Origin of the sequence: Kitasatospora sp. NPDC056651 (genome assembly GCF_042792155.1) — a bacterium.
Taxonomy (GTDB): Bacteria; Actinomycetota; Actinomycetes; order Streptomycetales; family Streptomycetaceae; genus Kitasatospora.
Genome location: NZ_JBHTWX010000007.1, coordinates 1 through 115,343, shown reverse-complemented (window position 1 = coordinate 115,343; position 115,343 = coordinate 1). Strand labels below are relative to the sequence as shown.

Below are 115,343 nucleotides of genomic sequence, written 5' to 3'. Positions count from 1 at the left end.
CGCTGACCGGCGCGGCGCACGAGCACGCGGTGCGCAGCTTCACCGACGCGGTGGACGTGGTGTTCCTGTCGGCGGGCGGGGTGCTGGCACTGGCGTTCCTGTGCGTGCTGCGACTGCGGTCGGCCGAGCGGGCGTCGGCGGTCGGGGGGACGTCGGCGGCCTGACGGGCGCCGGCCGGCGGGGGAGTGGGCGGGGCCCGGTGGGGAACGGGGGTTTCCACCGGGCCCCGCCGCGCGTGGGGGGCTGCCCGGCCCCGGGAGGCGACCCCTGGGGGCGGCCCGGGAGTCAGCCCCTGGGGGCGGCCGCCCACTCCGGGGCCAGGATGGCCCAGATCTCCTTGTCGTAGCGGACCCCGTTGTACGGGTACCACTCGCGCAGCACGCCGTCGCGGGTCATGCCGAGCCGCTCGGCGACGGCCCGGCTGCGGGCGTTGACGGAGGCGCACCACCACTCGGCACGGTGCAGGCCGCGGGTGGCGAAGGCGTAGTCGAGCAGCTGCCGGACGGCGGCGGTGATCAGCCCGTGGCCCTCGCCGGCCGGCTCGGTCCAGGCGCCGATCTCGCAGACGCCGGACTGGGCGTCGAAGCTGACGAACATCACGCCGCCGACCAGCGTGCCGTCCAGCCAGATGCCGTAGATCCGCTTCTGGTCGGCGGCCAGGCCGTCGGCGTAGCGCTGGAGGGTGGTGCGGGCGGAGTCCAGGTCGACGGAGAAGGTGGCCCAGGGGATCCACGGGTCGGTGTGGGCGCGGGCGCGGTCGAGGTGGGTCAGGAACTCGGGGGCCTGCCAGGGCTCCAGCGGGCGCAGTTCGGCGTTCTCGGTGAGCGGTACGGCAAACACGGGCGGCCTTTCACGGGTGGTGCTGAGGTGGGCTGGTCCATTCATAACAAACGTTTGGTATGTACGATAACCCCCATGACACCGGCCCGTGGAGACCATGACGCCCGCCGCTCGGAAGTGTCCGAGGGGGTGTGGCGGGTGCTGTCCAGCCGGGGCTTCGAGGGGCTGACCCTGCGTGCGGTGGCCGCCGAACTCGGCGCCTCCACCGGGATGTTGACGCACTACTTCCCGAACAAGCGGGCGCTGCTCAGCCATGCGCTGGAGGAGCTGGACCGGCGCTCGCTGGCCCGGCCCCGGCGCACCGCCCCCGCCGACGGCGGCCCGGAGCCGACCGGACTGGCCCGGGTGCGGGCCTCGCTGCTGGACGTCCTGCCGTTGGACGGCGAGTCTGCGGCCGACAACCGGATCTGGGTCGGCTCCTGGGACCACGCGCTGGCCGACCCGGAGCTGGCGGCGGCGCACGCGGGCCGCTACGCCCGCTCGCGCACGGCACTCACGGCGCACGTCGCGGAGGCCCAGCGGCTGGGGGAGCTCCCGGCGCCGGCCGATCCGGCGGCCCTCGCGGCGGCGGCGCAGGCCTTCGTCCTGGGGCTGGTGGTGCAGGCGCTGTTCGCTCCGGAGGAGTTTCCGGCGGAGCGGCAGGTGGAGTTGCTGGACGCCTATCTGGCCGGGCTGGCGGAGTAGGCCGGACCGGTTCGGCCGGCGGGCCGGGGTTTACCAGGGGAGTTCGCGTGGTGATTTGCCGGGAATACGGGTTGTTCCGAGCGACCGTTGTCGCCGGGGTCGCGACACGCATTGTCACGAGTTCTGTGCGGTGAGTGCGCGGAGTGGTGGCGCGGACGGGATTACCGAGCGGACCCCATCGGGCACGGAAAGTGTTCGCCGGGGTCATGGCCTGCGGAATTACGGGTGGTGCCCCCAGCAGGATTCGAACCTGCGACCTACCGCTTAGAAGGCGGGTGCTCTATCCGCTGAGCTATGGGGGCGGGGCGGGCAACGCCCTGGCGGGCGTGACCGTGGGCCGGGATCCGGCTGGCGGGCGCCGGGGCGCGCGCTGTCCGGCCCCGGACCCGAGGGTGGGGGTGGTGGGCCCTCGCCCTGTCGGGGACAGGATAAGGGTGTCCAGTTCCCGGGCTGGGTGCGACGACACCGCCGTTGGTGTGTCGGTTCGGTGGAGCGGTCCGATAATCGCAGGTGAAGGCCGTGAGTGCAGCGGTCTGGCACTGTTCCGCGCCGGACGTTGTGCAGTCGTTACGGGGCTGCCGCCCCACCCGTTATGGATTCGGCACGGAGAAAGTGCCGACCGCGGCGCGGGTGGGGGCCTTATTCGTGGTTGCGCCGGTCGGATGACGTGCGTGGACGGCCGTCGGAGCGTCTTCCCGGGCGGGTTCCGGAGCGTGTTCCCGGGGCGGTTCCGGGACGGGCCGACGGGGTGGCGAGCAGCGGGTTTGTTGTCATGGCCGCGAAGAACAGGGGGTGAAGCAGTGGCGGAAGGCTGAAATTCACCCCTGCGAGTGACAACAGTTCCTCAGGCCCGAGTTATCCACAGGATTTCGGAAGTCGGTGGCCGGGATTTCTTTCCGAGTGCACGCTCAAGGCGCACCGATCGATTCCGTACGGTGCATCGGTGAGAACGGAGGGTGCGCCGTGAGCGAGACGCACGTGACGGTGACGGGCAATGTCGCGACGGAGGTGAGCTACGGCGAGACGAGCGGCGGGGTGCCGATGGCCAGCTTCCGGATCGGCTGCACCGAGCGGCGGTACGACCGGCAGCGCGAGTGCTGGGTGGACGGCGAGACGCAGTGGATGACGGTGACGGCCTGGCGGGCGCTGGCGGTCAATCTGATCGGCTCGCTGGCCAAGGGCGATCCGGTGCTGGTGAGCGGTCGGCTGCGGGTGCGCGAGTGGGTGGAGGGGGAGGCGAAGCGCGGCCGGGTCGAGATCGACGCCCGATCGGTCGGACACGACCTCACCCGCGGTACCACAGCGTTCCGTTGGGCGACGGGGGCGCGCGGGCAGCCGCCGGGCGGCGCCGGGCCGGCCGCGTCGGTGCCCGGGGCGGAGTCCGGGGTGGAGTCCGGGGGTGAGGTGGTGCCGGCGTGGATCGTCAGCGCGCTGGAGGCGCGCAGGGCCTCCGCGCCGCCCTCCGGGGCTGCCGCCACAGCCGCCGAGGCGGCCTCCGGGGAGGCGGGTGAGATGGCGGGGAGTGGGCGTGGAGGTGATGCCGGGGGTGTTCCGGCCTGACCGGTCGGTGACCTTACCTGTCGACAAATATGTTGATCGAGAAGGTGGTTGTGCCCGCACGCGCAATCCGACGGGATAACGGAAAACGATCGCCGAGAATCTGTCCGGCCGTCAGTTTGTGTGGGACTTGAGGGGATTGATAACGATCCAGATACGGAATCGTCCTGATTTCGCATGGGGGTTTCGGGGCCTCGGGGGCTCAATAGGATTCGTCTGGTTCATACCCGCAGCGGTGCCACAGGGGGCACGCGCGGAACGGCAAGTCGGCGGGCCGCCCACTCGGTGCGGCTCGGCCCGGAGGGATCCCAGATGTTCCAGAGGCAGGGGCGGAGTCTGTCCCGGATAACCACTGTCATGCTCACGACCAGCGTGGTGCTGGGCGGAGGCCTGTTCGCGGCCGGTGCGGCGGCCGCGGCCGGCTCGCCGACCTCGGGCGTGACGGCGGAAGTCCAGAACGAGATTCTCGGCGAGAAGATCGACGTCGGGGGCCGGACCGTCAACGGCGGTCTGTTCACCCTGCAGACGAGCGCGGGCGAGAAGCTCCGGACGTACTGCATCGACTTCGACAACCCGGTCTACCTGGACAGCGGCGCCAAGTACCACGAGGCGGACTGGTCGGCGAGCTCCCTCAACAGCAACGCCAACGCCGCCAAGATCCGCTGGATCCTGGACAACTCGTTCCCGCAGGCGAGCCTGGCGTCCCTGGCCACGAACAGCCACGTCGAGGGCCTGACCGAGGCGGACGCCGCGGCCGGCACCCAGGCCGCGATCTGGAAGTTCTCGGACAACAAGACCGCCGTCCCGCAGAACGACAAGGCCAAGCGGCTGCGCGACTACCTGGTCGGCGACGCCAACAAGGGCGTCGCGGCCGAGCCGAAGCCCTCGCTGACCCTCTCCCCGGACTCGGCGTCCGGGAAGTCGGGCGGCAAGCTCGGCCCGTTCCTGCTGAACTCCAGCGCCAACGAGGTCAAGCTGACCGTCACCGGCGACGCCGCGGACAAGGTCAAGCTGCTGGACAAGGACGGCAAGCCGGTCAACGGCAGCCTGGCCGGTCCGATCGCCAAGGACACCCCGCTGTTCCTGGACGTGCCGGCCGGCACCCCGGACGGCAAGGCCGCCATCAGCGCCGCCGCCGAGGCCAACGTGCTCAGCGGCCGGGTCTTCATGAGCAAGGTGGACGCCAAGGGCCGCCACAGCCAGACCATGATCCTGGCCGGCTCCACCAAGGTGAACGTCGCGGCCGGCGCCAAGGCCACCTGGAAGCAGGGCAAGGGCGCGCTGATCGACAGCACCGCCAAGGAGGAGTGCGCCGCCGGCGGCGTGCGGGTGTCCGTCACCAACACCGGTGACGAGGCCGCCACCGTCACGGTCGGCAAGCAGCAGGTCGCCGTCCAGCCGGGCAAGACCGAGAGCGTGCTGGTCAAGGTCGAGGAGAAGACCGCCTACGACTTCACCGTGACCGGCCCGAACGGCTACTCCAAGCAGTTCACCGGCGTCCTGGACTGCAAGGTCGGCGTGACCCCGACCCCGGCCCCGTCCGCCCCGGCCGAGACCGGTACCCCGAGCGCCACCCCGTCGGGCACCCCGTCGGGCACCCCGAGCACCGGCGCCGGCCAGCCGGCCCCGTCGACCACCAGCGCCGCCCCGGGCACCGGTGGCCTGGCCCAGACCGGTGGCAACGACTCGACCCCGATCCTCGCCGCCGTCGCCGGTGGCCTGGTCGTGGCCGGTGGCGCCGCGGTCTTCGTCCTGCGCCGTCGTGGCCGCCACGGTGGCGGCGCGACCCGGACCGCCTGACCCGTCCGGACCGCCTGAACAGCCTGAACCGCCCTGGCCTCCCGAGGCCCCGGGGCGGCACCCGGCCCGGCCCCCCGCATCCGCTGCGGGGGGCCGGGCCGTCGGCGTCGCGGGCCGGGAGGGTGCCGGCCGGGGGCGGTTCGGGGGAGGGTCGTGCGGGTGGTCCGGCGGGGGCCGGGCCGCGACGGCGGTGGGCCGCTCCGGATACCCCCGTGGGGTCACCCGGGCGATTCGGGGCTCCGGGCCGGGTGCGGCACAATGGAAGGCTGCAAGCCGAATACTCCCGACGACGCCGGAGCGATCTCACGTGGCGGAATACATCTACACGATGCGCAAGGTGCGCAAGGCTCACGGAGACAAGGTCATCCTTGACGACGTGACGCTCAGCTTCCTCCCCGGAGCGAAGATCGGCGTCGTGGGCCCCAACGGCGCCGGTAAGTCCACCGTGCTGAAGATGATGGCCGGCCTGGACCAGCCCTCCAACGGCGACGCCTTCCTGTCGCCCGGCTTCACCGTCGGCATGCTGCTCCAGGAGCCGCCGCTCGACGAGAGCAAGACGGTCCTGGAGAACGTCCAGGACGGCGTCAAGGAGATCAAGGGGAAGCTCGACCGCTTCAACGAGATCGCCGAGCTGATGGCGACCGACTACTCGGACGCCCTGCTGGACGAGATGGGCAAGCTCCAGGAGGAGCTGGACCACGCCGAGGCCTGGGACCTGGACGCCCAGCTGGAGCAGGCCATGGACGCCCTGGGCTGCCCTCCCGGCGACTGGCCGGTCACCAAGCTCTCCGGTGGCGAGAAGCGCCGCGTGGCGCTCTGCAAGCTGCTGCTGGAGGCCCCCGACCTGCTGCTGCTCGACGAGCCCACCAACCACCTGGACGCCGAGTCGGTGAACTGGCTGGAGCAGCACCTGGAGAAGTACAAGGGCACCGTCGTGGCCGTCACCCACGACCGGTACTTCCTGGACAACGTCGCCGAGTGGATCCTGGAGCTCGACCGCGGCCGCGCCTACCCGTACGAGGGCAACTACTCCACCTACCTGGAGACCAAGCAGTCCCGTCTCAAGGTCGAGGGCCAGAAGGACGCCAAGCGCGCCAAGCGGCTCAGGGAAGAGCTGGAGTGGGTCCGCTCCAACGCCAAGGGCCGCCAGGCCAAGTCCAAGGCCCGCCTCGCCCGTTACGAGGAGATGGCGGCCGAGGCCGACAAGATGCGGAAGCTGGACTTCGAGGAGATCCAGATCCCGCCGGGCCCGCGCCTGGGCAGCGTCGTCATCGAGGTCGAGAACCTCAACAAGGCCTTCGGCGAGAAGGTCCTGATCGACGACCTGAGCTTCACCCTGCCGCGCAACGGCATCGTCGGCATCATCGGCCCGAACGGCGCCGGCAAGACCACCCTGTTCAAGATGCTCCAGGACCTGGAGACCCCGGACAGCGGCACGGTCAAGGTCGGCGAGACGGTCAAGATCAGCTACGTCGACCAGAGCCGCTCCAACATCGACCCGAAGAAGACCCTCTGGGAGGTCGTCTCCGACGGTCTGGACTGGATCAACGTCGGCCAGGTCGAGATGCCGTCCCGCGCCTACGTGTCGGCCTTCGGCTTCAAGGGCCCGGACCAGCAGAAGCCGGCCGGCGTGCTGTCCGGCGGTGAGCGCAACCGCCTGAACCTGGCGCTCACCCTCAAGCAGGGCGGCAACCTGCTGCTCCTCGACGAGCCCACCAACGACCTCGACGTCGAGACGCTCTCCTCGCTGGAGAACGCCCTGCTGGAGTTCCCCGGCTGCGCCGTGGTCATCTCCCACGACCGCTGGTTCCTGGACCGGGTGGCCACCCACATCCTCGCCTACGAGGGCGACAGCAAGTGGTTCTGGTTCGAGGGCAACTTCGAGTCCTACGAGAAGAACAAGATCGAGCGGCTCGGCTCCGACGCCGCCCGTCCGCACCGGGCCACCTACAAGAAGCTGACCCGAGGCTGACACCCAGCCGTCACGACGGCCCGGCAGACTTCCCTCAGGGGCGGCCTGCCGGGCCGCGGCCCGTCGCCACCGTCCGCCCGCACCGCGGGTGGACGCCGACGGGCGACCGGACACCGAGGAGAACTCCCGTGGCTCGCCACATCTACGCCTGCCCGCTGCGCTGGTCCGACATGGACGCCTTCGGGCACGTCAACAACGTGGTCTTCCTGCGCTACCTGGAGGAGGCCCGGATCGACTTCATGTTCACCCAGGCCGCCGCGGCCGGCGCCGGGGAGTTCGCGGGCGGCTCGGTGGTGGCCCGCCACGAGATCGACTACAAGCGCCCGCTGGTGCACCGGCCGGAGCCGGTCACCATCGAGACCTGGGTGACGAGGATCGGCGGCGCCTCGCTGACCGTCTCGTACGAGATCAAGGACGTCGACGAGGAGGGCCGGGACGTCGTGTACGTCCGGGCGAGCACCGTCGTCGTCCCCTACGACCTGGCGGAGGGCCGGCCGCGCCGGATCTCGCCGGTGGAGCGGGAGTTCCTGAGCCGCTTCATGGACGAAGAGCCCGTCCCCGCCGCCCTCTGACCGCACCCGACGATTCGAGCTGAGCCGCGTTGACCATCACCGCCCGCCTCGTCCTGACCGACACCGGGGAGGCCGCCGACCTCTCCGCCTTCCTGCTGCGCCTGCTGCGCTTCGACAAGGCGGCGGCCGTCCGCCTCCAGGCGGTGGGCCCGGGCGGCGGGGACGGCGTGCTGGCTGTCTTCGGACGGCTGCCGCTGGGCGACTCGGGCGTGCTGGCCATCCGCACGGCCCGGCTGGACGGCCTGGACGAGGCGGTGGACCTGACCGTCTCCGCGGGCCAGTTGCTGGACGGCGTGGACACCGGGTCGGGCGCCGTCGCGCTGCCCGCGCCGGTGACCGGTCCGGCCTGGGCCGGGCTGCTGCCGCCGCGGACCGGCTGGCGGCCGGTCGGCACCCCGCCGGCGGCCGAGGTGTGCCGCGAACTGATGGCGGCGGTGGGGGAGTTCCGCGAGCGCAGCGAGGCCGTCCCGGCGCACCACCGCACCCGCGCGGTGCTGGACCGGCTGGCGGACGAGGTGTGGTCGCGCCCGGTCTCCGTGCTGCCGGAGCTGCCGCTGCGCGCGGTGCACGCCGCGTACCGGATCGGCTTCCTGAGCCCCGAGGCCCCGCTGACCGTGCACCGCGCGGGCGGCTGGCTGCGGCTGAGCGCCCCGGCGGGCTCGGTGGCGGTGCGCACCGCGGCCGCGCCGGGCGCGGGGCTCGGGCTCAGCCCGGTCCGCTAGGTCCGGTCCGCTGGGCCCTGGCCGCCAGGCCCTGTCCGGCCGAGGGAGCCCGGGGGCCCCGGCCCGCGGAGCGGCTCAGCCCGGGGTGTTGATCATCGAGGCGGCGGCGTAGACCAGGTAGTCCAGCAGCTGCCGCTCGTGCTCGGCCGGCAGTTCCAGGCTCGCCACGGCCGCCCGCATGTGGGTGAGCCAGGCGTCGTGGGCGGCCTTGTCGACCTTGAACGGCGCGTGCCGCATCCGCAGCCGGGGGTGGCCGCGGTGGTCGCTGTAGGTGCGGGGGCCTCCCCAGTACTGCATGAGGAAGAGCGCCATCCGCTCCTCGGCCGGCCCGAGGTCCTCCTCGGGGTACATCGGCCGCAGCAACTCGTCCTCGGCGATGCCCTCGTAGAACCGGTGGGCCAGCCGCCGGAAGGTCGGTTCACCGCCGACCTGGTCGTAGAAGGTCTCCTCGCTCAACGTGCCTCGCCGGATCTCTCTCACCCGACCATGGTCGCAGACGCCGACGGGGTCGTACACCGGGACCAAAGGCGTACGACCCCGTCGGGACGGTCAGTTCTCCCGGCTCGGTTCTCCCGGCTCGGTTCTCCTGGCTCAGTTCACCCGGCTCAGTCCTCCCAGCGGAAGAGCTTCCAGGAGATGCCGGTCAGCACGGCCGCGAAGAGCAGCAGGCCGCCCATGGTCGGCAGGGCGTCCATGACGCCGCCGCCCCGGGTGAGCACCGACTGGGCGGATTCGACCAGGTAGTGCAGCGGCATGACCTGGGAGACGCCCTTCAGCCAGCCCGGGGCGCCGTCCAGCGGGAAGAACGAGCCGGACAGGAAGGACATCGGCAGGACGATGATCTGCGAGATGCCGTTGGCTGCCTCCTCGGTCTTGGCGACCGAGCCGGCCAGCAGGCCGATCGACATGAAGGCGAGCGTCGCGCAGGCCACCAGCGGGATGACCAGCCACCAGTTGCCGGTGAGCTTGAGCCCGAAGAAGCTCGTCGCGACCACCAGGAAGACGGCGGTCTGCAGGAAGGCGGTCAGCAGCGAGACCAGGACCCGGGAGCTGATCACGGTGCCGGCGTTGATCGGGGCCAGCCGCAGCCGGCGCAGCACCTTGGACTTGCGCCAGTTGACCAGGGTCAGCGCGGCACCGAACACCGCGCCGGTGGCGACGGCCCAGCCGAGCAGTCCGGGGGTGAGGAACTGGATCGGCTTGAGCGACTTGTCCTCGACCTGCTGGGCGTCCAGCACGAAGGCGGGCTTCTGGCCGGTGGCCGCCTGGTTGGCGCTCTGGACCACCGAGTTGAGGATGCCCTGGAGCGCGCCGGCGCGGACCTGGTCGGCGGCGGTGTAGCGCAGCTCCAGCTTGCCGTCCGGGCCCTGCTTGATCAGCGCGTCGTAGTCGCCCTTGCGGACCTTCTCCAGCGTGGCGGCCTCGTCGTCGGTCTTCGTGATGGTGAGGACCTTGTCCAGCCCGGCCCGCTCGTCGCCCTGGATCGAGTCGAACAGCTTCACCGCGCCGACCTGCGCCACCTTGGCGTGCGGACTGCCGGAGCTCTGGGTCACGGTGCCGAAGAACACCAGGAACACCAGCGGGAACAGCAGGATGAAGAAGAGCGCGGCACGGTCGCGCTTCATCCCGAGCAGCATCGCGCGGGACAGGCTCCAGAACGCGCTGACCCGCTCCCGCTCGCCGGTGTCCGGGCCGCCGCGCCGGGCGGTGGCCCGCGGCTCGGTGGGTGTGGTGGCGGTCATGCGCGGAACTCCCGTCCGGTGAGCTGGAGGAAGACGTCCTCCAGGGTGGCGCCGCGCACTTCCAGGCCGCGCAGCGCGTTCTGCTCGGCCAGGACGCTGAGCACCGGGGCCGGAAGGCGGGTGGAGACGGAGAGCGAGACGGTGTCGTCCTCCAGCGTGGCGATGTCCGCGCCGGCGGCGGTCAGCAGCTCGCGGGCCCGGTCGAGCGGGAGCTGGCCGGAGGCGACGCTGATCCGGACGGTGTCGTCGATCTCGCGGATCAGCGCCGCCGGGGCGCCGGTGTGCAGGATCTTGCCGTGGTCCATGATCGAGACCCGGTCGCAGAGCACCTCGGCCTCGTCGAGGTAGTGGGTGGTCAGCACGACGGTGCGGCCCTCGGCGTTGATGTCCCGCAGCAGGTCCCAGAGGTTGCGCCGGGCCTGCGGGTCCAGGCCGGTGGTGGGCTCGTCCAGGAAGACGAGCTCCGGGTCGTGGGCCAGCGCGCAGGCGATCGACAGGCGCTGGGCCTGGCCGCCGGACATCTGGTCGGTCAGCGTCTCGGCCTTGTCCGAGAGGCCGACCCGCTCCAGCATCGCGTCGGCCCGCTTGGGGCCCACCCCGTAGAACGAGGCGAAGATGCGGATGGTCTCCCGGGCCGTCAGTTTCCGGAAGAATGCGGAGGCCTGGAACTGCACGCCGATTCGCGGCAGTAGTTTCGGATTGCGCGGCCAGGGCGCCATGCCCAGCAGTTCGATCCGGCCCTCGTCCGGTTTCCGGACGCCCTCCAGGATCTCCATCGTGGTGGTCTTCCCGGCCCCGTTGGGGCCCAGGATCCCGTAGAACTCGCCGGCCTCGACGGTGAAGGACACCCCGTCGACGGCCTGCACATCCCCGTACCGCTGGCGGATGCCGTCAGCGGATATAGCAGCAGTCATGTGGCCTGAGCCTAGGGGCTGCGAAGGCTTTTGTGTACATCGGGGCGGCGAATTTGGGGATGTTTTGAGGGTGGGTCAAACAAAAGCGGGGCCGGGCGGATGTGGAATTCCGCCCGGCCCGGCCGGAGTTGTCGTCGACCGCCGCTTCGGGAATTTCTTCGACGACCGGCCAGTCGACGGATCGTCAGCCGCGGTGCACGGTGATGGTGGTCCAGGCGCCGATGTGGATCCGGTCGCCGTCGTTCAGCGGCACCGCCGTGTGTGGGGTGACCGGCTCCGCGCCTCCGTTCATGGTGGTGCCGTTGGTCGAGTCCTGGTCCACCAGCACCCAGCTGCCGTCGGCCTGTTCGGCGAGCAGCGCGTGCTGGTGCGAGGCGCCCGGGTCCTCCGGCGGGACGGACAGGTCGATCTCCGGCACGGTGCCGCGGTGCTGGCTGCGCCGCCCGATCCGCAGCTGGCCGCGGCCGGTCAGCGGGATCCGGCGCTCGGGGCAGTACGGCGGGAAGAACAGGCCGGCCGCCTCGGGGCCGCTGCGGGCCATCATGTCGGTGAAGTAGTCCCGGTCGGCCGAGACCACGGCGATCCAGGTGGTCCGCAACGGCTCGGCCGGGGCTGCCGGGGCGGGCTCATGGGGCTGGTGCTGCTGGTGCTGCGGGGGGACGGGCGGGGCGAGGTTGAACGAGGTGCCGAACTCGCCGCCGCGGCTGTTCGGGCCGGGGCCGGCCGGGTGGGCGTACACCGGGCCGGAGTCCTCGCGCACCGAGGTGTCGGGGAAGGCGCCCTCCGGTGTGGGCCCCTCCTGCCCGATGCCGGGCAAGGAGGGCGGGTAGCCGTAGGTGTGGGGATGCGCGGGGGCCTGCGGCTGCTGCGGGATCGCCGGGGCGACGGCCTGCGGGGCGGCCGGGGGCTGCCCGAACGGGGCCTGCGGGGCGGCCGGGGGGTGGCCGAACGGCGCCTGCGGGGCGGCGGGGGGCTGGCCGAACGGGGCCTGCGGCTGCGGGGCGCCGCCGTAGGCCGGCGGGATGTTCAGCGGCGGAGGCTGGGCCGGGCCGCCCTGGGGCGCGCCGGCTCCGGGCACCTGGCGACGCGAGGGCGTGGAGAGCTCGTAGTCGTAGCCGCACTCCTCGCAGAACCGTCCGGTCTGCGGGCTGCGGCAGATCGGGCAGACGGACAGGCCCGCGGTGAGGCCCTGCGGAGCGGGCGGAGGGTAGGCCCCGGGCGGGGGCACCGTGCCGGGCGGAGGGTAGGCCCCGGGCGGCGGGACGGCCGCCTGGGGCATCGGCGGCGGGGGCGGCGGACCGCCGAAGCCCGCGCCGGCGTGCCCCGGGTGTCCGGTGGGCGCGCCGGGCGCGTGGCCGGCGCCGTGTGCCCCCGGGTAGCCTCCGTGTGCCCCCGGGGTGGGCGCCGGCGGAGTCATCGGGAAGCCGCAGAAGTCGCACCAGTCCTCGGCCTGCGACTCGTGGCCCCTCGGGCAGATCGGCATCAGGTCCCCCTCGTTTCGGGCCGGCTCCGTGCGGCGTCGCGCCGGGTTGCCGGCCCGGTCGCGTCTTCAGCGGTCACTTCTTCACACGTACCGTCTTGGTCGACCGGGTCTCAAGGGTCATCGAGTCGGCCTCGCTCACGTTCTTACGGAACCGAACCGTACCCTCCTTCGGGTCCACCACGTCCACCACCTTCTGGAGCAGCTTGTAGGTGCCCTCGTTCCCGGTCGCGTGGGCGATCCGGACGGCGGCGCCCAGCTTGGAGGTCGCGCGGTCGACGTCCCCGGCCCGGTGGGCCTCCAGGCCCTCCTGGATGGAGGAGGCGAGCTCGGCCTGCCCGGTGTAGTGGGCGACCTGCGGGCTGATCCGGGTGGAGTTGGCCAGGTCGTCGGTCCAGACCGCCTTGACCAGGCCCTGGGTGAGCACCTCGGGGGTGCCTCCGGCGACCTGGACGGGCAGCACCAGGCTGACCCGGGCGGCCAGCATCTCGTTGCCGACCGAGGCGGCCGGCACCTCGACGCAGACGTGGTAGTCGCGGCTCTCGTCGCCCCAGGAGCCGGTGGGGTAGTCGCCGGCCCGGGGGCCGGCCTCGGTGCGACGGGCGGTCAGGTCCTCGACCGCGGGGGCGACCTGCTTGACGAACCGGACGGTGGCGTTGGCCGGGGTCCAGATCCGCAGCGCGACGTCGGCGACCTGCTTGCCCATGGCGCCGGCCATCATCGAGCGGAAGTCCTCGGCCAGGCCTGAGGGTTCGGCGACGATGTCGGTGGTGCCGAGCAGCGCCGAGGAGATCTTGCGCAGCTCGTCGATCCGCCAGTCGGTGCCGACGCCGCGGCAGTCGGCGGTGAAGTGGCCGGTCACCCGTTCGATGGTGCGGGCCAGGTCCTCGGCCGACTCGTGCTCGTTGTTGCCGTCGGTGAGCAGGATCGCGTGCCGCAGGGCGATGTCGCGGCGGGTGAGGAAGAGCCGGTCGGCCTTGGCCAGCCAGGTGCCCATCGCGGTGCCGCCGGCCGCGGTGAGGCGGCGCAGCGCTTCCTTGGCCTGGTCGCGGGTGGCGGCGGAGGCGGTGGCGAGGGTGCCGTCGCCGGGGTAGATGTCGCGGGCCTCGTGGGTGCCGGCGACCACGGCGAAGGCGGTGCCGTCGCGCAGCGCGTCGATGGCGGCGGCGGTGGCCTCGCGGGCGCCGTTGATCTTGGTCTTGGGGTAGTCCATCGAGCCCGAGCAGTCCACCAGGATGACGACCGCCGCCGACGTGTCCGCGCCCGTGGAACCGGCGTCGGCGATGCCCAGCGGCCGGCCGCCGGAGGTGCCGCCGCCGGTCGCGGTGACGGTGACGATGGCGTTGACCTCGCGGGCACCGTCGGCCAGGTACTCGTTCTGGAAGATCTCCACGTTGAACCTGGGCAGGTTCGGCTTCGCCAGTGTTGCCATGGGGCGGTTCGGCTCCCGTCGGGTGAGGGGGTGGACGTGCTCAGGACGGTGGGGCGGCCCGCCGGGCCCGGCCGGCGGGCGGTCAGGCCGTCGGCGGGTGTGGCGGCTGCGGCGGCACGGGCGGGACGGCCGGCGGGGCGGGCGGGGCCGGGGGCAGCGGGGCGGCGGGGGAGCCGATCACCGGGAGGTCCGGCAGGGTCGGCTCGTGGTCCTCGTCCTCCTCCGCGGCCGGCCGGGCGCCCGACGTCGCGGTGACGATCGGCAGGTCCAGCGCGGTCGGGGTCTGCTCGGCCTCCTCCAGGGCGGCGGCCGGCGGGTCGATCGGCAGCACGGCGACGGTGATGTTGTCGTGGCCGCCGGCGGCGACCGCGAACTTCACCAGGGTCTGCGCGGTGGCGAGCGGCTCGGTGCGGGCGTCCCGGCGCACGTAGTACGCCAGGTCGGTGGCCGCCTCGGCGTAGTTCCACAGCCCGTCGGTGCAGATCAGCACCACCCCGGGGACGTGCGGGGTGAAGTCGAGGGTGTGCGGCAGGACCTCCTCGGCGTCGGCGCCGAGCCAGCCGGTGATGGCGTGCGCGCGGGGGTCGGCGTAGGCCTCGGCCTCGCTCATCAGCCCGGCCTCGACCATCCGGGCCGCCCAGGAGTCGTCCTGGGTGAGCCGGAACGGCTCGGCGGCGGCGCGGTCGTCCGGGATCCAGTACGCGCGGGTGTCGCCGACCCACCCGATGGTGACCCGTCCGCCCGCGGCTATCGCGCTGACGTACGTGCAGGCGGGCGCGTTGAGGTCGGGCCGGGCGGGCCCGGCCCCGTCGGTGGCGAGGTCGGCGACGGCCCGGGCGGCGTCGGCGATGGCCCGGCGCATGGCCTGGTTCGGGTCCCGGCCGGCCTCCAGGGAGGTCAGCAGCGACTCGGAGGCGGCGTCCACGGCGGTCTCCGAGGCCTCGTCCGGGCGGTCGGAGGAGGAGACGCCGTCGCACACCACGGCGACCACGACCGGCTCGCCGCCGGGCAGCGAGGTCGCGGCGACGGTGAAGGAGTCCTCGTTGCGGTGGTGGCGCACGCCGCGGTCGCTGACCCCGGCGACGCCCCCGAGGGACTTCTCCATGTGGTCGCGCGGTCGCGGCTGGGCGCCGCCGCAGCCCTCGCAGTAGCCGTCCGGGGTGACCTGCGGCTGTCCGCAGTGCACGCAGACCGGCCCGCGTGGCGACGGTACGCCCTCACCGCGGGCGGCGGCCCAGCTCGCCGGCATCGTGCCGGGGGCCGCCCGGCCGTCCCGGCCCGTCCCGCAGGAGCCGCAGTAGGCGTCCTCCGGGTCCATCGGCTCCGAACAGGTCGGGCACTCGGTCTGCTGCGGCATCTGCTACACCCACGTCCTGGGGCGGGCACGGTTGGCCCGCTCCACCATCTCGATCCTCGTCTCCGCCCGGTCGGCCAACCGGGCGAGTACCCGGTAGGACTGTTCCAGGGCGAAGCGCAGTTCCCGCTCCTGTGCGGGACGTCCCAGTACCACCGGTTCGCCGGCCCGCTCGGCGCCGGCCGATCCGGCGCCGAGCCAGCCGAGGGCCGCGCCGAGCACCTCGACGGAGAGCTCCTCGCGGAGGCGGTCGTCCAGTCGCAGCGCGGTCAGCTGCGCGGAGCTCGCGCCGAGGTCGGCGGCCAGTTCGTCGGTGGGCGGGCGCTCGCGCAGCCGGGCCCGGACGGCGGCGATCCGGGCGGCGGTGTACTGGTTGGAGGTGGCCGGGACGGACTCCAGGACGCGCACCGCGCCGGCCCGGTCCGCCTCGGTCAGCCGGACCCGGGCCAGCCCGAAGGCGGCGCTCAGGTAGGCGTGGTCGGTGGCCCACACGAGCCGGTAGAACTCGGCCGCGTCGCCCCGGTCGCCGAGCAGTTCGGCGCAGATGGCGAGGGCCAGCTTGGGGGCGGCCTCGCCGGGGAAGGCGTCGTAGACGGCGTCGAAGGCCTCGGCGGCGGCGCGGGTGTCGGCTCCGACCAGCGCGACCAGGCCGCGGTACCAGACCACCCGCCAGTCGTCCGGGTGGTCGTGCTCCAGCGCGGCCAGCTCGTCCACGGCCGTGCCGTGGCGGCCGAGTTCGAGCAGGGCGCGCAGCTGGCGCAGCCGGCTCTCGGTCGAGGCGGCGGGGGCGCCGCCGAGCGCGACGAGGGCCTCCTCGGGGTCGGTGGCGAGCAGGGTGGCGAGGAAGCCCGCGTTGGGGTCGCTCGGGTCGACCCGGGGGACGGGCAGCGCGAGGGCCGCGGCGGCCGGGTTCAGCGGGGCCACCAGCAGTTGGCCGGCCTGTTCGGTGGGCAGCACCAACTCGGTGTCCACGGCGCGTAGTTCGGGGCCGAACAGGGTGGACGGCGCGGGCCGGGGCCGGTTGTCCTGGAGGGCGAGCACCTCGCGCAGCACGCCGGTCAGCTGGTCGGCCATCTCTTCGGCGGAGGCGAAGCGGCGGGCCGGGTCCGGGTCGGTGGCGCGCACCAGGAAGCGGTAGTACGACTCGTACCGGGCGAAGACCTCGACGTGCTCGGGGCCGGGCAGCGAGTCGCGGTAGGTGGTGCTGTAGCCCTGGAAGTCGAAGGTGAGCACCGCGAGGGTGCGGGCCACGGTGTACAGGTCGGAGGCGACGGAGGGGCCGTGGGTGGCGATCTCCGGGGCCTGGTAGCCGATGGTGCCGTAGATCGGGCCGTCGTCGTCGGACCGGCGGACCGCGCCCATGTCTATGACCTTGAGCGTGTCGCCGCTCTGGATCACGTTGTCGATCTTGAAGTCGCAGTAGATCAGGCCCCGGCCGTGCAGGTAGCCCAGGGCCGGCAGCGCCTCCAGCGCGTACGCGATGGCCTGCTCGACGGGCAGCGGCGCGCGCCGGTTGTCCGGGGTGCGGCGCTCGTTGGCGATGTCCTTGAGCGACTTCCCGCCGACGTACTCCATCACGATGTAGCCGTCGGTGGAGCCGGTGCGCAGGTCCGGGTGCTCGGCGAAGTTGATGATCCGGACGATGTTCGGGTGGTCCACCTCGGCCAGGAAGCGCCGTTCGGCGACGGCCGCCGCGAGCGCGTCCTCGTCCCCGGTGTCCAGCAGGCCCTTGAGCACCACCCACTTGTCGTTGACCCGCCGGTCCACCGCCAGGTAGATCCAGCCGAGCCCGCCGTGCGCCAGGCAGCCCACCACCTCGTACTGCCCGCCGACCAGGTCGCCGCGCCGGAGCTTGGGCGTGAACGAGTACGGGGTGCCGCACTTGGTGCAGAAGCCGTCCGGGCGGCCCGGGCGGCCGTTCTTCTCCCGGCCGACCGCGGCGTCGCACTTGGAGCAGAACCGCTTGCGTTCGGGCACCTCGGGGTTCGCCAGCACCGCCCGGGCCGGGTCGGCCGCCTCGACGGTCGGCACGGTGACCAGGCCGGCGCCCAGCCGGTTGCGGGTGCCCGCGGTGCCGGTGCCCCGGGTGGAGCGCACCGAGAGCGAGCGGCCGCTGCCGGTGCGGGTCGAGCGGTGCGAGCGGGAGCGGCCGGACAGCGAGCGGGCCGAGCCGGTGCGGGCGGAGCCGTGGCCGGAGCCGGGGTGGCCCGGGCCGCCGTGGCCGGTGTCGGGGGTGACCCGGGCGGAGGGGACGTACGGCTGGGTGAGGCCGGTGTCGCCGGCGTCTCCCGTGGTTCCGGCGTCCCCCGTGACTCCGGTGTCGCCGGTGGGCGGGGTCAGACCGCACTCGTCGCAGTAGCCGTCCGGGTCGACGGTGCCGGAGCAGTCGCGCGGGCAGGGCGAGCCGGGGCCGGCGGCCCCGGGAGTCCGTGCCGCCTCGGAGATCCCGGTGGTCCCGGTCGTCGAGGTGGTGCCGGTCGTCGAGGTGGTCCGGCCCGCCGGGGCCAGACCGCACTCGTCGCAGTAGCCGTCGGCGTCGATCCTGCCGCTGCCGGAACACTCCGGCCGTTCGCACCTCTCGCCCATCACCCTCAGCCCCCCTGGACCTGTCCGTCGGCCGGCGCCTGGCCGTCCGCCTCCTGAACCTGCCCGCCCTCGGCCTCGGCCTGGGCCGGACGCAGCGACTGCTGGAACCGGGCCACCGCGGCGGCTGCCGCCCGCAGGTCGCACGGCGCGCTCCACAGCAGCCAGCGCGCCTTCTCGTACCGCTCGATCACTTCCGGGTCCTCGGAGACCCGCAACCGGGCCGCCATCGCCTTGTAGGCGTCCAGCCGCCCGCGCAGCTCGGCCCGGACGGCCAGCGGCTGGGTCACCTCGGTGAGCGACTCCCGGGCCCGGCCCAGCTCCTTGGCGGCGGCGTCCTCCAGGGCGTCCAGCAGCGGCGCCAGCCGGCCCCACTGCCCGGCCTGGCGCAGCTCCAGCGCGGCGACGATCCGCTCGCGCAGCGCCGAGGCGGGCCCGGGCACCGCCGGGACGTCGCTGGCCGCTATCTTCGCCAGCACCTCGCCGCGCGCCCGGCGGGCCTCGGCCAGCGTGGCGTCGGCCCGCTGGAGCAGGTCGCCGACGCCCTGGAGGCGCTCCTCGGCCTCGTCGCGCAGCCGCAGCAGGTCCTCCAGCTCCAGCCGGACGCCGTCCAGTGCCCGCCCGGCCCGGTCGAACCGCTCGGTGTCCACCACCCCGGCCGGGCCGGCGAAGGCCGAGCCCTCGGGGACGGTGCCGCGCTGGGCGGGCACCCGGGCCGGGCGCCACAGCGCCAGCGGGTCCGCGTGGACCTCGGTGCGCAGCTCCACCAGGTCCTTCTCGATCCCGGTCAGGTCGTCGGCCAGCGGGTGGCCGCCGACCCGGACGCCGAGCGAGGCGGCCAGGGTGCGCACCCGCTGGAGCTCGGCCAGCAGCAGGTCGATCCGGGCCGGCAGCGCCGACCAGACCGCGTCGACGGCGCTGACCACCTCCAGCACGGAGGCGTACCAGGAGTTCATCCGGGTCATCAGCGCGTCCAGGCTGATCCGCTCGACCAGCCTGGCGGGCGCGCCGAGCAGCTGCGGGGCGTCCGGCACCGCGCCGCCCGGGACGGTCACCGCGTCGCCGGTCAGCAGTTCGCTCAGCTCGGCGAGTTCGGGCGCGCCGGGCTTGGCCTTGCGGGCCCGGACCGCGCGCGCCGAGGCCAGCGCCTCGGAGTAGCGGTCGAACAGCGCCCACAGCAGCGGCAGGCCCTTGCCCGCGACGGCCCAGCGCTCCTGGGTGCGCCCGGACAGCTCGGCGCCGTCCAGCAGCCGCAGGCCCGGGTGGTCCTGGAGGGCGAGCAGCGCGGACTCGACCGCGTCCCGCTCCGCACCGAGGCGGGCGAGCGCGCGGTCCACCTCCTCCCGGCTCAGTACCGGGCCAGCCGATGCCGCCACCGCCGTGTCCTTCCTTCCTCGCGTGCGATCCCGACCTGCCGGACGTGCCCGGCGCGCGGTCCCACGACATCCCCCGCGTCCACCACCGGTCTCCCCGTGGTGATCGTCCCGAACCCTAGCCGGTGGCCGTCCGGGCGGAGCGGGCGCGGGGCGTCAAGCCGCCGTCAACGCCCCGCTGACGGGCCGTGCGCTACCTCTCCCGCGCCCCTCCTGCCGCCTCCCGGGCCGCGGTTCAGCGCGAGCCCGGCCAGTAGCGGTCGGCCTCGTTGAGCATGTACGGCTTGAGCCAGTGGTCGTAGGAACGGGCCCAGTCGCCGCGCGCGTAGTAGTCGGCCAGCACCTGGTTGACCCGGGCGGTCAGGTCGGTGCTGTCCTTCAGCATGGCGACGCCGATCACCTCCGGCTGGGCCTCGCCGTCCACGATCCGTACGGTCTGGTCCTGCGCGGCCTGACCGGCCGCCAGGCCGTTGTCCGTCATGGTGGCGTCGACCTTGCCGAGCTGCATCAGGACCAGGCAGTCCAGCTGGTTCTCCACCGTGACGACCTTCCCGGCGGTCTTCTTGTCCTTGACCACGTTCAGCGCGGTGGAGCCGTCGGCGGCGCAGACGGCCTTGTCCTTGATCGCGTCGTCGACGTTCTTCGCCGGGGAGGCCTTCGGCACCAGGACGCGCTGGCTGATGTTGAAGTACGGCTTGGAGAAGGCGACGTCCTCCATCCGCTTGCAGTTGATCGTCATGGTGCGGACGACCAGGTCGACTCGGCCCTTCTTGATGGCGTCGATCCGGTCGGCGGTGGCCACCGGCTTGAGCACCACCTTGTCCGGGTCGCCCATGACGGCCGTGCCGATCGCCCGGGCGAGGTCGATGTCGAAGCCCTCGATCTGGCCGGTGTTCGGGTTGCGGGCGCCCCAGCGGTAGCTGTTCTGGTCCACGCCGATCACCAGGCTGCGCTTGGCCTTGATGGCCCGTACGGCCGGGCCGTCGTCGGTGCTCGGCGGCACGCTCTTGTTGACGTCGCAGTTGTCGGCGGTGCCCTGCTGCTGCCGCTCCTGCTGTTCCAGCCGGACGGCGCCGGCCGCCGCGGGCGCGGCGCCGACCGGGCCGCCGCCGGCGAGCACCGCCGCGCCGGCCGCCAGCAGGGCCAGCACGGCCGCGGGCCTGGTCCTTCTCGTGGATCCTCTGTCGCGCATCGGCTCGTCTCTCCCCCTCTGCCCGTTACCGGTACTCGGCCAGTCGCCGGCCCAGGCCGCGCAGCGCGGCGGCCGCGGCCGCCAGGCCGAGCAGGGCGGTGGCGACGGCGGCGGTGCGCAGGTTCCCGCCGGTGCCCTCGGCGGCCTGCCTGAAGCGGTCCTGTTCGATGTCGGCGGCCTGTGCGAGCGCCTTGTCGGTGGCGTTGAAGTAGGCGTCGGCGGTGTTCGCGTCGCCCTTGGCCGTCACCGTGGTGTCCAGGGCGCCCTGGTAGTCGGCGTCGTCCACCTCCAGCTTCCGGGCGTCGTCGTGCCGTTTGGTCCACTGCCGGAACTGCTGGTCGGCCTCGCGGACGCTCGGCGCGGCGGCCGCCGGCGCCTCCGAGAGGGCGCTGGTCAGCGAGCCGGTGGCGCGGTCCGCGTTCAGGCCCTTGACGACCCGCGTCCACTGGTCCGCGTACTTGGCGGTCGAGCCGCGGGCGACGAAGTGCAGGTCCTCCGCCAGCCGGGCGGTCAGCACGCCCGCCCGGGCGGAGTTGAGCGCCCGCAGCGCGTTCGCGCCCTCGTCGGCACTGCGGTAGAGCGCCATGGTGGTGGCCAGCGCGGCGGCCAGCAGCCAGAGCGTGCCGGCCAGCACGGCGGCGGTGGCGCCCAGCAGCCCGATGTTGAACACCCGGTTGGTGCGGCGGTACAGCCGCACCTGCACCCGGGCCAGCGCGGCCAGGGTGACCAGCGCCAGGCCGTACGCGGCCCAGGGCGGCGCCTGGGCCTCGGAGTAGTCGGCGGCCAGTGCCGCGTTCTCGGCGGCGGCCAGTTCGGCGGCGGCCGGCAGCAGTACGGTCTGCATCTGCTCGGAGGCGTACCGCAGGTAGGCGCCGCCGAGCGGGATGCCCTGCCGGTTGTCGGCCCGCGCCGTCTCCACCAGCCCGGCGTACACCGGGAGTTGCTGGTTCAGCCGGGCGAGCGAGTCCTGTGCCGGGGAGGTCGCGGTGGTCCGGGCGGCGGCCTGGGCGATCAGCTTGGCGGCGGTGGCGATGTCCTGCTCGTAGCGGTTGCGGAGCTCGTCGGGCTCGGCGTCGGCCAGCAGGAAGCCGCTCGCCGCGGTGGTGGCGGCGTCGGCGAGGCTGCGGTGGATCTCGGCGGCGTCCCGGCTGAGCGGCTGGCTGTCCGAGACCACCCGGTCGGCGGCCTGCGCCCTGGTCTCCAACTGCCAGGCGGTGAGCCCGCCGAAGGCCACGGTGAGGACCGCGAGCATCACTCCGGCCAGTCGCAGCCGGCCGGGCGGCGTGCGGGTGGCCTGCGCGAGCCGGGCGCGCACGCCGGTGGCGACGGCGACCGAGGGGCGCTTCGCGGGCGCCCCGCCGGGTCTGGGGGCCGGGGGAGTGGCGCCGGGCTTCACCAGCGGCTCAGGCGCCACGGTGGTCGGCGCTCCCGGCGTCCCCGGCGCTCCCGGCGCTCCCGGTGGCCGGTTCGGCCCGGCCGGGAACGCGGCGCCGGACGTGCCGCTGCCTACTGGTGTTGCCACCCGCCTCATCCTCCCCTGGGGCCAGGCCCTCCCCGGGGCCCGACCGCTGGCAGCAGTATGGCCGCGACTCTCCCCGACCACACCTGACTTGCGCCGATCTTGAGCATGTCGTGCACGTCGGACGCCCGGCACCCCGCCCGTCCCGCCGTCCGCCCCGCCGTCCGCCCCGCGAGGTGGCGAACCGTCCGACGCGGGCCGCACCCTACGCGGTTCCCCGGCCGGGCGGAGCGCGGGGGTCCGGTTAAGGGCGTGCGTTCCCGGGTGCGAGACCCCCTCGCTCCGTACGATGGAGGTATGCGCTTGCTTGGAACGATCTCCCCCGACCGCCCGCTGCTCGTCGTCGCCGTGCGTGAGGAGGCCGCCCACCTGGACGACCGCCTGCCCGTGCTGCTCACCGGGATCGGGAAGGTCAACGCCGCCGTCGCGCTGGCCACCCTGCTCGCGCAGGGCGAGAAGCCCTCCGAGGTGATCAACCTCGGCACGGCCGGCGCGCTGCGCCCCGGCTGGGAGGGCACCCACCACGTGGTCCAGGTGATCCAGCACGACCTGGACACCGCCACCCTGCACGCGCTCACCGGGCGCGAGTACGGCGCCCCGCTGGTGATCGGCAAGGGCGACGGCCCGGTGCTGGCCACCGGCGACCTGTTCGTCTCCGACGGCGCCGCCCGCGACCGGCTGGCCGAGCACGCCGACCTGGTGGACATGGAGGGCTACGCCGTCGCCACCGTCGCGCACCGGGCCGGGCTGCCGGTGCGGCTGGTCAAGCACGTCAGCGACGAGGCGGGCGAGGGCGCCGGGCACACCTGGAAGGAGTCGGTGGACGGCTGCGCACGGCACCTCGCGGACTGGGTGGCCGCACAGGGCTGGTGACGGTGCCTCACCGGCCGGGCAGGGCCTAGGGTGGCGCGGTGACCGACACGAACACCGGGCCGACCGCACCCGCCGAGCCCTCCGACCTGCGCCCGCCGAGCCTGAACGCGGACGAGCCGACCACCCTGCTGTCCTTCCTCGGCTACCTGCGCGCGGCGGTGGTCGCCAAGCTCGACGGGGTCGGCGACGAGGATGCCCGGCGCCCCGGCGTCGCCTCCGGCACCAGCCTGCTCTGGCTGGTGCGGCACCTCGCCGTGGTCGAGGACAACTGGTTCACCTGGGCCTACCGGGGCGAGGGCGAGGGGGAGCCGTCGGAGGCGGACGAGCTGCCGCTGGACGGCGCGACCGTGGCCGCCGAGGTGGCCGCCTACCGGGCGGCGATCGGGCGCTCCGACGCGGTGGCCGCGGCCGCCCCGGACCTGGACCGGCCGGGCGCGCGTTCGCTGCGCCCGGACGACACCGAGGGGCCGTCGCTGCGGTGGGTGCTGGTCCACATGATCGAGGAGACCGGGCGGCACGCCGGGCACGCCGACATCATCCGCGAGCAGCTGGACGGCGCGGTCGGGCGCTGAGGGCGCCGGTGGCGGGGCCGGGCGGGGTCGGGCGGGGTCGGGCGGGGCCATGCGGGAGCCGTGGCCGGGAGCCGAGGCCGGGAGGCGGGCCCTGTCGGAGGCGGCTCGTAGGGTGACGGCCATGTCCCTCCTCGATGCGATCCGCGCCGCCGACCCCGCCGCCGACTTCCTGGCCTGGCCGGGCGACTTCTCACTCGACGTCTACGAGCACGGGGAGAGGGTGGCGCTCGCCTCGGGCGAGGCCCTGGAGCCGGTGGCCAAGGACGGCGCGGGCGGCACCTTCTTCCTCTGCGGCGAGGGTGGCGAGGAGCGGCCGGTGCTGTACGCCGACTCCGAGGGCGGCGCGGCCCTGCTGGCCGTCGGGGTGCCGGAGCTGGTCCGGCTGCTGCTGGCGGTGCCGTGGTGGCGGGACTGCCGGGGGCTGACGGTCGAGGAGAGCGAGGCGGCGGCCGAGGAGTACCTGGAGGACCTGCCCGGGCTGTACGCCGAGTGGGACGCGGCGGCCGCCGCGCTCGGGCTCGAAGTGCCTTCCGCCGCCGAGGCCCTGGCGCGGCTGCGGGAGCTCACGCTGGGCCTCGGTGCCTCGTACGTGCTGCTCAACGCGGAGGAGGGCGAGGAGGGAGTCGAGTACGAGCCGCTGTTCACGCCTTCGCGGCCGTGAGCACCTGCTCGGTCGTCACCACCTTGGCGAAGCGGTTCGCGTGCAGGTTCGTCGCCGTGGCGCGGGCGAGGTCGGCGGCGGGGACGGTGACGCCGTCGGGGCCGGTCGCGTCGAAGGAGTGGGTGGCGTCGAGGGGGAAGACCGTGTCGTAGCCGAGGTTGCCGGCCATCCGGGCGGTGGTCTCGCAGCACACGTTGGTGATGATCCCGGCGACGACCACCTGCCGGGCGCCGCGCTCCCGGAGCCAGTCGTGCAGGTCGGGGGTGCCGTAGAAGGCGCTGTTGACGGTCTTGGTGACGTGCAGCGCGGGGGTGAGCGCGGCGACGAAGTCCTTCAGCGCGAAGCCCGGGGTGCCCTCGGCCAGCGGGCCGGCCTTGGAGGCGTGCTGGACGGTGACGACGGGGCGGCCGGTGGCCTGCCAGGCGTCGATCAGCTCGGCCATCCGCCGCTCCGCCTCGGGGTTGTCGCGGGGGCCCCAGAAGTCGGTGTCCTCGAAGCCCCGCTGGACGTCGATGAGCAGCAGGACGGCGTCGGGGTCGAGGGCGAGCGGGGCGTCGAAGGCGTCGGTGTTCGTCATGCCGCCCATCGTGGTGGGCCGGGGCGGAGGGGCGTGATGGGCAGGGATGCCACCCATCGATAGATTTCCGCCATGCGAACTGTGGGTTGCCTGATCTTCGACGGCGTCCGGGCCTTCGACTACGCGGTGATCGGCGAGGTGTGGGCGGACCGGACCTCCCGGCCCGGCCTGCCCGCCTTCGACCTGCGGGTCTGCGGGCCGGAGGGCACCCGGGTACGGCTCGGCGGCGGGCTGGAGCGGGTGCCGGACCACGGACTGGCGGCGCTGGCCGACTGCGACCTGGTGATGGTGCCCGGCATCGAGGACCCGGACGCCCGGCGCGACCCGGAGATCCTGGACGCCCTGCGGGCCGTCGTCGCCGCCGGCGTCCCGGTCGCCTCGCTCTGCGCGGGCGCCTTCGTGCTCGCCGAGGCCGGTCTGCTCGACGGCCGCGAGGCCACCACCCACTGGGCGCTCGCCCCCGAACTCGCCCGCCGCTTCCCGGCGGTGACGGTCCGGCCCGAGGTGCTCTTCACCGGCGGTGACGGCCGGTGGACCTCGGCCGGCGTCGCGGCGGGCATCGACCTCTGCCTCCACCTCGTCCGCACCGCCCACGGCCAGCAGGCCGCCGCGGCCATCGCCCGCTCCATGGTGACCGCCCCCTTCCGGGCGGGCGGCCAGTCCCAGTTCATCCCGTCCCCGGTGCCGGAGGCCACCGGCGACGGTGTCGACGGCACCGGGGGCGATCCGCTGGCCCGGCTGCGGGCGGAGGTGCTGGCCTCCCTCGACGGCCCGTGGACGGTGCGCCGGATGGCCGGTGCCGCCCTGATGTCCGAGCGCACCTTCGCCCGCCGGTTCACCGCCACCACCGGGACCACCCCGATGCGCTGGCTCCTCGACCAGCGCGTGCTCACCGCCCAGCGGCTGCTGGAGGAGACCGACCTGCCCGTCGACACCGTCGCCGTCCGCAGCGGCTTCGCCTCGGCGGTCTCGCTGCGGCCGGTGTTCACGGAGCGGGTGGGCGTCGCGCCGAGGGAGTACCGGCGGACGTTCCGGGGCCGTTCCGGGGACGGCGAGGGGGACGGCGAGGGGGACGGCCCGCGGTAGCCGGTCCGCCCCCAGGCCCGCCCAGGCCCGCCCCGGCCCGCCCCCAGGCCCGCGCCCGGCGGCTTCCTTCGCGCCGGAACCGAGGACCGGTATCCGGGCGTCCGAATCCCCAAGGCGCCGTCGGCCGCCACCGGGAGGGGTTTCGGATCGTGGGGATCGTGCTGTGGGCCGTCGTCGGGGTGCTGTTCGCGCTGCTGCCGCTCGTCCACTGGCTGCTGCGCGCCCGGTCGGCGCCGCTGCGGGCCGCCGTGGCCGCCGCGCTGGTGCTCTGGCTGGCGCTGACGCTCGTGGTGGCGTTCGATCAGCTCCAGGTGCGGAGTGAGGCCGAGCTGTACCTGCTGTACACGCCGCTCGCCGAACTGCTGGTCCTGGCCGGCCTGTGGCTGGACCGGCGGCTCGCCGGTCCGCGCACCGGGCGCCCGGCCGGCTGGCCCCGGGCGGCGGGCATCGCCTTCCGCGTCCAGCTGGGCCTCGTCCTCGTCCTGACCCCGCTGGCGGTGCTCGTGGCCTTCCACGAGGCGGACCTCCCGGCCCCGAAGGCGGTGCCGAAGCCGCCGCCCGGCTACACCGTCCTCCACACGGGCGAGGACTGCGGCAACGGCAGCGGCGCCAACTGCTGGCGCACGCTCTACCTGGCGGGCCCGCCCGGCGTGCCGACGGAGGAGGCCGCCGACCGACTCGGGCCCCGGCGGCGGTGCGAGGCGAACGGCTGGCTGCTCGACCGCCGCGACCTCTGCACCGAGGTGAGCACCGAGGGGGCCACGATCGTCTACCGGGTCCTCCTCGGCGGCGATCTCTAGACCCTGTCCGGCCGCTGGGCCCCGACCGGAAGCGCCACCACGATCTCCTCGTCCTCGAAGTCCCCGGTCGGCCGGAAGCCGAACGAGGTGTAGAGGCGGCCGGCGGGGGTGTTGTCCGGGTGGTACGAGAGGCGGATCTCCCGGCACTCCGGCAGCGCCGACAGGCGCTCGATCACGGCGGCCAGGGCGGCGCGGCCCACGCCGCCGCCCTGCTCGGCCGCGTGCACCACCATGCCGCCGATCCAGTGGGTGCCGTCCTCGTCGTCGTACGCCCACATGACGTGGCCGACGATGTCGTCACCGGCGCGGACGCCGAGGGACGTCCACACCCCGCCGCGCTGGGAGAGCAGGAGGTAGCGCGCCGCGAGCGCGGCCACGTACCGGCGCTGCTCGTCGGCGGGCGCGACATCGGCGACGTCGCGCCAGTTGTCCTCGGTGATCTCCTCGAGGGCGATGGCCCGGCCCCGGCGGTCGGTGATCTGCTGCGGCATGCGTTCCCCACGTCTGTGCTGGTCAGAGGGGGCGAGGGTAGCGGGGCGGGCAGGTGTGCGGGTAGCGGTTCTCCGGCGGCTACCGGGGCGTGCGCCCGGGCGTCCGGGCGTCGAGGCCCAGGGACCGGACCAGCTGGGTGAGTTCGGCGCGGAAGAGCTTGTCGGGCGAGAGGGTCTGGGCGCGCAGGTGGCCGTAGACCTCCAGCGCGACCAGACCGTGCAGGTGCCCCCAGATCCGCAGGGCCAGGGCGACCCCGGCCGGGGGGAGTGCCGGGAACGCCGGGCGGACCTTGTCGAGCAGGCCGGGGTCGAAGTCGTCCCAGCCGAAGTCACTGTCGGACCCGTCGTCGGACCCACCGTCGGACCCGCCGTCGGACCCGCCGTCGAACTCGCCGTCGAACTCGCCTTCGCCGTGGGCGCGTTCGGTGCCCGGCCAGGCGGCGTCCGCCAGTGCGGCGATGCCGACGCAGACGCGCCGGGCGGCGTCGGGTGCGGCGCCGCCGCCCTGCCCGGCCTGGACGTCCTGATCAGCGGCTTCCAGCCCGGGAACGCCGCCAGGGACTTCGAGGACGCGGTGCGGAGGTCCATCGCGGACCCGACGGTCTACGCCACCGCCGCCCGGACGCTGCTCAAGGCCCTGGAGAGCCACCCGCACACCCGGCTGATCGTCATCGGCGGCGCCGGCAGCCTGGAGATCGAGCCGGGCGTCGTCCGCGCCGACCACGAGGAGCTGATCCACGCGTCCCTCGACGAACTCGGCCTGCCGCGCGAGTACGCCGCCGCCGTCCGCGGCCACCGCGACGCGCTGGACGTCCTGCGTGCCTCGAACCGGCTCTGGACCTACTTCAGCCCCGCCGAACTGATCGGCCCCGGCGAGCGCACCGGCCGCTTCCGCCTCGGCGGCGACCAGCCGGTCCTGGACGCCGACGGCCTCAGCCGGATCTCGGCGGAGGACGCCGCGGTCGCGCTGGTCGACGAGGTCGAGCTGCCCCGCTTCGTCCAGCGCCGCTTCACCATCGGCTACTGAGTGCCCTGTCGCTCCTGAGCGCCGTGTCGTTACTGAGCGCCCTGCCGTCCGGGAGGCAGGGCGCTCAGGGGGTGGGGTGGCGGCCCTCAGCACCGCCACCCCGTTGGCTTCTCGGCACGGGGGTCGGGGTTCGTTGAGCCAAACCCCACCTTGGGGTGAAGTCCGCGGGCCCCGGCCGGGGCCCGCGGAAACCGGGCTCAGCCGGTGGCGAGCTGGCGCAGCAGCTTCTTGTTCGGCTTGCCGACGGGCGTCAGCGGGATCTCGTCCACCAGGTGCAGCACCTCGGGGGCGAAGATCCGGCCCTTGCGCTCGGTGACGAAGGCCTGGAGTTCGTCCAGTGCGGGCCGCTGCCCGGGGGCGGGGACGACGGCCACGTGGACGTGCTCCGCCTCCTGGTCGTCGCGGACCCCGAAGACCGCGCAGCGGGCGACGGCGGGGTGGGTGACGAGGAGGTCCTCCACCTCGGAGGGGTAGACGTGCCCGCCGACCACGATGATCAGGTCCTTGGCCCGGTCGGCGAGGTAGAGGTAGCCGTCCTCGTCGAAGTAGCCGATGTCGCCGGTGTTCAGCCAGCCGTCGTGCAGGACGGCGGCGGTGAGGTCGGGCCGCTTCCAGTACCCGGCCATGATGCCGCCGGACTTCAGGTGGATCTCGCCCTGTTCGCCGGTCGGCAGGTCGGCGCCCTCGGGGTCGCGGATCGCCACCTCGATGCCCGGGGCGGGCCGGCCGACCGAGACCTGGCCGCCCCGGCCGATCCGGTCGTGCTCCTGCGGGGTGAGCACGGAGACCAGCTGCGCCTCCGACATCCCGTAGAGCCCGTACAGGACGGGCCCGAAGACCTTGAGCGCCTCGCGGATCCGGGTCGGCGAGGAGGCGCTGCCCCCGTACAGGACGTGCCGCACGCTGGACAGGTCGGTGCGGCCGATCGCCGGGTGGTCGAGCAGCTGGTGGAGCAGCGGGGGCAGTACCCAGAGATCCGTGATGCGCTCACGTTCGACGGCGGCCAGGACCGCGCCGGGCTCGAAGGAGCGCTGGAGGACCACCGTGCCGCGGCGGTGGAGGGTCAGGTCGGCGAAGATGCCGGCGAGGTGGGCGAGCGGGGTGGCGGCGAGGAGGGCGGGCACGCCGTCGGCGGTGGGGTCACTGCCGATCGGGGCCTCGAAGACGTGCTGGTAGGGCCCGTGCAGGCTGAGGATGCCCTTGGGGATGCCGGTGGTGCCGCCGGTGTGGCGGATGGTCAGGTCGTCCTCCGGCCCGATCCGGACGTCCGGCGGTTCGGCGGGGCGGTGGGCGGAGGCGGCGACGACATCCTCGCCGATGGCCCCGGGGGTGCCGTCGGCCGGGCCGGGGCCGAGGGTGAGGACGGTGGGAACGTCGATCAGCGGGAGCAGCTCGGGGGCCTGGGCGAACCGTTCGGCGTCCACGAGCAGCACGGTGGTGTCGACGCTCGCCGTGATCTCGGCGAGGACCTGGGTGCTCATGCCGTCGTACAGGTTGACCACCCGCGCGCCGGCCAGGCCCGCCGCGTACCGGGCGCCGAGGGCTTCGGGGGTGTTGCCGGTCAGCAGGGTCACGGTGGTGCCGCGGGCGGCGCCCCGGGCGATCAGCTCGTGGGCGAGGCGGTAGGTGGCGGCGGCGAAGTCGCCGGCGGTGATCGCGACGCCGTCGGCGGTGACGACGGCCCGTCGGTCGGGGTCGGATGCGAGGGACCGGAGGACCAGCGCGGGGCCGCTGACGAACTCGGGCTCCTGGGCCGCGACTTCTTCCTTGTAGTTTGCAACCATGCCCACAGCGTAACTCCGCGACTACCGCCGTGCGGGGTGTGTCCGGCGGGCATTTGGCGTGAACGTTTCGTCAACGGCGCGTTTGTGACGGTGGATCAGGGTCGGACCGCCGCGCACGCCGCCCCGTCCGGGTGAACCGCGCGGGAGTCCGGAACAGCGCCGCCCGGAACGGTCCCGACCGGAACGGCGCCGCCCGGAACGGTCCCGACCGGAACGGCGCCGCCCGAAACGGCCGCGCTCAGAAGGCCGCCGGGGGCCGGAGGGCGAGGTCGGTGGCGGTGGCCCAGTGCTCGGCGGCGGCGGTGACGATCACGTAGCCCGGCTGGGAGGGGATCCGGGGCATCCGGGCGCTGCGGCAGCCGTGGCTGTGGTGGACCTCGACGGGGACGGGCACGCCGTGCAGCAGCACCCGGCCCGGGGTGGGCGGGCCGTCGAGCGGGGCGATCTCGGAGCGCAGGTCCAGGCGGTCCGAATTGGCCAGGAAGGTGGAGAGTTGGGACTGCGGGGTGGTGAGGGAGCCCACCCGGTGGCCGGCCGGGACGGGGCGCGAGGTCTGGACGACGGCGACGAGTTCGCCGTCCAGGTGGTAGTTGAGGTCGAGGTGGCAGAGGTAGCCGTCCGAGACCAGCCGCCCCAGCAGGAAGAACCATCCGCGCGGGGCCTCGCGGAGCGCGGCGATCTGCTCGCCCCACTCCTCGGCGGTCTCGCGGTGGGTCGGTATGCGGAGGTCGCGCGGGCGGGTGTCGCGGAACAAGGGCTTCCCCCAACGAGCGGCGGACGAATGATCGTTGGGATGAGTATGCGGGGTCCGGCCGACGGTTCGGGGGCGGATCGGCTCGGTAGGGTCGGGTGCGGTGCGGGAGTGACCGGTTCCGGAGGGGGACTGATCATGGCGACGTGTGTTCTGATCCGTGCCGCGGCGGTGGACGCCTGGTACTGGGGGCCGTTGGCGGCCCGAGCTGCGGGAGCGGGGCCACGAGGTGGTGGCGCCGGACCCGCCGTGCGACGACGCCTCGGCCGGGCCGGCCGAGTACGCGGACGCCGTGGTGGCGGCGGTCGGTGAGCGGGCCGGTCAACTCGTCGTCGTCGCTCACTCGTTCAGCGGGTTCACCGGCACGCTGGTGTGCGAGCGGCTGCCGGTGGACCTGCTGGTCATGGTCCAGGCCCAGGTACCGGCCCCCGGTCAGTCGGCCCGGGCCGCGGCCCCGCCGCACAGGGCGTCGTCCACCAGCCCGCTCAGGGCCCGCTCCACCCGCAGCACGTCCTCCGGGGTGTCGGCGCGGACTCCCGACAGCGAGACCGCGACGCTGCGCCGCCCGTCGGCGGTGACGCCGGTGGCGGTGATCCAGCCCGCGTCGCCGCCCTCGTGCCCCCAGGACACCCCGCCGCAGGACAGCGGGCGGGAGAAGAGCCCCAGCCCGTCCCGGGCGCCCGGCATGAGCTTGCGGAAGTCCCGGCCGACCGGGACGGTCCGCTCCAGCTGCCGCAGCTGCGCGGGCGCCAGGAGCCGGCCGTCGAGCAGGGCACGGAGAAAGAGGTCGAGGTCGGCGGTGGTGGAGACGAGCCCGGCCTCCCCGTTGACGCCCACGCCGACCTGCTCGGTGACGTCGACGAGCGGCTCGTCGGGCCTGAACGCCTGGTAGGTCCGGGCGTGCGGCTGGGGCAGTGCGGGGGACGTGCCCGGACGGGAGGTGTGGTCGAGGCCGAGCGGCCGGATGATCCGCTCCCTCGCCTCCTCGTGCCAGGGGCGTCCGGTCACCCGTTCGACGATCATGCCGAGGAGGACGTAACCGGTGTTGCTGTAGGCCCACTTGGTGCCGGGCCGGAAGTCCGGGCGGTGGCTCGTCGCGCGGGCGACGGTCTGCTCGGGCGTGCGGCTGTCGTACCGGTGCAGCTGGAAGTCCTCCGCCGAGGTGTAGTCCGGGTAGTCGTCGTGGAGGCCGCTGGTGTGCTGGAGCAGGTGGCGGACGGTGATCGCGCGGCCGTCGTTGCCGTTCCCGGACACCACGCCGGGCAGCCACCGTTCGACCGGGTCGTCGAGGGAGAGCCGCCGCTCGCCGACGAGTTGCAGGACCACGGTGGCCACGAACGCCTTGGTGACGCTGGCGATCCGGAAGTGGCCGTCCGGGGAGACCGGTTGCCCGGTCGCCAGGTCGGCGACGCCGCCGGTGACCGTCAGGTCCGGGCCGTCGGAGTCGGCCAGGCGGGCCTGTACGCCGGTCGCGCCGGCCGCGGTGAGCGCGTCGGCGTCGCGCTGGAGCTGGAGTTGGAGTTGGGGTCGCGGCCGGGGCCGGGGCCGGGTCTGGTCGGGGTGCGGGGCGGCCGTCGCGGTCGGCACCTGGACGGCCAGGGCGCCGGCCACGAGGGCGGCCGACAGCAGATTCCGCCGCAGGGAGCGGCCGCGCCGCCGGGTCGGGGGCATCGGTGAACTCGTCATGGGCACCGACGCTAGGACCGTTCGGGGCGGCTGGGCGGTACCGCCCACCCGTGGGAAAAAGGGGTGGCGGGCTGTAGTGCCGGGGCCCGGCGCGATGGCCCAGACTCATGCGGATGAACCGGATGAGCAGGATGAATCCCCGGGCGGCCGGGCGGCTTTCGGCGGTGTGGCGCGCCCTGGGCTACCTCCTGGGAAGCCTCGGCACCGCCCTGGCCGCCCTGCTGGCGCTGCCCGTGCTCCTCGCCCCGACGCCGGCCCGCGCCTGGGCGTCCTGGCACCGCCGCCGCGCGCAGCGGCTGTTGGGCGCCCCGGATCCCGCGTCCGAGCCGGTACGGGTCGGCGCGTGGCGCCTGCTCGGGTGGCTCGGGGCCTGCGTGGTGACCGGTCCGGCGTTCGGCCTCGTCGTGGTGCTGTGCGCGGGCAACGCGGTCTCGGCGGCCGTCACGGTGCCGCTGTGGTGGGCGCTGCCCGAGGGCACCCGCGCGGGCGGGTTCGCCGCCGGCGCGCCGCTGTCCGGGTGGGGCACGGCGCTGACCCTGGGGACCGCGCAGGCCGTCGCCTTCGCGGCCCTGACCGCCTGGCTGGCCCCGCCGCTGGCGCGGCTGCACGCCCGGATCTGCGTGGCGCTGCTGTCGCCCTCGGCCGCCGAGCGGCTGGCGCGGCGGGTGGAGACGCTGACCGAGACCCGGGCCGACGCCATGACCGCCCACGGCGCCGAGCTGCGCCGGATCGAACGCGATCTGCACGACGGCACCCAGGCCCGGCTGGTGGCCATCGCGATCCGGCTGGGCGTGGCCCGCGAGCTGCTGGACGAGGACCCTCGGACGGTGGCCGGGCTCCTGGCGGAGGCGCACCAGAGCACCGAGGAGGCGATGGCCGAACTCCGGACGGTGATCCGGTCGATCTACCCGCCGATCCTCGCCGACCGGGGCCTCGCCGGGGCGCTGGCCGCGCTGGGGGCCCGGTCGGCGATCGACACCACCCTGGACGTCGGCGGCCTCGGCACGGTCCCCGCCGCCGTCGAGGCCGTCGCGTACTTCGCCGTCGCCGAGGCGCTCACCAACGCCGCCAAGCACAGCGGGGCCACCCGGACGACGGTCCGCGTCGCGCGGCGGGGGGACCGGCTGTCCGTGGAGGTGACGGACAACGGGGTCGGCGGCGCCGACGAGACGCGGGGGACGGGCATCGCCGGCATCCGCCACCGGGTCCGGGCGCTCGACGGCACCGTCCACGTCCACAGCCCCGGCGGCGGCCCGACCACGATCGGGGTGAGCCTCGCGTGCGGGTCGTGATCGCCGAGGACAACGTCCTGCTCTCCAGCGGGCTGGAACTCCTGCTGACCGCCAAGGGCTTCGAGGTCGCCGCGATCACCGGGGACGCCCCGGGCTTCGCCGCCGCCGTCGCGGAGCACCGCCCGGACGTCGCCATCGTGGACGTCCGGCTGCCGCCGGGCTTCCGAGACGAGGGCATCCGCGCCGCCATCCGGGCCCGTCGCCGGCACCCGGGCCTGCCGGTGCTCGTCCTCTCCCAGTACGTCGAGCGGCAGTACGCCGGGGAGTTGCTCTCCGACGGGCGCGGTGGCGTCGGCTACCTCCTGAAGGACCGGGTGAGCCGGGTCGGCGAGTTCACCGACGCGCTGCGGCGGGTCGCCGAGGGCGGGACGGTCATGGACCCGGAAGTGATCGGGCAGCTCCTCACCCGCCACGCCCGCGACCCGATCGCCGCCCTCACGCCGCGCGAGCGCGAGGTCCTGGAACTGATGGCCGAGGGGAGGGACAACGCCACGATCGGGGCCCGGCTGGTCGTCACCGAGAACGCCGTCCACAAGCACATCGGCAACATCTTCGCCAAGCTCGGCCTCTCGCCGGACGACAGCGGCCACCGCCGGGTGCTCGCGGTCCTCACCTACCTCAGCCGCCACTGAGGGCACGGGCGACGGCCGCCCGGCTACCCTCGACCGCCAGGAGTCACGACAGGGGTGGGCGATGGACGACCGGATTCATCTGATCAGCGACGGCGACGGGCTCACGGTGCTCGGGGACCGGAAGGCCGTCGAGTGGTTCCTCGCCGCCGAGGGGCTGTGGTCGCGGTCGAAGGACCTCGGGGCCCAGGGACTCGGAGCCCAGGGGCTCGGACCGCTCCTCCGCGCCGGGGCCGGAGCCGCCCACGGGCTTGCCGGGATCGCCGCCGAGTCGGGCCGCTGGCTGCGGCTGACCGAGGAATCCGCCCGGCTCGTCAAGGAGTTCGGGCTGATGGAGAGCGGGACACCGGGTGTCGACTACGCGATGATCGGGAAGCCGGGCGCGATCCGGTCCTGGCTCCGGATCGCGCAGGGGCCCGGCTCGCTCCCGGGCAACCCGGCGGTCCTCTCCGGTGTCGCCGGGATCATGGCGCAGCTCGCACTCCAGCACGAGATGAGCGAGATCAAGGGCTACCTGGCGAGGATCGGCACGAAGGTCGACGACGTCCTCCGCGCCCAGCGGGACGCCGAGGTGGGGAGGGTGATCGGAGCGCGCCGCGACCTCGTGTCCGCCCTGAGGATCCTGGACCGGGAGGGCCGGGTCGACGACGACACGTGGTCGATCGTGCAGGGCAGGGCCAACACGATCTCGGACGCCCTGGGGTGGGTGGAGTGTCGGCTCGGCGCGCTCGCGGAGACGGTGGAGGGTGCGACCGGGATCGGTGACCTCGCCGGGGTGGTCGAGGAAGTGGACTCCCGGGTCCGGGAGTTGCTCGCCTTCGCGGCTCACTGCTTCGAACTCCAGGACGCGTTCGACGTGCTGTGGCTCGCACGGGTGGGGCAGACGACCCCGCGCAGGCTGGACGGGCGTCGACTCGCCCTGAAGGAGGACCGGCAGGCGCGGTGGGAGGACGTCGCACGGGGAATCCGGCACCTGATGGCACGCATGGACGCCGCTGCCGCCACGGCCGGATCCCAGGTGCTGCTGCACCTGTCGGCGCACCGGGCCGTGGTGAACCGGATCAACCGGGTCGGCATCGCCGTCGAGGACTTCCACCGGCTGCTCGGACGCGAGTTCGGTAGACCTCCGTTGACCGCGACACGGTGGCGGGACGCGGCCCGGGAGCTGCCGCAGCTGAGGAACGCGGCCGTGGAGGCGGGGCGCAAGGCGGCCGTGGGAGCCGTCGGAGTGGCGGCCGTGGTCCTGGCGAGCCGCGCCCTCGCCGGTGACAGGGGTGACGAAGAGGGCTGAGCGAGTGCCGCGTGGGAAGTCGGCGGGGTCGACTTCCGGTGTGCCGGGATTCAGCCGGGATTCAGGTGTGGGTGGCCTGGGTGCGGCAGTGGGTGAGGGCGTTCTTGACGCGGGCGTCGGGGCGGGGGGCGGCGGCCGTGAGGAGTTCGCCGGCGGCGGTGAGGCTGCTCCAGTAGGTGCCCGGGTCACCGGTACGGGGGAGTGGGTGGGTCGCGGCGAGGGAGAGGTAGGCGGTGGTGATCTTGCCGGTGGTGATCCAGCGCTGAAGGCCGTGCTGGTGGCCCGGGCGGATGCCGCCCATGGCGTCGATGGCCGCCAGGAGGAGAGCGACGACGGCGTGACCGGTCTCGTCGAGCTCCTGGGGGACGTCGAACACGCCGAGGGCTTCCAGGAGTTCGCCGGTGTCGCTCTCGGTGTCGGGGCGGGGGTTGGCGAGCAGGGCGTCGTGGCACTCCTCCAGGCGCCGGGCGGTCTCGGCCGGGGGGATGTCGAGGGCGAGGCAGATGGCCTGGGCGCAGGGCACGGGCTTGTGGCCGAGCCGGGCGAGCAGTGCGTACGTGGCGGCCGGGGTGGCGCCACGGGACAGGGTGTGGCGGGCGAGGATGGTGAGCGACGGCTGGTTCGCGGGCTGGATCATGGGGGCTCGGGCTTTCGTTCGGACGTTCAGACGGTGACGAGGGCGGGTCCGGCGGCGGGGCCGGTGGCGGGGGCGATGACGGCCCAGACGAGTTTGCCGATGCCACCCGGCCTGGGCGCGCAGCCCCAACGTTCGGCGAGTTGGTTGACGAGGTGGAGACCCCGTCCGTGTTCGTCGTCGAGGGTGGGGGTCCGGAGGGTCGGGCGGTCGGCGCAGGTGTCGTGGACTTCCAGGCGCAGGCGGTCGTGGACGAGGGCGAAGCGGATCTCGATGTGGCAGTCGTCGGGGGCGGCGGAGTGCTGGACGGCGTTGGCGAACAGCTCGCAGAGCAGGAGTTCGGCGGTGTCGGAGTAGCGCTCCCCGGCCGGGAGGCCGGAGAGGTAGGCGCGCAGCAAGTATCGGGCCAGAGGGGCCGATTCGGGGCAGGAGTCGAGACGCGCGACGAAAGTGCGGGGGCGGCGGCGGGTGGTGGGCATGGGGGACCTCGGGGGCGTAAAGGGGCGTGCGGGGGAGCGCGCGGTTCACGCTGTGCAAGCAGATCGCTGCGTTCCGGTAACAATGATCGGCTGCTGGGGCTACGGTGAAGCCCGGTTCCACGTGTTGAGCACGTGAAGCACAGCGAGGAGCGGTGATGGCACAGCGAAAGATCAAGCGCGGCCCGACGGCGAGCTCCGCGAAGATGTTCGGCGAAGAGGTGCGATACGCACGCGAGTACGCCGGGTTCTTGCAGGAGGAGCTCGCGAAGCTCATGCACATGGACCGGACGGTCCTCTCGCGGATCGAGAACGGCCGCCGGAAGCCTCTGATCGAGGAAATGGAGCTGTTCGAGAAGCTGTTGAACACCGGCGGGCTGTTGATGCGGTTGTACAGCCGGGTGGACTGGAACGCTTCGATCGATCATCCGGACTGGTTCCAGGAGTACGCGGACCACGAGGGCATCGCGGTCGGGATGCGGGCGTACCAGGAGACCGTGGTGTGGGGCCCGTTGCAGTGCAGGCCCTACGCGCGGGCGCTCTTCGAGACTGGCGAGGCGGTCGGAAACCCCGAGGAGATCGAGGAGCTGACCAGCGCGCGACTCAGCCGGCAGAGCCGCATCTTCACGCCCAACGGGCCATTGCTGCTCGCCATTCTCGGCGAGAGTGCCATTCGCACGGTCATCGGTGGTCCAGGCGTGATGCGTCGCCAGATGGAGCACCTGCTGAAGGTGGCCCAGCTTCCGAACGTCGTCATCCATGTAGCGCCGTTCGCGATCCGACGGACGCTCATCAAAACGGACATGGTGTTGCTGGAGCTTCCAGACGGGGAGCGCTGGGTCTACTCGGAGAGCCTGGAGCGAGGGCATCTGACCGATGCTCCCGAAACGGTGGTCAAGTACCAGCGGCGCTATGATCAGCTGCGGGGTGAGTGTCCGTCAGATAGCGAATCGCTTCGGTTTATCGCCGATGCGCTGGAGGGTTACAAGGATGATGAGCAACGAGCTCGCCGCGGCCGCCTGGCGGAAGAGCAGCTACAGCGGCAACGACGGCGGCAACTGCATCGAGGTGGCCCCCGGATTCCCCGGCCGCGTTCCGGTGCGTGACTCCAAGGACCCGCACGGCCCGGCCCTGGTGTTCCCGGCCGCCGCCTGGGAAGCATTCGTTGCGGCCGTCCGCACGGGCGACCTCCCCGCATAGAACTCCCCGAGGAGCTGCGTGTGTTGACCTGGCGGAAGAGCAGCCACAGCGGGGACGACGGCGGAGACTGCGTCGAGGTGGCCTCCGGGCTCCCGGGCCGCGTTCCGGTGCGTGACTCCAAGGACCCGCACGGCCCGGCCCTCGTCTTCCCCGAATCCTCGTGGGGCGCCTTCATCGAGGCCGTCCGAGCCGGCGACCTGCCGATCGAGGGCTGATCCGCCCCTCGACAGCCTCAACCCGATGGCCCCTGACCTGCGACACGGCAGGTCAGGGGCCATCGGTCTGGCCGACTTCTCGCGCAACCTTGCCACACCCCAACACCCCCTCGGCGCTACTTGCCGCACTGATCCCGTCCGCCGTACTGAAAGGCTGCGTCCGTGCTCAAAGGTGAAGACTTCGGCCGACTGTTCCAGACCTTCGAGCGGACGGCGTTCCGACTGGAGACACTCGCCGAGTACGACGTGGACGCGGAGCGCGAGGAGTTCGCGGACTTCCTCGCCGGAAAGGGACTGCCCGCGACGTGCTCCGACAGCCCGTGGGTCCGCTCCATGACGAGCCGTGGCAAGCAGGTGGGCAGAGTGCACGTGCTCAGCTCACCGCTGACGGACTACCTGCGCTACGAGATGGCCTCGTACCCCGGAAACATCAAGGCCGGGGAGACCATCGGCATCCTCGACACCACCCACCAGTCCGTCTCCGGCCTCCCGGACCACGACTTCTGGCTCTTCGATGACGCCAAGGTCTACCGGATGCACTACACGGACGCCGGACAGTTCATCGGTGCCGAGCTGCTGCCGGACGACCGGCTCGACGAGTACCGCCGCTACCGGGACATCGCCCTGGCCCACGCCGTGCCCTTCGAGGATTACAAGATCCTTAGTCCAGAACGGGAATAGTGCTCGGAGCGCGTGGACAGACCATCCGCGCCTTCCATACCGTTTCGGTCAGTCGGTCCATCCGAGGGCCGGCTTGGAGGGGGTTGGCCATGGCTCATCGACGGCTCACCGGAGGCGACACCGGTGACTGCAAGGACGGCGACTGCCCGAACGTGTACGTCACCGACCGGGGCACCCTCGTCTTCCAGGGCGACCGCTACGCGGACCTGACCGTCCCGACCCGCGAGAACGCCGTGGAACTGCCCGAGGACGTGGTGAAGGAGGCTGTCCGTGCTCTTGGATGGTGACGACTGGCAGAGGGTTCTGCACGGATTCGCGCGGTCCGCATTCCGGCTTGAAACTCTGCCCGCGTACAAGGTTGCGGGAGAAGCCGAGGAGATCGAAGAATTCCTGAACGGGAACCGGATCGACCCGGACACGTACACGTCCGGCTGGACGGACAGGCTGAAGGCCCACGCCGCCGCCGGTCGTACGGTTCAGCGAGTCCACATCGTCACCCGGCCGCTGAGTGACTACCTGCGGTACGAGTTCATGTACTACGAGCCGCACGCGAAGGCCGGAGAGGACATTCGCATTCTCGACCTGACGGACCGGTCGAACCCCGGACTCCCGAATCAGGACTTCTGGACCTTCGACGATTCGACCGCAGTCCTGATGAACTACGAGCCGGACGGCACGCAGATCGACCGCGTACTCGTCGAAGGCGACGTGGAGCAGTACCGAGAATGGCAGCGAATCGCAGTGGCTGAGTCCGTGCCGTTCGCGGACTACGCGAAAGAGCACGGGTGGCGATAGACCCTGAAGAGCTTGGCCACAGCAAGAGTGACCTAGCACAAGCACTGAGAGAAATACGGGTTCAAGCCGGTCTCGCTGGGGACCGGCTTGCTCGGCGTTGCGGCATGACGCAATCGAAGATCAGCAAGATCGAGACCGGCAGGACCATACCGTCCCTGGTGGACGTCGAGCTGATCCTACGGGCCCTCGAAGTGCCGGCCGAACTGGCACAGCGGATCCTTGACCTGGCCCGGGTGGCGAACACGGAGTGGCAGGATGTCCGCGCCCTCAGACGGAAAGGCCTGGAGAAGAAGCAGGCCGAGCTTGCGGCACTCGACCAGTCGTCCACCGAAATCCGCTACTTCCTGCTCTCCATGCTGAACACCCTGCTTGCCACACCGGAGTACATCCGGGCAAGCCTCGCCCATGTGCCAGGGGACACTTCCAAAGCGATAGCGAAGAAACTGGAACGCCAGACCGTCATCTATGATGATTCGAAGACGTTCACTTTCCTGCTCACCGAGCAGGCAGTCCGCTGGGCGATGATCCCCCATCGAGCCATGGTGATGCAGATCGACCGGCTCATTTCGGTGTCCAGACTCCCGAACGTTCACCTCGGGGTGATTCCGCTGGGAAAGTACATTCCGGAGAGTCCGTTGAACACCTTCACGGTGTACGACAACAGCCTTGCCACGGTCGAGACGGAAACCGGGATCGTCATCCTCCGAGACCGGCGGGACATCCAGGTCTACCGGGACGCTTTTGCCATGTACGAGGGTCACGCGCTCTTCGGCGAGCAAGCCTGTGAACGAATGGCGGATTGGTCGTCCCTCTTCCTCGGCGGTCTTTAGTCGCACACGGGAATAGTCGCCCGCGCCCTCTTCCGTAGGCCTTAATCTGGCCCTCCGCCAATCGGCTCACGAGCAGCGCGGAGGCACCACTTGAACACCACCGACCTTCTCAGGTCACCGAACACCGTTCTCGCCAACGCCGTTGACGACGCCCTGGACATTCTCCGTCCCCGCCTCCTGGAGGCCGGCACGGAACGGATCGAGTTCACCGTGGGGACGCAGCTCAACGGGCGTCCGCACATCGGCACGCATCTGGTGCAGAGCCTCTCCTTCCTCGTCGCGGAGCGGGCCCGTGACGAGTTCGGGATCGATACGACCGTGGACTTCGTGGCGCTGGACAACGCCCCGGCGGAGACCATCACCGACGACGGCCGGACCTACCAACTCACCTACCACCACCGGCTCGGAGACCACGGCATCCGCGCCCTGGTCGCCGAGTACTACGCCCCGCTCCTGGACGCGATGGCCAGCCGTACCGGCGTCGACTACCGGGTCAGCACCTACACCGAGCAGCAGAGCACCCCCGAGTTCCGGGCCGAGTTCCTGCGGACGCTCGACTTCCTCGACCGGATCCGGTTCTGGCTCGCCCCGGCCAGCGGCACGGCGCACATCCGGCTGCCCTGCCCGGTGTGCGGATGGTCCCAGAAGCACGCGGACCACACGCGGCTGCTCGAACTGGACGACTCCGGAGCCCTGTTCGAAGCGCTGTGCCACGAACACGGGCGCTACGAAGCCGATATCACTCCGCTCGGCGGCGGATACCTCGATCTCTCCACCCTGTACCGGAACGTGGTCAAGGAACGCTCCTACCACCCCGCCGGCGGCACCTTGCACGTGATGGTGAAGGGCGGTGACTGGGTCTTCGGCTGCCAGCTGGTGGACGGCGCCCACGCCGCGATCGGGGCCCCGGCCGCGCCCGTGCCGCTGCGCGTCTTCACCCCTCAAGTCCTCGGCAGCGACGGCGGGAAGCTCTCCAAGAGCCTCCTGAACGCGACTGCCGGCGCCGGAGACACGACGGCGTGGCTGCTCGACCCCGCCGCCTGGCCCGGAACGCAAGCGGACTACGTCGAAGCGCTCACGGGCGCGGCCGAGCTGATGCTCAGCAACCCGAGGCACTTCTACCGGTCCTACACCACAACCGCATTGGAAACCCTGATGACCACCCGCCAGCCTGCCGGGCACCAGTCCCGGGTACACGGCCGCCCCCGCAGCATCCAGATCTACCAGCAGTACTTCGACCTCATCGCCGACGGCTCCAAGACCGTCGAAGTCCGCGTCGCCTACGCCTCGATGAAGCGCATCAGGGTCGGGGACCTGCTCAACTTCACCTGCCGCGGCGCGGAATGCCTGACCCGGGTGACCCGCATCGGCACGTACCGGACCTTCAAGGAGATGTTCGGCACCGAGGACGTGAAGGCCGTCAACCCGCACGCGACCGAGGCCGAGCAGCTGCGCGCCATCCACGCGATCTTCCCGCCCGAGAAGGAAGCCCTCGGCGTGATCACGTTCGAGATCGAGCGGGTGAACTCCGGTGAGTGAGTGCAGGCGGGTCCTGGTGGTCTGCAAGGGCAACCACTGCCGTTCCCCGATCGCCGCCCTGATCCTCGCCGAACGCTCCGGGCGCGCGCTCGACGTCCGCTCGGCCGGTACCCGTGACTGGCACGTGGGCAAGCCCGCGCACCCGCTGATGATCGAGGCCGCCGCCGCCTTCGGCTACGACCTGACCGCTCACCGCGGCCGGCTCCTGGACGATGAACTGCTCGGCTGGGCCCACGACCTGGTCGCGGTCGACGACGAGACCGCCCTCGCCGTCGAAGTCGCCGCCGGCCCCCACCGGCCGGTGAGGATCCTCGGCTCGGGCATCACCGACCCCTGGGGCGGCGGCCCCGAGGACTTCGCCGCCGCCGTCCTGGAGATCCAGGAAGCCACGGCTCTGCTCTAGCCCGCCCGGCCCTGCCGACGCGAGAAGTCGGCCCGCCCGACTTCTCGCGCACCCCCTCCGGGCGCGCAGGCCGGAGGCTCGTTCAGCGCGGCCACTTGCCGGGCGTGCCGCTCGTGGCCACCTCGCAGACGGCGGGCCGGCCGGGGCCGGGGGAGGTGCCTTCCGCCACCACCCGGACGCCGTCCAGCAGGATGCGGCACTCGGCCTTCGCGTTGCCGGCCGGGAGGACCTCCACCCGGGCCTGCTCCCCGACCCTGACGAACACCGTCTTCTTCCAGGGCAGGCTCACCGGGCCGGTCGTCTCCTTCTTGTACGCGGAGTCGCTCCGGTCGGGGTTGTGGCCGTAGTGCACGTCCGTCGCGCGCGGCGTGCCGGTCTGGCCCGCCGTGGCTTCGTAGGTGATATCCCAGGCGGCGCCGGCCTTCCTGGCGAGCCAGTCGCTGTTCACCAGGACGACACCACCCGCCGCCAGCCCGGCGAGGGCCAGGCCGCCGACCGTGAAAGCGAGGCAGGAGGAGCGGGACATGGGACCTCACGTCGTTGATCGCGGCGCGGCCCCGCCGCTGCGGGGGCCCGCCGACTGGTCGGATTCTTCCCCTCAAGGCTAGGTATGCCGGATTTGCCCTGATGTACGACCATCGGACGATCTCGGGTCCCCCTCAGGCAGGGGTGGTCAGGAGCACCCCTCCGGATGGTCTAAGCTTTTCCTCATCACCCAGATGCGCGGGTGGCGGAATAGGCAGACGCGCTGGATTCAGGTTCCAGTGCCCGAAAGGGCGTGGGGGTTCAACTCCCCCCTCGCGCACAAACCGGAACGGCCGGTCGATCTTCGGATCGACCGGCCGTTCTGTTGTCCGGGGAAGCGGTCGCGAGGGCCGGGCCGGGGGTGTCCTCGCACGTCGGGGCGGTGGAGGTGCTCCCTCGATCGGGGGAGGGCGGCCGGGGTGGTCGAGGTGGCCTAATCGCCCGGGTCGGGGCCGGTATAGGTCGGTGAACGGAAGATGCGGCGGAACGCGTCGCGCCCGTGATGCTGGTTGAGCCAGTCGGTCAGGCTGGACAGGTCGCCACTGATCATGGCGGCGACTATGAACCCGTGCAGCGTCCCTGCATCGACCCCGGCCATCTCCGTGAGGAATCGCTGATACCGCTCCCCGACGCCGTGTTCATATCCGGCCATGGCCAGGCGGAAGCGGGTAGCCATGCCGGGTTCGGCGTGGTCGAAGTCGGACGGCTCCAACCGCCCCGTGGTGTCGCGGAACGCCAGCCGATCGGACGGTGCGAGGTGATCGGCCAGGCCCAGGCCGTCGGCTGCCATGGCGGCGATCGTCCGAGCCTCCCGATCCGTCGCCCCCTCCATGACGATCCCCAGGTTCCGGGTCGATGCGGAGTCTTCCTTGTCCCTCGACGAGTACGTACGGCCATGCTGGTCTCGCCAGTTGATCCCGTACCGGCTCCGGACCACCTGCCCGCCGTGGAGCCGGTATTCTCGGAACGATCCCCAGTGAAGGCAGTCATGAGCGTAGGACCGCAGGAGGTCGAGCGCCACCAGCTCGGGGGAGGCCAACCGGGGATCGCTCAGTCGCCCGTACCGGGTGATCACCGACGCCAGCTGCACGTGCCGGTAGCCCTGGTTCGGGTGGTGGAATCCGCCGAAGGCGTCGGGCTGAGTCGACCGCACCCCGACCCACACCCGATCAATCGGCAACAGCTGGTGCAACCCCAACTCCCGGTAGCGGTCGGCCAGCAGGGCCGCACCGCGCCGGAACACCTCCCGCGCCGACTCGTCCGCCCAGGTGTCCAGCACCCAGTGAAGCAAGCTATAGGTCGTGTGCGGGTGCACCTGGTCCGAGGCGGCCGTCGCCCGCCGCCCTGCCAGCACGTGTGCCAGCTCGGTGCGCTCGACCGGGTCTCCGGTCAGGTGCTCGTTCGGTCCCAGGCAGGAGGGGGTGAGCGAGCGGCCGAGAGTCAGAGTCGCTGACGGCGGATCAGCTGCCGGTGCGACTCCTGCACTCCCTCGGGGAGATTGTCCGGTGAGAACCATCGGGCCTCCAAGATCTCAAACGAAGCGACCTTGATCCGTCCACTGACGTACAGCGCCTCGTAGGCGACTTCGACGCGCAGCTTGAATCCGCTCTTCAGGTGCGCCAGCTCGCACACCTTCACCATGAGCCCGGTCTCCTCCCGGACCTCGCGGATGATCGTCTGTTCGAAGCTCTCGCCCTTGTCGGCGTAGCCGGTCGGCAGGCCCCACTGCCGTCCCTCCGGCCACATCCGGTGCTTCAGCAGCAGCACCCGGCCTTCGTCGTCGCGGACGACGCCCGTGACGCCGACCATGAACTTCGAGTGCCACAGCCACAGAACGCGCCACTGCATCGGGCCCCGGATGATTCGCCAGAGCCTGGCGGTGATCTTCTTCATGGTTTCGCCTCTTCATTGCTCGGTTCCCCGCGCGCCAATCGCGCGGTCGGCCAACGATCCCGCAATCGGTCCCCTTGCTGCCAAATCCCGTGATTGTCGGATAAGTTGGGGCGCGATCAACTCAAGCTGAGGCATCCCGGGTCGACCTCCGAACCGGCACGTCGGGCAGATGCGCTCCGGGTCAAGTGGGCGGTGCTCCGTCTGACCCTTCGCTCTCCCGCGGGTCGGTGGTTCGAAGGTACGGAGTGCCGACAAGCAGCCTCAAGAAAGTTGCGGGTAGTTGCGTACCGATCAGCCCAGCGTCCCTATGGCGGCCGTGATCAGTCCCCGAGCTTCACGCCCGTAGACGGCGTGTGTCTGCAAATCAGCGAACGTCTGCACGTACTCGCGCACCTCGACGGGGGTCGTCACGTTCACGGCAGCGGAGACCAGTTCGACTTGCACCCTCCGGTCGTCATAGACCCGGAAGGACTCAACGGGCCACATGCTGCGCTCAGCGGTGAATGGGATGATCCCCAGGCTGACGCGCGGCAGTGAGATGACAGCCAGCAGGTGCCCGAGTTGGCCCGCCATGGCTTCCGCGTTCCCAAGGCGATACCGCAACACGGCCTCTTCGACGACGAATGCGAAGCGGTGATCACCAGCGTGGATCACGTTCGCCCGCTCCATCTTGGCAGCGATGGCCCGTTCCATGTCGTCTGGCGTCCGGCTTTCATCGGCGAAGCGAGACATGATCGCGGTCGCGTAGGCCGACGTCTGGAGAACTCCGGGGATCACGTCCGAGGTGTAGAAGCGAAACACCTTGGTCTCGTCGTACAGCTTTGCGTACGAGTCCTGGAGGCTCCGGAGGCCGCCGGCCCTGAGCCTCCGCCACTCGACGTACATCGACTCGACGGCCCTGGACGCGGCGATCAGGTCGTCCACCTGGTCGACGGCGTCGCACGCGGCACACCACGCCCTGATATCGGCTTCGGACGGTGCGGCCTGTCCCTCCTGGATGCGAGAGGTCTTGGAAGGGTGCCAACCACACCGGGCAGACAGCTCACGTCCATTGATCCCCACATCCTTCCGGATGCCCTTGAGCCGATCGGCGAGCGCCTTCCGGGCCGCCTGGGCGCTTGTGGACGGGGGTGATGACGACATGAGCGGACTGTCCGGGGTTCGTGGCTGAGAGGGTCAGACGTGGTACTGCTCGTGCGGGATGCCTCGGTCCCAGACCGCTTCGAAGGCGTCCACGCACAGCTTCGCAACCGCCGGCTCGGTTCGGAGTTCCTTCGGAGGTTCGGCCCAATCTCCTTCGCCGGTGAAGTGGTTGAAGACGACCGTCTCTCCGTCGAAGATCCAGAAGTCGTTGCCCGGAAGAGCCAGGTCCGACGCCAAGCGCCTCGGCAGCCACCGGACCTGCTCGCCGGACGCGAGGTTGACGACGGTGCCGCCGTGCTCGTAGCGGATGTAGTCGGTCACGGGCTCCGACACGATCCGGGCACGGCGGATCACCACACCACGGGCAACGGTCGCTGCGATCTGCTCAACCCATGGGCGCCAGTAGTCCGAGTTCGGGTCGTTGTCCCGCTCGCCCGTCTGCTGCCAGCGCCGAAAGCCGGACGACTCGCCGCCGACGCTGTAGGAGTCTCGCATCTCCAGATGTACCGCTGATCGCTGAGCCCTGGCCAGCAGGTCGTCAAAGCTGGGAACCACCAGCTGCTCCGCGTTCTGCGACATCGCACGCCTTCCTGATGATCGGCACCATGCGTGCCGGAATCCGCATGACAAACTCGTGAGCAGGAATCCCCGCCGAGTGGCCGGGAACCCAACTCTTGCCGCCCACCTCAGCGGCCAGCACCGCATCGGCCATCTCGCCCTGGAAGATCAGATCCGCCGTCTCCTCCTCCACCCACACCGTGGGCGAGCCGTCCTTCTCGGTGGTGGGATCCATCCCAATGAACTCTAGGCCCACGACTACCTCCCGTGTCGAGTCCGTTGCAGGTGCTTGAGCCCGTCACCACTACCCGGCGCCAGGGGGCGCAACACATCGCACCCGCCAGCCTGCCAAGGGCTGCCACGCGTGCCACAACAATCCGCGCCGGGTGGAACGTTGGTCGCGTGACCAACGCATGACTGACAGAGCCGCACAAACCGGAACGGCCGGTCGATCTTCGGATCGACCGGCCGTTCTGTTGTCCGGGGAAGCAGGCGCGAGGGCCGGGCCGGGGGTGTCCCCGCACGTCGGGGCCGTGGAGATGCTCCCTCGATCGGGGGAGGGCGGCGGCCGGGGCGGCAGGAATACTGGCGCACATGATCAAGGGATTGCGGCCGCTGTTTCGCAGGTCGACGTACACGGGTGTGCTCTTCGCGGTGCTCGGGGCACTGGCGGCGCTTCCGCTGGCGATGGTGGCACTCGGACTGACGCTGGGCCTGGACGGCCGGCCGGAGGCGGCCTGGGTGGGCCTGCCGGTGTGGGCGGTGCTGCTCGCGGCGGCCGGCCTGTCGCACCTGGTGCGCCGGGTGCTGGTGGCGGTGGCACGGCGGCTGCTGGGCGTCACACTGCCCGCCCCGGTGAAGGGCGCCGCGGGGGAGCGGTGGCGGACGCCGGCGTTCGTGCTGGCGCACGTGGCGCTGGGCTGGACGGTGCTGATCGGCGGCAGCACGCTCGTGGTGATGGGGCTGGCCGTGCCGGGGCAGCCCGCGGAGGGCTCGGCCCGGATCAGCCTCTTCGGCTGGGCCCGGAACGTCACGGGTGTCTGGAGCTGGCTGCTGGGGGCGCTCTGCCTGGCCCTCGCGGCGGTGCTGTTCGCGGCGGTGTCGGGCGCGCTGCGGTGGCTGGCGCCCCGGCTGCTCGGCCCCTCGCCGGCCGAGCGGCTCGCGATGGCCGCCGAGCGTGAGCGGCAGCTGGCCGAACGCAACCGGCTGGCACACGAGTTGCACGACTCGATCGGGCACACGCTGACCGCCGCCACCATCCAGGCGGCCGTCGCGGGCGAGGTGCTGGCCGCCGACCCGGTGGCGGCGCGGGCCGCCATGCGCAGCATCGAGGAGTCGACCCGGGCCGCGCTGGAGGACCTCGACTACGTGCTCGGTGTGCTGCGCGAGGAGGAGGCGGGCGCCGCGCCGGTGCGGACCCTCGCCGACCTGCCCGAGCTGATCGACCGGCTGCGGCACGCGGGCGCCGTCGTGGTGCCGCAGACCTCCGGGGACCTGACGCAGGTGCAGGGCACGCTCTCCAGGGCCGCGTACCGGATCGTCCAGGAGGGCCTGACCAACGCGCTGCGGCACGGCGCGGGCGGACCGATCGAGCTGCGGGTGGCGGCGGGGGCCGAGGAACTGGAGCTGACCGTGGTGAACGGGGTGCACGGCGGCGCGCGGGGGCCCGGGGCGAGCGGCTTCCCGACCTCCGGCCACGGCCTGCCGGGACTGGCCGAGCGGGTGCGGCTGCTGCACGGCGAGTTCGAGTCCGGCCCGGACGGCGAGGGACGGTGGCGGCTGGCCGTCCGGCTGCCGGTGCGGTGGTCGGCGTGAACGGCCCGGGCGGCGACGTCACCCTCCTGATCGCCGACGACGACCCCATCACCCGCAGCGGCCTCGGCACCCTGCTCGGCGCCCAGCAGGGGATCGAGGTGGTCGGCCGGGCCGCCGACGGCGTCGAGGCGGTCACCCAGGCCCGGATCCTGCGCCCGGACGTGGTGCTGATGGACGTGCGGATGCCACGCCGCAACGGCATCGAGGCGACCCGCGAACTGCTGCGGGAGCACGACGACCCGCCCCGGGTCGTGGTGATCACCACCTTCGAGAACGACGGCTACGTCACCGCCGCGCTCAGCGCCGGTGCCAGCGGCTTCGTGCTCAAGCGGCTGCCAGTCCCGCAGATCGCCGAGGCGGTGCGGGTGGTGGCGGCGGGGGAGGCGGTGCTGTTCCCGGCCGCGCTGCGCCGGATGGTCGCGGCCCGGCCGCTGGACTCGGCCGAGGCCCTGCCGCGGGCGGGGCTGACCGGGCGGGAGGAGGGGGTGCTGCGGCTGATGGCGACCGGGCTGTCCAACCCGGAGATCGCCCAGTCGCTCGCGGTGAGCCTGGAGACGGTCAAGACGCACGTGGGGAACGTGCTGGCCAAGCTCGGCGCGCAGAACCGCACCCACGCGGTGGTGATCGCGTACGAGAGCGGGCTGGTGGTGCCGGGGCTGCCGGGGGCGTGACGGCGGCGGACTCCCTGCTCGGGACGACGCTCCGCGCGGGTGGGCCCGCTACCTGCGGCGGAGCCTGCGCCGGCGCGCCTAGCGGGACCCGGGGCGAGCTACGGCCGGGGCCCGTTACGGCCCGGACCCTACGGCCGGGGGTCCGCTACCGCTTCGGGTCGATCGGGGCGAGGGTGCCGCAGTGGTCCTCGACGGCTTGGGCGGCGTCCAGGCAGAGGTCCTCGCGGAAGGCCCGGCCGACGAGCTGGACGCCGGTGGGCAGGCCGTCCGGGTCGAGGCCGGTGGGCACGGCGACGGCGGGGACACCGGCGAGGGTGCTCGCCGAGCAGAGCCGCATGGCCAGGGCGACCCGGTCGCGGCCCGCCTGGTCCCGTGACTCCAGCCGGGGTTCGACCGGCGGCTCGCTGAACACCGGTCCCAGCAGCAGCGGGTACTGCCGCAGGAACTCCGCCCAGGCGCGGCGGACGCCCATCCTGGCGCTCAGCAGGTCCATCAGGCCGGGGGCGTCGGTGGCGGGCGGGGCGGCGCGCATCGTGTAGTCGATGTAGCGGTCGCCGCCCTCGCCCAGCAGCTGCCGGACGGCGGGCCAGCGGGGCGCGAACTCGGTGACGGGCAGCCGGTGGTAGGTCTCCAGCGCCTCGTCCAGCCGCGGGACGTCGGGGACCTCCTGGACGTCGTACCCGGCGTCGCTCAGCGCGTCGGCGGCCTCGGCGATGGCGCGGCGGACGGTGGGGTGGACGCCGTGGCCGCCGGGGTCGGCGACGACGGCGATCCTGATCGGGCCGTCCAGCGGCTCTCCGTACAGCGGGACGGGTACGGCGCGCGGGTCGCGCGGGTCGGTGCCGGCCAGGGCCTCGTAGGCGAGCCGCAGGTCGGCGACCGTACGGGCCAACGGGCCGTCGGTGACCAGGACTTGGGAGGCCGGGCCGGGGTCGGCCGGGCCGATCACGCGCTGGTCGGCGGGGAACCGGCCGGTGGTCGGGTTGAGGGCGGCGATCCCGCAGAAGGAGGCGGGGATGCGGACCGAGCCGCCGGAGTCGTTGCCGAGCGCGAGCGGGGCCATCCCGGCGGCGACGGCCACGCCGTCCCCGCCGCTGGTGCCGCCCGGGGTGCGGCGGGAGTCCCAGGGGTTGCGGGTGTCGCCGTACAGCTCGCTGCGGGTGTGCATCCCGGCGATGACCAGGGTCGGCAGGTTGCTGTGGCCGATCGGGATCGCCCCGGCCGCGCGCAGCCGGGCCACCGGGACGGCGTCGGCGACGGCGATGTGGTCGCGGAAGTGCGGGGTGCCGAAGGTGGTGGGCACGCCGGCGATCGGGGTGCTCTCCTTCACGGTGAACGGCACGCCCGCGAGCGGGCCCAGCGGCTCGCCCGCGGCCCGGCGGCGGTCGGTGTCCCGGGCGGCCTCGCGGGCGCGGTCGGCGAGGAGCTGGGTGACGGCGTTCAGCTCGGGGTTGACCTCGGCGATCCGGTCCAGGTGGCTGTCCGTCACGTCCAGCGCCGACACCTCGCCGGCGCGCACGGCGGCGGCGAGTTCGGTGGCGGGCTTGCTCCACAGGGGCATGGGGGTCTCCTCCGGTCGGTTCCGATGCGGTTGCATCGGAACCGCACCATAGCCCAGAAGCCGATACGCTTGCATCGAAAAAATCGGGCCGCTGCCGGGCGGCGTCCACGGACCACGGGGCAGGAGACGGACGATGCCGAAGCAGGTGGACCTGGAGGGCCGACGCCGGCAGATCGCCGAGGCCGTCTGCCTGCTGGTGGACGAGCACGGGCTGGAGGGCGTCACCCTGCGGGACGTGGCCGCCCGGGCGGAGGTCTCGATGGGGGCCGTCCAGCGCTGCTTCCACACCAAGGAGGAGATGCTCCTGTTCGCGCTCGCCCACGTCGGCGAGCGGGTCAGCGAGCGGGTGCGCAGCCGGCTCACGGCCGGCCCGGCGCAGTCGGCGGCCAGCGAACTCGGGCTGGTGGCGGGCGAGGTGGCGCTGCTGCGGGAGGAGCACCGGGCCGAGGCCAGGATCTGGCTCGCCTTCGTGGCCGGAGCCGCCGTCAACCAGGCGCTGGCACGGACCCTGCGGAGCAGCTACGCGGCGCTGGAGGAGCTGATGGTGCGGCTGATCACGGAGGCCGCGAGTGGCGCGGGGGAGGGCGCGCAGGCCGTGGGCGGCGCGGTGTCGGCGCGGGCCGAGGCCCGGACGCTGCTCGCCCTCGCCGACGGGCTCACCGCGCACGTGCTGGTCGGGCACCGGACGGTGGCGGAGGCCGAGGAGGTCCTGCACGCCCACCTGGCCGGGCTCTGGGCGCGCTGCTGATCCGCCGGGGTGAAGCCGGCCGGGCGACGGGACGAAGTGCTGCGCGCCGTCCGGAAGTTGTCCGCCGCCGTGCCGCCTCCCCGCGGCGCCGCCGTCCGCCGCCGGCGCCGCCCGTCCAGTCCGTGGATAGTCGGGTACGGCGGGCTCCGGGTGGGGCAGGATCGGAGCCGAGTCCACTGGAGACACCTGTCGGACACCCATGTGGGGGGAGAGCCTGTCGTGACCGCTGTGGAGATCCCGGGGTCCAAGTCCATCACCGCCCGGGCGCTGTTCCTGGCCGCCGCCGCCGAGGGCGTGACCACCCTGCGCCGCCCGCTGTCCTCGGACGACACGGAGGGCTTCGCGCAGGGGCTGGACACCCTCGGGTACCGGATCGAGCGGACCGGGGAGGCGTGGCAGGTCGAGGGCCGCCCGGCCGGGCCCGCCGTGCCGGACGCCGAGGTGTACTGCCGGGACGGCGCCACCACCGCGCGCTTCCTGCCCACCCTCGCCGCCGCCGGCCACGGCACCTACCGCTTCGACGCCTCCGCCCAGATGCGCCGCCGCCCGGTCGCCCCGCTCACCCGGGCGCTGCGCGAACTGGGCGTGGAGCTGCGGCACGAGGAGGCCGAGGGACACCACCCGCTGACGGTCCTCGCCGACGGCGTCCGCGGCGGTGAACTCACCCTGGACGCCGGGCAGTCCTCGCAGTACCTGACCGCGCTGCTGCTGCTCGGCCCGCTCACCAGGGACGGGCTGCGGATCACCGTCACCCGGCTGGTCTCGGCCCCGTACATCGGCATCACCCTGGCGATGATGCGCTCCTTCGGGGTCGAGGTGAAGCGCGAGCGGACCCCGGCCGGCGAGGTGTTCGACGTGCCCCCCGGCGGCTACCGGGCCGCCGACTACCCGATCGAGCCGGACGCCTCCACCGCCAGCTACTTCTTCGCCGCGGCCGCGCTGGCCGGCCGGGAGGTCACCGTCCCGGGCCTCGGCCGGGACGCGCTCCAGGGCGACCTGCGCTTCGTGGACGTGCTGCGGCGGATGGGCGCGCGGGTCGACGTCGCGGACGACCGCACCACGGTGGCCGGGAACGGCCCGCTCGGCGGGATCACCGTCAACATGCGCGACATCTCCGACACCATGCCCACGCTCGCCGCCATCGCGCCCTTCGCCACCGGGCCGGTGCGGATCGAGGACGTCCACAACACCCGGGTCAAGGAGTGCGACCGGCTGGAGGCCTGCGCCGACAACCTGCGCGCGATGGGCGTCACGGTGGCCACCGGGGACGACTGGATCGAGATCCTGCCCGGCACGCCGCGCCCGGTCGAGATCACCACCCACGCCGACCACCGGATCGTCATGTCCTTCGCCGTCACCTCGCTGCGCACGCCCGGCATCACCTTCGACGACCCGGGCTGCGTGCGGAAGACCTTCCCGGGGTTCCACGAGGCCTTCGCGGAGCTGCGGGGCGCGTGGGGGGTCTGACCCGGCCGCCCGGCCAGGGCCTGACCGGGGCCAGTCCCGGCCGATGACGTGGGCGGGCCCGAATCCCGGTTGCCGGGAGACGGGCCCGGCGGCGAGGATGCGGTTCGTGTCCGAGACGGTGTTCGAGACGGTGTCCGAGGGCCCGGAGCTGCGGCCCTACCCCAAGATCCCCGCCCGCACCCGCTCCGGCGGCCCCGGCAGCCGGGTGTGGACGGCGACGGAGAAGGTGCACGGGGCGCACTTCGCGGTGGTCTGCGAGGGCGGCTCGGTGCGGGCCGCGAAACGGCGCGAACTGCTGGACGACGAGGGGCTGGACGGCTTCTTCGGGGTGAGCCGGATCTGGCCCGGACTGTCCGTCGCGGCCGCCCGGTTCGCCGCCGCGGTGCGCGGACCGTGGGGCGACCGCGCCAGGGTGACGGTCTACGGCGAACTCGCCGGCGGCCGCTACCCGCACCCCGGGGTGCCCGCCGTCCCCGGAGTCGAGCCGGTGCAGACCGGCGTCTGGTACGCCCCCGGCCTGCGCTGGCTGCCCTTCGACGCCACCGTCGAGACGCCCGAAGGCCGTCGGTGGATCGAGGACCGCGTCCTGCGCGCCGAGGCGCGGGCCGCCGGGCTCACCTGCGTGCCCCTGATCGGGCACGGCCCGCTGAACACCCTGCACGACCTGCCGGTGCGCTACCCGAGCCGGGTGCCCTCGCTGTTCGACCTGCCCGAGCTGCCGGACAACCTCGCCGAGGGGTACGTGCTCAAGCCGGCCCGCGAGTGGTGCGAGTCGGAAGCGGCCCGCCCGTTGGTGAAGGTGAAGCAGCGGGCCTTCGCCGAGGACGACCGTTACGACGGTGCCCGCCCGTACCTGCCTCCGCCGGAGGGCGCGGCCGGTGTCCCGGCCTGGCTGCTCGTCCAGGCCTCGGCGCTGCTCACCCCCGCCCGGGCGGCGGCGGCCGTCAGCAAGCTCGGGCCGCGCACCCCGGCGCAGGCGGTGGCGGTTGAGATCGCGCAGGACGTGACGGACGAACTCGCCGAGGCCCTGGGCGGGTTGGAGGCTCCCGTGCTCGCCGCGCTGTGCCGGGCGCTGGAGCCGGGCGCGTGGGCCCTGGCGGCCTTCGACGCGGACGACCGGCGCGGCCCCTGCGGCTGCCGGGCGGACTGAGGGCGGGGCTTCCGGCCACGGGCGCGCTGTCGGACGGGCGAGCTGACGAGCTGACGAGCTGACGAGCTGACGGGCTGACGGGCGGGCGGGACCCTGGGCGAGGGTCCCGCCCGTCGCCGCGTGCACGAGGGGGCGCGGGCCCTGTGTCGCGCGCCGGTCGGTTGCCGCGCAGGGGGTTCTCCGCGACCGGCTCTTATTGTACTGTCCGTCTAATAAGCGGGTGAGCGGGAACCCGCGGGGCAGGCACCTGGAGGCAGCCATGGCTCTCACCCGGCAGACCGGGAACGGCCACACCAAGGCCGACGACGACGTCTCGAAGCGGCTGCTGGAGTCGGCCGCCGCCCTCTCCTTCGACCCCTCGACCGAGATCGACTGGGACGCCCCGCTGCCCGATCACCACTACGGCCTCAACCCGGAGTGGAGCACCCTCTACGGCACCCGGCTGTGGGACGAGATGACCGAGCGGCAGCGGGTCACGCTCACCCGGCACGAGGTCTGCTCGATCATGAACACCGGCATCTGGTTCGAGATGATCCTCCAGCAGATGGTGCTGCGCGACCAGTACCTCAAGAACCCCGCCAACGCCGAGTTCCAGTTCGCGCTCACCGAGATCGCCGACGAGTGCCGCCACTCGATCATGTTCGCCCGGGCCTGCGCCAGGATGGGCGTCCCCGCCTACCGGCCGAACCGGCTGATCGCCCAGGCCGGCCGCGCCTTCAAGGCGCTCGCCAGGGGTGAACTCGCCTACGGCGGCGTCCTGGTGGCCGAAGAGGTGCTCGACGTCATGCAGCGCGACTGGATGCGCGGCGAGAACGTGCTGGAGATCGTCCGCGGCACCTCCCGGATCCACGTGGTCGAGGAGTCCCGGCACATGAAGTTCGCCCGGCAGGAGATCCGCGAGCGGATGCGCCACGCGAGCCCGGCCCGCCGGCGCGCCTCGGCCACCGGCATCGCCGTCGGCGCGTACGTCATCGTCAGCAGCATGGTCCACCCGGGCGTGTACCGGGCCGCCGGGCTCGACACCCAGCGGGCGCTCGCCGAGGTGCGGGCCAACGAGCACCGCAAGGCGATGATGCGCACCAGCTCCCGGCACCTGATGGCCTTCCTCGCCGAGACCGGGCTGCTGACCAGCCGCTCGGCGGCCGTCTACCGCCGGGTGCACATGCTCTGACGGACCGTCGGCACGCACCCGTCCCCACCCCCACGCGCAGCGAGGACCCCACCCCGGCCATGGCCTACGCGATCACCCAGACCTGCTGCAACGACGCCTCGTGCGTGTCCGTCTGCCCGGTCAACTGCATCCACCCGACGCCGGACGAACCGGAGTTCGGCACCACCGACATGCTCTACATAGACCCGCGGGCGTGCATCGACTGCGGTGCCTGCGCCGACGCCTGCCCGGTGGACGCGGTGTACCCGGTCGACCGGCTGCGCGGGCCGGACACCGTCTTCGGAGACCTCAACCGCGACTGGTTCCGCGACCACCCCAGCGACCACGCCTGGGGCGCGCCCAGCTTCCCGCGCAGCCTGCCCGGCGACCTCGGCGCGCTGCGGATCGCGGTCGTCGGCACCGGGCCGTCCGCCGGGTACACCGCGCAGGAACTGCTGCGCGGCACCAGCGCGGAGATCACCATGATCGACCGGCTGCCGGTCACCGGCGGCCTGCTGCGGCACGGCGTCGCCCCCGACCACCAGTCCACCAAGCGGATCGCGGAGAGCTTCGCGGGCGTCTTCCACGACCCCCGGCTGCGGATGCACCTCAACGTGGAGATCGGCACGGACGTCACCCACCAGGAACTCGCCGCGCACCACCACGCGGTGGTGTACGCGGTCGGCGCGGCCGCCGACCGCCGGCTCGGCATCCCCGGTGAGGACCTGCCGGGCAGCCTGCCCGCGACCTCCTTCGTCGGCTGGTACAACGCCGAACCGACCGTGCCCGCCGACACGGTGGACCTCTCGGAGGTACGGCGCGTGGTGGTGGTCGGCAACGGCAACGTCGCGGTGGACATCGCCCGCATCCTGCTCACCGACCCCGACCGGCTCGCCGCCACCGACATCGCCGACCACGCGCTCGCCGCGCTGCGCGGCAGCCGGGTCCGCGAGGTCGTGCTGCTCGCCCGGCGCGGGCCGGAGCAGGCGGCGTGGACCACGGCGGAGTTCCTGGCGCTGCGGCAACTGCCGGGCGTCGAGGTGGTGGTGGAGGACCACCCGCAGGTGCGGGCGGAGATCGAGGCGGGCGCGGGCGCGGGGTTGGGGCTGGGGCCGGGGCCGGGCGTCCCGGCGGGGTCCGGCTCCCGGGCGGCGCTGCTGGCCGGGCTGCCGCTGGTCCCGCACGACGGGGGCGCCGAGCCCGGGCCGGGGCGGCGGATCGTGCTGCGGTTCCTGTCGGCACCGGTCGCGCTCTCCGGGGACGGACGGGTCGAGGCCCTGACCGTCGAGCGGACCGCGCCGGCGGCGGATGGCGGCGTCGAGGGCACCGGGGCCGAGGACGTGCTGCGGGCCGGGCTGGTGGTGCGCTCGATCGGCCACCGGGGCGTGCCGCTGCCCGGGCTGCCCTTCGACGAGGCGACGGGGACGGTCGCGCACCGGGAGGGGCGGGTCGTCGACCCGGCGACCGGCCGGCCGCTGCCGGGAGCGTACGTGGTGGGCTGGGCCAAGCGCGGCCCGTCCGGCGGGATCGGCGCCAACCGGGCCTGCGCGCGCGAGACCGTGGACGCGCTGATGGACGACGCGGCCGCCCGCGCGCTGCCCGCCCCGGCGGCGGGCCGCCGGGAGTTCGACCGGCTGGTGCGGCACCGCCGCCCGGACGCGGTCGGCCTGCGCGAGCTGCGGGCGGTGGACCGCGCGGAGCGCGAGCGGGGCGAGGCCGAGGGCCGCCCCCGGGTGAAGCTCGCCACCGTGCCCGACCTGCTGGCGGCCGGGCGGCGCCGGTAGCACGGGCGGGTGGCCGGATGACGTGCGCAGGAGGTCGGGTGGGCCGACTTCCTGCGCACCCGACTTCCCGCGCACCCGGCGGTGTTCGGCCCGGCCGGATCGAGTCCCTCAGCGCCCGTATCACCTGGCGACCCGCCGACGTGGGAGGGCCATCCGGCGACACGGGGAGATCCCCCGATGGGAGTAGTAGTCGGGTGATAGGGCAACCGGACCGGCGTCGATGAATTTCAGCCGACCGAGGCGGCCGCGCGCCGCAACCTGACCGTCCGTACGGCGTTGAACCGACCATGAGCAACCACCAGTCACCACTGGACCCTTGGCGGGGAGTCTCGTGGGCGCCGAACACCCCGCCGGCCCTCGACCGTCACATCCTCAGGTCCCGTCACGTCGTGACCATCGGCAACCGCTGGATGTGCCTGATCGACGCGGCCGAGCTGGCGGCGCTGGCCGCCATGCCCGACGCGGCCTTCGTGCTGAGGAGCCGGCGCGGATACCTGCCGGACAGCGCGGTCAACCGGGCCTTCGCGAACACCCTCCGGGAGCGGCCCGAGGAAGCCGGCATGTTCGGGCCGCCGATCGTCCTCTCCTCGCGAAGCCCGCACTGGGAACCCGACCGGGCCGGCGGCTCCGGGCTGCTGGGCCTGGCGGGCGTGGAGTGCCTGGACGGCTTCCAGCGGCTGGTCACGATGGCCCACCTGATCCGCGAGCTCTCCCCGGCGCACCTCTCCAGGGCCGTCCTGTGGGTCGTCGTCGTCACCGGCGAGGACATCGACCGGGCCCGCGAGCTCTGCGACGAGTCGGCCCACCACATCAACCCCCTGGAGCCGCAGGACAACCTCGCGCGCTGCCCCCACCTGCTGCGCGTCCAGGAGGAGTTCCGGCGGGAGGGCGGCTTCTTCGACCCCCGGCGGGGCATCGTGTCCGGGCCGCACCCGGTCGGGTTCACGCCCGCGGACGTGTTCCGCTCGCTCGCCGCGCTCTCACCCGCGCCGCGCCCGTACCTGACCAACCACCTTCAGACCGAGGACGGCCTGAAGGAGCTCTGGTCGGACATCGACAGCCCGGTCTACCGCAGCCTGGTGCACGAGGGCGTGCGCGAGATCAGCATCCAGCGGGCGGTGGAGGCCAGGCGGTCGACCCAGGCGAAGATCGCCGAACTGTTCAAGCGGAACAGCAAGGGGCACTGGAAGCTGCTGCAGTACGCGCCCGAGCTGGTCACCTGGACGGCCTGCCGGAAGTTGCCGCTGGAGACGCTCCACGACGGAAGCGCGCCGGGGTGGATGGATCTCATCCGGCGCCAGCTTCCGGCGGAGACCGAGCGGGTGGCGCATCTGCTGGTCTCCGCCTACGTCCGACTGCGTCCCTCGGACAGCAAGTTCAAGTTCGCGGCACCCACGCTCGATCTGTGGTCGGAGCTGCTCGACGACGTGCAGCCCTGAGCTCCGCCCAGCGTTCGGCCTGTACCTCCGTCATCGTGCCGCGCAGCTCCGCCAGCTTCAGCAACTGGGCCTCGGCGTCGGCGCCCAGGGGCTGGGCCTCGGCGCGGTAGTGGTCGGTGAGGAGGGCGTCGAGTTCGGGGCGGGTGAGGGCGGGGTCGAGGCGCTGGGCGAGCTTGGCCATGTTGCGGTAGGAGCCCTGGAGGAGGAACGGGGGCTCGGTGCGGGTGCGGTCGTCCTGGGCGGCGGAGTCGAGGTAGGCGCGGTTGACGGCCAGGACGGTGGAGCGCAGGTGGAGCAGGCCGGCGAGGACGGCGGTCATCCGCTCGACCTCGGCGGCCGGCCAGGCGGCGGCCAGGGTGCCGCCGGGCAGGCCGGCGGCGCGGGCGAGCAGGGTGTCGAGGTCGGCGCGCTCGGCGGTGGCGAGCGGGGCCAGGTGGGGGTTGGCGGGCAGGGCGTTCTCGACGAAGCTGAGGGCGAAGAGGTCCTCGCGCCCGGCGACGGCGTCGCCGAGGTTCCAGACGTCGGCCCGGTTGGCGAGCATGTCGGGCAGCCGGAAGAGGCGCCCGGACTCGGTGTACGGGTTGGCGGCCATGACGACGGCGAAGCGCTTGCCGCGCAGGTCCCACTCGCGGGCCTCGCCGTCCCAGACGCCGTCGACGCGGCGCTGGGCGTCGCACAGCGGGATGAAGCGCTGGAGGAACTCGGGCGAGGTGTGCTGGACGTCGTCCAGGTAGAGCAGCACGTTGTCGCCCGCGTGCAGGGCGAAGTTGAGCTTCTCGACCTCGCGCCGGGAGGTGGCGTCGGGGGCCTCGGCCGGGTCCAGCGAGGTGACCCGGTGGCCGAGCGCGGGGCCGCTGACGGAGACCAGCAGCAGGCCGAGCCGCTCGGCGAGGTACTCGACCAGGGTGGTCTTGCCGTAGCCGGGCGGGGAGACCAGCAGCAGCAGGCCGCTGCGGTCGACGGGCCCGCCGGACCGCACGGTGCCGAGCTGCTTGGCGAGGTTGTCGCCGACCAGCGGCAGGTACACCTGGTCGATGAGCCGGTTGCGGACGAAGCCGTTGAGCGGGGCGGGCCGGTACTGGTCGAGCCGCAGCCGGGCGTGCTCGGCGGCCAGCAGTTCGCCGCGCAGCCGCTGGTAGGCCCGGTAGCCGGGCACCTCGACCCGCTCGAACTCGCCCACCCGGGCGAGCAGTTCGTCCAGCCGGAGGTCCAGTGCGCCGCCGGTGAGGCGCGGGTGGTCGCCGAGCAGTCCGGTGATCCGGGCGCTCACCGCCCCCTCGGCCGGGCGGCGCGGCAGGGACGGGCAGAGCAGGACGGCGGCGGCCTCGGCGAGGTCGGCCGGGTCGGCGTCGGAGGCGCCGGACTCCAGCCAGGCGGCCGCGAGTTGGCGTCGCACCGGCAGCAGCTCCGGCTCCTCGGGCAGGGCGGCCAGCGCCTCGGTGAGGCCGGCCGACTCGGGTGCGGCGCGAAACTTGTCGAGCAGCGCGGCGGCGCCCGCCGAGTGGGCGAAGCTGGGGCCGGCGGCGGCCAGTTCGGCCACCAGGTAGGCGCCGGCGGGCTCCGCGCCGGGGGTGAAGTCGTCGACGGCGGCGGTGAGTTCGGCGGTCAGGGTGGCCAGCGCGTCCAGCGCGGCCCGCGCCGGGGTGCCCCCGAAGGCGTCCCGGGCGAGGCCCAGGGAGTGGGCCCGGGTGTGCCAGAGCAGTCGCTGCCGCTCGTCGGTGCCGTGCGCCCAGTACAGCTGGGCGGCCGCCCTGGCGCCCGCCGGGTGGCTCAACAGCCCGGCCTCGGATCCGAGTTCGAGCAGCGCGCGGAGCAGCACGGCCGCGTCGTGGTCGTGCACGCCGCGCTGGTAGCCCTCGTCCGGCCGCTGTTCGGCCGCCCGCCGGACGTACTCCAGCAGGTCCCCGTCGGTGGTCAGCGATCCCGGCTCGGCGGCCAGCAGCAGGCTCGCGGCGAGGTACTCGGCGCGGTAGAGCCGAGGGGTCTCCGAGGGCAGCGGGCGGTCCCAGTAGCGTTCGGTGGCGGCGAAGGCCGGGTCGGTGACGGGGGAGCGGTAGTCGGTGCCGGTGAGGGTGAAGGCGGGGCGCCCGCGCCAGGGGACCAGGGCGAGCTCGGGCCGCTGGGTGGTGACGGCGAACAGGTGGCGGCCCAGCCGCAGGGTGCCGGGGCCGTCCCCGGCGAGGTCGGCGCGGTCGCGCAGGGACCGCAGGGCCCGGCCGCGGGCGGCGCGCAGCCGGCCGGTCAGCTCCTCGGCCCGGACCCGGTCGCCGAGTGCGGTCAACTGCCCGGCCAGGTCGCGGAGTTTGACGGCGGTCGGGTCGGCGGCGAGGGCCGCCTCGATCTCCTCGTGGGTGTCGAGCGCGGCCAGCCGGCGGTGCAGGGTGTCGAGGACGCGCTCGGCGGAGGCGGCCAGCCGGTCGGCGCGCCGGGCCCGCTCCTCCAGCAGGTGCTGGCGGCGGGCGGTGAGCGCGTCGTGGATCTCGGTGCGCCGGTCGGCGAGCTGGTCGCCGAGGGCCGGGTCGGCGTCGGCGAAGCGGGTCTCCAGCTGCTCGATCCGCAGCAGCAGCCGGCCGAGCTGTTCGTCGCAGGTCTCGGGGGTGTCGGCGGCGGCGAGCGCGGCGGTGGTGGCCTGTCCGAGCAGGGCCGTCTCGGCGGCGAACTCGGCGGCGGCCTCGCGGGTGCGCAGCTCCCGGCGGCGCACGGTCAGGGTGGACCGGGCCCGGTTGAGCAGCCCGAGGACGTCGGCGAGCCGGTCGAGGATCGCGGTGCGGGTGGTGGCGTCGGCCAGGTCGAGGGTGCCGACCAGTTCGGAGACGGTCTGCAGGGCCTCGCTCTGGGCGCCCAGTTCGAGGCCCAGCGGCTCGGCCTCGGCGGCGGTGGCGATGGCGGCGCAGCGCTCGGCGAGCTCGCCGGCCCGGTGGCGGTGCGGCTCGAAGGCGGCCGGCTCGGCGAGCTGGACGACGGCGCGGTCGGCGGCCTCGGCGAGACCCTCGGCGAGGTGGGCGGCGAGCGCGTCGATCCGCTCGGGGTCGGCGCGCGGCAGGTCGCGCAGCGCCTCGACCCGGCCCTGGGCGCGGCGCAGCCCGGCGAGCCGGTCGACCCACTCGGCGGCGTCGGCCAGGGTCTCGCCGCGGGCGGTGCGCAGCAGGCCCTCGACGTGCTCGGCGGCCTCGTCGGTCCGCCGGACGGCGTGCGCGGTGAGCTGGGCGACGGCCTCGTACTCGGCGATGACCTGCCGGGCGGTGTCGCGGATCTCGGCGAGCGGCGCGGCGAGGTCGCCGAGGCCGCCCTGGCCGAGCCAGTGGTGCCGGTCGGCGGTGCGGGTGCAGGCGGCGAGGACGGCCTGGTGGCCGGCCGGGGTGTCGGCGCCGGCCGCGGCCAGCCGGGCCAGGGCCAGGCAGTCGGCCAGGCCGCGGACCAGGTCGGCGTTGCCGATCCGGGCCAGCGGGCCGGTGCCGGGCGGCTGTTCGGCGGCGAAGCGCTCGCTGGTGAACGGCGTCTGCCAGACCTGGACGGGGTGCAGCCGGGTCGGGCCGTCCTCGGCCGGGCGCAGCGCGACCAGGGTGCCGTCGGCGAGCAGCGCGTAGCCCTGGCAGGGCAGCGGGGCGGCGGCCTCCTGCCGGACGCTGTTGTACGGCTGGAGCAGGGCGCGGCCGTCGGTGGGGGAACGGAACTCGTACAGCACGTCCTCGCCGTTGGGCGACAGGACGGTGCGCTCGTACCGCAGGCCGTCGACCGGCTGGTCGAAGGTGCGCACGGTGCCGTCCACCAGGTGGCAGCCGCCGGGGAAGGCCACGCCCTGGTCGGCGGGCAGCCGCAGGCAGGCCTGGCCGAGCGCGTCGATCCGGGTGACGGTGCCGGTGGGCAGGTGGACCACCAGGTGCCGTTCGGTCTCCTCCTGGTACGGGCGCACCCGCACCAGCAGCAGGGTGCCGAGCCGGGCGTGGGCGATCCGGGCGTCGGCGAGGGTCTGGAGGGCCTCGGCGAGCGGTTCGCGGTGCAGCTCCCGGCCGTCCGGTGCGGCGATGGTCAGCCGGCCGCCGTCGACGCCGACCAGCAGTTCGCCGGCCAGGTCGGCGCGCGGTGGGCGGCCGGGGCCGGCGGGCAGCTGGTCGTCCCGGGTGAGGGCCGTCCAGGGCAGCTGTTGGCCGTCCGCCGGGGTGTGGTCGCGCTCGCCGCGCCCGTCCAGGTAGGTGGCGCGGGTCTCGTCGTCCAGGCGCCAGCGCAGCACCCGGACGTCGGTGGCGGCGGGGCCGGTGCGGAAGACGGCGAGCAGCCGGCCGTCCACCGGGCGCAGCCGCTCCAGCCGGGCGTCGCGGAAGTAGCGGCGCAGGTCGGCGAGGTCCTGGCGGAGCCGGGGGTCGTCGAGCAGGGTGCCCTCGGCGGGGGCGGGGGAGAGGTCGGGGTGGTGCAGGCCGAGGAGGCCGGTGAAGTCCCCGGCGACCCCGGCGACCCCGGCGCCGTCGGTGCTTTCGGTGCTTTCGGTGGTGCGGGTGGCGAGCAGCAGCTGCCCGCCGGTGGCGGTGAGGTCCTGCGGCAGGCAGGCCCGGGCGGTGGTGAGCCGTCCGGTGCCGGCCAGCCGCAGCTCCCCGCCGCCGAACTCGGCGACCCGGCGGGCGTTCAACGCCTGGGCCCGGTCGGCGAGTTCGGCGGCGGCTCGGGCGAGCCGGTCGCGCAGGACCTCGTAGGTTCCGGCGTCGAGCCGGGCGTCGAGGGCGTCCACGGTCACGGTTGCTTCCTCAGGTGCTCAGCGGATTTCAGGTGCTCAGCGGATTCGGGTGCTCGGCGGGCTCAGGTGCTCGGCGGACCGTCTCGGACGGCCGCGGGCTACTTGGAGCCGTTGACCGAGGCACCGGCGAGCGCCCCGATCGGGGTCTCCGCGATGCCCAGCTGCCGCGCCGACTCCAGCAGCTGGCGCAGCGGGGCGGCCTGGCCGCCGTTGCCCGAGCCGATCAGCTTCATCAGCAGCGCGGACACCGTCAGGTTCTGCACGTCCGCGGTGGAGACCGAGGAGAGCACCTTGGTCAGGTCCTCGGTGAAGCTGGCCCGGCCGTCCAGCCAGGGCCCGGCGAGGGTCTGCGCGGTCTGCGAGTGGCCGACGAAGGCGTCCACGCTCTTGCCGGCCGTCACCGACTGGACCAGCTTGTCGAAGAACACCGAGTCCCCGCCGACGATGTCGATCCTGGCCTTCTCCAGCCCGGCCGCGACCAGGGTGGCCTGGGCCTCGGCGATCTGCCGCTGGGTGTCCAGCCCGGCCAGCCGGACGTCCTTCTCGGCGGCCAGCCGCAGCCGGTACTCCTCGTGCTCGCGGGAGGCCTCGTCCAGCTTGGCCATCGCGGCGGCCTTCTCGGTCAGGCCCTCGGCCTCGGCCTTCAGCTTGGCGCCGACCTCCAGCGCGGCGGCCTTGGCCTTCTCGGTCTGGACGACGGCCTCGGCGAGACCGACCTTCTCCACCGCCGCGGCCTCCTGCTCCCGCACCTGGACCCTGGCCAGGCCCTCGGCGGCGGCCTCCGCCCGGAGGCCCTCGGCCAGCCGGATCTTGGCGGTCGCGTCCAGCTCGGCGGCCCGCTGCCGGGCCTCGGCCAGCACCAGCGCCTCGCGGGCCTTGTGGGAGGCGGCCTGCTCGGCGGCCTCCGCCGCCTTGATGTCCTTGACGAGCTTCTCCTGCGCCTCGGCCTCGGCCTGGATGACGACGGCCTTGCGGACGCGCTCGGCCTCCTCGGTGGCGCGCAGGGTCTTGACGGCCTCCTCCTGCTCGGCGACGGTGCGGTCCACCGCGACCCGCTCGCGGACCACGTCGGCGACCTCGCGCTTGGCGGACTCGACCTCCTTCGCCTTGGCGATCGTGGCGAGTTCGGTCTCCCGCTCGCGGCCGACGACCTCCAGCAGACGGTCCTTCTCGATCCGCTCGTTCTCCACCGCGATGACCCGCTCGCGGTTCTTCTGCGCCACCGCGACCTCGCGGGCCTGGTTCTCCCGCTGCACCCCGAGCAGTTCCTCGGTGCGCAGGAAGGCGGTCTGGGCGTTGAGCCGCTCCTCCTCCTGCACCCGGGCGATCACCGCGTCCTCCTTGGCCCGCAGCGTCTCGATCTCGCGGCGCTGGCGGATCTCGGCGTCGGCCTGGCGGCGCTCCAGCTCCAGGACGGCCTCCCGGGCGTCCACGTTCTGCCGGGTGATCTCCTTCTGCTCGTGGCGCTGGTACTCGTTGGTGCGCACGTGCTCGATCGCGGTCAGCTCGGTGATCTTGCGGATGCCCTGGGCGTCGAGGATGTTGTCGGAGTCCAGCTGGCTCATCGGGGTCTGTTCCAGGTGGTCGATGGCCGCGTCCTCCAGCGTGTAGCCGTTGAGGTCGGTGCCGATGACCGCGATGATCTGGTCCCGGAACTCGTGCCGGTGGGTGTACAGGTCGGTGAAGTCCAGCTGCTTGCCGACGGTCTTGAGCGCCTCGGCGAACTTGACGGCGAAGAACTCCTGGATCGCCTGCGGGTCGCTGGCCCGGGCGGTGCCGATCGACTGGGCGACCTTGATGACGTCCTCGACGGTCTTGTTGACCCGGACGAAGAACGAGATCCGGATGTCCGCGCGGATGTTGTCCCGGCAGATCAGGCCGTCCCGGCCGGCCCGGTGGATCTCCACCGTCTTCGCGGTGATGTCCATCAACTCGGCCTTGTGGAGCACCGGGAGGACGACCGCGCCGGTGAAGGTCACGTCCACCTTCTTCGTCCGGGAGACGATCAGGGCCTTGCCCTGCTCGACCTTCTGGAACAGGCGGCCCACGAACAACAGCATGGCGAGCACGATGAGCAGCACGACGGCGACGAGCACGCCGAAACCCACGGCGATGGTGTCCATCACGGAGTCCTTTGACGAGATGGCGAGTTGGTGCGAAGAGAAAAGCGGTGAAAGAAAGTTGACGATGTGTCAGTGACGTCAGTGACGTCAGTGATGTCGGTGACGTCGGTGACGTCGGTGGTGTCAGTGACGTTCGTACGGCGGGTCGAAGGGCGCCACCAGGAAGTGCTCGCCCTCGGCGTCGTAGTCGAAGATCAGGGCGGTCCGGCCGGCCGTCAGGCCCGGTTCCGGCTCCGCCGTGCGGACCTGGACGATCGCGGTGGATCCGTCCTCCGCGGTGACCTCGGCCTGGCCGAAACCGGCCGTCACCCGGCCGGTCCGGATCACGCAGACCCGGCCGACGAAATCCCCCCGGGTGGCCGGCCGGTCCTGCGGGAACAGCCGCGACAGCGGCCGCACGAGCACCCTGGTGCCCACCCAGGAGGCGACCAGCGCGACGACGAGCACGCCGCCGCGCGCCGGTGCCCCCGAGGTGAGGACGGTGCCGGACAGGCTGACGAACCAGGCGAGCGCGACCAGCAGCGACACCGCCACCGTCACGGGCACCCCGCCCAGCCCCAGCGCGTCCAGCACTCCTCCGTGGTGGTCGGCGTCGTGCGGGTCGGACCCCCCGTCCGTACCGTGACCCCCGTGCGCACCGTGCCCCCCGGCACCGTGCCCCGCGTGCCCGGCATGCCCCGCGTGTCCGACGTCCACGTGGTGCCCGCCGCCGTGCCCCCCGTGCACGGCGCCGGGCACCAGGCCGCCGAGCAGCATGAGCAACCAGTAACCGACCACCACCACCAGCGCGAAGCTGAACACCGCCGTCGGAAAGGCCAGCGCGGCCGCGAAGAAACCCCCCATTCCGGCCACGCTCCCCCCTGCCTCTCCTCCGGCGCCGCACTTCGGCGCCGGGAAGATCATGGCAGCCGGGACGCCGGTCGCACATTGCCAGGATCCGGCAATCTTTACGCCGCTTTGACACCCTGGTACGGACCGCCCGCGTGACATTGCGACAACCGGGCCACAGGACGGTCGCCGGTCCGTCGCGACGGGTTCGGGCGGCGGCGTACGCGGGCAGGATTCGGCAACGGACGGTCGTGGGCGGACGGTTCCGGCGGACGGTGGTCTCCGGGGGTGCCGTAGCGGGTTCCGGGCGGCAGCGCCAGAGGGCGGTTCCGGCCACGCCGGTGGCGCGGCCCGACGGTCAGATGGGCTGTTCCGGCCAGTTCAGCAGCCGCGCCCCCATGGCCGCAGTCTCCAGGGTGAAGCGCTGCAGCGCGTCCGCCGGGTCGTACCCGGTGAGCGCCTTGATCCGCTCCAGCCGGTAGCTCAGGGTGCGCACGCTCAGCCCCAGCCGGCGCGCCGCCTCCGCGTTCACGTACGCGGCCTCCGCCTGCACCGCGATGGTGTCCAGCAGCGGACGGGCGCCGCCGCGCGCCTCGGTCAGCGGGCCGAGCACGCTGCGCACCAGGTCGGCCATGGCGGCCCGGTCCCGCATCAGCACGGGGAAGACCAGCAGTTCCTCCGCCTTCAACTGCCGGGCGGGCAGGTCCAGTCGGCGCGCGTAGTCCAGTGCGTCCAGCGCCTCCTCGTAGCTGCGCGGCACCCCGCTCGGCCCCGAGTGCCGGCGGCCGGTGGCCACCCGCCGCACCGGGTGGTAGCCGGGGCCGGGCCGCAGCGTCAGCTCGGCGAAGGCGTCCAGCACCGCCCGCTCGGAGTCCGGGGCGATGCACACCAGCCGGCCGTCCTTGCTGGCCACCAGCACGTCCCGCTCGCCGAACCGCCCGGCCAGCTCCCGCTCCACCCGGTGCACCAGCGGATGGACGTCCGCGAACGGCTCGTCGCCGACCGCGACCGCCACCGTGTACGCGCCCGCCAGCCGCAGCCCGAACCGCTCCGCGCGCTCGGCGAGCAGGCCGAGGTCGCCGCGGCCGAACAGCAGGTCGTCGATGAACTCCCGCCTGGCGGCCTCCTCCTGACGGACAGCCATGCGCTGGGCGCGCTCGTGGCCCTCACCCAGCGCGGCCAGCGCGGCGTCGGTGGCGGCCAGCACCGCGTCACCCGTGCGGCGCAGCTCGTTGACGGTGGTCGCGGCGGTCGTCCCGGGCAGGGTCTGCCAGGCCCGCCGGGCCGCGGCCAGGCAGTGCGACACCACCTCGCGCAGCCCGTACCCGGCCTCGGCGCAGTGCTCGCCGAGCTTGCGCAGGCGCTCCAGCTCATCGCGGCGCAGCAGCCGGCCGGTGCGGGAGACGTCGGCGAGCAGGACGAGGTAGGCCTCGGCCAGCTCGGTGGGTATGTCGTGGTCGATCCCGTCGGTCAACGTGTCCTGCCCGCCCCTGTGCGCCCCGGTGTTCCGGTGTTCCGGTGGTCTGGTGTTCCGGTGTTCCGGCGCCGAATCTACCAAGGCCGATGCGGCCGGCGAACGGGTGTGCTACCGGTCGCGGAAGTGCAGGACGAAGCGGGCGCTGCTGCCGTCGATCCGCCTGCGCACGTACAGCGCGGGGGAGCCGTCCGGGGTGCAGCTGACCCCCTCGCGCACCAGCAGCGCGGTGCCCGGCGGGACGCCCAGCAGTTCGGCGTCCGCGAGGTCGGCGCCGACCGCGCCGAAGGCCCGCCAGTCGTACTCCAGCTCCACCCCGGCGGCCCGGGCCAGGTCCAGCACCAGGTTGCCGGCGCGGCCCGGCCGGACCAGCTCGGCGGGCAGCGGGCCGAACGGCACCCAGTAGCTGCACGCCGCCCGGGCCCGGCCGCCCAGCCGGATCACCGAGTCCACCCGGGACAGCTCCCGCGGGGCGCGGCCCAGCTGGCGGGCGGCCTCGGCGTCCTGCGCCGAGCCGGTGACGGGCGGGGCGGCCACCACGAACTCGCCGTCGCCCGGCTCGCCGCTCGTCCGGTCGCTCGTCCCGTCGTCCGTGCCGTCGTCCCCGCTCGGCAGTGCGGTGTGCACGCTGCCGAGGTCGAAGCGCTGACTGCGCGGGTCCACGGCGATCGAGACCCGGACGGCCGGCGGGCGGACGAAGGTGCCCACGCCCCGGCGGATCTCCACCACGGCCGCCCGCTCCAGCTCCGCCACCGCCTGCCGCACGGTCAGCCGGTTCACGCCGAACTCGGCGCTCAGCTCGGGCTCGCTCGGCAGCCGGGCACCGGCCGGGTAGGCGCCGGTGTCGATGCGCTCCTGGAGCCGGCGGGCCAGGCGGCGGTACAGCGGGGCGTCCGGCCGGTTCGGGGGGTTCGGGGGGTGCGGGGGGTTCGTCGCCACGGGCCGATCCTACGGAGCCGGTGGTGGCGCCCCGGGTCGCCGTCGCCGGGCGACGGGGGTGGGATGGAAGGATGCACCGGGCGAGGCTTGCCCGAGGGCCCCGGGAGGCGTTACACATCTAGACGTCTAGATGTCTCCGCCCTCCGGATGCCCCTCTCGTCCCGGGTGCGGTCCCACCGAAAGGCCTCCCGCATGTCCCTGGTCAACTTCCGCGACGCCGCCGCCCTCGGCGACCCCGAAGGCCGTCGGATCCGCCCCGGTGTGCTGTACCGCTCCGCCCAGCCGTTCCCGGCCGCCGACGAGGTCACCGTCGCCCAGCTGCGCGGCTGCGACATCCGCACCGTCGTGGACCTGCGCGACCCGCGCGAGACCGACCCCCAGGACTGGGCCGCCGCCGAAGCCGCCGGGATAACCGTCGTCGCCGCCCCGGTGAACCCCGCCACCGACGCCCTCACCGCGCGGATGAGCACCATGGCCACCGCCGCCGACCTCGGCGACTTCTACGTCCTGCTCGCCGAATCCGCGCCCGAGGCGGTGGCCGTCGCCGTCGAGGCCACCGTCCGCCCCGGCGCCGTCCTGCTGCACTGCGCCGCCGGCAAGGACCGCACCGGCCTGCTGACCGCGCTCCTGCTGGACCTCCTCGACGTCCCCGCCGAGCGCATCGTCGCCGACTACACCCGCACCGCCGACGCCCTCCCGCAGATCTTCGCCGGCCTCGCCGAGCGCCACCGCACCGCCCTCAACGACCACACCACCTCCCGCGTCACCGACTCCCAGGGCCGCCACCTCACCATCCCCGCGCCCCTGCTGGAGGCCCCGGCCGAGGCGATGTCGGTCTTCCTCGACCGCGTCCACACCCACCACGGCGGCGCGGCCTCCTTCCTCCCCTCCTGCGGCATCCCGGCGGCCACCCTGGGCGCCTTCCGCACCAAGGCGGGCGCACCGGCCTGAGCCGGGGCGTTGTGGTCAACTGGGGGCCGTTGCTGCTCTCGTACCGGGATGTGGACGCTGATGGGCGATCAGGCGGGCGAACTCCAGCCGTGGCGGATCCACGGGGACCGAGTGGTGTACGACAACCCCTGGGTGCGGCTCGCCCTGGTGGATGTCGAGCCTCCGGGAGTCCCGAGGTTCGAACACCACGTGGTCAGGCTGAAGCGCGTGGCCATAGCGGCGGTCCTGGACTCGGAGGAGCGCGTGCTGATGCTGTGGCGATACCGCTTCGTGCCGGACTCCTGGGGCTGGGAGCTTCCCGGTGGCATCGTCGATCCCGGGGAGGACGGCCGCCAGGCGGCGCTCCGTGAGGTGGAGGAGGAGACCGGGTGGCGGCCGGACGGTCTCGACCACGTGGTGACGTTCCAGCCGATGGTCGGGATGGTGGACTCTCCCCACGAGGTCTTCGTCGGCGAGGGAGCGACCCTGGTGGGCGAACCCGAGGAGGGCGAGGAAGCCGGACTCGTCTCGTGGGTGCCACTGACCGAGGTGCCAGGGCTCATGGCGGAGGGGAAGCTGACGGGCTCCGGCACCTTGGTGGCGCTCCTCCACATTCTGGCTTCCCGAAAGCGGTAGCTCGATCTCCGGCCGGACCTCCGCCGCCGCCACGCTGTCCTCAGAAGCCGGCACCCAACCGGTCGATGCGAGCCCGATGGCGGGTGGATCCCGTGCGGTTGGCGAGCAGCCGGGCCTGCCGCAGGTGGTTCACGGCCTGGTCACGTTCTTCGCGTGCGAGATGGGCCTGCGCGAGGTCGCAGTGCAGACCTGCCGTGGCCCGGGTGAACGTCGCGTCCATCCCCGCGAGCGCGGAGTACAGATCACTCATCGCGTTGTCGTCGCCCAGCCGGGCCAGCACATTGCCGCGCCACCGGGTGAGGTGGTTGTCGTCGAGGAAGATGCTCAGCATGTCGGGATCCCGGTCGGTGTCCCCGGACGGGAGGGCGGCGGCCGCTCGGTCCAGTGAGCGGCGGCAGTTGTCAGGACGGCCGGCCTGAGCGAGGAGCTCGGCTTCGGCGGCGTGCAGCCAGGCCAGCAAGCGCGGCGATGCCTTGCCGCCGACTGTCCGCTGCGCCTCCTGTACGAGTTGCACGGCCAGGTCCGGCTTGCCGGCTGAGGACAGGACGTAGGCCTGCTCCGCCATGGCGTGAGCCAGGTACATCGGCTCCTTCGCCTCGGCAGCGGCCCGCTTGCCCAGCTCGTAGTTCCGCCAGGCCCGCTCGGTGGCGCCCACGTCGAGCGCCTGCCACGCACCGAGCGTGGCTGCCCCGGCAAGCGCCCGCGCAATCGGTTCCCGGGTGCTCGGCAGCACGGCGAAGGTCAGGGACTCCTCCAATGCCGCCAGATGGGCCTGCATCTGGTCCACCAGGGCAGGGGCGCCCATCTGGCGGTCGACAGCGCGCAGCAGCTCGGTCTGGGCCATGAACGTGTCGACCATGCCGAGACTCAGGCTGTGGGACGAGTCGATGCGGTCGATCAGCTCGTCGTAGCCGGCGACGACGACAGGCTCGACCGGCATCCTGCGGCCGAGGAGTTCACGATCGGTGAGCCCGAGGAGTGCACGAAGAACGGACGCGTACAGCGGGCCGATCGGGCGCCGGCCGTTCTCCCACTCCGACACGTAGACGCGCAGGCTCGGGGTCGAAGCCACATCGAGTCCGCGCTGCCGGGCGTAGCGCTCGATCTCGTGGACGAGCTGCTCCTGAGACCAGCCGTGTTCCATGCGCGAGCGCCTGAGACGAGCTGACACCATCGCCCCCCATCCTGGATCGCGCCGCCGACCGGAGACGCACCTCGGGCACATCGGAGCGGGTCGGCCGGGGTTAACCCCGTGACGTTAAGTCCCGTTGGCTACCGGTCAGTCCACCGGTCGACTCTCATGGTTACCAAGCTACTTGCCGCTCCCATCAGCGGGGAGGATTTCGCCCTGAATCGAGCGGTTGGCGGCAGCACGACGTGTTTTGCCCGGCTGTCTGCTCATCGGCATGTGACGTTGCACCACCGGAGGAACCGATGACCACCCCACTTGTTCCGGACCAGCCGCCGCTTCACATCACTGCCGAGCGGCGGGAGGAGTTGCTCGGCCTGTTCACCCGCTCTGTCGGCATGGGCCTCGATTTCAAGCTCCAGGACTCCGTCTTCCGGGCCCGCCGCCGGCCGTTCGAGCTGAGGGACGCGCTGCTCGGCCCGCTGCCGGAGGAAGGCAGCCCGCTGGAGGCGGTGTTCGACGAGTTCGTCCGGGACGTGCTGCCCGACTGCAAGAACGAGAGCAGCCCTTTCTTCCTCGGCTTCGGAGACACGGGGGATGATGTGGCGGCACTCTGTGGCGGCCTGCTCTCCCTGTTCACCCAGCAGAACCTGATCAACCAGAGCTTCGACTCCCCGAGCGGCACCTTCGTCGAGATCGCGGTGCTGCGCTGGCTGCGTGAGCTGCTCGGATACCGCAACATCCCGGTGGAGAGGACCGAGTCGATCTGGGACGTCGGCGGGTGCGTCACCCATGGCGGCACGCTCAGCAACACCATCGCGATGATGCTCGCGAGGGAGTACCAGGCGCCGGGTGCCATGGATCGTGGCGTCACCGACCCTTCCAAGCTGTCCATCGTGGTGCCGCGCGGGATCGGCCACTACAGCGCCAAGAGCGCCATGGCGTGGATCGGCTGCGGCTCCCGCCTCGTCGAGGTCGACACCATCGACTTCCGCTACGACCTGCGGGCGCTGGAACGCGCGCTCCGAGAGGAGGCCGGCTCGGTGATGGCGGTCGTCGCGTACGCCGGCGACAGCCGCACCCACACCATCGAGAACCTCCGTGGGGTGCACGACGTGGCGCGCTCGGCCGATGAGACCGTCTGGCTGCACGCGGACGCGTGCTGGGGCCTCACGTGTGCGCTGACGGACAAGCTCAGCCACAAGATCGACGGGATCGGCAGCTTCGACAGCATCACGGTGGACCCGCACAAGGTCATGGGCATCCCGTACGCCCTCAGCGCGCTGCTGGTGCGCGACCCGGCACGCATGAGGATGGTCGCCAGCTACTCGGACCTGATCATGCAGGAGGACTTCGCGATGGGGCAGACCACGCCCTTCATCGGCTCGAAGGCGTGGATGTCGCTCAAGCTCTGGATGACGGTCAAGACGCACGGCCGGTCGGGGCTGGCGGCCATGGTCGAACGGCGGTTGGACACGACGAGTCGGTTCATCGAGTTGGTGGACGCGTCGCCGAGGCTCCTGCGCCTGAACGACCCGGACCTGACGGCGGTGGCGTTCATGTACATCCCGACCGATGTGGACCTGACCGACCCCGACATCGATCGGATCAACAAGGCCAACCAGGCGATCCATCGCCGCATGCTCGCCGAAGGTGCCTGGCACCTGCACCAGTTCAGCCTCCCCGACAGGGGGACCCTCCGCCGCGGTGCGACCTTGTACCCGCTCAGGTTCATGGGCCAGAACCTGCGGATCGAGGAACGCCACCTCACCGGCGTGCTCGACTACGTCATCGCACTCGGGTGCGACGTGGAGTAGCGATCCCGGTGGTCTTCAGCCGGTGCGCCGCCGCACCGGCGGCGGCGCACTCCTCCTGGCCGAGAAAGGGGCATCACCATGTCCGCGACTTCCCAGTCCTTGTTCCGGGAGATCTACCGGGTCCCCGGCCTCTACGACCGGCTCCTCCTCCCCCACTACTTCGATGGTGTCGAGGACACCGAGATCATCGGTCGGCTGATGGAGCGTCACTACCGGTGTCTCGGAGACTCGCCCGGTCTGTCCATCGCCGAGCTCGGCTGCGGAACCGGCCGTGTCACGGCTCGCCTCGCCCCGTACGCGCGCCACCTGCGAGCCACCGACTACAGCCGGTCCATGATCGACACGTTCCGCGCCCGCTATCCCGAGGCCGAGGCGCTCCAGCAGGAGACCAGGTCCTCGGTCCGCCGGATGCTCGACGAGGGCCTGGCCGGCTCCTTCGACATCGTCGGAGCCTTCTGGTCGCTGAGCTACCCGTTGATGGACTTCTTCGAGGAACTGGGCGCCGGCGGCATCGTGCCCAGGGCCGACCTCGCACAGGGGCGCCAGGAAGCGGGGGCCCTGGTCCGTGACATCCTCCGGCTCCTCGCACCGGGCGGGCACCTGCTGGCCCTGTTCTTCGACTCCGAGACCCCCGAGCAGCAGTTGGTCACCATGGCCTGGGAGAAGGTCGCGCCATTCCCCGGGACCGGACGCGGCTACACCCGAGAGATCCTCTTGGAGGAGCTTCAGGGCGCGGAAGCGCGTGGCGAGGGACGACTGCACTACTCCAGGCTCGGTGGGGTCGCCGTCGCGCCCAGCTCGGAGGCCGCCCGCGCGTGGTTCGCCACCGTTCACATGAAGTCCCTGCCGGTGCTGATGGACGATCCGCACGTGCACCGCGAGGTCAGCGCCTTCGTGGCCGCGCATACCCAGCCGTCGGGTGAGGTCTTCATCCCCACCGGTGCTTACGTGATCGACTTCTGGGCCGGCCCGGTTGATCGCCACATTCCGCGCAGTCGGGCGGGTGCCGCATGAACGCCTACGACCGCTGGGACCCCCGGCCGCACAGTGGAACCCCGTACGACGTCTTCGAGGCTGCGGCCGCGCTCCGCGCCGAGTACGTCGGCACCGGCGGCTACGGACTGGCGTACGGGTCGCACGCCGATGGCAGCGCGCACGCTTCGTCCGACCTCGACCTTCTCTTCATCGGCGTCGAGGTTCTGCCCCCGGAACGGCTGCGAGCGCTCATCCGCGGGGTCATCGGACTCCACCGGAGGCACGGGCTCGGCTTGGACCACGAGGTCTCCTACGCCGGCAAGCTCCACGCCACCGTGGACGAGGTCGAGGAAGCCATCGCCCTGGGGGGCTTCACCGTGACACCGGAGGGCGAGGTGACAGTGGACCCCGTCGTCGCGGAGCCCTGGTTCCTCGACTCCCGGCTCTTCAAGCTGCGGCTGGTCCTCAACGCGCTCACCGTTCCGCACGTCTTCCTGGGCGGCGACGTCGTGGCGTACGGGAGGCACCGCGGTCACGCCGAGCAGGCCGTGGCCCTGCTCGCCCTGTCCCTGGTCGACGAGGACGAGGAATTCAGGATCCATGACGTCCTCCGCGCGCTGACGGGAGACCCCGGCGGTGTGTGCGGCGAGGACCACCTCGGCTACGACGAGGCGTCGGGCCGATCCCCGGCGCTGTTCTCCTCACTGCAACGCGGGATGAGCCCGCTCATGGCTGACGGCGCCGTCAGCACACGGGACGGCATTCACCTGCGGCAGGACCCCGACCGGCGCCGACGGCTGATCAGGGCGTTGCGCGAGACCCCGGTGGGCGCGTCGTCCCGCTCACTGGGGAAACCACCCGCTACATCCGGTCCGGAGCCTGGAGACCGAGCAGGTCCAGGCCCTGGGCCAGCGTCCGCGCGGTCAGACGGCACAGCGCCACCCGGTTCGCCCGAATGGCCGGAGTCTCCGCCTTGAGGACCGGGCAGGCGCCGTAGAAGTCCGTGAGGGCCTTCGCCAGGGAGAACAGGTACCCGCACAGCCTGTGCGGCTCCAACTCCTGGGCGACCTCGCGAACGGTGGCGTCGAAGTCGTCCAGCAAGAGGATCAGCGTGCGCTCCGAGGGGTGCAACGGCAGCGAGGTGTCGACCGGCTGCTTCAGCACCTCCTTCGGGGCCTTGCCGAGGATCGTCCGGACCCGGGCGTGGGCGTACTGCATGTAGACGCCGGTGTTGCCCTGGAGCGAGACCATCTGGGAGATGTCGAAGACGTAGTTCTTCGCACGTGAGGTCGACAGGTCGGCGTACTTGACCGCACCGATCCCGGCAGCCTGGACCACCCTCTCCATCGCGTCGCCGGTCAGGTCGTGCGGCTTGTCGGCCATCGCCTCCCGGGCGCCCTCGACCGCCGCGTCCAGCAACTCCGAGAGCCGCACCGTGCCGCCGGAGCGGGTCTTGAACGGGGTCCCGCCGGGTCCCATCACCGTGCCGAACGGCACATGGACGGCCTCGACGTCGTCGGTGAGCCAGCCGGCCCTGCGAGCGGTGGCGAAGATCATCTGAAAGTGCAGGGACTGCCGGGCGTCGACGACATACAGGAGCCGGTCGGCTTCGAGTTTCCGGATCCGATGCCGAAGGGTGGCCAGGTCGGTGGCCGCGTAGCCGTAGCCGCCGTCCTTCTTGCGGACGATCAGCGGCACCGGCTCGCCGTCCGGGCCGGTGACGTCGTCGAAGAACACGCACAGCGCTCCGTCGCTGTCGACCGCGATGCCGGCCTCGACCAGTTCCTCGACGACCTCGTCCAGGAACGGGTTGTACGTCGACTCACCGGCGGCGTCCTGCTCGGTGAGCAGGACGCCGAGCCGGTCATAGAGCTGCTGGAAGGCCCGGCTGGACACCGCGACCAACTCCCGCCACACGGCCAGCGTGGTCTCGTCCCCACCTTGCAGGGCCACCACCCGCCGCCGGGCGCGCTCGACGAACTCGGGGTCGGCGTCGAACTTCTGCCGTGCGGCCCGGTACAGGCCGTCGAGCGCGGAGACCTGCTCGCCGGCGTCGGCGCCCCCGGCACTACCCCGCCACTGCGCTTCCGGGTGCTCGTCGATGTACTGGATCAGCATGCCGAACTGGGTTCCCCAGTCACCCAGGTGGTTCTGCCGGACGACATCGCCGCCGAGGAAGGCCAGCACCCTGACCAGTGAGTCACCGATCACGGTTGTCCGCAGGTGGCCGACGTGCATCTCCTTGGCGATGTTCGGCGCCGAGTAGTCGACGACGGTGCGGACGCCGGCCAGGGGCAGGCCGATGCCCAACCGGTGGTCCGCCAGCCGAGTCTCAACCTGCCCCCAGAGCTGTGAGTCCGCCACCGTGAGGTTGAGGAACCCGGGGCCGGACAGGCTCGACGAGATCACGCCGCCGGCCAGCTCGCCCTGGAGGCTCCGTGCGAGGTCCCGTGACGGGAGCCCGGCCTGCTTGGCCAGCGACAGGGCGACGTTCGACTGGAAGTCGGCGTGCTCGGAGGATCGGACGAGAGGGTCTCGCTCCGACAGCTCAGGCGGCAGGACGCGGGCCATGGCGGCCGACACGGCTTGCTCCGCAAGGCTGATCGCTGCAACTACCTCAGTCACTGGGATTCCCTCTCCGGCGTGAACGGATCATCCGCTGCCAACTCACCCGAATTGTAGGGGCGCTGACTGAGCGTGGTCGCCCAGCTTTCCGGTCCGCAGGAGGTCGGCGACGAATCTCCGGTGCCGTGCGGCCGACGTGGCCTGGGCGCATTCAAGGTGCGAGGCGGGCCGTCAGGCGCTATCCAGAGTTCATGAGCGCGTCGACATGGCCGGCAGACTGGGAGGACCGCAAGGCCGGTCTCGGCTGTGCCATGTGCTCCACCCGAGGGATGGCGGACAACGGCCGTGGTCTTCGGATCCGGCGCGGAGCATTCGCGGATGTGTACCTGAACCGGGCGGCCGCTCCCGGGTACACCACGGTGATCTGGAACGGTCCCCACGTCGCCGAGCCGACCCAACTCGACGAGGGCCAGGCCGCCGGATTCTTCGGCGAGATGCTCCTGGCCGCACGGGCGGTCGAGACCTACTTCAAGCCTGTCAAGATGAACTACGAGGTGTTGGGAAACGCCGTCCCCCACCTGCACGTCCACCTCATCCCCCGGTTCGTCGACGATCCGGCGCCAGGGGTGCCGCTCCCCACGTCCCTCCTCCGGCCGGTTCGGAGGACGGATCACCGATTCCGTGCGGATGTCGAAGGTCTCCGCAGGCTGCTGGTGTGACGTGCGGCCGGGCCCGGGGCCGGGCCCGACGTCACACGTCCCGGCGCCGCACCGTGACCGCCGTCACGGCCACCGCGGCCGCCGCCCAGAGGCCCATGGTGATCCACGAGTCCAGCACGCTCGGCGCGTACTTCCCCATCGTGGTCGTGGAGTTGGGGTTGATGGTGAGCCGCGACACGGTGGCCGGCGGCAGGTGGGTGCCGATCTCCTTCAGCCACCGGTAGCGGTCGCCGCCGAACATCATCGGCAGGACGAACAGCAGCATCACCAGGGACACGATCGAGGCGGTGGCGTGCCGCAGCAGCGCTCCCAGGGCCATCCCGATCAGCGCGCAGACCGGCACGATCGCCGCGTAGCCGAGCACCGCGCGCAGGCAGCCGTCGTCGGCGAGGGAGAGCCCGACGTGCCGGGAAGCCAGCATCGCGTTGACGGCGAGGAAGGAGCCCGCCGACACCACGAGCCCGGCGAGCCCGGTGATCCCGCCGATCAGCAGCACCTTGGCCGCGATCACGCCCCGCCGGTCCGGGACGGCGGCGAAGGTGGCGCGGATCAGGCCGGTGGTGTACTCGCCGAACACGGTGATCGCGCCGAGGCTGCCGGCCGCGACCATCATCAGGTCGCCGGCGATGCTGCCGAGGCCGTGGAACAGCGGGTCGTACGCGTACGGGGGTCGGCCGGGCATCCGGGGCGGCGGGTGGTCGATGTACAGCAGGTCGGTGTGGACGGCGTTCACGTTGACGGCGATCGCCACCAGCGAGGCCAGCGCCAGCACCCAGTAGGTGGAGCGCAGTGAGCGCAGTTTGATCCACTCGGCGGCGAGCAGATCGAGGAACCGGGGGGCCGGCTCGGCGGGTTCGCGACGGTTCATCGGGCGTCTCCAGCGGGGTACTCGACACTGTCGGCGGTCAGGGACATGAACGCCGACTCCAGCGACGACGTCCGGGTGGCCAGTTCGTGCAGCACCACGCCGTGCCGCAGGGCGAGTTCGCCGATCCGCGCGGCGGGCAGTCCGGTGACGACCGCGAAGTCCGGACGGGAGCGCCGCACCTCGGCCCCATCCGCCCGCAACGCCGGTTCCAGCACGGCGAGTTCGGGAGTCCTCACGGCCACCGAGGAGACCGCGTCGCGGGCGGAGAACTCCGCGAGGCTCTCGTCGGCGATCAGCCGGCCGCGGCCGATCACCACCAGCCGGTCCGCGGTGTGCTCCATCTCCGCCATCATGTGGCTGGAGACGAACACCGTCCGCCCCTCGTCCGCGAGCCGCCGGAACAGTCCGCGCACCCAGAGCACCCCCTCCGGGTCCAGCCCGTTCAGCGGCTCGTCGAACAGCAGCACCGGCGGGTCGCCGAGCAGCGCGCCGGCGATGCCCAGACGCTGCTTCATGCCCAGCGAATAACCGCCGATCCGCCGCCCGGCGGCGTTGCCGAGGCCGACCTCCGCCAGCACCTCGTCCACCCGTCCGAGCGGAACGCGGTTGCTGCGGGCCAGCGCCGACAGGTGCGCCCGGGCGCTGCGCCCGCCGTGCACGTCCCCCGCGTCCAGCAGGGCGCCGACGTGCCGCAGGCCGCGCGGCCGGCTCGCGAAGGGCACGCCGGCCACGGTGGCGGTGCCCTCGGTGGGGGTGTCGAGGCCCAGGATCATCCGCAGGGTGGTGGACTTGCCGGCGCCGTTGGGGCCGAGGAAGCCGGTCACCGTGCCCGGCCGGACGGTGAAGCTCAGCCCGTCGACGGCCGTGGTGGCGCCGTACCGCTTGGTCAGTCGCTCGATCTCGATCACGGGGACAACGCTGCCGGGCGGGGCCCCCGCCGGGCATCGGGCGGCGGGCCACAGCCGGAGGCCGCCGCACCCGCCCCCGGGATTACGCCCCCGGGCCAATGCGCCGCCGGCCGGGACGCCCTAGCATCGCGTCATGATCATCGAACCCCGTCCGCCGCTGCTCAGGCGCCTGCCCGCGGGCGTGTGGGTGGGGGCGCTCTGGACGAGTCTGGTCGTCTTCCGCTTCTTCACGCGCGAGGACGAGCTGCGCCACCTGTTCGACTACCACGGCAACCCCGAGGACATGCCGCTGGTGGTCACCGCGGTGGTCACCACACTGGTCGCGGCCCTGCTGGTCCGGCTGCCGCTGGTGGCCATCGCGGTGGCGCTCGCGGGCGGCGTCTTCGCCCTCGGGATGTGGACCGTCCCGGAGACCGCGGGGCTCCAGTTCCTGATCGCCGACGGCGTGGTCGGCCACTGCGCGGCCACCCGCTCCCGCCGGGTCTCGCTGAGCGCCCTGGTGCTGCCGCTCGCCGCCCTCGCCGGGCTGCTGCTCTGGGGAGCCGTCAACGACTACCCCGTCAACCCGCTCGCCTACGCGGGCTTCGCCGCCACCGTGCTGATCGCCTGGCTGGTCGGCAACACCGTGCACCAGGGCCGCGCCCACGCCGAGGCGCTGCGCGGCCGGGCCTCCGAGCAGGCCATCACCGCCGAACGGCTGCGGATCGCCCGGGAGCTGCACGACATGGTGGCCCACAGCATCGGCATCATCGCGATCCAGGCCGGCATGGGCAGCCGGGTCATGGACACCCAGCCCGCCGAGACCCGCCGGGCCCTGGAGGCGATCGAGGCCACCAGCCGGGAGACCCTGGCCGGGCTGCGCCGGATGCTCGGCGCGCTGCGGCAGGGCGAAGGGGAGGCCGCGCCGCTCGAAGTGGCGGCGGGAGTCGGCGAGTTGGACCGACTGGTGGCGGGGGCGGCGGACGCCGGGGTCAGGGTGGCGCTCACCCGGCGCGGCGCGGCCCGTCCGCTGCCGGCCGAGGTGGACCTCGCCGCCTACCGGATCGTCCAGGAGGCGGTCACCAACGTGGTCAAGCACTCCGGCACCCGGGACTGCCACGTCACCGTCGAGTACGGAACCCGGGAGGTCGCCGTCACCGTGGCCGACCTGGGCGCCGGGACGCCCACCGGCGCCCCCGGCACCGGCTACGGCCTGGCCGGCATGCGCGAACGGGTCACCCTGCTGCACGGCGAGTTCAGCGCCGGGCCGCGCCCCGGGGGCGGCTTCCTGGTCGCCGCCCGGCTGCCGCTGCCGGAACCGGCCCCCGACGAACGACCCCTGGAGGTGGGCGCGTGATCCGCGTCCTGCTGGTCGACGACCAGCCGCTCATCCGCACCGGTCTGCGCGTGCTGATCGCCGACGCCCCCGACCTGGAGGTGGTCGGCGAGGCCGGAGACGGCGCCGAGGCCGTCGACCTGGCGGCCCGGCTGCGCCCCGACGTCGCGGTGATGGACATCCGGATGCGCCCCCAGCCCGGCGGCCGGAAGGCGCCCCCGGTCGCGGACGGCATCGAGGCCACCCGCCTGATCACCACCGACCCGGACCTGCCCACCCATGTCCTCGTCCTCACCACCTTCGACGACGACGACTACGTCTACGGCGCGCTGCGCGCCGGGGCGAGCGGCTTCCTGGTCAAGGACCTCGCCCTGGAGACCATCCTGGACGGCATCCGGGCGGTCGCCGCCGGGGACGCCCTGCTGGCCCCCGGCATCACCCGCCGGCTGATCGGCGAGTTCGTCGCCCGCCCGCAGGGGACGGCGGACCGGCCCCGCAGGCCCGTCGCCGAGGCCGTCACCGAACGCGAGCGCGAGGTGCTCACCCTGGTCGGCCGGGGCCTGTCCAACGCGGAGATCGCCGAGGAGCTCACCATCAGCGTGGCCACCGCCAAGGCCCACGTCGCCCGGCTGTTCACCAAGCTCGACGCCCGCGACCGGGTCCACCTGGTCATCCAGGCCTACGAGTTCGGGCTGGTCGCGCCGTAGCAGCGGACGACGCCGAAGCACCGGGGCGGGCCCACCCCGGCGCTTCGGCGCTTCGGCGCTTCGACGCGTCAGACCGTCAGACCGTCAGGTCATCAGGCCGTCAGTGGACGATCGCGTGCGAGATCTGGCACCCGCTGACACCGTTCGACCAGGTGCCCTGCATCGCGAACGTGCCCGTCGCGAACGCCACGTTCTGCGAGCCGCCCGTCCCGCCGACGCCGTTCCAGGAGCACTTGTCGGCGTTCTCGTAGCCGGTGGAGTCGGTCCAGCCGCCCGCCGGGTTCTGGTCGGTGATGGTCTCCGAGTACTCGTGGCCGTACACCATGGTCACGCCGTCCAGGGTGCCCGTGCTGCCGCTGTTGACGTAGTTCTGGCCGCAGGAGGAGCCCATGTCGGTCACGTACGGGTCGTTGGTGAACGCCACGTCACCGTACGGGGAGGGGGCGGCGCCGCCGGTCAGGGTGGTGTCGCCGTTGTAGTCGTGCCAGGCGCAGAAGCCGCCGTTGGGAGTGTTGAAGCCGTCCGGGTGGGTGCCGGTCGGCGACAGCACCACGTACTGCGCGTTGCGGTTGGCGGCGGCCGTGGTGTTGCCGAAGTGCCCGGCGGCCTTCACGGCCTCGGTGGCCAGCTGGTAGCCGCTGGCCTGGCTCGGCGCGGCGGCGGACTCGTCGACCCAGACGCCGGCCAGCGCGCCGCCGGTCGGGTAGCCGACGTGGGTGGAGCCGGTCGGGCAGCTGGTCGCGCCGGTGGCGACGCCCTCGCAGTACTGGGTCATGACGCCGGACCAGGTCTCGCTGTTGGTGCCGAGGCCCTTGAACAGCTGCTGCGTCCGGACCGCCTCGCCCTTCGGGTCGCCGGAGAGCGTGGTGTAGCCGGCCGAGTTGGTGCCCTGGGTGCCCCACTGGGTGCCCCAGAAGATCAGGTAGACCTTCGGCGCGCCGGTGGTGACGCCGATGCCGTCCACGCCGCCGCCGTAGCTCAGGTTGTTGGTCGCCGCCTTGGCCGCCTGGCCGGCGTTCTCCTTGGTCGGGTGCACGCCGTGCCGGTACGGGTGGGGCTGCCCGGCGAACTCGCCGGCCGGCCGGTCGTCCTGGGCCGCCTGGGCGGCCGGGGCGGCGGCGAAGCCGGCGGCGGCCAGCGCCAGGGCGCTGAGCCCGGTCAGGGCGCGCAGCCGCATCCGGCGGGAGGTGGGGGAGATGCCCATCGTGAGGGTTCCTCTCTGGTGCCGAACGGGCCGGGGTGCGGCGCGACGGCACGGTGGGGGACGAAGGGGGACGTGCGGCGACGGCAACGCGGAGGAACTGACCACCCGTCGTGGACGGTCAGTGGTGTGGGGATGGGATGCCGGTTACCGCCGACGGCCGGAAGCAAAGCAGAGTTGTCGAAACAGGGTCAACGACGGAGAAGGTAAGACCAGCCCCAACGAAGGCCCCAGTGGACGTAGTGAACGTCAAAAGGTCGCAGCTGGAGCGTGGTTGACGCGCGTAGCGCAGCCGAATGCCAACAGTTGAGAGGCGCTTCTACACCGTATGCACCGGGCCGGGCCCCCACATGGCGGTGAACCCGCAGGTCAGGGGCGCTCGACCAGGGGCTCAGGGGCTCAGGGGCTCAGGGCCCTGGACCGCGGGCTCAGGGGCCCTCGACCTCGGCGATGCGCATGATCCGGCCGTGGGAGTCCAGCACCACGTCGTAGGTGTTGCCGTGGCAGGCGTCCGGTCCACCCGGGTCGCGCTCGGCGAGGCACTCGTCGAGGTGGTCGATCAGCTCGCCGAGGGGGACCTCCGGCCCGCCGTCGGCCAGGGCGGCCGTCACGCCCGCCGCCGCGAAGCCGTAGTGGACCGGGCTGCCGGTCGGCTCGTAGCGGCCGGGGCCGCAGCTGAAGCGGGCGGGCTGGGCGGTGAGTTCGGCCGGGCCGGCGGTGACGACGACGAGGACCTCGTGGCCGGGCCGCGCGGTGGGCGAGGCGCAACCGGGTGCGGCGGAGGGGAGCGCGGGGGAGGGGAGCGCGGGGGAGGGGAGCGCGGCGGAGGGGAGCACCGGGGAGGGGAGCGCGGCGGAGCTCATGGACGGGTCGGCCGCGGCGGAGTAGGACTCCTCGCCCCCGCCGCCGACCTCGCCCTCGTCCTCGAACAGCGCGTCATCGTCGTCCAGCAGGTCGTCCGCGCCCTCGTCGGCCCGGGCGGCGGCGGAGGCTGCGGCCACCGTCGAGCCGGAGTCGGAGGGCGTGCAACCAGTGAGGACGGCGGCGCTGCCGCAGGCCAACAGGGCGGCGGCGAGCAGGAGTCGGGGCGTGGCCATGGAGCGGGTCTTCCGGGCGGCATCGGACATCGGTCACCGCCTGACACGACAGAGGCACGGTCCGCGGTTCCCGAACCCGCCCGCCCGATACTCGCCCGCTTGACGTTCCTCCGCTTGACGTTCCTCCGCTGGACGGCCGTCCGCTCGATGACCTCCCGCGGGCCGGGGGCTCCCTCCCCCGGCGGGCGTCCGGGACCGACGGGGGAGGGAGGTCAGTGGGCGGCCGTCAGGCGGCCGCCTGACGGCTCGCCTCGTACGCCTCGCGCAGCCGGGCCTGCGCCGGGGTGCCCGCCGCCAGGTGGTCGAGCCCGAGCAGCGCCGCGCCCAGGACCGGCGGCGCGACGACGACGCGAGGCTCGGCCAGCGGCGCGGCCTCGGCCAGCCGGGCCGTCACGTTGTCCAGCAGCAGCGGCTGCCGGGAGGCGAGCACGCCGCCGCCCAGCACCACCGGGGTCGGGGTGTCCAGCAGCTCCAGGCGTCCGAGCGCCACCACCGCGAGCCGGACGATCTCGTCGGCCTGGCGGTCGATCAGTTCCAGCGCCACCGCGTCGCCCTCGCGGGCGACCGCGAACAGCACCCGCACGATCTCGTGCAGCCGCGTGCCCGGCAGGTGCCCGAGGTGGACGGCCTCGGCGACGGCGCCGGCGGTGGGCAGGCCGAAGTGCTCGGCGATGGCTCCCGCCAGCCCGGTCGGCCCGCCGCGCCCGTCCTCCGCCCGGACGGCGTGCCACATGCTGCTGGCGGCCAGGCCCGCGCCGCCGCCCCAGTCGCCGGTGAGCTGGCCGAGGGCGGGGAAGCGGGCGGTGCGGCCGTCCGGCAGCAGGCCGACGCAGTTGATCCCGGCGCCGCAGACCACCGCGACCCCGCGCGGGCCGTCGGTGCCGGCCCGCAGCAGGCCGAAGGTGTCGTTGGCCACCGTGCTGGCGACCCCCCACGGGTGGGACTCCAGGGCCGCGCGCAGCGCCTCCTCCTCGACCGGCAGGTCGGCGTTGGCCAGGCAGGCGCTCACGTGGCTGGTGAGCACCCCGCTCCAGTCCCGGTGGCCGGCCGCCGCGGCGGCCTGCTCGACCAGCGGGGCGAGGCCGGCCACCGCCGCCGCGCCGCCGATCCGGTGCGGCTCGAAGCCGCCGCCGCGGGCGCTGCCGAGGATGCTGCCGTCGGCGCCGATCAGGGCGACGTCGGTCTTGGAGTTCCCCGCGTCGATGGCGAGGACGCCGGGCAGGAGTGGTTCGGGCTGGTGGGTCATCAGGTCCCCGCGCTCGTACGTGGCCCGGTCCGTGGTCGTCGGCCGGGTGCCCGGCCGTGGTCCCGGCCGGGGAGCCCGGCCGGAGGATGCCCGGGCCGGGGGTGGACGGTCTCCTCGCGGTGCCCGCCCGGCCACCTCCTCGGAGGGCCGGGCGGGCACGGAGCGGGCCGGATCAGGCCCAGGCGAGGTGCTCGCGGTTGTGGGCGAGCAGCCGGTCCGTGAGCTGGTCGGCGAGCTCGATCTGGCCGACCAGCGGGTGGGCGAGCAGGGCGTCGAAGACCCGGTCGCGGCCGCCGTGCAGGGCGGCGTCGAGGGCGAGGTGCTCGTACGCGGTGACGGCGGCGATCAGCCCCGCGTACAGCGGCTCGACGGGCCGCTGCGGCAGCGGGCGCACGCCCCGGGCGTCCACCTCGGCCGGGACCTCGATCACGGCGTCGTCCGGCAGGAACGGCAGCACGCCGTCGTTGCGGGTGTTGACCACCTGCACCGAGGTGCCGCCGCCGGTGCCGAGCAGTGCGGCGATCAGCTGGACGGCCGCCTCCGAGTAGAAGGCGCCGCCGCGCTTGCCGAGCAGCTCGGGCTTGGTGTCCAGGGCCGGGTCGGCGTACATCTCCAGCAGCTGCCGCTCGATCTCGGCCACCTGCGCGGCCCGCGAGCCCTGCTCCCGCAGCTCCGCGACCACCGCGTCGTGCTGGTAGAAGTACCGCAGGTAGTAGGACGGCACCACGCCGAGCCGCTGGATGACGGGCTGCGGCAGGTGCAGGTCCTCGGCGATCTCCTTGCCGTACGAGGAGAGCAGCTCCGGCAGCACCTCGCGCCCGCCGGCCGCGCCCGGGGCGTCCAGCAGGGTCACCCCGCGCTCCCAGGTCAGGTGGTTGAGCCCGACGTGGTCGAGCCGGATCAGCTCCGGGTCCACGCCCAGGTGCGCGGCGAACTTGCGCTGGAAGCCGATCGCGACGTTGCACAGCCCGACCGCCTTGTGACCGGCCGTCCGCAGGGCCCGGGTGACGATGCCGACCGGGTTGGTGAAGTCCACGATCCAGGCGTCCGGGTTGGTCCGGCGCACCTGCTCGGCGATGTCCAGCACCACCGGGACGGTGCGCAGCGCCTTGGCGAGCCCGCCGGCGCCGGTGGTCTCCTGCCCGACGCAGCCGCACTCCAGCGGCCAGGTCTCGTCCTGGTTGCGGGCCGCCTGCCCGCCGACGCGCAGCTGGAGCAGCACCGCGTCGGCGTCCGCGACGCCCGCCACCAGGTCGGTGGTCGTGGTGACGACCGCGGAGTGGCCCTGCCTGGCGAAGATCCGCCGGGCGAGGCCGCCGATCAGCTCCAGGCGCTCGGCGGCCGGGTCGATCAGCACCAGCTCGCCGACCGGCAGGGTGTCGCGCAGCCGGGCGAAGCCGTCGATCAGCTCCGGGGTGTACGTCGAACCGCCGCCGACGATTGCCAACTTCAGTGCGGACATCAGCCCTTGACCCCTGTCAGTGTCACGCCTTCGATGAAGGCCTTCTGAGCGAAGAAGAAGAGGACGATCACCGGCGCCATCACCAGCAGGGTGGCGGCCATGGTGAGGTTCCAGTTGGTGTGGTGGGCGGCCTTGAAGGACTCCAGGCCGTAACTGAGCGTCCAGGAGTCGTGGTTGCTGCTGGCGTAGATCTGCGGGCCGAAGTAGTCGTTCCAGCAGTAGAAGAACTGGAACAGCGCGACGGCGGCGATGGCCGGCTTGGCCATCGGCAGCACCACCCGCAGCAGGGTGCGCAGGTCGCCGCAGCCGTCGAGCCGGGCGGCCTCGATGTACTCCTTGGGGATGGTCATCAGGAACTGGCGCAGCAGGAAGATGGTGAACGCGTCGCCGAAGGCCATCGGGATGATCAGCGGCCAGAGCGAGCTGCTCAGGCCCATCTGCTTGGACCAGAAGAGGTACATCGGGATGACGGTGACCTGCGGCGGCAGCATCATCATCGCGATGACCGCCATCAGCGCCAGGTTGCGGCCGCGGAAGCGGAACTTGGCGAGCGCGTAGGCCACCGGCAGGCTGGAGACCACGGTCAGCACCGTGCCGAGCACGGCGTACATCAGGGTGTTGCGCCACCAGGTGAGGAAGCCGGGGGTGTCCCAGACCTTGGCGTAGTTGCCCCAGTTCCAGTCGGTCGGCCAGTAGTCGGTGGTGAGCGCCTGCTGGTCCGACATCACCGAGGTGAGGAAGACGAACACGAAGGGCAGCAGGAAGAACAGCGCGGCGGCGATGGCCAGCGCGTGCACGGCCACCCAGTTGAGCGCCGCGTGGCGCCGGGCGGCCCGGGCGGCGGGGCCGCTGCCGGAGGTGCGGGCCGGAGCCTTGGTCATGGTGGAGCCGAGAGTCATGTCGGAGTCCTCATCCGTCCGCTAGTCGTCGCTCGCCATGAAGCCGGACCGGCGGCGGAGCAGGATCGAGGTGACGGCCATCGAGATGGCGAACAGCACCACGGCGACGACGCAGGCCGCGCCGTAGTTGTAGCCCTGGAAGCCGAGCTTGTAGACCAGCTGCGGCAGGGTCCAGGTGGAGCCGTTCGGGTAGCCGGGGTCGAACTGCTGGCCGGAGCCGCCCGCGATGCCGCTGGCGACCTTCCCGGCGACGATCGCCTGGGTGTAGTACTGCATGGTCTGGATCACCCCGGTGACCACCGCGAACATGATGATCGGCGAGATGTTCGGCAGCGTGACGTACCAGAACCGCTGGAACGGGCCGGCGCCGTCCAGTTCGGCCGCCTCGTACTGCTCCTTGGGGACGTCCAGCAGCGAGGCCATGAAGATGACCATCAGGTCGCCGACCCCCCACATGGCGAGCAGGGTGAGCGCGGGCTTGGACCAGTCCTCGGAGGCGAACCAGCCGGGCTGCGGCAGGCCGAGCTCGCCGAGCAGGTGGTTGACCGGGCCGGTGCCGGGGTTGAACAGGAAGGCGAAGGCGACGGTCGCGGCCACCGGCGGGGCCAGGTACGGCAGGTAGAAGGCGGTCCGGAAGAAGCCGGCGCCGGTCTTCACCTTGGTGATCAGCATCCCGACGCCCAGGCCGAAGGCGACCCGCAGGCTCACCATGACGACGACCAGCCACAGGGTGTTGCGCAGGCCCTGCCAGAAGAACGGCAGGTTGTTGAGGACGTAGTCCCAGTTCTTCAGGCCGGCGAAGGTCGGGGTGCCGAAGCCGTTGTAGGAGGTGAAGGAGAAGTAGACGGTGGAGATCAGCGGGTAGGCGAAGAAGACGCAGAACCCGATCAGCCAGGGGGAGAGGAAGGCGAGGGTGCGGGCCGCCTCCCGGCGGCGCCTCCGGCGCAGCAGGTGCTGCGTGGAGGGCGCCGCCGGGCCGGTCGGTCCCGTGCCGGCCTGGTCGCCGTTGCCCTTGCGGGTGCCGAACGCGAGTGACATGGGAGCTCCGTGGACCGTTCCCGGGCTACTTGGCCTGGGCGATGTCGGTGTCGATCTGCTTGGCCGTGGCGGCCAGGCCCGCGGCCAGGTCGCTCTGCTTGCCGGCCTCGTAGTCGTAGCCGAGGTTCTGCAGGGTGGAGATGTAGCTGCCGCCGTTGACGGCCGCCGGGGTGGTGCTGGAGTGGGTGTTCTTGGCGACGTCCAGGAAGGTCTTGAAGTTGGCGTCGCTGACCAGCTTCGGCGAGTTGAGCGCGTCGAAGGTGCTCGGCACGTTGTGGATCGCGTTGGCGAAGCTGACCAGCGCGTCGGTGTCCGTGGTCAGGTACTTGACGAACTCCCAGGCCGCGGCCTGCTTCTTGCTGGTGCTGGCGATGCCGACGATGGTGCCGGTCTGGTAGCCGCGGCCGTAGGTGTCGGCCTGGTCGTCCGGGACGGGGAAGGGGGCGGTGGCCCAGTCGATGTCGGGCTTGTCCTTGGCGAGCGAGGCGGTGCGCCACTCGCCGTCCAGGATCATCGCGACCTGCCCGGTGTTGAAGGGGTTCTTGGCGCTGAATTCCTCGCCGAAGGTCGCGCGGTACTTCTCCAGCTTGGTGTAGCCGCCGAGCTGGTCGACCAGGCCCTTCTGCCAGGTGAACATCGAGGCGACCTTCGGGTCGGTGGCGACGTTCGACTTGCCGTCGGAGCCGAAGTAGCTCGCGCCGTACTGGCCGAGGAAGTGCTCGCTGGTGTTCTCGTAGCCGTGGAACAGCGGCATGTAGCCGAGCTGCTTGTACGAGTCGCCGTCGGCGACGGTCAGCTTGGCGGCGGCGTCGGCGAACTCGCTGAAGGTCTTCGGCGGGGCGGAGATGCCGGCGGCGGCGAAGGCCTTCTTGTTGTAGAACAGGCCGTAGGCGTCGCCGAGCAGCGGCAGCGAGCACTGGTTGCCCTGGAACTGGGTGTAGTCGAGCATCGTCGCCGGGAACGTCTTGGCCGGGTCGATGCCGCTCTTCTGGAGCATCGGCTTGAGGTCGACGAAGGCCTTGGTCGAGCAGAACATGCCGACGTTGTTGGTGGTGAAGGAGGACACCACGTCCGGCGCGTCCGCGCCGCCGGCCCGCAGGGCCTGGTTGACCTTGTCGTCCGAGAGGCTGTCCACGGCCTTGACGTGGATGTTGGGGTGGCTCTTCTCGAACGCGGCGATGTTGTCGTTGATCGCCTTGGTCTCGTTGTCCTGGCTCCAGCCGTGCCAGAAGGTGATGGTGACGTCCTTGCCGCTGGCCGAGTCGTCGTTGCCGCCCGATTCGCTGGAGCCGGTGCAGGCGGAGGCGAGCAGGGCCAGGACGGCGCTGCCGGCGAGGGCGGCGACGGTACGGCGGCCTCTGCGGGAGGTGGTGGCGTGCACTTCGGGGTCCTCCTGGGGGTGCGCGGGCAGGCCTCATTGCCTCGGATCCCGCGATCGGGGGTTGGGGGAGAGGTGGGTGCAGGTGGAGCCAGGTGACAGGGGGAGCGTCGGTGGGCGGAAGCGGAAGCGGGCGGAGCGTCATCGGGCGGAGTGGAGGTGGGCGGAGCGTCGTCGGACGGAGCGTCAGTGGGTGGAGAAGACCGCCTCGCGGGCGTCGGACAGGGCACGTTGCAGGGCGCCGAGCAGGACGGGCGAGCCGGGCAGGGCGCTGCTGCGCACCTCCGGCCGGGCGATCGAGACCCGCGCCAACTCGTCCTCGACCAGCGCGCGCAGGCGCTCGCCGCCCGCCGTCGGCACCACGCCGGAGAGGACCACCAGCTGGGGGTCGACGACGGCGACGATCACCGCCAGCCCGACGGCGAGCCGCCCGGCCAGCTCGGCGAGGAAGGCGTCGCCCGCGCCCGGGGTGGCCAGCGCCCTGGCGATGGACTCCTGCGCGGTGGCCGCGCCGAGCCCGTGCTCCCGGGCCAGGACCCGGACGGCGGGCGTGCCGACCAGGGCCTGGAAGCCGCCGAACTTGCGGCGGCGGGCGTCGAACTCGACCGGGGAGTCGGGCAGCGGCATGTAGCCGACCTCCCCGGCGCCGCCGGTGAAGCCGCGGTGCAGCCGCCCGGCGATCACGATCGCCGCGCCGACCCCCGCCCCGGCCCAGAGCAGGACGAAGTCCTCGAAGCCGGCCGCGGCGCCGGAGGAGCGCTCGGCGACGGCGGCCAGGTTCACGTCGTTCTCGATCGACACCGGCGCGCCGATCGCCTCGGTCAACTCCTCGACCAGCCGCGGCGAGTGCCAGCCCGGCAGGTGGGAGGCGTAGCGCAGCTTGCCGGTGACCGGGTCGGGGGCGCCGCCGAGCCCGATCGTGGCGGTGCGCAGGCCGCCCGCGGGGATCCCGGCGGCCCGGACCGCCTCGGCCACCGCGGCGGCCACGGCGGGGACGGTCCCGGCGGCCGGCACGCCCTTGGTCGGCACGGCGTGCTCGGCCAGCGTGGTGCCGGTGATGTCGGCGATCGCGACCCGGATCTCGCTGTTGGTGACATCCAGCCCGGCGACGTACCCGGCGGCCGGATTCACCTGGTACAGCTGGGCGTTGGGCCCGGGGCCGCCCGCCGTGGTGCCGACCGGCAGGACCAGCCCGGCCGCCTCCAGCCGAGCCAGCAGCTGGGAGGCGGTGGGCTTGGACAGCCCGGTGAGGGAGCCGATCTGGGTGCGCGAGAGCGGCCCGTTCTCCAGCAGCAGTTCGAGGGCGGCGCGGTCGTTGATGGCGCGCAGCAGGCTGGGGGTGCCGGCGAGGGGGGCCTTGGCGGTGCTCTTGGTCATGCCCGGAATCCTCCTCTTTCGGCTGGTCGGGCGAACTGTCGGGTAAGGGCGGGAAGGGCCCTGAGGAACTGTTAGGAAACTTTCCAGTCGCTTGGGAAGGACCGTAAGGGCCGCCTCAGCGGGGTGTCAATGGCCGGTGGAGCGGAGGATGCCGAAGCGTTACCGGACAGCACGAAGCCCCGCCCCCACCGTCGGAACCCGAGGTGGTGGGAGCGGGGCTTTCGTCCGTGTCCGTACGGCCGGGGGCCTACGGCTTCGCCGCGTCGTCCGGGCCCTTGGCCGCCGGGATCGGCTCGGTCGCCCGGTAGCGCGGCGAGGCCGGGTCGGCCAGGGCGGAAGGCGCGGCCTGCTCGGCGGCCGGCGCCGGCGAGGGGGCGATCACCACGCCGGTCGCCGCGGCGGCGGGTGCCACCGGGGCCTCCTCCTTGACCCGGATCCCGGCCTGGTCGAAGGCCGCCTTCAGCCGCTGGCGCAGCGCCCGCGACACGGCGGCCGCCTTGCCGGGCGCGGTCCGGGCCTCGACCCGCAGCACCACCGACTCCGGGGCGACCGACTCCACGCCCAGGATCGACACCGGCGCCCAGATCAGCTCGTCGTACGGCGCCTCCTTGGCCATCTCCTCGGCCGTCGCCAGGATCAGGTCCTCGACCCGGGCCAGGTCCTCCTTGTACCCGACCTGCACGTCCACCGAGGCGGTCGCCCAGCCCTGGCTCATGTTGGCGATCCGCTTCACCTCGCCGTTGCGGATGTACCAGATCTCGCCGTTCGCGCCGCGCAGCTTGGTCACCCGCAGGCCGACCTCCAGCACCGTGCCGCTGGCCACCCCGGTGTCGATCTCGTCGCCGACGCCGTACTGGTCCTCCATGATCATGAAGACCCCGGAGAGGAAGTCGGTGACCAGGTTGCGGGCGCCGAAACCGATCGCCACACCGGCCACACCGGCGCTCGCCAGCAGCGGCGCCAGGTTCACCCCCAGCGCGGCCAGCACCATCAGCGCCGCCGTGCCCAGGATGGTGAACGAGGCCACGCTGCGCAGCACCGAGCCGATCGCCTCCGAGCGCTGCTGGCGCCGCTCGGTGTTCACCACTCCGGTGTTGGCCAGCAGGCCGCCCAGTCGGCTCTCCTCCTGGGTCTCCGAGCCGCGCGCCATCCGCCCGACCAGCTGGGTGATGAGCTTGCGCACCACCGCCCGCAGCACCAGGGCCAGCACGATGATGAAGACGATCCGCAGCCCGCCAGCCAGCCAGCCCTGCCAGTGGGTGTCGAACCAGCTGGCGGCCTGCCGGGTGGTGTCCGAGACCTCCTGCGCGCTGGTCGGTATCCGCAGGTCGAGTTCCGGCAACTGCGCGGTCGGGCTCGGGGCCGGTGTCGGGTTGGCGAGCGTCAGGGACGCGTCGGACGGGCCGGTGGCACCGGAGCTGAACACGTGCGGACCTTCCTGGCTGGGTGTGTGTCGGGCCCGCACCGCCGGCAAGCGGCCCGCGGACCGTGCGCTCCAGCCTATCCGCCCCCGGGTACCGACCGGGACACGCCGGGAGGGCGTACGGATCCCCCCGGACGCCCCGTCAACGCACCCGCACGCTCCCCCCTGGGTGGGGTTCCGGGGAGGCCCCGGCCGGTCCGGCACTGCTCCGGACGGCCGAACCGCGCCCCCGGAGGACCACCCGGCACGGCCGCCCGGGGCGGGCCGCACGGCCACCCGGGTGCAACCCGACCGCCCCCCGGGCATACCGGCTATGACGGAGACCACACCCGGAGTTCACCCCGGGTCCGTTACACAGGAGTGGTGGCGCCGTACAAAGGCGTAAGGCGACACTGGGGGAGATCGCGCACGAGTGGTGCGATCCCACCGCTCGTCCCGGCGCGAGCCACGCGCCGCAGGCGTCCAAGGAGGCATCCGTGCCGCATGTCCTGGTCCTCAACGCGTCCTACGAGCCACTCGGCGTCGTATCGATGCGCCGCGCACTCATCCTGGTCCTCAACCACAAGGCGGTCAGCCTGGAGGACTCGGAAGTCACTCTGCACAGCGCCACCAGCGCCCTTCCGGCGCCGTCCGTCGTCCGTCTGACCCGCTTCGTGCGGGTCCCGTTCTGCGGGCCCGTCCCGCTCACCCGCCGGGCGCTGTTCGCCCGCGACCACGGCCGCTGCGTCTACTGCGGGGCCGCCGCCACCAGCGTCGACCACGTCATCCCGCGCAGCCGCGGTGGCCAGCACCGGTGGGACAACGTGGTGGCGGCCTGCCGCCGCTGCAACCACACCAAGGCCGACCGCCACCTCACCGAACTCGGCTGGCGGATGAAACGACCACCCGCGCCGCCCAGCGGCCTGGCCTGGCGCATCATCGGCACCGGGATCAAGGACCCACGCTGGCGGCCCTACCTGGAACCCTACGGCGGCGCGGACCAGCTGCGCGCCCCGCAGTGGGGGGAGTACGAGCACCGCGACCACACCGAGCAGCCGGCCCACCCCGTCCCGCTCGGCCGGGCACACCCCGCCCACCCCGCCCCCGTCCGCCGCGGTGAGCAGCCCGAACCGCTCTCCGCCTGACCACAGCTCCACAAGGGCCCGCCCGTCTCACACCGTCGGTACGCGCCTCATGGGCCGCCGAGCCCCCCGCACCGGGGAGCCGGCGGCCCGCCGCGTTCCCGCCGGGCCGCCGCTACTGCTCGGGCCTCCGCTACTGCCTGGGCGCCTGCGGACGCGCCGCGACGGAGCCCGGGGCGCCGCCCGGCTGGGACTGCCCGGCCGGGGGCTGCTGCCCGGCCGGGGCACCAGGCCCGCCAGGCCCGCCAGGCGTGGCCGGTGCGGTCGGCGCCGTCACGGCGTACAGCTCCACGCCCCACAGCGAGTAGCCGTACTTGGTGGCCCGGGCCACGCCCTGCACCCGGACGTAGCGCGTGCCGGGCGCGTCGAAGCGCACCGTCTCGTCGCCGCCCTTGCCGCCGTCCACCGTCGCCGCGTCCGTCCAGGTGTTCCCGTCCGCCGAGACCTGGATCTTGTACGAGGAGGCGTACGCGGCCTGCCAGTGCAGGACCGCCGCGCCCAGCCGGGTCGCCTGCGGCAGCTCCAGCCGCACCCAGGCGTCGTCCTTGGCCGGCGAGGACCAGCGCGTCTTCGGATCGCCGTCGGTGACCGCCGAGGCCGGGAAGTCCGCCGTCTCGTCGCCCGAGGAGGTGGCCTTGGCGCCGAGCGCGAGGTCCACCCCGCCGGTGGGCGGCACCACGTGCACCTGGAGGACCTGCCGGACGGTGGTGCCGCCGGACACGAACTGCACCGGCACCCGGTACGTCCCGGACGGGGTGTCCGCGGCGGCCGCGACCAGCAGCGGCACACCCACCCGGCCGCCGCGCGGCACGCTCACCGGGCCGGCCGGGGTGACGGTCAGGCCCTTGGCGGCGGCCGGCACCTCGGTGCGCAGCTCGCCGGTGGTGCCCTCGGGCCGGCCGGCCTCCAGGGTGGCCCGGGTCCGGACCGGCGCGGCCGCGCCGGTGACCACGTCCAGGGCCGGGTCGGCGAGGTCGAGCCGGGCCGCCGGGGCGTCCGCGTACCAGGGGATCACCTGGTTGACCACTGGCGGGTCGCCGCCGGGCTTCCAGGTCAGCCGGAACGCGTCGGCCGGCTGGCCGCCGGCCGGCAGCTCGTTGTAGCCGGGCTGCACGGTGCCGATGTCGGCCCAGGTGCCGTCGGCCCGGCGCACCGCGACGGTGGCGGTGGCGCGCACGGCGGGGTCGGTCAGCACGGTGAGCCGGTCCAGCGGACGGGCCGCGCCGAGTTCGACGGTGAGCGGCTCGTCCTGCGCGGTCGGCGGCTTGGCGGCCCGGTAGGCGGTGTCCGGGTTGCCGTCCAGCACGGCGGCGGCGGAGGAACCGGGCAGCGCGTCGGGGCCGCCGCTGACGCTGGCCGGGGAGTCGTCCGGGGCGGTCACGGTGAACTCGCGCACCGCGACGGCGGTCTTCTGCGCGGCGGTGGCCCGCAGCCGCACCGCCCGGACCACGGTGCCGGCCGGGAGGTGGGCGCTGACCGTCTTCTGGTTCTTCACGGTGGCGAGCTGCTTCCAGCCGCCCTCGCCGGTGGAGTACTCCAGGACGCCGTCGCGGATGTAGTCGTCGACGGCGCTCCGGGCGTCCGGGCCGTCGCCCCAGCCGCCCATCAGCACCGTCACACCGCTGACCGGGCGGCCGGCGCCGAGGTCCAGGCCGACCGCGTCGCCGGGCTGCGGGGGAGCGGAGCTCCAGTAGAAGGTGTCGGCCACGCCGTCGGTCATCAGCGCGGGCAGGTGGTCCTGCGCGGTGCCCATGGTGGTGGTCGGGGCGAGTGCGCCGCCGCCCACGCCGGCCCAGTTGTCGGCGGCGCGCACGGCGCGCTCCAGGAACGGGCCGAGCACCCCGGCGCCGACGGTGGCCGGGGCCCGGTCCAGCTGCTCGCGCAGCCGGTTGAGTTCGACCCGGGCCTTCCAGGCCGCGGCGCCGTCGCCGCCGTGCTGCGCCAGCAGCATGTCGAGGGAGGCCTGCCCGGCCAGCCCGTAGTCGCGCAGCGGGCCCAGCCAGGGCGCGGCCTCGCCGGCCAGCTGGGCGGTGGCCGGGGTACCGGCCAGGGTCTGCTGGGCGGTGGCCATGGTGGTGAAGGCCTCCCGCAGCGGGGCCGCGGCCTCGATCAGCCTGGCGAGGTCGGGGGCGGTGCCGGAGGTGGGCTCGGCGACCGCCCAGAACCGGTCCAGCAGCGGCGTCAGGTAGCCGGACTCCTGCTTGGACAGCGGGGAGGAGGTGTTGTTCCCGGCCAGCGCGGTGACGGCGGACAGCGCCGTCCCGGCGGGCGTCGCGGCGGCGCCGGTCGGCCCGGCCAGCGAGCGCACGGCGGCCCGCCAGGACTCCTCGGGCTGGTAGCCGGACGGGTTCCAGGCGAAGTCACCCGCGGTGGCGACGGCGATCCGGGAGGCCACCGGCTGGCGCATCGCGCCGGTCAGCAGCGCGGCCGAGCGGGTGGCCACCTCCGGGTCGCGCCCGGTGTAGGCGCCGAGGAAGAGCCGGTCCGGGCTGGCGTCGTTGACCGGGTAGTTGTCCATGGTGAGCAGCGGGCGCCCGTACAGCCCGGCGGTGTCGGAGGCCTGGGCACCGGTGATCTTCTCCGGGATCACCCCGACCCCGCTCCACGCCACCTGCACGCCCTCCGGCAGCGCCGCGGCCAGCGCCTTGCGGTACGGGGTGGAGCCCTGCTGGTGGTACTCGGTCGGGACGACCGACAGCGGTGCCAGGCCCGGGTTCTTCGCGATCAGCCGGTCCTGCACCTTGCGCACCAGCTCGGCCTGCGCCTTGGCCGCCGCGGCGGGCCCGGTGCCGTACTTGCCGCGGTCGCCGCCGCAGTGCCACTCGTCGTAGCTGACGTCCAGGAACTGGAGCTGGAAGGCGGTGAAGCCGAGGGCGCGCAGCCCGTCGAGCTTGCCCACCAGCGCGTCCGCGTCCTTGCCGGAGCTGAAGCAGAAGGACTGCCCCGGGTCGATCGCGTAGCCGAGCGTGACGTGGTTCTGCCGCGCCCGGACGCCCAGCTCGCGCAGCTCCTGGGCCTGGGCGGCCGGGTAGGGGACGCGCCAGCGGGAGAGCCGGTACGGGTCGTCACCGGGCGCGTAGAGGTAGAAGTTCTGCTTGGAACGGCCGAGGAAGTCGAGCTGCTCCAGCCGCTGCTGGGCGGTCCACGGGGTGCCGTAGAAGGCCTCCGCGGTGCCGCGCACGGGAGCGCCGGTCGGCCAGTCCCGCAGGGTGATCCCGGGCAGGCCGAGCCCGGCCGCCCCGGGGGCCTGCCCCTGCCCGGCCGGTACGGCGGCGAGCAGCTGACGCAGGCTCTGCGCGGCGTAGAAGGTGCCGGTGGCGTCCACGCCGGCCAGCACCACGGCGCCGTACGTCCCGCCGCCCTGGGCCGGCAGCTGACCGGCCGACAGCACGTACCCGCCGGCCGGCAGGCCCGCGAGCGAGGGCGCGGCGCCGTCCCCGCCACCGGCCGCGGCGGCCAACTGGCGCAGCACCCGGCCGGGTTCGCCGTCGGCGCCCTGGCCGACGTACACCACCAGCGAGCCGGCGGCCGGCGCGCCGGCGTCCGGCCGCGGCGTCACCTCGCTCGCCCCGGCGACCTCCAGCACCTCGCGGACGGCCCCGATCGCGGCGAAGTCCGCCTTGTCCCCGGTCACCAGCGTGACGGCGGACGGCACCGCGACGGGCTTGCCGGCCGCGGTCTGCTGCTGCGGCTTCGGGAAGACCTTCGGGTCGGTCACGCTGCCCAGCGGCGTCTGCGGCGCGGAGCTCACCACGGCCGCCGCCGAGCCGACGACGGGCGCCGACCCGGCGGCGTGCGCCGCCGAGGGCACCGCCCCGGCCAGCAGACCGCCGACCACGGCAGCGGCCGCGACCCCGGCCGCGATCTGCATCGCCCGGCGGCCCGGCCGCCGCCCGGCCCGCTCCGGCCGCCCGGCCTTTTCCGCCCGCTCCGCCCGGTCCACCCGCTCCGCCCGGTCCACCCGCTCCGCCCGTTCCTCGCGCACCGATGCCAACAGTGGCTCCGTTCCCTTGAGGTCGGCGATCAGCCGGTCCGCCGTCCGCGGCACCAGCTGACGGCACGTCCGTGCAGTGGCCTGCCGCGCCGCCACCGCCGCGGGGTGGTGCACGACCTCGCGCAACGCCGGACTCTGCTCCAACTGCGACCGAAGCCGCCGCCCGGCCGCAACGGACACACGGGCTTGCACAGGGGCCTCCTCGCCAGGCCGGAACCACATCTCCGACAACCCCACCAGTCGGCCGATCAGGTGTCAACGCCGTCGACGGCTATGCCTGGTTTGCTGTGATTAGTCCCCTTGTCCGTTGTCCCTCCGGCCGGCCCGGGGAACGCGTCGGGCCCGCGCCGCCGATCGCGACGCGGGCCCTGGCCCTGCTCAGAACCCCGAGGTCAGGAGCGTGGCGGCGCGGGCAGCACGGCCGAGTTCAGCGTCGGCATGCTCCACTGCTGGCTGGTGCCGTAGGCGCAGTCGAACAGCTGGAGCCGGGCGCCACTGGTCGCCTGCCCGCCCGGAAGGTCGAGGCAGCGACCGGAGGCCGGGTGGTACAGCCCGTTGTTCGCGAGCGGGACCCACTTCTGCGCCGCGGTGCCGTCGCAGTTGTGGTACTCCAGCTGCGTGGCGTTCACGGTGCCGGCGTTCACCGGGGCGATGCACCCGCCGTTGACACGGACGGAGCCGTCGTTCCCGAGCGCGACCTGCTGCGCCGGGGTGCCGTTGCATCCCACCAGCAGGATCGGGTTGCCGTTGACGGTGCTCGCGTTGACGTCGTCCAGGCACATGCCGGCGTTGACGCCCGAGCGGATGACGCTGGTCGCGTTCGGCGCGGTCGGCGCCACCGCGAACGGGTAGACGGCGGTGCTGCTGATGCTGCCGTCGAAGCTGGTGCTCGGCTTGGACTGGTACCTGTACCGGCCCAGGGTGAACGGCCCCGAGGACGCCGGGCTGGTGCTCGCCCGGTGGACCTTGGTGCCCGCCAGGACGCCGTCGACGTAGAGCGCTATCGCTCCGGTACCGGCGTTGTAGGAGGCGGTCAGTCGGGTCCAGACCCCGGGGTGGACCTGGGCGGCGGCGTTCTCGGTGTCGGTGAAGTCGTACGACCAGCCGTCGTCGTCACCGTACGCCAGGGCGAAGCGCCAGTTCTTGCCCGCGCCGTCGCTGTACAGCAGGAAGGTGCTGCCGTGCCCGGTCTCCTGGCTGGCGATCACGCCGCCGACGGGGCCGGACTTGGCCCAGGTGGAGACGGTGAAGCTCTTGCGGGTGTCGACCACGGGGCCCGACATGGTTATGTTCGAAGCGGCCCCGGGGCTGAATGCGCCCACCGTGATCAACCGGCCGTCCACGGTTTCGTTGTTGATCCAACTGACACCCGAGGCCGTGCCGTTGGCGTGCTTCTGGCCGTCGGGGACGGTGTTGGTGCCGTCGGGGGCCGCGAGCCAGTTGCCGATCGGGCGGTTGAGGTTGCCGAGCACGACCGGGGTCTTGTCCAGGCCGGTCACCGTCGCGCCGCTGTTGACATTCGGGGCCTTGGTCCCGACGCCGGCCCAGGCGATCAACTGGTTGTTGGTGTCCACGGCCCAGAGGTCCGGGATGCCGTCGCCGGTGAGGTCGCCGTTGGAGCCCACCTTCGGGTAGAGCTTGGCGTCGACGCCGCTGGCCAGCCACCCCTTGTCGGGGTCGTCGAACGCGGAAGCGTCGAAGGCGCCCCCGGGGGTGAGGGCCAGCTGATAGGCGTGGATGGTGCCGTCGGACTTGGACCGGGCCCACACCGTCGGGATGTTCGTCCCCTTGGCGGGGCCTGGGGTGATCAGTTCGTAGTTGTCCCACTTCGGACTCTGTGACAGCAGGATGGACGGGCCGTCGAGGTGCTTGTTCGTTGCCTGCTGGCCGAGCCACAGCCAGCCGTTCTCGACGAAGAGCAGTGACGAGTGCGGCAGACCGGCCGTGGGTGTCCCGGGATCCACGGGGGTGTCACCGGTGGGAGAGCCGAACGCCGCGATCTGAGTGACCGCGGACCAGTCCGTGCCGTACCGGTAAGTACCGCAGCCGATCTCGGCGCCGTCCGGCAGCATGCACGTGCGGCTCTTCGACAGCTGGTACTTCGCCTGACCGTCGAGGTGACCCGCAGTGTCGTCGTTGGCGTACAGGTAGAGACTGGCGTCACCGGGGGCATGGGCGATCAGGTCGTCGACGTTCCGGCTGCTGAAGGAACCCCGGTGGGTGATCTGGACCGTGCTCCAGTCCTGGTTGCCGTCCGCTCCGGGGGCCGAGGAGGGTGTGGTGTTCGGGGCTGCGTACGGGTCGGCGTTCGCACCGACCAGCCGCAGTGAACCTGTGCCGTCCGGCAGCAGGACGTCGGCCTTCCGGTCGCCGTCGATGTCGCCCATGATCGGGTCACCCGCGGCGGGGTTGCTCGGGACGAAGAAGGAGTACGCGACCGGCTGGGACATGTTGCCGGCGTTGTCCTGGGTCTGCAGGTAGAGGATGTTCGTCCCCCAGCGGTTGGCGAAGTACTTCAGCCGGAAGCTGCCGTCGTCCTCCATCTTGTTGATGACGTTCCCGCCGTCGGTGCACTTCCACCCGGTGGCCGCGGCCTGGATCGGATCGGTGGTCCAACGGGCGCAGGCCAGCCCGGAGGAGCGACCGCCGGTGGCCGGGGCCGGGTCGGTGCCGGTCAGGGTGAAGTAGCCGTCCTGGCCGACGAGCTTGGGGTGCCCGCCGAGGGTGCCCGACTCGGGGAAGTCCGTCGAGGTGATCCGGGCGGTCGGCGGGGTGCGGTCGATGCGCAGGAAGCACATCGGGCTGTTCGCGCTGGTGAGCGTGCCGTCGGTGGTGGCGGCGAACCAGCCGTACTGGTGACCGTCGATCAGTGACCCGACGCTCGCGTTCTTACGGCCTGAACTCGCCGCCCAGCCGGTCTCGTAGAGCTTGGAGGAGCCGTTGTCGTCGTCCCAGATCTTGAACGACGTCCAGAGCTGCTCGCCGGTCGGCGACCAGGTGTCCACGCTCAGGTTGATGTCGGTGTTGATCCCGACCCAGCCCGGGTTGTCCCAGGGGTTGGCGGTGCCGGGGGTCTGACACTCGCTGGATGCCGCGTTACCCGCGAAGCCCGGGGTCGGACTGGTCGCGGGGGAGCCGATGTGGGGCGTGAAGTCGTAGGTCACGACGACGTGCGGGTTGTTGGCGAACCGCTGGTGGAAGTACTTGTTGTTCTCGTCGTCCGGGGCGAACATGAACGTCCATCCCCCCCAGTGCTCACGCGCGGCCTGGACCATCTGGCTGGAGACGTCGAACTCCTTGCCGCCACCGCCGGAGATCCAGTTCATGCCGACCTTGGAGCAGTTTCCCAGCTGGAGACACGGCTGGGCGTTCCAGCGCGTCCACTGGTTGATCGGGTTGTTGTTGCCGGCCCCGGTCGAGTAGAGGCCCATCGGGGTGGAGGTCGAGGGGCTGGACGACATCGCGACGGTGGCGTAGAGCTTGGCACTGAGGACGGTCGAGTCCCAGAACGCCGAGTTCAGACCGACCTGGAAGTAGGCCCGCTCCTTGCCTTCCTTGTCACAGCGGTTGTTCGTGTTGGCGATGTAGCCGCAGTAGCCGGCCGCGGGTGTGTCCTGGCCGTCCTTGGTGCCGTTGTACTCCATCGTCTCCGGGTAGGCCGACTGCACCTGGGCCCAGGCCTGGGTGCCGTTGTCGACGCTGGGGTTCCAGCCCGGATCGATGAACCAGGGGCCGGTGCCCTGGGCGAGGAGCGAGGCGTCCGGAACCAGGTCGATGCCGCCGCCGCTGACGGTGGTGGCGATCGGCGCGGTCCTGGCGCCGGGGCCGGGGGCCTTGCTGTCGGAGACGGCCGTGGCAGGGGAACCGTCCGCAGCCGGCGCGGCGGCGGACTTGGCCGCGGCCGTGGGCTGGGTGTCCGTGGCGGGGGCCGTGGACGAGTCCCACATGACCGGAGTCGGCGCGGTGAAACGGGCCTTGCCGGAGGCGTCCTCCGCCGACAGGTTGCCGTTGGCGTCCGCCTTGACGGTCAGTCCGTCGGCGGTGGTGTCGAGGTGGAGCTTCGTGATCCTCGGTCGGCCGCCGCCTGCGCGGTGCGGACGATCAGGACCTGGCGCCAGCCACCCGCGGCGGTGGCGGCCAGCTCCAGGTCGACATCGGGCAGGACGGAGCGGTAGAGCGCGCTGCTGCCGATGAGTTCGGGCTTCGGCAGGTTGAACGGCGCCTTGATCGACAGCTTCTTGCCGTCGGCCGTCGCCATGGTGGCCAGCGGGCCGTTGCCGCCGCCGGAGAAGGTGAGGCCGGACGGTACGGCGGCGGGTGCGACCGTGCCGTCGGGGTTGGCCCGCAGGGTCGCGTCCACGGTGCGCCAGGTGCCGTCGGCGTTCTTGACCCGCTCCACCACGGGGGAGGAGTCGGTGGTCAGCGTGCCGTCAGGGTTGGCGGTGGTCTGGCTGCCGCCCGTGGTCATGGAGTCGACCACCACGGGCTTTCCGGTGCTCTTCGCCTTCGCCTGGGCGGCGCGAATCGCCTCGGTCTGTGCCGAGGTGGAGCCGGGCTGTCCATTGGCCGGAGGCGTGGGCCACGAAGTGTCGGCGGGGCCGTGGTTGCGGTCGTCCGAAGCCGCCACCGCGGTACCAGGCACCGCCAACAGCCCGGCGCCCAGGGAAAGGACGGCCGTGCAGGCGAGCGGCAGAATTGCCGCGCGGAATGTCCGTATTCCCATAGGTCGTCTCAAAACGGAAGGAGATGGCGAATGCGACCTCGACATGAAAGCCCCCCTGTCGTCGGGTGATGTGAGCAGAGATCGGCCGCACGCTGCCTTCACAACTGCTCCACTGTCAAAGGGTTATGTCGACAAGTTGTCCGACTTGTCGGGGGTGGTGACACATTGCTCTCTGTGTGACATGAGTCACGCGGGGTGATTCTCTTCTTTCCTGCCTTGGGTGGGTCGTGTGCCTCTAGGGTTCCGGGGCCCGTGCCGGTGCGATCGGCGCCGGTCAAGCTTTTGGAAAATCCCAAGAGGGGATCAATTGTCCAGATCCATAAGCCTGTTGACCCGAATACGAAGTTCGCGCGTGGCCGTGGTGGCGGCTCTGGCCGTCACCATGTCCGGGGTGACGCTCCCTTCGCTGGAGGCGGTCGCCCATGCGGAGGCCCCACCGGAGGTGTGGGTGCCGCCGAACACGCCGGTGCCCGAGGTCCAGCCGGTGAAGGGCGCCGACGGCAAGCCCGCCGGCCACACGCCGGACCCCGGTGTGAAGTGGTCGCCACCGGCCGACTCCAGCCCGCCGTCCGGAACGGCCACCGCCGTCCTCGGCGGCGCCGCGGCCAAGGCGTCGTCGGCAGCCGGCGCGACGCCGACCTCGGTTCCGATCCAGGCCGGATCCCTTCCGGTCTGGATCGCTCCGGTGCCCGGCCCGAAGACGGCGGCCCGAACCGCTCCGGCGGCCGATGACGCTTCGCCCGCGCTCCGGATCGAGCTGGCCGACCAGGCCCGCACCGACGCCGCGGGCGTGAACGGCGCGCTGGTGGGCGTCACCGATACCGGCCAGGGGTCCGGTGCCGGGCGGGTCGAGGTCGGGATCGACATCCAGGCCTGGGCGGAGAACGCCGGCGCCAACTGGGCGTCGCGTGCTCGGATCGTCCAGCTGCCCGGCTGCGCGCTGACGACTCCGGGGGCCACCGGCTGCGACACGCGCACGCCGGTGGCGTCCCACCGGGACGGTTCGACCGGCCGTCTGGTGGCCGAGGTCGACGTCCCGCAGCCGGCCACCCCCGCCGTCGGCAAGGCCCTCGCCTCGGGGGCCTTCGGGGCGCCGGGCGTCGCGTCCCCCACGGTGGCGCTCGCCGTCGAGGCGGGCACCAAGGGCAGCGGCGGTGACTTCACGGCTTCGCCGATCACCCCGTCCGCCTCCTGGCAGTCCGGCTCCAACGCGGGCAACTTCACCTACGGTTACACCGTCGAGCTGCCCTCGGCGCTGGCCGGCCCGGCCCCGGACGTCTCGCTCGGTTACGACTCGTCCGCGGTGGACGGCAAGACCGCGTCGACCAACGCCCAGCCTTCCTGGATCGGTGAGGGTTGGGCGTGGCACCCGGGCTCCATCGTCCGCGGCTACAAGGGCTGCAAGGACGCCGGGATCGACAAGTCGGGCGACCAGTGCTGGGGCGGCGACCTGCTCCAGCTCTCGCTCGCGGGCCACGCGGGCCAGCTGGTCAAGGACGACAAGTCCTGCGAGTGGCACCTCCAGGGCGAGGACGGCACCAAGGTCGAGCGGCTGACCGGCCAGAACAACGGCGCCTGGAACGGCGAGGCCTGGCGGATCACCACCACCGAGGGCGTCCAGTTCTACTTCGGTGCCAACCACCTGCCCGGTGGCGACGGCACCGACCAGGCCAGCAACTCGGTCTCCACCGTACCGATCTACTGGCCGGGCGGTCAGGACCCGTGCCTGAAGACCGGCTCGCCGGCCACCAACTCCTGGAACCAGATGGGCTGGCAGTGGTCGCTGGACTACGTGGTCGACCCGCACCAGAACCTGATCACCTACCGGTACGACCAGGAGCAGAACTACTACGCCCGGGGCGGCGGCCAGAACAACGGCAACGGCACCCGGACCAAGTACGAGCGGGCGAGCTACCCGACGTGGGTCGGCTACGGCCAGCGCCTGCCCGACCAGATCGCGGCCAAGGGCAAGGCCAACCCGGCCGCCCAGGTGTGGTTCCGGACCGCCGAGCGCTGCCTGGCGGACAAGGACTTCAGCTGCGACCCGTCCCTGCGGACCAAGGCCAACGCCAAGCGCTGGCCGGACACCCCGGTCGACCAGGACTGCAAGGACACCGGTGACTGCACCGTCTACTCGCCGACCTTCTGGACGACCAAGCGGATGACGAAGATCGACACCGAGGTCTGGGACGGCGCGAAGTACCGGTCGGTCGACTCCTTCGCCCTCAACCAGTCCTTCCAGGACCCGGGTGACGGCACCTCGCCGTCGCTGTGGCTCGACTCGGTCCAGCGCACCGGAAGCAACAACCGCACGCCGCTCACGCTGCCGGCGGTGTACTTCCAGCCGCTGCAGATCGCCAACCGCGTCGCGGGCCAGATCACCCAGCCGGACGGCAACAAGGCATCCGTCGAGCCCTACAAGCGTCCGCGCATCCAGAAGATCACCACCGAGACCGGTGGCCTGGTCAACGTCGTCTACCAGCCCGCCGAGTGCTCGCGCGAGGCCGGCGGGAAGATGCCGGCCTCCGAGGACGGCAACACGCTGGCCTGTATGCCGGTCAAGTGGTACCTGCCGGGGCAGACGGCGCCGGATCCGGTGAACGACTGGTTCAACAAGATCGTCGTGAAGTCGGTGACCCAGGAGGACTCGGTCGCCGGCGGCCAGCCCATGGTCGTCACCGACTACGAGTACGGCGGCGGCGCGGCCTGGCACCGCAACGACTCCGAGACGGCCGACCCCAAGTTCCGCACCTGGGACCAGTTCCGCGGGTACGCGACGGTGACCACCCGCACCGGCAGCGGCAGCGATGTCGAGGCGCCGCGCACCAAGTCGGTCGCCACCTTCCTGCGCGGCATGGACGGCGACGTCCTCGCCAACGGCACGACCCGCCAGGTGTCCGTGCCGGACGCGCACGGCGGCACCATCAAGGACGAGAACGTCCTGGCCGGCTTCGTCCGGGACTCCTCCAGCTACACCGGTGACAACGGCGAGCTGCTGTCCACCATGGTGACCGATCCGTGGATCGGTCCGATCACGGCCACCCGCAACCAGTCCGGCGGCATGCCCGCGATCACCGCCCGGGCCGTCAACGCCCTCAAGGTGACCAACCGGGCGAAGCTGGCCAACGGCAACTGGCGGACCAGTGAGCGCTCCACCACGTACGACTCGACGGTGTTCGCCCGGCCACTGACGGTCTACGACAACGGCGACGTCACGCACCCCGAGCAGCTGCTCTGCACCTCCTTCGAGTACGCCACCGGCCCCGGCGGCGTGCCGACGCAGCTGGCCTCGCGCACCCTGGTGCTCAGGGGAGCCTGCGGGCAGACCGCCACCAAGGACAACACGGTCGCCGACACCCGCTCCTACTTCGACAGCCAAGGCCTCGGCAAGGTCGACGCCAAGGCCGAACAGACCTCGACCGAGGTCCTGGAGCGCTACGACGCGACGGGCCAGCCGGTCTACCGGACCACCGCCCGGGCGAGCTTCGACGCCTACGGCCGGGTCGTCAGCACCGTCGACCCGACCCGCACCGACGCCGCTCATCCGTCCGGTGCCGAGACCAAGACGGCCTACTCGCCGGCCACCGGTCAGCTGCCGACCCAGGTGACCCACACCAACCCGTTGGGCTGGCAGACCGTCAGCACCCTCGACGTGGGTCGCGGCTCGGCACTCAAGATCAAGGACGAGAACGGCCGGGTCGGCGAGCAGGAGTTCGACTCCCTTGGTCGGGCGGTGGCGGGCTGGAGTCCCGGCAATGACCGCGCGACATACCCCAACCGTCCCAACCGTAGGTTCTCCTACTCGGTCAACGGTTCCAACGCGCCCTCGCACGTCCTCACCCAGGCCTTGATGGGTGACATGTCAACCAAGGAGGAGACCTACACCTCCAGTTTCACCATCTACGACGGCCTCGGCCGGATCCGCCAGACCCAGGCCAGCAGCCCCTCGGGGGCCACCGGCCGCATGATCACCGATGCGCTGTTCGACTCGCACGGCTGGCAGATCAAGACCAGCGCCGCCTACTACAACGATCAGGCATCGCCCAGCGGTCAGCTCTTCCTGCCCAACGGCGGGGTTAACCCGGACAGCAAGATTCCGTCCCAGACCGTCGAGAAGTACGACGGCGCCGGCCGGGTGACCGACTCGGTCCTCCAGTCCTACGGCGTCGAGCAGTGGCGCTCCCACACGGACTTTCCCGGAGCCGACGAGGTCCGCACCACCCCGCCGGCCGGCGGCTACGCCAGCGCGACGGTGTCGGACGCCCGCGGCAGGACGGTCGCCCTGCGCCAGTACAAGTCCAACACCCCGACCGGCGCGTACGACGAGACTACCTACGGCTACACGCCGGAAGGCAAGGAGGCCTGGCGGAAGGACGGGGCCGGCAACCAGTGGACGTACGAGTACGACCTGCTGGGCCGTCCGGTGAAGTCCACCGACCCGGACTCGGGTACCGGGACGACCACGTACGACGACAGCAAGAACCTCGTCACCGTCACGGACTCCCGAGGCAAGAGCGCCACCAGCGTCACCGACCTGCTCGGCCGTAACATCGCGGCCTACGAGGGCGCGACGACCGACTCGGCCAAGCAGGTCGCTTCCTGGACCTACGACACCCTCGCCAAGGGAAAGCCGACGTCCTCGACCCGTAACGCAAGCGGGCAGGTCTTCAAGTCGGAGATCACCGGCTACGACATCGGATACCGCGAACGCGGCACCAAGACCACCATCTCGGGGACGGGGGTGGAGAGCGGTCTCGCGGGCGTCTATCAGACCGACAATACCTACGATGCCGCAGGCCGCCTGTTGACCACGACCATGCCGGCGGTGGCCGGTATGGGGCGGGAGACTCTGACCTTCGCCACGGACACGGTCGGTCAGTTCGGTGGCCTCTCCAGCACCATCGGCGTCGCGACCACGACATTCGTGGCCGACGTCCGCTACGACCCCTACGGCCGGCCGTACCGCACCACCGTGGGCCGCGCCGGTGCGCAGGTGGTCGCCACCGTGCTGATCGACGACGCCACGGGCCGGGTGACGCGTTCGGTCCTGGACAAGCAGACCGCCGCGACAGCGAATGTCGACGCCGTCGACTACACCTACAACCCGCTGGGCCAGGTCACCTCGGCCCGCGACGCCCAGGACGGCCAGGTCGCCGACCTGCAGTGCTTCACCCACGACTACCTCGGGAGGCTCACCCAGGCCTGGACCGACACCGGCACCCAGACCACCAAGCCGCAGCCGAGCGTGCCGGCAGTCGGGGCCTGTGCCAACACCGACGGCCCGTCGGTGAGCGCGGGCAAGCCCAGCATCGGCGGGCCCGCCCCGTACTGGCAGCAGTACGAGTACGACCTCATCGGCAACCGCACGAAGCTGGTCCAGAAGGACGTCACGGGCAACGCGACCAAGGACGTCACCACCACCCAGACCTTCGGCACCGGCCCCAACACCCCGTCCTCCGACCCGAAGACGGGCGGCGGCACGGGCGGCCCGCACGCGCTGATGAAGTCCACGCAGACCGGCCCGGCCGGCACCGCGGTCACCTCCTACACGTACGACGCCGCAGGCAACACCACGTCGATCACCGACACCCCGGGCACCAGGACGCTGACCTGGAACGCCCAGGGCAAGCTCGACCAGATCACCGGCACCGGCCAGAACGGCGCGACCAGTTACGTCTACGACGCCTCAGGCAACCAGCTGATCCGCCGCGAGGCCGGCAAGGTCACGCTCAGCCTGGGCGCGGACCAGCTGACGCTGGAGAACGGAGTGGCCACCAACGTCCGCACCTACGCGGCGCCCAACGGCCTCTCCATCACCCGCACCACCACCAACGGCGCGTCCAAGCTGGCGTACCAGGGCGCGGACCCGCACGGCACCAACGGTGTCCAGTTCGACTCGGCGACCCTCGCCCATGTCCGCCGCCTCACCGACCCGTTCGGCAACGAGCGAGGCACCCAGCCCGCGACGGGCGTCTGGGCCGGTGACAAGGGGTTCGTGGGTGGCACCAAGGAGAAGTCGACAGGCTTCACCCTCCTCGGTGCGCGCGAGTACGACCCCAAGACGGGCCGCTTCATCAGCCCCGACCCGATCATGGACGCCGGCGACCCCCAGCAGTGGAACGCCTACGCGTACGCGAACAACAGCCCGATCAACAAGTCGGATGCCAGTGGTCTGCACCCCGATTGCGAACCGCAGTGCTCCGATTTCCACTGGGACTCCAACGGCAACATGTCCCCCAAGCCCGAAGCTACCGGTTCGCCTTCCCCGGGACCGGGCAGCACCAGCACGCCGGCAGAGGACGACACGAAGAACAAGAAGGACGCCGCCGACCAGGCCCTGCGCGCGAGCAAGCACAAGCGCGATGAGCTCGTGCACAAGGTGGTCGACATCGTCGGCGATCTGATCGGCTTCAACGACGCCCGTGACTGCTTCACCAAGGGCGACGTGATGGGCTGCATCAACACCGCACTCAACGTGGTGCCTTGGGGCAAGATCTTCAAGGTCGTCAAGGTGTTCATCCAGGCCACCAAGATCTACAAGGAGATCGAGAAGGCCTACACCGCCATCCGGCTCGGCGAACGCGCCTCCAAGGAGGCCGAGGCCGCGTACGTCGCTGCCAGGACGGCCGGGGACGAGGCCAGAGCGGCCGAGAGAGCGGCAGCCAAGGCGGCAGAGGAAAAAGCAGCAAAAGAAACAGCGGTCGACGCACCAGGAACAGAGCCCAACGCCGCGGCCAAGGGCGCCGATGATTCGGTCGCCGCGAGCTGCATCCGCAACAGCTTCCAGACTGGGACTCAGGTCCTGATGGGGGACGGCACTCTCAAGCCGATCGAGGAGGTCCACGAGGGCGACGTCGTCATGGCGACCGACCCCCAGACCGGCGAGACCCACCCCGAACCCGTCACTGCCACGATCACCACCCCCGACGACAAGGACTTCACCGACCTCACCCTCACCGACGACGCCGGCCCCCGCGGCCCCCCGGCCGACGACCAGGCGAAGATCACTTCCACTCACCACCACCCCTACTGGAGCGAGACCCGCCAGCAGTGGGTCGACGCCGGAGAACTCACCTCCGGTGAACAGCTCCGCAAGCCCGACGGCACCACCCTCACCATCCAGTCCGTCCGCAACTACCCCTACGCCGTCACCACCCACAACCTCACCGTCAACCTCCTCCACACGTACTACGTTGTGGCAGGGGCGGCGCCGGTCCTCGTTCACAACAGCAACTGCGAGCCTGCAACCCCCGGTTTACTGGCGAGAGTTTTTGGCAAGGAACCGAACGCGACGGTGGGGGATCTTCGTGGGATCAAACTCCCGGACGTAGGCGGGACGCCGGATAGTCCCGCGAAGGCTCGGGCAATCTCCAGGCTCACTTCGCGAAAGCTTCTTAATTCCGTTCTTCGACCGAAAGACGGAGGCTACCTCACTGTGGGGCGGAATGGGGCGATGCAGAACGGAAACCATAGGGCTGCTGAACTGATTAGTCGGGCGGAGTATAACGAACGTACAGGTCTCGGTGGGATATCGTGGGAGACGCCAATTTATATCAGAGGTTTGTGATGGCTAGGTGCACGCCCAGGGATGTTGTTGCGGCTCTGCTTACGCAGGGTCTCCTTGAGATTCGATCCCTGGCCAGGGAGGGTGTTGTGGTTGCTCCGCATGAGGGCGGCCATACTGGCGAATCTTTTCAGGGTGATGTCTATATGATCGCGGACATTTGCCATGGATTCGCAGGATCATTGGGGAGGGGGGTATTCGCCCGGCAGCGAGGGCCGAGGCATGCCCTCTCCTGGCGCTGGGCGGCGCTTGGGATCCCCGGGCGGCAGTGGATCAGGTCTCGACTGGAATCCCTGGGCCCTGAGTATGTCGAAGCTCTTGAGCGATGCGTGAAGGAAGGTGCGACGGGGAAAGCAAGGCGCGGGTGAGGTCGACGGTTTTCGGTCGAGCTCGGTTCGCGGCATGGTGAGAGTTGGGCGGGGAACTCCTGGCTTTTCGGGATCAGAAACTGTCCTCTGAGGGGGAATCGGCAGGGAATTCCTCTGACTGTAGAGCTTCGCGGCACGGACTTGGTTCAATGATCTTGCCGGGTCCGTGCCCGCGACTTTTGATCACCTGTGACAGGACGACGCCGGTCCGTGTCGGGCGCGAAGGGGGGCGGTCCGATTTCGTCGAGCCTGAGCCGCGGGCCGTGGCAATAGCCCACAATCGGGGCCGCGCCCCGTGCGCCTCGGGTGCGGGACGGATACCTGCCGTGCGCTCAAGATCGAATTTTGGAACGGGCTCAGGTGCTGGACGGTATGCCTGTTCCCGTATCCAAAACCTTCCCATCAAGGGATTTCTGACGCTTTGCAAGGAAGCGCGGTTGTACGGCGGCGCCCTCGCGAGATCCTCGTGTGGGCGCCGCAGCCCTTCAAGGCTGGCGGGGCCTCGCGCCGCGCTCGGCGGGGCCGCCGCCGTGTCGCGCTGGGTGATCGAGGTGTCACCCGGGTAGGAAAGGGGTCGTCCTGAACGGGCGTAGCCGAGACAGCGCAGGAGCCGCGAGTGGCCGCTTACCACGACAGTGACGGAGCCGGGCAGGTACCGGCACAGGACGCCCCGCCGCCGCCCGCCCGACTGGTGGCGCTGGCGCGGGCGTACGGGGTGGACACCCGGCATCCGGGGCCGGGCGGGCAGTCGGTGGGGGCGCGGACGCTGGTCGCGGTGCTGGCGGCGATGGGGGTCGCGGCCGGGACGCCGGAGGAGACGGAGGCGGCGCTGGAGCGCCACCGGGCCGAGCAGCGGGGCCGGTTGCTGCCGCCCTGCGTGGTGGTCCGGCAGGGCCGGCGCACCGCCCTGGACCTGCCGGCGGACGCGCGGCTGCACATCGAGCTGGAGGACGGCGGGAGTTGGGAGCTGCCGCGGGGCCACTCGCACTGGGTGCCCGGTGACCTGCCGCTGGGACGGCACGTGCTCACCGCCCACAGCGAGGGGCGGACGGCCCGTGCCGTGCTGATCGTCGCCCCCGAGCGGCTGCCGCCGCTCCCCGGCCGCGGCTGGGGGTTCCTCGCCCAGCTGTACTCGGTGCTGTCCGACCGCTCCTGGGGCATGGGTGACCTCGGCGACCTCGCCGAGCTGGCGCAGTGGGCGGGCGCCGCCCTCGGCACGGACTTCGTGCAGATCAACCCGCTGCACGCGGGCCTGCCCACCAGCCCGTCCGACCCCTCCCCGTACCGCCCCTCCTCCCGCCGCTTCGCCGACCCGGTGCACCTGCGGATCGAGGCCGTCCCCGAGTACGCCCACCTGGACGGCGACCGGCGCGACCGGGCCGAGGACCTGACCCGCCGCGCCGCCCGGCTGCGCGAGGAGGTGCTCGGCCACGACGGGCTGATCGACCGCGACGCCGTCTGGCGGCTCAAGCGCGAGGCCCTGGAACTGCTGCACGAGGTGCCGCGCGGCCCCGGTCGGCAGGCCGGGTACGAGGCGTACCTGCGCCGTGAGGGCGAGTGGCTGCGCCGGCACGCCCTGTGGAACGCCCTGGCCGAGGAGCACGGCCCCGACTGGCACCACTGGCCGAAGGGCCTGCGTCACCCGGACGGCCCACAGACCGGGCAGGCGGAGAAGGAGCTCGGGGACCGGGTCGAGTTCCACCGCTGGCTCGCCTGGCAGGTCGACCAGCAGCTCGGCGCCGCCCAGCGGGCCGCCCGCGAGGCCGGCATGGCGGTCGGTCTGATCCACGACCTGGCCGTCGGCGTCCACCCCGACGGCGCGGACGCCTGGGCCCTCCAGGACGTGCTGGCCGGCGGCATCGCGGTCGGCGCCCCGCCGGACGCCTTCAACGCCCACGGCCAGGACTGGGGCCTGCCGCCCTGGCGTCCGGACGCCCTCGCCGAGGCCGGTTACGCGCCGTACGCCGAGCTGCTGCGGGGTGTCGCCCGGCACGCCGGGGCCCTGCGGATCGACCACGTGATGGGCCTGTTCCGCCTCTGGTGGGTGCCGGCCGGACACCCGCCCACCGAGGGCGCGTACGTCCGGTACGACGCGGAGGCGATGCTCGGGGTGCTGGCGCTGGAGGCGCACCGGGCCGGGACGGCGGTGATCGGCGAGGACCTCGGCACGGTCGAGCCGGGCGTGCGGGAGGAGCTGGCGGCGCGCGGCGTGTTCGGCACCTCCGTCCTCTGGTTCGAGCGGGACTGGCGGGCCGACGGCGCCGTCCTGCCCCCGGACCGCTGGCGGCCGGGCTGCCTGGCCACCCTCACCACCCACGACCTGCCCAGCACCGCCGCCCGGCTCTCGGGCGAGCACGTCGAGCTGCGGCACCGGCTCGGGCTGCTGGCCCGGCCGCTGGGGGAGGAGCAGGCGCAGGCGGCGGCGGAGCTGGCCGACTGGCGGGCGGAACTGGCCAGGCTGGGGCTGCTCCGGCCGGGCGAGCCGCTGTCGGTGCCCGCGCTGTACGGCTTCCTGCGGGCGACCCCGGCCCAGCTGGTCGGCGTCTGGCTGCCGGACCTGGTCGGCGACCCGCGCCCGCAGAACCTGCCCGGTACCTGGGACCAGTACCCGAACTGGCGCCTGCCGGTCGCCGACGGCACCGGCGCCCCGGTCACCCTCGACCACCTCGCCGCCACCCCGACCGCCCGCCTCCTGGCCGACCTCCTCGCCCCGCGCACCCCGTCCCCCTGACCACCCGCCCCGGCGCGCGCCCCGGCTCCCGGGGCCCGCCGCAGGCGCCCGTCCGGCCAGCCCACCCCCGGCGCGCGCGCCCCCATAAGCGGCGGGTAAGTTGGAAACGTGGACAAGAGGAACGCTTTGCGAGCCGGCGCGGTCTCCGCAACGGTCACGCTGATGATGCTGCTGTCGTCGCCCGCCATGGCCTTCACCAGGGACGACGGTGATGACCCCGGTACCGGCCTGAGCGTCGGCCAGACCCTCGGCCTGTACGTGTTTCTCCCCCTCGTCGCCTTCGCGGTGATCGCCGGCCTGGCCGGCCTGCCGTACGGCAAGGGCAAGAAGAAGTAACCACCCAGAACCCGCTGAACCCCGAAGGGGCGCCGGACGACTCCGTCCGGCGCCCCTTCGGGGTACTGGCCTGCCGTCAGCGGGCCCCCGCCGCACGGTCGACGGCCTGGGCCCTGAGCGCGCGCTCGATGCCCGCCCGGGCCTCGACGACCTGGCGCCGCAGGGCCGGCGCCGGCTCGGCCGAGGCCAGCCACGCGTCGGTCGCCTCCAGCGTCCCGGCCGTCACCTGGAGCGACGGGTACAGCCCGACGATGATCTGCTGCGAGATCTCGTGGCTGCGGGCCTCCCAGATGCCCTTCACCGCCGCGAAGTACTTCTCCGCGTACGGTGCGATCAGCTCGCGCTGGTCGGACTGCTGGAAGCCGTTGATGACGGCGTCCTGCACGTAGTTCGTCAGGGTGTCCGACTCGATCACCGACGCCCAGGCCTCGGCCTTGGCCTCGGCGGTCGGCCGGGCGGCGCGGCAGGTGGCCGCGTGCTCCTGGCCGGCCGCGGTGTTGTCCCGCTCCAGCTCGGCCGCGATGGCGGCCTCGTCGGCCCGGCCGGTGGCGGCGAGCCGGGTGAGCAGGGTCCAGCGCAGCTCGGTGTCCACCGCGAGGCCCTTGAGCTCGGCCGAGCCGTCCAGCAGCCCGGCGAGCAGCCCGAGCTGGCCGTCGGTGCGGGCGACCGAGGCGAGGGCGCGGGCCCAGGCCAGCTGGTGGTCGCTGCCGGGTTCGGCGGCGCGCAGGTGCTCCTCCGCGGCGGCGGCCCAGCGGCCGAGGCCCTGCTCGCGCCACTGCGGGTCGGCGTAGGCGTCGAGGGCGAGCTTGACCTGCCGCTGCACCGACTGCACCACACCGATGTCGCTCTCGCGCCCGATGCCGGACAGCGCCAGCGACAGGTAGTCACGGGCGGCCAGCTCGCCGTCGCGGGTCATGTCCCAGGCGGAGGCCCAGCACAGCGCGCGCGGCAGCGACTCGGTGAAGCCGCCGAGGTTCTCGGTGACGACGGCCAGCGAGTCCTCGTCCAGCCGGATCTTGGCGTACGAGAGGTCGTCGTCGTTGAGCAGCACCACGGCCGGGCGGTGCCGGCCGACCAGCTCGGGCACCTCGGTGCGCGGGCCGTCGACGTCCAGCTCGATCCGGTCGGTGCGCACCAGCGCGTCGCCGTTCAGCTCGTACAGGCCGATCGCGATGCGGTGCGGCCGCAGCACGGCCTCGCCCTTGGCGCCGGCGGGCAGCGCGGGGGCGTCCTGGAGCACCGCGAAGGACTCGATCTGCCCGTCGGTGTTCACGGTGACGGCGGGCCGCAGCACGTTGATGCCGGCGGTCTCCAGCCAGGCCTTGGACCAGGCCTTGAGGTCGCGGCCGCTGGCCTCCTCAAGGGCGCCGAGCAGGTCGCTGAGCCGGGTGTTGCCCCAGGCGTGGCGCTTGAAGTAGGCCTGCACGCCCTGGAAGAAGGCGTCCTGGCCGACGTACGCCACCAGCTGCTTGAGCACCGAGGCGCCCTTGGCGTAGGTGATGCCGTCGAAGTTGACCTGGACGTCCTCCAGGTCGTTGATGTCCGCCATGATCGGGTGGGTGGACGGCAGCTGGTCCTGCCGGTACGCCCAGGTCTTCATCTGGTTGGCGAAGGTGGTCCAGGAGTGCGGCCACCTGGAGCCGGGGGCCTCGGCCTGGCAGACGGCCTCGGCGAAGGTCGCGAAGGACTCGTTGAGCCAGAGGTCGTTCCACCACTCCATGGTGACGAGGTCGCCGAACCACATGTGGGCGAGCTCGTGCAGGATCGTCGCGGCGCGGGCCTCGTACGCGGCGTCGGTGACCTTGGAGCGGAACACGTACTGGTCGCGCAGGGTGACGGCGCCCGCGTTCTCCATCGCGCCGGCGTTGAACTCCGGGACGAAGAGCTGGTCGTACTTCGCGAACGGGTACGGGTAGTCGAACTTCTCCTGGAAGTAGTCGAAGCCCTGCTTGGTGACCTCGAAGACGGCCTCCGGGTCCAGGAACTCGCGCAGCGAGGGGCGGCAGTAGATGCCCAGCGGCACCCGCTGCTCGCCGTTCTCGTAGGTGTCGAAGACCCCGACGTAGGGGCCGGCGACGAGCGCGGTGATGTAGCCGGAGATCCGGCCGGTGGGCTCGAACGCCCAGACCTGGGTGTCCCCTTCGCCGGCCGGCTGCGGGGTGGGCGAGTTGGAGACCACGACCCAGCCCGTGGGCGCGGTCACGGTGAACGTGAAGGCGGCCTTCAGGTCGGGCTGTTCGAAGTTGGCGAAGACCCGGCGGGCGTCCGGCACCTCGAACTGGCTGTACAGGTAGGTCTCGCCGTCGACCGGGTCGACGAACCGGTGCAGGCCCTCACCGGTGTTGGTGTACTCGCAGGTCGCGACGACCCGCAGCTCGTTCTCGGCGGCCAGACCCGGCAGCGGGATGCGGCTGTCGACGAAGCTCGCCGGGTCGAGCCGCTCGCCGTTGAGGGTGATCTCCTCGACGCTCGGGGCGACGAGGTCGATGAAGGTCTCCGCGCCGGGGGTGGTGGCGCTGAACCGGACCACGGTGGTGGACCGGAAGGTGCCGCCCTCACGGGCCGAACCGAGGTCGAGCTCGATGTCGTACGCGTCCACGTGGAGGAGGTCGGCCCGGGTGCGGGCCTCCTCACGGGTCAGGTTTGTGCCGGGCACTCGCTGCACTCCTTCGTCAGGCTGATGGACCGAATCCTCGCACGTCCAACGTACGGGGCAGCCGGAAAATCACCGCGGGGCGGGGCAGGGGGGGCTCGCCCCCCCCCCCCCCCCCCGGCGGCGGGCGCGGCGGG

90 protein-coding genes, 2 tRNA genes and 4 pseudogenes (1 of these 96 running past the window's edge) are annotated in these 115,343 nt (G+C 72.6%); 47 read left to right on the top strand and 49 right to left on the bottom strand.

The genetic code is table 11. The features are described 5' to 3' along the window. Window positions 1-164 carry the final stretch of an MFS transporter gene (locus ACFRAR_RS05610; RefSeq protein WP_380695083.1) on the top strand. 1,417 nt of this gene lie to the left of the window's left edge, so only the last 164 of its 1,581 coding nucleotides appear in the window; its start codon lies off the left edge, out of view; the stop codon is at window positions 162-164. A 121-nt stretch (window positions 165-285) separates the two neighbouring features. Here the strand turns inward: ACFRAR_RS05610 and ACFRAR_RS05605 are convergent, their stop codons facing one another. Next, window positions 286-840, bottom strand: a complete 555-nt coding sequence (locus ACFRAR_RS05605) for a GNAT family N-acetyltransferase (RefSeq protein ID WP_380695081.1) — start codon at window positions 838-840, stop codon at window positions 286-288. Window positions 841-915: 75 nt separating this feature from the next. On the opposite strand from ACFRAR_RS05605, the gene ACFRAR_RS05600 reads away from it, so the two are divergent. Beyond that, window positions 916-1,524, top strand: coding sequence for a TetR/AcrR family transcriptional regulator (locus tag ACFRAR_RS05600; RefSeq protein WP_380695079.1), 609 nt, complete (start codon window positions 916-918; stop codon window positions 1,522-1,524). 226 nt (window positions 1,525-1,750) lie between these two features. Here ACFRAR_RS05600 and ACFRAR_RS05595 read toward each other — a convergent pair. Then, a tRNA-Arg gene (locus tag ACFRAR_RS05595) sits at window positions 1,751-1,826 on the bottom strand. Window positions 1,827-2,487: 661 nt separating this feature from the next. Here ACFRAR_RS05595 and ACFRAR_RS05590 point away from each other — a divergent pair. From ACFRAR_RS05590 to ACFRAR_RS05570, 5 genes are all read left to right on the top strand, one after another. Then, window positions 2,488-3,084, top strand: coding sequence for a single-stranded DNA-binding protein (locus ACFRAR_RS05590; protein ID WP_380695077.1), 597 nt, complete (start codon window positions 2,488-2,490; stop codon window positions 3,082-3,084). Between the two features lie 354 nt (window positions 3,085-3,438). Continuing rightward, the gene (locus tag ACFRAR_RS05585) at window positions 3,439-4,881 is read left to right on the top strand and encodes a Cys-Gln thioester bond-forming surface protein (RefSeq protein ID WP_380695075.1); all 1,443 of its coding nucleotides are present in this window, start codon (window positions 3,439-3,441) and stop codon (window positions 4,879-4,881) included. A gap of 307 nt (window positions 4,882-5,188) precedes the next feature. Continuing rightward, on the top strand, window positions 5,189-6,853 hold the full coding sequence (ettA, locus tag ACFRAR_RS05580; protein WP_380695073.1) for an energy-dependent translational throttle protein EttA: 1,665 nt from the start codon (window positions 5,189-5,191) through the stop codon (window positions 6,851-6,853). 128 nt (window positions 6,854-6,981) lie between these two features. Beyond that, window positions 6,982-7,425: an acyl-CoA thioesterase gene (locus tag ACFRAR_RS05575; RefSeq protein ID WP_380695071.1), complete on the top strand. Its 444-nt coding sequence runs from the start codon at window positions 6,982-6,984 to the stop codon at window positions 7,423-7,425. A gap of 35 nt (window positions 7,426-7,460) precedes the next feature. Beyond that, on the top strand, window positions 7,461-8,147 hold the full coding sequence (locus ACFRAR_RS05570; RefSeq protein ID WP_380695119.1) for a hypothetical protein: 687 nt from the start codon (window positions 7,461-7,463) through the stop codon (window positions 8,145-8,147). Window positions 8,148-8,222: 75 nt separating this feature from the next. Here the strand turns inward: ACFRAR_RS05570 and ACFRAR_RS05565 are convergent, their stop codons facing one another. From ACFRAR_RS05565 to ACFRAR_RS05520, 10 genes are all read right to left on the bottom strand, one after another. Beyond that, entirely contained in the window at window positions 8,223-8,627 is a 405-nt protein-coding gene (locus ACFRAR_RS05565) for a globin (protein ID WP_380695069.1), read from the bottom strand. Window positions 8,628-8,752: 125 nt separating this feature from the next. Beyond that, window positions 8,753-9,889 carry an ABC transporter permease gene (locus ACFRAR_RS05560; protein WP_380695067.1) on the bottom strand — a complete coding sequence of 379 codons (1,137 nt, stop codon included), beginning with the start codon at window positions 9,887-9,889 and terminating at the stop codon, window positions 8,753-8,755. After that, on the bottom strand, window positions 9,886-10,803 hold the full coding sequence (locus tag ACFRAR_RS05555; protein WP_380695065.1) for an ABC transporter ATP-binding protein: 918 nt from the start codon (window positions 10,801-10,803) through the stop codon (window positions 9,886-9,888). The genes ACFRAR_RS05560 and ACFRAR_RS05555 overlap by 4 nt, the downstream gene beginning before the upstream one ends. A gap of 184 nt (window positions 10,804-10,987) precedes the next feature. Next, window positions 10,988-12,286: an FHA domain-containing protein gene (locus ACFRAR_RS05550; RefSeq protein WP_380695063.1), complete on the bottom strand. Its 1,299-nt coding sequence runs from the start codon at window positions 12,284-12,286 to the stop codon at window positions 10,988-10,990. A 73-nt stretch (window positions 12,287-12,359) separates the two neighbouring features. Continuing rightward, window positions 12,360-13,715 (bottom strand): VWA domain-containing protein, encoded by a 1,356-nt coding sequence (locus ACFRAR_RS05545; RefSeq protein WP_380695061.1) that lies wholly within the window; start codon window positions 13,713-13,715, stop codon window positions 12,360-12,362. Between the two features lie 82 nt (window positions 13,716-13,797). Next, window positions 13,798-15,072 (bottom strand): protein phosphatase 2C domain-containing protein, encoded by a 1,275-nt coding sequence (locus tag ACFRAR_RS05540; protein ID WP_380695059.1) that lies wholly within the window; start codon window positions 15,070-15,072, stop codon window positions 13,798-13,800. Window positions 15,073-15,075: 3 nt separating this feature from the next. Next, entirely contained in the window at window positions 15,076-17,655 is a 2,580-nt protein-coding gene (locus tag ACFRAR_RS05535; RefSeq protein WP_380695057.1) for a tetratricopeptide repeat protein, read from the bottom strand. Window positions 17,656-17,660: 5 nt separating this feature from the next. After that, window positions 17,661-19,028, bottom strand: coding sequence for a hypothetical protein (locus tag ACFRAR_RS05530; protein WP_380695055.1), 1,368 nt, complete (start codon window positions 19,026-19,028; stop codon window positions 17,661-17,663). Window positions 19,029-19,260: 232 nt separating this feature from the next. Then, window positions 19,261-20,217, bottom strand: a complete 957-nt coding sequence (locus ACFRAR_RS05525; RefSeq protein ID WP_380695053.1) for a glutamate ABC transporter substrate-binding protein — start codon at window positions 20,215-20,217, stop codon at window positions 19,261-19,263. Window positions 20,218-20,242: 25 nt separating this feature from the next. Beyond that, entirely contained in the window at window positions 20,243-21,631 is a 1,389-nt protein-coding gene (locus ACFRAR_RS05520; protein WP_380695051.1) for a hypothetical protein, read from the bottom strand. A gap of 402 nt (window positions 21,632-22,033) precedes the next feature. Between ACFRAR_RS05520 and ACFRAR_RS05515 the strand changes: the two genes are divergently transcribed. The 3 genes from ACFRAR_RS05515 to ACFRAR_RS05505 all read left to right on the top strand — a co-directional run bounded on the left by ACFRAR_RS05515 (window position 22,034) and on the right by ACFRAR_RS05505 (window position 23,842). Further along, the gene (locus ACFRAR_RS05515) at window positions 22,034-22,609 is read left to right on the top strand and encodes a nucleosidase (RefSeq protein ID WP_380695049.1); all 576 of its coding nucleotides are present in this window, start codon (window positions 22,034-22,036) and stop codon (window positions 22,607-22,609) included. Between the two features lie 38 nt (window positions 22,610-22,647). Further along, on the top strand, window positions 22,648-23,181 hold the full coding sequence (locus ACFRAR_RS05510) for a DinB family protein (protein WP_380695047.1): 534 nt from the start codon (window positions 22,648-22,650) through the stop codon (window positions 23,179-23,181). A gap of 121 nt (window positions 23,182-23,302) precedes the next feature. After that, on the top strand, window positions 23,303-23,842 hold the full coding sequence (locus ACFRAR_RS05505) for a hypothetical protein (protein ID WP_380695045.1): 540 nt from the start codon (window positions 23,303-23,305) through the stop codon (window positions 23,840-23,842). Here the strand turns inward: ACFRAR_RS05505 and ACFRAR_RS05500 are convergent. Next, window positions 23,823-24,419, bottom strand: coding sequence for a cysteine hydrolase family protein (locus ACFRAR_RS05500; protein WP_380695043.1), 597 nt, complete (start codon window positions 24,417-24,419; stop codon window positions 23,823-23,825). The genes ACFRAR_RS05505 and ACFRAR_RS05500 overlap by 20 nt on opposite strands. 72 nt (window positions 24,420-24,491) lie before the next feature. On the opposite strand from ACFRAR_RS05500, the gene ACFRAR_RS05495 reads away from it, so the two are divergent. Next, complete coding sequence (locus ACFRAR_RS05495; protein WP_380695041.1) at window positions 24,492-25,505, top strand: GlxA family transcriptional regulator; 1,014 nt, start codon at window positions 24,492-24,494, stop codon at window positions 25,503-25,505. A gap of 149 nt (window positions 25,506-25,654) precedes the next feature. Then, window positions 25,655-26,305 carry a hypothetical protein gene (locus ACFRAR_RS05490; protein WP_380695039.1) on the top strand — a complete coding sequence of 217 codons (651 nt, stop codon included), beginning with the start codon at window positions 25,655-25,657 and terminating at the stop codon, window positions 26,303-26,305. Here ACFRAR_RS05490 and ACFRAR_RS05485 read toward each other — a convergent pair. Then, on the bottom strand, window positions 26,302-26,796 hold the full coding sequence (locus ACFRAR_RS05485; protein WP_380695037.1) for a GNAT family N-acetyltransferase: 495 nt from the start codon (window positions 26,794-26,796) through the stop codon (window positions 26,302-26,304). The two genes, ACFRAR_RS05490 and ACFRAR_RS05485, sit on opposite strands and share 4 nt — an antisense overlap. A 79-nt stretch (window positions 26,797-26,875) precedes the next feature. Next, complete coding sequence (locus ACFRAR_RS05480) at window positions 26,876-27,247, bottom strand: TetR-like C-terminal domain-containing protein (RefSeq protein WP_380695117.1); 372 nt, start codon at window positions 27,245-27,247, stop codon at window positions 26,876-26,878. Here ACFRAR_RS05480 and ACFRAR_RS05475 point away from each other — a divergent pair. Next, the gene (locus ACFRAR_RS05475) at window positions 27,209-27,823 is read left to right on the top strand and encodes an NAD(P)-dependent oxidoreductase (protein ID WP_380695115.1); all 615 of its coding nucleotides are present in this window, start codon (window positions 27,209-27,211) and stop codon (window positions 27,821-27,823) included. The genes ACFRAR_RS05480 and ACFRAR_RS05475 overlap by 39 nt on opposite strands. A 197-nt stretch (window positions 27,824-28,020) precedes the next feature. On the opposite strand, the gene ACFRAR_RS05470 is transcribed toward ACFRAR_RS05475, so the two are convergent. After that, entirely contained in the window at window positions 28,021-29,607 is a 1,587-nt protein-coding gene (locus ACFRAR_RS05470; RefSeq protein WP_380695035.1) for an AMP-binding protein, read from the bottom strand. A 238-nt stretch (window positions 29,608-29,845) separates the two neighbouring features. Next, the gene (locus ACFRAR_RS05465; protein ID WP_380695033.1) at window positions 29,846-30,361 is read right to left on the bottom strand and encodes a hypothetical protein; all 516 of its coding nucleotides are present in this window, start codon (window positions 30,359-30,361) and stop codon (window positions 29,846-29,848) included. Between the two features lie 157 nt (window positions 30,362-30,518). Between ACFRAR_RS05465 and ACFRAR_RS05460 the strand changes: the two are divergent. Beyond that, window positions 30,519-30,878, top strand: a pseudogene (locus ACFRAR_RS05460) (alpha/beta fold hydrolase); the annotation flags it as partial. On the opposite strand, the gene ACFRAR_RS05455 reads toward ACFRAR_RS05460, so the two are convergent. Next, a complete protein-coding gene (locus ACFRAR_RS05455; protein WP_380695031.1) occupies window positions 30,791-32,044 on the bottom strand; it encodes a serine hydrolase domain-containing protein in 1,254 nt (417 codons plus the stop codon). The pseudogene ACFRAR_RS05460 and the gene ACFRAR_RS05455 sit on opposite strands and share 88 nt — an antisense overlap. 122 nt (window positions 32,045-32,166) lie before the next feature. On the opposite strand from ACFRAR_RS05455, the gene ACFRAR_RS05450 reads away from it, so the two are divergent. The 3 genes from ACFRAR_RS05450 to ACFRAR_RS05440 all read left to right on the top strand — a co-directional run bounded on the left by ACFRAR_RS05450 (window position 32,167) and on the right by ACFRAR_RS05440 (window position 35,256). Further along, a complete protein-coding gene (locus ACFRAR_RS05450; protein WP_380695028.1) occupies window positions 32,167-33,336 on the top strand; it encodes a histidine kinase in 1,170 nt (389 codons plus the stop codon). Next, the gene (locus tag ACFRAR_RS05445; protein WP_380695026.1) at window positions 33,324-33,968 is read left to right on the top strand and encodes a response regulator transcription factor; all 645 of its coding nucleotides are present in this window, start codon (window positions 33,324-33,326) and stop codon (window positions 33,966-33,968) included. Before ACFRAR_RS05450 ends, ACFRAR_RS05445 begins: the two co-directional genes overlap by 13 nt. Before the next feature lie 61 nt (window positions 33,969-34,029). Further along, window positions 34,030-35,256, top strand: a complete 1,227-nt coding sequence (locus ACFRAR_RS05440) for a hypothetical protein (RefSeq protein WP_380695024.1) — start codon at window positions 34,030-34,032, stop codon at window positions 35,254-35,256. Between the two features lie 61 nt (window positions 35,257-35,317). Here the strand turns inward: ACFRAR_RS05440 and ACFRAR_RS05435 are convergent, their stop codons facing one another. Both ACFRAR_RS05435 and ACFRAR_RS05430 read right to left on the bottom strand, forming a co-directional pair. Then, window positions 35,318-35,893: a hypothetical protein gene (locus ACFRAR_RS05435; RefSeq protein WP_380695022.1), complete on the bottom strand. Its 576-nt coding sequence runs from the start codon at window positions 35,891-35,893 to the stop codon at window positions 35,318-35,320. Between the two features lie 26 nt (window positions 35,894-35,919). Further along, the gene (locus tag ACFRAR_RS05430; protein ID WP_380695020.1) at window positions 35,920-36,369 is read right to left on the bottom strand and encodes an ATP-binding protein; all 450 of its coding nucleotides are present in this window, start codon (window positions 36,367-36,369) and stop codon (window positions 35,920-35,922) included. A gap of 155 nt (window positions 36,370-36,524) precedes the next feature. Between ACFRAR_RS05430 and ACFRAR_RS05425 the strand changes: the two are divergent. The 9 genes and pseudogenes from ACFRAR_RS05425 to ACFRAR_RS05385 all read left to right on the top strand — a co-directional run. Next, window positions 36,525-37,274 (top strand): annotated as a pseudogene (locus tag ACFRAR_RS05425) (Scr1 family TA system antitoxin-like transcriptional regulator); the annotation flags it as partial. Window positions 37,275-37,356: 82 nt separating this feature from the next. Then, a complete protein-coding gene (locus ACFRAR_RS05420) occupies window positions 37,357-37,566 on the top strand; it encodes a DUF397 domain-containing protein (protein ID WP_380695018.1) in 210 nt (69 codons plus the stop codon). A gap of 20 nt (window positions 37,567-37,586) precedes the next feature. Further along, the gene (locus ACFRAR_RS05415) at window positions 37,587-37,781 is read left to right on the top strand and encodes a DUF397 domain-containing protein (RefSeq protein ID WP_380695016.1); all 195 of its coding nucleotides are present in this window, start codon (window positions 37,587-37,589) and stop codon (window positions 37,779-37,781) included. 162 nt (window positions 37,782-37,943) lie between these two features. Then, entirely contained in the window at window positions 37,944-38,462 is a 519-nt protein-coding gene (locus tag ACFRAR_RS05410; RefSeq protein WP_380695014.1) for a DUF6879 family protein, read from the top strand. Window positions 38,463-38,551: 89 nt separating this feature from the next. Beyond that, window positions 38,552-38,749 carry a hypothetical protein gene (locus tag ACFRAR_RS05405; protein ID WP_380695012.1) on the top strand — a complete coding sequence of 66 codons (198 nt, stop codon included), beginning with the start codon at window positions 38,552-38,554 and terminating at the stop codon, window positions 38,747-38,749. Continuing rightward, complete coding sequence (locus ACFRAR_RS05400) at window positions 38,733-39,257, top strand: DUF6879 family protein (protein ID WP_380695010.1); 525 nt, start codon at window positions 38,733-38,735, stop codon at window positions 39,255-39,257. Before ACFRAR_RS05405 ends, ACFRAR_RS05400 begins: the two co-directional genes overlap by 17 nt. After that, the gene (locus ACFRAR_RS05395) at window positions 39,248-40,087 is read left to right on the top strand and encodes a Scr1 family TA system antitoxin-like transcriptional regulator (protein ID WP_380695008.1); all 840 of its coding nucleotides are present in this window, start codon (window positions 39,248-39,250) and stop codon (window positions 40,085-40,087) included. Before ACFRAR_RS05400 ends, ACFRAR_RS05395 begins: the two co-directional genes overlap by 10 nt. Window positions 40,088-40,177: 90 nt before the next feature. After that, complete coding sequence (locus ACFRAR_RS05390) at window positions 40,178-41,626, top strand: ASCH domain-containing protein (protein ID WP_380695006.1); 1,449 nt, start codon at window positions 40,178-40,180, stop codon at window positions 41,624-41,626. Beyond that, the gene (locus ACFRAR_RS05385; protein WP_380695004.1) at window positions 41,619-42,029 is read left to right on the top strand and encodes a low molecular weight phosphatase family protein; all 411 of its coding nucleotides are present in this window, start codon (window positions 41,619-41,621) and stop codon (window positions 42,027-42,029) included. Before ACFRAR_RS05390 ends, ACFRAR_RS05385 begins: the two co-directional genes overlap by 8 nt. An 82-nt stretch (window positions 42,030-42,111) precedes the next feature. Here ACFRAR_RS05385 and ACFRAR_RS05380 read toward each other — a convergent pair whose 3' ends face one another. After that, the gene (locus ACFRAR_RS05380; protein WP_380695002.1) at window positions 42,112-42,555 is read right to left on the bottom strand and encodes a hypothetical protein; all 444 of its coding nucleotides are present in this window, start codon (window positions 42,553-42,555) and stop codon (window positions 42,112-42,114) included. Window positions 42,556-42,750: 195 nt separating this feature from the next. Here ACFRAR_RS05380 and ACFRAR_RS05375 point away from each other — a divergent pair. Continuing rightward, window positions 42,751-42,834, top strand: a tRNA-Leu gene (locus tag ACFRAR_RS05375). A gap of 153 nt (window positions 42,835-42,987) precedes the next feature. On the opposite strand, the gene ACFRAR_RS05370 is transcribed toward ACFRAR_RS05375, so the two are convergent. The 5 genes from ACFRAR_RS05370 to ACFRAR_RS05350 all read right to left on the bottom strand — a co-directional run bounded on the left by ACFRAR_RS05370 (window position 42,988) and on the right by ACFRAR_RS05350 (window position 46,404). Beyond that, window positions 42,988-43,833, bottom strand: a complete 846-nt coding sequence (locus ACFRAR_RS05370; protein WP_380695000.1) for a hypothetical protein — start codon at window positions 43,831-43,833, stop codon at window positions 42,988-42,990. A 161-nt stretch (window positions 43,834-43,994) separates the two neighbouring features. Next, window positions 43,995-44,447 (bottom strand): NUDIX domain-containing protein, encoded by a 453-nt coding sequence (locus ACFRAR_RS05365; protein WP_380694999.1) that lies wholly within the window; start codon window positions 44,445-44,447, stop codon window positions 43,995-43,997. 291 nt (window positions 44,448-44,738) lie between these two features. Continuing rightward, complete coding sequence (locus ACFRAR_RS05360) at window positions 44,739-45,590, bottom strand: helix-turn-helix domain-containing protein (RefSeq protein ID WP_380694998.1); 852 nt, start codon at window positions 45,588-45,590, stop codon at window positions 44,739-44,741. A 33-nt stretch (window positions 45,591-45,623) separates the two neighbouring features. After that, on the bottom strand, window positions 45,624-46,169 hold the full coding sequence (locus ACFRAR_RS05355; RefSeq protein WP_380694997.1) for a DUF6879 family protein: 546 nt from the start codon (window positions 46,167-46,169) through the stop codon (window positions 45,624-45,626). After that, window positions 46,129-46,404, bottom strand: coding sequence for a hypothetical protein (locus ACFRAR_RS05350; RefSeq protein WP_380694996.1), 276 nt, complete (start codon window positions 46,402-46,404; stop codon window positions 46,129-46,131). The genes ACFRAR_RS05355 and ACFRAR_RS05350 overlap by 41 nt, the downstream gene beginning before the upstream one ends. 338 nt (window positions 46,405-46,742) lie before the next feature. Between ACFRAR_RS05350 and ACFRAR_RS05345 the strand changes: the two genes are divergently transcribed. Both ACFRAR_RS05345 and ACFRAR_RS05340 read left to right on the top strand, forming a co-directional pair. Beyond that, window positions 46,743-47,963 carry a sensor histidine kinase gene (locus ACFRAR_RS05345; protein WP_380694995.1) on the top strand — a complete coding sequence of 407 codons (1,221 nt, stop codon included), beginning with the start codon at window positions 46,743-46,745 and terminating at the stop codon, window positions 47,961-47,963. Next, a complete protein-coding gene (locus ACFRAR_RS05340) occupies window positions 47,960-48,634 on the top strand; it encodes a response regulator (RefSeq protein WP_380694994.1) in 675 nt (224 codons plus the stop codon). The genes ACFRAR_RS05345 and ACFRAR_RS05340 overlap by 4 nt, the downstream gene beginning before the upstream one ends. Window positions 48,635-48,779: 145 nt before the next feature. On the opposite strand, the gene ACFRAR_RS05335 is transcribed toward ACFRAR_RS05340, so the two are convergent. Further along, window positions 48,780-50,195, bottom strand: a complete 1,416-nt coding sequence (locus ACFRAR_RS05335) for an amidase (protein ID WP_380694993.1) — start codon at window positions 50,193-50,195, stop codon at window positions 48,780-48,782. A 133-nt stretch (window positions 50,196-50,328) separates the two neighbouring features. On the opposite strand from ACFRAR_RS05335, the gene ACFRAR_RS05330 reads away from it, so the two are divergent. The 6 genes from ACFRAR_RS05330 (at window position 50,329) to ACFRAR_RS05305 (ending at window position 57,933) form a co-directional block, all read left to right on the top strand. Then, a complete protein-coding gene (locus ACFRAR_RS05330) occupies window positions 50,329-50,943 on the top strand; it encodes a TetR/AcrR family transcriptional regulator (RefSeq protein WP_380694992.1) in 615 nt (204 codons plus the stop codon). A 219-nt stretch (window positions 50,944-51,162) separates the two neighbouring features. After that, window positions 51,163-52,410, top strand: a complete 1,248-nt coding sequence (aroA, locus tag ACFRAR_RS05325; RefSeq protein ID WP_380694991.1) for a 3-phosphoshikimate 1-carboxyvinyltransferase — start codon at window positions 51,163-51,165, stop codon at window positions 52,408-52,410. Between the two features lie 106 nt (window positions 52,411-52,516). Beyond that, window positions 52,517-53,560 (top strand): RNA ligase family protein, encoded by a 1,044-nt coding sequence (locus ACFRAR_RS05320; protein WP_380694990.1) that lies wholly within the window; start codon window positions 52,517-52,519, stop codon window positions 53,558-53,560. A gap of 259 nt (window positions 53,561-53,819) precedes the next feature. Next, entirely contained in the window at window positions 53,820-54,731 is a 912-nt protein-coding gene (locus tag ACFRAR_RS05315; RefSeq protein WP_380694989.1) for a diiron oxygenase, read from the top strand. A 59-nt stretch (window positions 54,732-54,790) separates the two neighbouring features. After that, window positions 54,791-56,494 (top strand): 4Fe-4S binding protein, encoded by a 1,704-nt coding sequence (locus ACFRAR_RS05310; protein ID WP_380694988.1) that lies wholly within the window; start codon window positions 54,791-54,793, stop codon window positions 56,492-56,494. A gap of 389 nt (window positions 56,495-56,883) precedes the next feature. Next, complete coding sequence (locus tag ACFRAR_RS05305; protein WP_380694987.1) at window positions 56,884-57,933, top strand: hypothetical protein; 1,050 nt, start codon at window positions 56,884-56,886, stop codon at window positions 57,931-57,933. On the opposite strand, the gene ACFRAR_RS05300 is transcribed toward ACFRAR_RS05305, so the two are convergent. The 5 genes from ACFRAR_RS05300 to ACFRAR_RS05280 form a co-directional block, all read right to left on the bottom strand. Next, window positions 57,872-62,662 carry a DNA repair ATPase gene (locus ACFRAR_RS05300; protein ID WP_380694986.1) on the bottom strand — a complete coding sequence of 1,597 codons (4,791 nt, stop codon included), beginning with the start codon at window positions 62,660-62,662 and terminating at the stop codon, window positions 57,872-57,874. The two genes, ACFRAR_RS05305 and ACFRAR_RS05300, sit on opposite strands and share 62 nt — an antisense overlap. A 98-nt stretch (window positions 62,663-62,760) precedes the next feature. Then, on the bottom strand, window positions 62,761-64,785 hold the full coding sequence (locus ACFRAR_RS05295) for a flotillin family protein (RefSeq protein ID WP_380694985.1): 2,025 nt from the start codon (window positions 64,783-64,785) through the stop codon (window positions 62,761-62,763). 123 nt (window positions 64,786-64,908) lie between these two features. After that, on the bottom strand, window positions 64,909-65,628 hold the full coding sequence (locus ACFRAR_RS05290) for a hypothetical protein (protein ID WP_380694984.1): 720 nt from the start codon (window positions 65,626-65,628) through the stop codon (window positions 64,909-64,911). Between the two features lie 343 nt (window positions 65,629-65,971). Beyond that, window positions 65,972-67,087, bottom strand: a complete 1,116-nt coding sequence (locus tag ACFRAR_RS05285; RefSeq protein ID WP_380694983.1) for a PucR family transcriptional regulator — start codon at window positions 67,085-67,087, stop codon at window positions 65,972-65,974. Between the two features lie 111 nt (window positions 67,088-67,198). Next, window positions 67,199-68,026: a GntR family transcriptional regulator gene (locus tag ACFRAR_RS05280; RefSeq protein WP_380694982.1), complete on the bottom strand. Its 828-nt coding sequence runs from the start codon at window positions 68,024-68,026 to the stop codon at window positions 67,199-67,201. A gap of 192 nt (window positions 68,027-68,218) precedes the next feature. Here ACFRAR_RS05280 and ACFRAR_RS05275 point away from each other — a divergent pair, with 192 nt between their 5' ends. Further along, on the top strand, window positions 68,219-68,977 hold the full coding sequence (locus ACFRAR_RS05275; protein ID WP_380694981.1) for a tyrosine-protein phosphatase: 759 nt from the start codon (window positions 68,219-68,221) through the stop codon (window positions 68,975-68,977). Window positions 68,978-69,058: 81 nt separating this feature from the next. Continuing rightward, window positions 69,059-69,592, top strand: a pseudogene (locus tag ACFRAR_RS05270) (NUDIX hydrolase); the annotation flags it as partial. A 40-nt stretch (window positions 69,593-69,632) separates the two neighbouring features. On the opposite strand, the gene ACFRAR_RS05265 reads toward ACFRAR_RS05270, so the two are convergent. Next, window positions 69,633-70,736: an XRE family transcriptional regulator gene (locus ACFRAR_RS05265; RefSeq protein WP_380694979.1), complete on the bottom strand. Its 1,104-nt coding sequence runs from the start codon at window positions 70,734-70,736 to the stop codon at window positions 69,633-69,635. 290 nt (window positions 70,737-71,026) lie between these two features. Here ACFRAR_RS05265 and ACFRAR_RS05260 point away from each other — a divergent pair, with 290 nt between their 5' ends. The 3 genes from ACFRAR_RS05260 (at window position 71,027) to ACFRAR_RS05250 (ending at window position 74,490) form a co-directional block, all read left to right on the top strand. Then, a complete protein-coding gene (locus tag ACFRAR_RS05260) occupies window positions 71,027-72,538 on the top strand; it encodes a pyridoxal phosphate-dependent decarboxylase family protein (RefSeq protein ID WP_380694977.1) in 1,512 nt (503 codons plus the stop codon). 78 nt (window positions 72,539-72,616) lie between these two features. Next, on the top strand, window positions 72,617-73,552 hold the full coding sequence (locus tag ACFRAR_RS05255; protein WP_380694975.1) for a class I SAM-dependent DNA methyltransferase: 936 nt from the start codon (window positions 72,617-72,619) through the stop codon (window positions 73,550-73,552). After that, entirely contained in the window at window positions 73,549-74,490 is a 942-nt protein-coding gene (locus ACFRAR_RS05250; protein ID WP_380694973.1) for a hypothetical protein, read from the top strand. The genes ACFRAR_RS05255 and ACFRAR_RS05250 overlap by 4 nt, the downstream gene beginning before the upstream one ends. Here the strand turns inward: ACFRAR_RS05250 and argS are convergent. Then, on the bottom strand, window positions 74,375-76,138 hold the full coding sequence (gene argS, locus ACFRAR_RS05245; RefSeq protein WP_380694971.1) for an arginine--tRNA ligase: 1,764 nt from the start codon (window positions 76,136-76,138) through the stop codon (window positions 74,375-74,377). The genes ACFRAR_RS05250 and argS overlap by 116 nt on opposite strands. A 269-nt stretch (window positions 76,139-76,407) precedes the next feature. Between argS and ACFRAR_RS05240 the strand changes: the two genes are divergently transcribed. Further along, window positions 76,408-76,797: an HIT family protein gene (locus ACFRAR_RS05240; RefSeq protein ID WP_380694969.1), complete on the top strand. Its 390-nt coding sequence runs from the start codon at window positions 76,408-76,410 to the stop codon at window positions 76,795-76,797. A 31-nt stretch (window positions 76,798-76,828) separates the two neighbouring features. On the opposite strand, the gene ACFRAR_RS05235 is transcribed toward ACFRAR_RS05240, so the two are convergent. Next, window positions 76,829-77,665: an ABC transporter permease gene (locus tag ACFRAR_RS05235; protein ID WP_380694967.1), complete on the bottom strand. Its 837-nt coding sequence runs from the start codon at window positions 77,663-77,665 to the stop codon at window positions 76,829-76,831. Continuing rightward, entirely contained in the window at window positions 77,662-78,573 is a 912-nt protein-coding gene (locus tag ACFRAR_RS05230; RefSeq protein ID WP_380694965.1) for an ABC transporter ATP-binding protein, read from the bottom strand. The genes ACFRAR_RS05235 and ACFRAR_RS05230 overlap by 4 nt, the downstream gene beginning before the upstream one ends. A 133-nt stretch (window positions 78,574-78,706) precedes the next feature. On the opposite strand from ACFRAR_RS05230, the gene ACFRAR_RS05225 reads away from it, so the two are divergent. Both ACFRAR_RS05225 and ACFRAR_RS05220 read left to right on the top strand, forming a co-directional pair. Next, window positions 78,707-79,909 carry a sensor histidine kinase gene (locus ACFRAR_RS05225; RefSeq protein ID WP_380694963.1) on the top strand — a complete coding sequence of 401 codons (1,203 nt, stop codon included), beginning with the start codon at window positions 78,707-78,709 and terminating at the stop codon, window positions 79,907-79,909. Next, complete coding sequence (locus ACFRAR_RS05220) at window positions 79,906-80,595, top strand: response regulator (protein WP_380694961.1); 690 nt, start codon at window positions 79,906-79,908, stop codon at window positions 80,593-80,595. The genes ACFRAR_RS05225 and ACFRAR_RS05220 overlap by 4 nt, the downstream gene beginning before the upstream one ends. Window positions 80,596-80,695: 100 nt before the next feature. On the opposite strand, the gene ACFRAR_RS05215 is transcribed toward ACFRAR_RS05220, so the two are convergent. The 9 genes from ACFRAR_RS05215 to ACFRAR_RS05175 all read right to left on the bottom strand — a co-directional run bounded on the left by ACFRAR_RS05215 (window position 80,696) and on the right by ACFRAR_RS05175 (window position 91,719). Then, a complete protein-coding gene (locus tag ACFRAR_RS05215; RefSeq protein ID WP_380694959.1) occupies window positions 80,696-81,799 on the bottom strand; it encodes a hypothetical protein in 1,104 nt (367 codons plus the stop codon). A gap of 425 nt (window positions 81,800-82,224) precedes the next feature. Further along, window positions 82,225-82,923: a hypothetical protein gene (locus ACFRAR_RS05210; protein WP_380694957.1), complete on the bottom strand. Its 699-nt coding sequence runs from the start codon at window positions 82,921-82,923 to the stop codon at window positions 82,225-82,227. Between the two features lie 196 nt (window positions 82,924-83,119). Continuing rightward, window positions 83,120-84,139: an N-acetylglucosamine kinase gene (locus ACFRAR_RS05205; protein ID WP_380694955.1), complete on the bottom strand. Its 1,020-nt coding sequence runs from the start codon at window positions 84,137-84,139 to the stop codon at window positions 83,120-83,122. A gap of 172 nt (window positions 84,140-84,311) precedes the next feature. After that, window positions 84,312-85,592: a 6-phospho-beta-glucosidase gene (locus ACFRAR_RS05200; protein ID WP_380695113.1), complete on the bottom strand. Its 1,281-nt coding sequence runs from the start codon at window positions 85,590-85,592 to the stop codon at window positions 84,312-84,314. A gap of 8 nt (window positions 85,593-85,600) precedes the next feature. After that, window positions 85,601-86,482 carry a carbohydrate ABC transporter permease gene (locus tag ACFRAR_RS05195; RefSeq protein WP_380695111.1) on the bottom strand — a complete coding sequence of 294 codons (882 nt, stop codon included), beginning with the start codon at window positions 86,480-86,482 and terminating at the stop codon, window positions 85,601-85,603. 39 nt (window positions 86,483-86,521) lie between these two features. Beyond that, window positions 86,522-87,538, bottom strand: a complete 1,017-nt coding sequence (locus ACFRAR_RS05190) for a carbohydrate ABC transporter permease (protein ID WP_380694953.1) — start codon at window positions 87,536-87,538, stop codon at window positions 86,522-86,524. A gap of 25 nt (window positions 87,539-87,563) precedes the next feature. After that, window positions 87,564-88,919, bottom strand: a complete 1,356-nt coding sequence (locus tag ACFRAR_RS05185; RefSeq protein ID WP_380694951.1) for an ABC transporter substrate-binding protein — start codon at window positions 88,917-88,919, stop codon at window positions 87,564-87,566. Between the two features lie 183 nt (window positions 88,920-89,102). Beyond that, entirely contained in the window at window positions 89,103-90,293 is a 1,191-nt protein-coding gene (locus ACFRAR_RS05180) for an ROK family protein (RefSeq protein WP_380694949.1), read from the bottom strand. A 247-nt stretch (window positions 90,294-90,540) separates the two neighbouring features. Next, window positions 90,541-91,719, bottom strand: a complete 1,179-nt coding sequence (locus tag ACFRAR_RS05175; protein ID WP_380694947.1) for a mechanosensitive ion channel family protein — start codon at window positions 91,717-91,719, stop codon at window positions 90,541-90,543. Window positions 91,720-92,192: 473 nt separating this feature from the next. Here ACFRAR_RS05175 and ACFRAR_RS05170 point away from each other — a divergent pair. After that, window positions 92,193-92,702: pseudogene (locus tag ACFRAR_RS05170) on the top strand (HNH endonuclease); the annotation flags it as partial. A gap of 268 nt (window positions 92,703-92,970) precedes the next feature. Here the strand turns inward: ACFRAR_RS05170 and ACFRAR_RS05165 are convergent. From ACFRAR_RS05165 to ACFRAR_RS05155, 3 genes are all read right to left on the bottom strand, one after another. After that, complete coding sequence (locus tag ACFRAR_RS05165) at window positions 92,971-96,957, bottom strand: beta-N-acetylglucosaminidase domain-containing protein (RefSeq protein ID WP_380694945.1); 3,987 nt, start codon at window positions 96,955-96,957, stop codon at window positions 92,971-92,973. 266 nt (window positions 96,958-97,223) lie between these two features. Beyond that, window positions 97,224-100,778: a ricin-type beta-trefoil lectin domain protein gene (locus tag ACFRAR_RS05160; protein ID WP_380694943.1), complete on the bottom strand. Its 3,555-nt coding sequence runs from the start codon at window positions 100,776-100,778 to the stop codon at window positions 97,224-97,226. An 80-nt stretch (window positions 100,779-100,858) separates the two neighbouring features. Beyond that, window positions 100,859-101,473, bottom strand: a complete 615-nt coding sequence (locus ACFRAR_RS05155; RefSeq protein ID WP_380694941.1) for a hypothetical protein — start codon at window positions 101,471-101,473, stop codon at window positions 100,859-100,861. Between the two features lie 433 nt (window positions 101,474-101,906). On the opposite strand from ACFRAR_RS05155, the gene ACFRAR_RS05150 reads away from it, so the two are divergent. From ACFRAR_RS05150 to ACFRAR_RS05140, 3 genes are all read left to right on the top strand, one after another. After that, on the top strand, window positions 101,907-109,121 hold the full coding sequence (locus ACFRAR_RS05150) for an RHS repeat-associated core domain-containing protein (RefSeq protein ID WP_380694939.1): 7,215 nt from the start codon (window positions 101,907-101,909) through the stop codon (window positions 109,119-109,121). 981 nt (window positions 109,122-110,102) lie between these two features. Next, window positions 110,103-112,217: a 4-alpha-glucanotransferase gene (gene malQ, locus ACFRAR_RS05145; protein ID WP_380694937.1), complete on the top strand. Its 2,115-nt coding sequence runs from the start codon at window positions 110,103-110,105 to the stop codon at window positions 112,215-112,217. Between the two features lie 108 nt (window positions 112,218-112,325). Then, window positions 112,326-112,553: a hypothetical protein gene (locus ACFRAR_RS05140; RefSeq protein ID WP_380694935.1), complete on the top strand. Its 228-nt coding sequence runs from the start codon at window positions 112,326-112,328 to the stop codon at window positions 112,551-112,553. Between the two features lie 76 nt (window positions 112,554-112,629). On the opposite strand, the gene pepN is transcribed toward ACFRAR_RS05140, so the two are convergent. Next, a complete protein-coding gene (pepN, locus tag ACFRAR_RS05135) occupies window positions 112,630-115,209 on the bottom strand; it encodes an aminopeptidase N (RefSeq protein ID WP_380694933.1) in 2,580 nt (859 codons plus the stop codon). Window positions 115,210-115,343 lie beyond the last annotated feature (134 nt).

What these genes read in the sequence shown, in the direction of transcription:
- ACFRAR_RS05600 (WP_380695079.1), top strand. Translation starts at nt 916, where the DNA reads ATGACACCGGCCCGTGGAGACCATGACGCCCGCCGCTCGGAAGTGTCC.
- ACFRAR_RS05585 (WP_380695075.1), top strand. Translation starts at nt 3,439, where the DNA reads ATGCTCACGACCAGCGTGGTGCTGGGCGGAGGCCTGTTCGCGGCCGGT.
- ACFRAR_RS05560 (WP_380695067.1), bottom strand. Translation starts at nt 9,889, where the DNA reads ATGACCGCCACCACACCCACCGAGCCGCGGGCCACCGCCCGGCGCGGC.
- ACFRAR_RS05555 (WP_380695065.1), bottom strand. Translation starts at nt 10,803, where the DNA reads ATGACTGCTGCTATATCCGCTGACGGCATCCGCCAGCGGTACGGGGAT.
- ACFRAR_RS05550 (WP_380695063.1), bottom strand. Translation starts at nt 12,286, where the DNA reads ATGCCGATCTGCCCGAGGGGCCACGAGTCGCAGGCCGAGGACTGGTGC.
- ACFRAR_RS05545 (WP_380695061.1), bottom strand. Translation starts at nt 13,715, where the DNA reads ATGGCAACACTGGCGAAGCCGAACCTGCCCAGGTTCAACGTGGAGATC.
- ACFRAR_RS05540 (WP_380695059.1), bottom strand. Translation starts at nt 15,072, where the DNA reads ATGCCGCAGCAGACCGAGTGCCCGACCTGTTCGGAGCCGATGGACCCG.
- ACFRAR_RS05535 (WP_380695057.1), bottom strand. Translation starts at nt 17,655, where the DNA reads ATGGGCGAGAGGTGCGAACGGCCGGAGTGTTCCGGCAGCGGCAGGATC.
- ACFRAR_RS05525 (WP_380695053.1), bottom strand. Translation starts at nt 20,217, where the DNA reads ATGCGCGACAGAGGATCCACGAGAAGGACCAGGCCCGCGGCCGTGCTG.
- ACFRAR_RS05515 (WP_380695049.1), top strand. Translation starts at nt 22,034, where the DNA reads ATGCGCTTGCTTGGAACGATCTCCCCCGACCGCCCGCTGCTCGTCGTC.
- ACFRAR_RS05505 (WP_380695045.1), top strand. Translation starts at nt 23,303, where the DNA reads ATGTCCCTCCTCGATGCGATCCGCGCCGCCGACCCCGCCGCCGACTTC.
- ACFRAR_RS05500 (WP_380695043.1), bottom strand. Translation starts at nt 24,419, where the DNA reads ATGACGAACACCGACGCCTTCGACGCCCCGCTCGCCCTCGACCCCGAC.
- ACFRAR_RS05495 (WP_380695041.1), top strand. Translation starts at nt 24,492, where the DNA reads ATGCGAACTGTGGGTTGCCTGATCTTCGACGGCGTCCGGGCCTTCGAC.
- ACFRAR_RS05485 (WP_380695037.1), bottom strand. Translation starts at nt 26,796, where the DNA reads ATGCCGCAGCAGATCACCGACCGCCGGGGCCGGGCCATCGCCCTCGAG.
- ACFRAR_RS05470 (WP_380695035.1), bottom strand. Translation starts at nt 29,607, where the DNA reads ATGGTTGCAAACTACAAGGAAGAAGTCGCGGCCCAGGAGCCCGAGTTC.
- ACFRAR_RS05455 (WP_380695031.1), bottom strand. Translation starts at nt 32,044, where the DNA reads ATGACGAGTTCACCGATGCCCCCGACCCGGCGGCGCGGCCGCTCCCTG.
- ACFRAR_RS05450 (WP_380695028.1), top strand. Translation starts at nt 32,167, where the DNA reads ATGAGCAGGATGAATCCCCGGGCGGCCGGGCGGCTTTCGGCGGTGTGG.
- ACFRAR_RS05440 (WP_380695024.1), top strand. Translation starts at nt 34,030, where the DNA reads ATGGACGACCGGATTCATCTGATCAGCGACGGCGACGGGCTCACGGTG.
- ACFRAR_RS05435 (WP_380695022.1), bottom strand. Translation starts at nt 35,893, where the DNA reads ATGATCCAGCCCGCGAACCAGCCGTCGCTCACCATCCTCGCCCGCCAC.
- ACFRAR_RS05430 (WP_380695020.1), bottom strand. Translation starts at nt 36,369, where the DNA reads ATGCCCACCACCCGCCGCCGCCCCCGCACTTTCGTCGCGCGTCTCGAC.
- ACFRAR_RS05420 (WP_380695018.1), top strand. Translation starts at nt 37,357, where the DNA reads ATGATGAGCAACGAGCTCGCCGCGGCCGCCTGGCGGAAGAGCAGCTAC.
- ACFRAR_RS05405 (WP_380695012.1), top strand. Translation starts at nt 38,552, where the DNA reads ATGGCTCATCGACGGCTCACCGGAGGCGACACCGGTGACTGCAAGGAC.
- ACFRAR_RS05380 (WP_380695002.1), bottom strand. Translation starts at nt 42,555, where the DNA reads ATGTCCCGCTCCTCCTGCCTCGCTTTCACGGTCGGCGGCCTGGCCCTC.
- ACFRAR_RS05365 (WP_380694999.1), bottom strand. Translation starts at nt 44,447, where the DNA reads ATGAAGAAGATCACCGCCAGGCTCTGGCGAATCATCCGGGGCCCGATG.
- ACFRAR_RS05360 (WP_380694998.1), bottom strand. Translation starts at nt 45,590, where the DNA reads ATGTCGTCATCACCCCCGTCCACAAGCGCCCAGGCGGCCCGGAAGGCG.
- ACFRAR_RS05355 (WP_380694997.1), bottom strand. Translation starts at nt 46,169, where the DNA reads ATGTCGCAGAACGCGGAGCAGCTGGTGGTTCCCAGCTTTGACGACCTG.
- ACFRAR_RS05345 (WP_380694995.1), top strand. Translation starts at nt 46,743, where the DNA reads ATGATCAAGGGATTGCGGCCGCTGTTTCGCAGGTCGACGTACACGGGT.
- ACFRAR_RS05335 (WP_380694993.1), bottom strand. Translation starts at nt 50,195, where the DNA reads ATGCCCCTGTGGAGCAAGCCCGCCACCGAACTCGCCGCCGCCGTGCGC.
- ACFRAR_RS05330 (WP_380694992.1), top strand. Translation starts at nt 50,329, where the DNA reads ATGCCGAAGCAGGTGGACCTGGAGGGCCGACGCCGGCAGATCGCCGAG.
- ACFRAR_RS05315 (WP_380694989.1), top strand. Translation starts at nt 53,820, where the DNA reads ATGGCTCTCACCCGGCAGACCGGGAACGGCCACACCAAGGCCGACGAC.
- ACFRAR_RS05310 (WP_380694988.1), top strand. Translation starts at nt 54,791, where the DNA reads ATGGCCTACGCGATCACCCAGACCTGCTGCAACGACGCCTCGTGCGTG.
- ACFRAR_RS05295 (WP_380694985.1), bottom strand. Translation starts at nt 64,785, where the DNA reads ATGGACACCATCGCCGTGGGTTTCGGCGTGCTCGTCGCCGTCGTGCTG.
- ACFRAR_RS05290 (WP_380694984.1), bottom strand. Translation starts at nt 65,628, where the DNA reads ATGGGGGGTTTCTTCGCGGCCGCGCTGGCCTTTCCGACGGCGGTGTTC.
- ACFRAR_RS05275 (WP_380694981.1), top strand. Translation starts at nt 68,219, where the DNA reads ATGTCCCTGGTCAACTTCCGCGACGCCGCCGCCCTCGGCGACCCCGAA.
- ACFRAR_RS05265 (WP_380694979.1), bottom strand. Translation starts at nt 70,736, where the DNA reads ATGGAACACGGCTGGTCTCAGGAGCAGCTCGTCCACGAGATCGAGCGC.
- ACFRAR_RS05260 (WP_380694977.1), top strand. Translation starts at nt 71,027, where the DNA reads ATGACCACCCCACTTGTTCCGGACCAGCCGCCGCTTCACATCACTGCC.
- ACFRAR_RS05255 (WP_380694975.1), top strand. Translation starts at nt 72,617, where the DNA reads ATGTCCGCGACTTCCCAGTCCTTGTTCCGGGAGATCTACCGGGTCCCC.
- ACFRAR_RS05250 (WP_380694973.1), top strand. Translation starts at nt 73,549, where the DNA reads ATGAACGCCTACGACCGCTGGGACCCCCGGCCGCACAGTGGAACCCCG.
- ACFRAR_RS05240 (WP_380694969.1), top strand. Translation starts at nt 76,408, where the DNA reads ATGGCGGACAACGGCCGTGGTCTTCGGATCCGGCGCGGAGCATTCGCG.
- ACFRAR_RS05235 (WP_380694967.1), bottom strand. Translation starts at nt 77,665, where the DNA reads ATGAACCGTCGCGAACCCGCCGAGCCGGCCCCCCGGTTCCTCGATCTG.
- ACFRAR_RS05225 (WP_380694963.1), top strand. Translation starts at nt 78,707, where the DNA reads ATGATCATCGAACCCCGTCCGCCGCTGCTCAGGCGCCTGCCCGCGGGC.
- ACFRAR_RS05215 (WP_380694959.1), bottom strand. Translation starts at nt 81,799, where the DNA reads ATGGGCATCTCCCCCACCTCCCGCCGGATGCGGCTGCGCGCCCTGACC.
- ACFRAR_RS05210 (WP_380694957.1), bottom strand. Translation starts at nt 82,923, where the DNA reads ATGTCCGATGCCGCCCGGAAGACCCGCTCCATGGCCACGCCCCGACTC.
- ACFRAR_RS05205 (WP_380694955.1), bottom strand. Translation starts at nt 84,139, where the DNA reads ATGACCCACCAGCCCGAACCACTCCTGCCCGGCGTCCTCGCCATCGAC.
- ACFRAR_RS05195 (WP_380695111.1), bottom strand. Translation starts at nt 86,482, where the DNA reads ATGACCAAGGCTCCGGCCCGCACCTCCGGCAGCGGCCCCGCCGCCCGG.
- ACFRAR_RS05190 (WP_380694953.1), bottom strand. Translation starts at nt 87,538, where the DNA reads ATGTCACTCGCGTTCGGCACCCGCAAGGGCAACGGCGACCAGGCCGGC.
- ACFRAR_RS05180 (WP_380694949.1), bottom strand. Translation starts at nt 90,293, where the DNA reads ATGACCAAGAGCACCGCCAAGGCCCCCCTCGCCGGCACCCCCAGCCTG.
- ACFRAR_RS05160 (WP_380694943.1), bottom strand. Translation starts at nt 100,778, where the DNA reads ATGTGGGACTCGTCCACGGCCCCCGCCACGGACACCCAGCCCACGGCC.